This window comes from Methylobacterium sp. NFXW15 (genome assembly GCF_049887755.1).
Classification (GTDB): domain Bacteria; phylum Pseudomonadota; class Alphaproteobacteria; order Rhizobiales; family Beijerinckiaceae; genus Methylobacterium.
Genome location: NZ_JAGEKG010000006.1, coordinates 283,038 through 382,126 on the forward strand (window position 1 = coordinate 283,038; position 99,089 = coordinate 382,126).

Sequence of the window (99,089 nt, forward strand, 5' to 3'; positions counted from 1 at the left end):
CAAGGACGAGAGCCGCGAGGCGGTCTACGGCATGCCCTACGAGACGTGGAAAGAGCGGCACCAGACCGAGGCCAGCCCGGCTCAGTCCGGGGCCTTCGCCAAGCGCGACGGCAGCCACTGAACGGGACTCAGGGACGGTGCCGGGCTATAAGGATCGGGTAAGCTTGACCGCTTAACCAGCGGGTCCATGGCGCCCGTTCCGGCGCAGAAGCGGAGTCCTTCATGAACGCGCATTCGATGCCCCGGCCGGGCATGCCCGCCTCCGGCGATGTCTCCTCCGCCGAAGGCGTGGCCGCCGACGAACTGAAGCAGTTCATCGAGCGCCTCGAGCGCCTCGAAGAGGAGAAGGCCGGCATCATGGGCGACATCAAGGAGGTGTTCGCCGAACTGAAGGGCCGTGGCTTCGATGCAAAGGCCGTTCGCACCATTCTGCGTATCCGCAAACAGGATCACAGCGAGCGCCAGGAACAGGAAGCGATCCTGGAGTTGTACCTCCAGGCACTTGGCATGGCATAGCAAATACCAACCGGATCCTGAGGGGGTGCAAACATCCCTTGGGATCCGATTGCATCCATTACGCAGATCTCTCTCCCGGACCTTGACGTTATAGCGCTGTTGCCTTCAAGAGTGCGTTACCGCACGGAAGTTGCCCCGGCGAAGGGCATGGCGCGCGGTCGCCGATCAGTGACCACCAGGCCCATCAAGAGGCCGGTATCGCGAGCGGCTTGCGACTCCAGAACTCGAAGAGCCGTAACGCCGGGATAGCGCGGGCGCCGTCCGGGCATGGGAGAGGAAACGATGATCGTGACCAAACGCGCCCTCGTCGGCGCGCTGCTTTGTGCGACTGCCCTTGGCGTCGCCCCCTCCTTCGCCGCAGACCCGATCAAGATCGGCCTGACCGGGCCTTACACCGGCGGCTCCTCTTCCATGGGCGTCTCGATGCGTGATGGCGCCAAGCTCGCCGCCGCCGAAATCAACAAGAACGGCGGTGTCCTGGGTCGCCAGATCCAGCTCGTCGAGCGTGACGACGAGGCCAAGAACGAGGTCGGCGCGCAGGTCGCGCAGGAGCTCATCAACAAGGAAAAGGTCGTCGCCACCGTCGGCTTCATCAATACCGGCGTCGCTCTTGCGGCCCAGCGCTTCTACCAGGAAGCCGAAATCCCGGTGTTCAACAACGTCGCCACCGGCACGATCATCACCGAGCAGTTCAAGGCTCCGGATTACGACAACAACTACGTCTTCCGGAACTCGGCCTACGACGTCCTCCAGGCCGGTATGATGGTCGACGAGGCCGTGCGTCAGGGCTTCAAGAAGATCGCCGTGCTCGCGGACTCGACCAATTACGGCCAGCTCGGCCGTGAGGACATCGAGAAGCAGCTTGCTGCCAAGAAGATGAAGGCGGTCGCCGTCGAGAAGTTCAACATCAAGGACGTCGATATGACGGCCCAGCTGTTGAAGGCCAAAGAGGCCGGAGCCGAGGTGATCCTCGCCTACGGGATCGGCCCAGAGCTGGCGCAGATCACCAACGGCATGGCCAAGCTCGGCTGGAAGGTTCCGATGATCGCGTCGTGGCCCGCCTCGATGCAGAGCTTCCTCGATATCGCCGGCACCAACGGCAACGGCGTGATCATGCCGCAGACCTTCATCGAGGATAAGTCGGTTCCGAAGCGCGCTTCGTTCCTCGACGATTACTACAAGACCTACGGCGTGACGAAGATCCCGACCCCGGTGGCCGGCGCGCAGGGCTATGACTCGATCTACCTGATCGCCGCCGCGATCAAGCAGGCGGGCGGCACCGACGGACCGAAGATCCGCGAAGCCCTCGAGAACCTGAACACCAAGGTCGAGGGCGTGGTGACGACCTATGACCACCCGTTCAACGCCAAGGACCACAACGCGATCTCGCGGAACATGGTCGTGTTCGGCAAGGTGCAGGACGGCAAGATTATCTACGCGAACCCGGAGGATGCCAAGAATGCATCCACCGTCCGCGTGAAGGAAAAGTCTTCGAACTGATTGCGCTAGTCGGCGTACCTCGGGCTGTGCACGAGGTACGCTCTTTTTCTCTCGTCATTGCGAGCGAAGCGAAGCAATCCAGGGACGCGCCAAGGTTTCGGATCGTCCCGCTGCCCTGGATTGCTTCGCTTCGCTCGCAATGACGGCGAGGCTTGGCGGATAGGATCCGCCCCAACCACACCCGCGACTTCCGGCCATGATCGAACGGGTACCGCGCCTGCCATGACAATCTTTCTGCAACTTGTGTCTTCGGGCGTCGCAGTCGGCATGATCTATGCCGCCATCGCGTTCGGCTATCAGCTTACCTTCGCCACGTCGAAGACCCTGAATTTCGGACAGGGCGAGGCCTTGGCGGTCGGCGCGCTGTTCGGCCTGACCCTCGTGCCGTTCACCGGCTACTGGTTGATGATCCCGCTTGTCCTCGTCTTCGGCTTCGGCCTCGGGGCCGTGGTGGAGCGGCTGGCGGTGCGCCCGGCGATCCAGATCAAGTCCGAGTACGGGTGGATCATGGCCACCATCGCGCTGGGCATCATCTTCAAGAACGTCGCCGAGAACGTGTGGGGCCGTGACGACCTGCCCTTCCCCTCGCCGCTGCCGGACGTGCCCTATGAGATCGGTGGGGTGCGTATCCTGCCGATGGAGATGCTGATCGTCGTCGGCGCCCTGCTGATGATGCTCGCTGTCGAAATCTTCAATCGCAAGTCGATCTGGGGCAAGGCGGTCGTCGCCACCTCGAACGACATCGACGCCGCCGGGCTGATGGGCATCAACACCAAGCGCGTCATCACGCTTTCCTACTCCATCAGCGCCATGACCGCCGCCTTCGCGGGCGTGCTGGTCGCCCCGGTCACCCTCACGGGGGCGACCATGGGCTCGGTGCTGGCGCTCAAGGCCTTCGCGGTGGCGATCATCGGCGGCCTCGAATCCGGCCTCGGCGTGATTGTCGGCGGCCTCATCCTCGGCGTCGCGGAGACGCTGACGGGCTTCTACATCTCGACCGGCTACAAGGACGTGCCGGGCCTGATCCTCCTCCTCGTCGTGCTGTCGATCCGGCCGGTCGGTCTGTTCGGCAAGGCCGTCATCAAGAAGGTCTGACCGTCATGGCGAACACCGCCCTCGCCCCGGCGGCCGAGCCGGCCGCTACCCCTTCCCTGAACCGAGGCATCGGCTGGGTCGGCGGGCTTCTGCTCGTCGCCTTCCTGGCAGCCTTCCCGCACGTGGTGACGAGCACCTATTACGTGCACCTGCTGATCGTGATCGCGATCTACGCGATACTGATCCTCGGGCTCGACATCGTCGTCGGCTATACCGGTCAGGTCTCCCTCGGCCATGCCGGGCTGTTCGGCATCGGCGCCTATGCGGCGGCGGCGCTGTTCTTCCACTTCAAGATCGGCATCTGGCTCGGCCTCGTCGCCGGAATTGGGCTCACGGCGGCCTTCGGCGCGCTCCTCGCGATCCCGGCCCTCCGGGTGAGCGGCCCCTACCTCGCCATGGTGACGCTGGCCTTCGGCACGATCATCCAGATCTTCATCAACGAGCTGACGCCGATCACCAACGGCCCGCTGGGCATCACCCTGCCCCCGGTCCGCGTGCTCGATTTCTCGCTCATCGGCATGCAGGCCCCCTGGGGTTCGGCGGGCCGCAAGCTCGAGTTCTACTACCTCGTCTGCGCCTGCCTCCTGGCCACGATCGTGATCGTGAACCGCGTCGTGCGCTCGCCCTTCGGCCGCGCCTTCGAGGCTCTGCGCGACTCCCCCATTGCCTGCGATTGCATGGGCGTCTCGGTCTACCGCTACAAGGTCTATGCCTTCGTGGTGTCGGCCGGTCTTGCCGGTCTGGCCGGTGCGCTGTTCGCGTGGTCCGAGCGCTACGTCTCCCCGAACACCTACAGCTTCGAGCTGACGGTGCTGTTCCTGCTCGCCGTCACCATGGGCGGGCGCAAGTCCCGCTCCGGGCCGCTGATCGGCTCGGTGATCATCGTCATGATGCCAAACATCCTGGCCGATATCGGCCTCGTGCGGATCATGGCCGGCATCATCGCGGCCGTCGCCGTGATCGTCGGGGCGCAGGCCTTCCTGCGCAAGCGTGAGAACCGCTTCGCGATCCTCATCCCGGTGGCGCTCTGCATCCTGTTCTTCCCGGCCACGATGGCCATGGAATCGGTGACCGACTTCCGTCTGACGGTGTTCGGCCTGCTCATCCTGTTCGTGGTCTACTACCTGCCGGACGGCATCGTCGGCTTCTTCCGTCAGATGATCCCGGCGCTTCGCCCGGCCCATACGGCGGAGGGGCGAAGCGTCTCGGCCGAGGGTTCGGCCCTCATCGCCCAGCGGGCCGATGCGGGGGCCGAGGCTCTGCTGAAGGTCGATCAGGCGCTGATGCAGTTCGGCGGCCTGAAGGCTCTGGCGGGCGTCGACCTCACGGTGAAGCCGGGCACGATCCACGGGCTCATCGGGCCCAACGGTTCGGGCAAGAGCACGATGATGAACGTGCTCACCGGCATCTATAAGCCGACCGCGGGCTCGGTGACGCTCGCCGTCGCCGGGGGGCAGCGCCTCGATGGGCGGACGCCTTCCGAAATCGCCCTGTCGGGCGTGGCGCGGACCTTCCAGAACGTGCAGCTCTTCCGCGAGATGACCGCGCTGGAGAACGTGCTGGTCGGCCTGCATCACACCTTCAAGGGCACGCTGTTCGATGCGATCCTCGGCACCCCGCGGCGGCGGCGCGAGGAGCGCGAGGCGCGGGCTCGTGCCATGGCCATCCTCGACTTCATGGGTCTCGGTGCCCTGTCGCAGACGGAGGCGCGCAACCTCCCCTACGGCAAGCAGCGCCTCCTCGAGATCGGTCGCGCGCTCGCCCTCGATCCGGTCCTGCTGCTTCTCGACGAGCCGGCGGCGGGCCTCACGGCGCCTGACATCGCCGACCTCGTGGCGATCATTCGCAAGATCCGGGATGCGGGCATCACCGTCATCCTGATCGAGCACCATATGGACGTGGTCATGGGCCTGTGCGACCGGGTCAGCGTCCTCGATTTCGGCCACAAGATCGCCGAGGGCGGCGCCCGCGAGGTGCAGGCGGACCCGAAGGTGATCGAAGCCTATCTCGGAGCGCCCGGCGAAATGGGCGGCACCGCTGCGGAGACCGCCCATGCTTGAGGTTCAGGATCTCCATGCCGGCTACGGCCTGGTCGAGGTGCTTCACGGCCTGACCTTCCAAGTGCCCAAGGGCCAAGTGGTCACGCTGATCGGCTCCAACGGCGCGGGCAAGACCACGACCATGCGCGCCCTGTCGGGCATGATCCGGCCGCGCTCGGGCTCGATCCGCCTGAACGGCAAGGACATTGCCGGGCTGGAAAGCCACGACGTCGCCCGCGAGGGGCTCGCCCATTCGCCCGAGGGGCGCCGGGTATTCCCGACGCTGACGGTCGAGGACAATCTGACGCTCGGCGCGTTCCCGCGCCTCACCGGCTCACGGCCGAAGGGCGACATCTCCGCGGATCGGGACCGAGCCTTCGCCCTGTTCCCGCGCCTCAAGGAGCGCCGCAACCAGCTGGCCGGCACGCTCTCGGGCGGCGAGCAGCAGATGCTGGCCATGGGCCGGGCGCTGATGCTGAAGCCGGAGATCCTCCTCCTCGACGAGCCCTCCATGGGCCTCGCGCCGAAGTTGGTGGAGGAGGTCTTCCGGATCATCCGCCAGTTGAAGGAAGAGAAGGTGACGATGCTCCTCGTGGAGCAGTTCGCCATGGCGGCGCTCGGCGTGGCCGACCACGCTTACGTGCTGGAGAACGGCCGCATCCGGTTCCAGGGCCCGGCGGCTCAGCTGAAGAACGATCCGGCGGTGAAGGCCGCTTATCTCGGCGGGCATTGACGCCCGTCGGTGTGACTGGGGCGAACAACGCTTTCGCCCGACACTATCCCTCATCCTGAGGTGCCCGCCCGAGGCACCTCAGGATGAGTTTTTGTTGGGATAGGGCGCAGCGAGCCCCTTACGCCGCCTGCTTGGCCTTCAGCAGCTTGCGGTTCACCAGCGCCTCGGCGATCTGCACCGCGTTGAGGGCCGCGCCCTTGCGTAGGTTGTCGGAAACACACCAGAAGTTCAGGCCGTTCTCGACCGTCGCGTCCTCGCGGATGCGCGAGATGTAGGTCGCGTCCTCGCCAGCCGCTTCGTGCGGGGTGATGTAGCCGCCGTTCTCGCGCTTATCGACCACGAGGATGCCCGGCGCCGAGCGCAGGATCTCGGTGGCCTCCTCGGCCGTGATCGGACGCTCGAACTCGACGTTCACCGCCTCGGCATGGCCGATGAAGACCGGCACGCGCACGGCGGTGGCCGTGAGCTTGATCTTCGGGTCGAGCATCTTCTTGGTCTCGGCGACCATCTTCCACTCTTCCTTCGTGTACCCGTCCTCCATGAAGACATCGATGTGCGGGATCACGTTGAAGGCGATGCGCTTGGTGAACTTGCCGCCCTGCCCGATCTCGCCCGCCGTGAAGACGGCGCGGGTCTGGTTAAACAGCTCGTCCATCGCTTCCTTGCCCGCGCCGGAGACCGACTGGTAGGTCGAGACGACGACGCGCTTGATCGTGGCGGCCTCGTGCAGGGGCTTGAGGGCTACGACGAGCTGCGCCGTGGAGCAGTTCGGGTTGGCGATGATGTTGCGCTTGGTGAAGCCCGCGATGGCGTCGGCATTCACCTCCGGCACGATCAGCGGCACGTCGGCGTCGTAACGGAAGGCCGACGAGTTATCGATCACGACGCAGCCTTGGCTACCGATGCGCGGCGACCACTCCTTGGAGGCCTCGCCACCCGCCGACATCAGGCAGATGTCCGTGTCGGAGAAATCGTAGGTGTCGAGGGCTTTGACCTTCAGGGTCTTGTCGCCGAAGGAGACTTCCTGACCCTGGCTGCGGCGCGAAGCCAGCGCCACGACCTCGTCGGCGGGGAAAGCCCGCTCGGCCAGGATATCGAGCATCTCGCGGCCCACGTTGCCCGTGGCACCGACGACGGCGACCTTGTAACCCATCTCTCGTCTCCGCGCGTCCAGAACCCCGAACGATCCGGGGGTTGCGCCTCTCCTCGGGTTCATGCCGGCGGCGGGATCGTTCGCGCCGGTCCGTCTCGCCCGCAAACGGGCGCGGCCGTGGACCCGACCAACTGGGGGGTCGGCATCGACGGCCATGGCGGCAGCAAGGCACAGGAAGGCCCGGGCCTGTCAAGGGCGCTTTGCCGCGCCGCAGCACGATCAAGCAACGATTCACCCTGTCCCGTGAAAGGCGGCCGCCGGAAAGACTCTGGTGGCCCCGCCCCGTGCACGCTTCCCCGGCCGGGGGCCACGGGACGGACAGGATTTCATGCGGATCGCAGCCATCGACGATCGCGAGGAGGAGCGGGCCGGACGCGGATTGTTCGGGATCAGCCTGCCCCTGCGCGTCGCGGCGGCCGTGATCGTCGTCGGCGGTCTCGCCTTCGCGGTGCGGCGGCCGCCCTCGATCGCGGCGGTGCCAGTGCTGCACAAGACTGCTGACATTCCGGCCATCGTCGGCACGGCACCGCTGCGGCTCACGGAGCCGGGTATCGATCCCGTGCGGGTGGAGCCAGGCCGCATCGACCCGAAATCGGGCCTGCGCGAGGACGTTCTGGGGCGCGGAAGCTTCGCTGCCATCGAGGCGCCGGTTTTGCGCCTGGCGGTCACGCGCGGCATCGGCGCCGAGCGGGCACCGGGGTTGTTCGTGCTCACCGCGCGGCGAGCGGCTCTGGCGGGACGGGGCGAGGCGCCCCTGTCCGTGTCGCGCGCTATGCCGCGCGGCGTGGTCGCGACCCGGTTCGGCCCGGCGGAGATTGCTGAGGCAACGTTGACCGGGGGAGCCCTCACCCGCGCCTGCACGGCTTTCGTCCTTGCTCAGCCGGGCCTGCGGATCGACGGCTTTCTTTGCGGACCCTTGGGCAGCGCCGCCGAACCGAAGTCGCTGGCCTGCACCCTGGACGCGCTGGACTTCGATGATCAGTCCGACCCGACCGCGAGTGCCCTCTTTCGGCAGGCTCGGGCTCGAAGCGCCTGCGATGGCGGCGGCAGCGCAGCCGCCGATCCAGCCGGAAAAACCGGGTCGATCGAACGGCGGAGGTCGGCAACGAAAAATTGAGGCACGAATGTGGCAAAGCGCACAAGCGCGGCCGTTACGCAGGAACTAAGAATGACCTCGAACGTCTTCTCCACAAGGGCGGCGAACTGTTAAGCTTCGGCCGCCACAATGATGGCACTCTTATGCGAAGGACGGCCATGCGCTCCCTCAAGATCGCCCTTTTGGGCGCCCTCACTGCCGCCGGCCTCTCCGCCGTTTCCTCCGCGCCTGCCCAGGCGCAGGATGGCTACGGTTACGGCAGCGGTCCGGTCTACCGGGTCAGCCGCCCGCTCCCGATCCGCATCCGTCCGCGCTCCTGGCTCGACGCCGGCAACGTGCCGTTGTCGTCGGGTGTTCCGGGCGCTGGTGGCTCGCGCAACCCGGCCACTAACCCCTACCTGATCGCGGCTTCGAACGCGCTGACCCCGCCCTACGGCCCGAGCGACCGTTACGGCGCCGGCATCCTGCCCGACCCGATCACCAACGGCCCGTTCATCGGCGCCCGGTCGAGCGCCGTGCGCAACGTCGATCTCTCCTTCGTGGACCGGCTCGACCCGACTTCGCCGCTCTACGGCCGCCCGTACTAAGAGAGCTCTGCTCCCCAAAACAGGGCGCGGATCCGAAAGGGTTCGCGCCCTTTTTCGTGTCTGATCCTCGTCTTCGCGAGCGTCGCGAAGCGACCGCGGTCGGCGGGTCTGCTCAGACTGTGGCGGCGCCCTGGAGGGCTTCGCTCCGCTCGCCATGCCGGTGGGGAGCGTCCCGCCCATCCGTCACCCCGCCCACGAGGTTCAGCCCCAGCAGGAACTCCGCCGGGAAATCCGTGCGCAGCACCGGCTCACGCGGAACATCGCCCCTGAGGGCATCCGCCTCGGCCCGGCGAGCGGCGACGGCCTCGGCGATCGAGACCCCCTGGAAGGCGATGCGCGTGCCGCCCTGCGCCTGCGCCAGTCGCCCGAGATCGGGGCCGATCACGGTCGCCATCTTCGGATAGCCGCCAGTCGATTGCCGGTCTGCCATCAGGATAATCGGCAGGCCATTGCCCGGCACTTGGATCGCGCCCATCGCGACCCCGTCCGAGACGATGTCATGGCCCTTGGCGTGTTTCAGCGGCGTGCCGTCGAGAAAGCAGGCCATACGGTCGCCACGGGGCGAAACGGTCCATGGCCCTGCGAGAAACGCTGCGATCTGATCCTGCGTGAAGTAATCGTCCTGCGGTCCGAGCACGACGCGGATGCGTGATGGGTCACGGTCGAGCCAGGGCGCGAGCAGGCGCTGCGGCGCGCCCTCCCCCTGCCGGGCATCCACCACCGGGATTCGGTCGCCCGCGCGCAGTCCCCGCCCGTCGAGGCCGCCGAGGGCCGAGCGGGTATGGGTCGCCGTCGAGCCGAGGACAGGAGCGACGTCGAGACGACCCGCCACGGCGAGATAGCCCCAGGATCCCGCGCTGCTCGCTCGCACCGTGAGGGTACGGCCCGGCTCCAGGGTGAAGGCGCAGCAGGGCGGCAGTGCCTCCCCGTCGAGGGCAGCGCGGAAGCCCCCGGAGACCAGGGCGAGGCCGAGGGGGCCATCGGGCGCGCTCACGCTGAGCCCGCCGGTCGAGATCTCGATCGCCGTCGCGTCGAGGGGGTTGCCGAGGGCCCGGTTCGCCGTGGCAAACATCAACGGGTCCATCGGCCCGGCGGCGGTGATGCCGTAGCGGAGATAGCCCCGCCTGCCGCCGTCCTGAAGGGTCACGCCGGGACCGGCGGCCTCGATCGCCAGGATGCTCACCGCGTCCCCTCCTCCTGCCGCGCGACCCGCTCGCCCGCCGCCTCGCGCGCGGCGAGGTCGGAATAGGTGGTGGCGTCGATGGCCTCGAACCGGATCTCGTCGCCGGGGCGCACGAAGAAGCTCTCGTCACGCTCCGGCGCGTAGAGTCGGCACGGTGTCGCGCCGAGCACGTACCAGCCGGTCGGCATCGGCACGGTCGCCACGGCTGCGAGCCCGCCGCCGATCATCACCGCGTTGGCCGGATGTGGCGGTCGTGGACTCGCCCGCCGCGGCACTGCCAGCACCTCGGGCAAGCCGCCGAGATAGGCGAAGCCCGGCGCGAAGCCGTACATGTAGACCCGGTAGCTCGCTTGCCCGTGGAGGGTGGCGATGTCGGCGGGGGATCGGCCTATCTGCTCCGCGACCGCCGCGAGATCTTCCCCGTGGGGAGCGTCGTAGCAGCAGGGCAGAATCCAGCGTGCCGGGGCGCTGGCCCGTTGTGGCGCGCCGCCTGTCAGCGAAAGGACGCGATCGGCGAGGGTATCCCGGTCCAGGATCAGCGGATCGTAGTGGATCATCAGCGAGCGGTAGGTCGGCACCGTCTCCGCGATGCCGTCCGGCCGGTCGGCCGAGAGGGCGTCTTCCAGGGCCAGCACGCGATCACTGATGGCGGGATCGACGCTCGTGCCGAACTCGACCACCAGGGCCGCCTCGCCCGCGTCGAGGATGCGGGGGGAGACACTCACGGCTTGAACGGCGCGAGCGTGACGCCCGCGCCCTCCAGCCTCGCGCGCACGGCGCGGGCGGTCCCGACCGCGTGGGCGGAGTCACCGTGGACGCAGATCGAGCGGATCGGCGTGGGAAGCTTGCGGCCGGATGCGGTCAGGATCGCGCCGTCCCGCACCATCGTCAGGACCCGCTCGGCTGCTTCCTCCTGATCGGTGATGAGGGCGCCGGGCTGGCTGCGGGCGATGAGCTGCCCCTCCTCGGTGTAGCCGCGATCCGCGAAGATCTCCTGATGCACTTCGAGGCCCGCCGCCTCCCCGGCCGGGACCTGCGCGGTCAGCGCGATGGCGAGCAGCGCGAGGTTGCGGTCGACGGCCCTCACGGCGCCCGCGATGGCATCGGCGACAGCCCTGTCCTCGGCGGCGAGGTTGGCGAGCGCCCCATGGGCCTTCACGTAGGTGATGCGGTGACCCGCATAGGCGGCGAGCGCCGCCGCCGCGCCGACCTGATAGGCCACGAGTCGCTCGATCTCGGCCGGGGTGAACGGCATCCGCCGTCGCCCGAAGCCCCAAAGGTCGGGGAAGCCCGGATGGGCGCCCACCGCCACGCTCTTCTCCTTCGCCAGCCGGAAGGTCGCGGCCATGATCTCGGGATCGCCCGCATGAAGGCCGCAGGCGACGTTGGCCGAGGTGACGACGGAGAGCATCGCCCCGTCATCGCCGCAGGAATAGGCGCCGTAGCCTTCCCCGAGATCCGCGTTGAGATCGACGCTCGCCATCGCTGTCACTCTCCTGCTGCTCAGGCCACCACCGCCGGGGCGGGTTCGGCCGAGGCCGCGACATCCGTGTCGAGTTCGCGACCGGCCGTCTCGGGCAACAGAAGCGCCGCCACGATCACGAGGCAATAGGCGCAGGCCGCCACGACGCCGATGGCGACGCCAAGCGTCAGCGATCCGCTGAGATACCCGACGAGCGCCGGGCAGACGGCGCCGGTCGCCCGGCCGAAATTGTAGCAGAACCCCTGGGCCGAGCCGCGAACCCGGCTCGGGAACAACTCGCTGAGGAAGGCGCCCATTCCGGAGAACACGCCGGACAGGAAGAAGCCGAGCGGGAAGCCCAGGAACAGCATCGCCGTGTCGGTGATCGGGATCAGCGTGTAGGCGAGGACCAGCACACCCGCGCAAAAGCCGAACAGCATGAATCCCTTGCGGCGGCCGATGCGATCCGAGAGGTAGGCGCTGGTCAGGTAGCCGAGGAACGAGCCGAAGATCAGCATCAGCAGGTAGCCGCTGGTGTTGAGCACCGAGAGATTGCGCTCGGTCTTCAGGTAGGTCGGCAGCCAGGTGGTCACGGCATAGTAGCCACCCTGCATACCCGTCGCGAGGAGGCTCGCGAGCGCCGTGCGGCCGATCAGATCGCGGGAGAAAATGTCGAGGAAGTTGCCGCTATCGCCTTGCTTGTGCATCTCGGCGCGGGTCTGCCGGTAGACCTCCGGATCCTCGATATTGCGGCGGATCCAGAAGATCAGCAGTGAGGGCGCGGCGCCGAGCCAGAACAGGATCCGCCACGCCTGCGCCGGTTCGGCGAGGGCGAAGACCGCCCAGAAGGCGATGGCCGCGCAGGCCCAGCCGACCGCCCAGCTCGACTGCACGAGCCCGACCGCCTTGCCGCGATAGCGGGCCTGGATCGTCTCCGCGATCAGCACCGAGCCGACCGACCACTCGCCGCCGAAGCCGAAGCCCTGCATGGCGCGGGTGAAGAGCAGTTGCTCGTAGGAATGGGTGAAGCCGGAGAGCACCGTGAACACGGTGAACCACGCCACGGTCGCCTGAAGCACCACCACGCGGCCATAGCGATCGGCGAGGATGCCCGCCGCCCAGCCGCCGATGGCGGAAGTGACGAGGGCGGCAGTGGCGATGTTGCCCGCCTCGACCTTCGTGAGCCCCCACACGATCACCAGCGTCGGGATGAGGAAGGTATAGATCATGTAATCGAAAGCATCGACGCCGTATCCGGCGAAGGCTGCGCCCAAGACCCGGCGCTCTGTTGGGTTGGTATCCTTCAACCACATGGTCCTGCTCCCTCTGAGTTAGGCTTGGGATCGTGAACGATGGTCTTTTCCTCGACCTCATCCTGAGGTGCGGCGATGGGTGGGATGCTCTGGAAATTCGGTTTCACACGAACGGCAGGTCGCGGTTCAGCAGGTCGGTGACCAGCATGAAGCCGGGGGAATGAGTGATGCACAGCGGCAGGCGCGCGGCCATGGCCACCGCCTGGGGCGTCACCCCGCACGCCCAGAAGACCGGGATCTCGTCGGGCTCGATGGCGACCGGATCGCCGAAGTCGGGCTTGGCGATGTCGCGGATGCCGATCAGGCTCGGGTCGCCGAGATGGACCGGGGCCCCGTGCACCGCCGGAACCCGCGCCGTAATCTGCACGGCCTTGATCGCGTCCGCAGCCTTCATCGGTCGCATGGAGACCACGAGCGGACCGTGGAACGGACCGGCCGGAATGGTCTCGATCGAGGTCCTGTACATGGCGACGTTGCGCCCCTGCGCGACATGGCGAAGGGGGATGCCCGCCTCGATCAGGGCCGCCTCGAACGAGAACGAGCAGCCGAGCACGAAGGTCACGAGGTCGTCGCGCCAGTGGTCCCTCAGGTCGGCGACCTCGGCGACCATCTCGCCTCGTTCGTAGATGCGGTAACCGGGCACGTCGGTGGTGATGTCGAGATCCGCGCCGAGGATGGGCAGATCGCGGGCGCCGGGCTGCGACACACCGATGACCGGGCAGGGCTTGGGGTTCTGCTGACAGAAGCGCTGAAAATCCGGGGCAAGTGCCGCGGGCAGGATCATCAGGTTGCCCTGCACATGGGCCGGGGCGAGACCGGACGTGTGTCCCCGCCATTCACCGGAGCGGATGGCCCGCCGGACGGCGCGTGCATCCTCGAAAGCCGTGGCCGGATGGGGGGCGTCGGTTTGTTCGCTCACCGGATGTCTCCCTCGCGGCGGTCGCATTCTCGCCGCGTTTCGCGGTCGATTTGCCGCCTTAAGAGACACGTTCCCATTGCGCCGCTTTATGCGCCAATCGTCTTTGCGAATGGCGGGCGATAACCCGGCCTTATCGGGCGGCGGCCCAGTCCCGCGCGACCTCCTCCGCGATGCGGGCGGCATCGACCACGAAATGCCCTTCCGAGCGCTTGGCGTGGGTTGCGGTGAAGGTGAGGTCGGACAGCGCCTGCTCCACCGGCAGGACGCGCAAGGTACCGGAGGACAACTCGTCCCGCACGACGTCGGGCGGGATCACGCAGATACCGAGCCGCTCGATCCCCATCTTCACGATGGTCGCCAGCGACGCGCTAGTGTGGATCTGGCTCGGCAGCAGGTTCGCGCGCAGCACGAGGTCGCGCAATTCGACATAGGGACTTGTGTTGCGCGGATAGGTGACGAGGGGGTGGCGCATCAGGGTGCCGAGGCTCAGCGGCTCGTCATCTGGCACGAGGCCCGGCGCGGCGATCCACGCGACCGGCGCCTGGAACAGCGTGCGGTTCACAAGGCTCGGCACCGTGATGGGGCCGACGAGGAAGGCGAGATCGAGTTCGTTGGCGACGAGCGCCGCCTGCATGTTCGGGGAGATATCGACGGTGATGTCGACCCCGATCCCGGGATGCTCGGCGCGCATCCGCTCGATGAAGCGCGACAGCCAGAGATGCACGATGGTCTCGGACACGCCGAGGCGGAGGGTGCCGGTGGTCCGCCCGGTCTCGTCGAGGGCGGCGATCATCTCGGCTTGCAGGGCGAGGAAGCGTTCGGCGAAGCCGAGCAGCACCCTCCCCCGCTCGGTCAACGCCACGTCGCGGCTGCGCCGCTCGAACAGCGTGCCGTATTCGTGCTCCAGCGCGGCGATGCGCTGCGACACGGCGGGCTGGGTCGTGTTCACCTGCTCGCTCGCCCGGCGGAAGCTGGACAGCGTGGCGACCCAGTAAAACACTTCCAAGCTGCGGAAATCAGCCATCCCGCGACCGTTCGGCGACGTCACCCGTCAGAGGCATAATACATGCCCGGATGCGCCGTCCGTCATTTGATCTGGATGCTGTCCACCACCTGCCGGAAATTGGCGAGCACGCCCTCGCGCTGATCCTCGCGGACGACGCCGACGGCGCGGAGATACCCATCGGGGTTGAAGCGGATCGTTTGGGCGACCACCACCGGTTTGTTGGTGGGCATGTCGGTCGCCCGCGCCACGATCTCGTGCCAATCGATGCCGTTCGAACGGTAGCTCTGAGCACGCTCGATCACGAAGTCTTTCATGGTCTGGTTCGCGTAGAGGGCAGCGCGGGCGAAGGCGTCGCGCTGCTCGGCCGTGGGCGGCGGCTGCACGGCCTGGGCGATCACCAGGATCGGCTGTTCCAGGTTCTGCATCTGGTCCTTCGGACCCTTGGTCAGCAGCACGGAATTGCCCGCGAGCACCCGGATGGGCCTGAACCCCGCCGCGTCCCCGATGCGGAAGGGCAAGGCATCGACCTGCTCGGTCAGCGACAGGGGACCACGGACGGTGACGTCGGTGACGAGCTTGCGCATCGTCTCCTCGGTCTCGGCATCCGGGGTCGCCTGGGCGATGATGAGACCGGTGACGCTCGGCGTGCCGACCACCACGATCCACTTGTTGATCGTCTGGCCGGAATTGGCCGGATCGTTCGGCTGCTCGCCCGTGTAGAGCATCGCCTCGTTGTCACCGACCTTGATCGGCTCCTTCTTGGAAATGGCGAAGCCCTGGCTACGCAGGTTGGCGTCGGTAAAGCCGCTCACGAGCTCCGGAAAGGCGTTCGGCGGCAATTCCACCACCGACAGGGTGGCGCCGCCGCCCTCGCGCTCGAAGCCGGAGAAGCGCCGAGAGGGTACCATGTCCGAGGGTGGCTCGAAGCCGAAGCGGGAGCCCGCCGGGAACACCCTGTCCGCCGCCGATGCGGGCATCAGCCCCGCGACGACGAGCAGCGCCGCAAGAGGCAACCTGAGATCGCGCAACGGCATGAAACTCAACGCTCTCCATTGCCGCTCCTGACGGAGCAGGCCCGCACGATGGGTCCGACGCCGTGCATCAGGAGTCAAGCGAGGGCTGGGGGATCCGGGTGTTCACGTTACCGCATGGGAGCGTGTCACCCGCCGGAGGGTGAGATTGCAGCGCCCGCCCGGTGGAAGCAGGCCGGGCAATGGGTCCTGCGCCAGCAGATCGGGCTCGCGGTAGATCCGGTCGATGCCGTGGAAGGCGAGGCGCGAGGGGCCGCCGATCACCACGGCGTCGCCCGACATCAGGCGGACGGAGCGTGTCGGGTCCGAGCGGGACAGGCCGCCGTACCGGAACAGCGCCGGGGCGCCGAGCGACAGGGACAGGACGGGAGCGTCGAAATCCTCCTCGTCCCGGTCCTGATGCAACCCCATGCGGGCCTCGGGCCCGTAGAGGTTGATCAGGCAGGCTTCCGGCGGTGGCGCGTCGGGCGCCAGTTCGTCCCACGCGGCGAGCGCCGTGGGCGGGATCGGCGGCCAGAGCTCGCCCGTGACGGGATGGTGCGGTTGGTAACGGTAGCCCGCCTCGTCCGAGACCCAGCAGAGCGGCCCTGCGCCGCCCATCCGCACCGAGAACGGCTTGCCCGTGCGCGGCATCCGGGGTGTGAAGGGCGGTGCGGTGGCGAGAATGGCAGCGACCTCCCCGGCCAGCCGGACCCGGGCCGCCTCGTCGAGGAAGCCCGGATGATGGATCAGGCCGGGGCGGAGTTCGACACTCACGAGACGTCGATATCGCGCTCCAGAACCGACTTCGAGGCGACTGTCGTGTTGTCGTTCAGGCGGTAGACGAGCGGCACGCCCGTGGCGATCTCGAGACCGGCGATCGTTGCGGGCCCGAGATGGTCGAGAACCATCACCAGGGCGCGGAGCGAGTTGCCGTGAGCCGCGACCAGCACCCGCTGACCGGACATGACGCGCGGCAGGATCGTCTCGATGTAGTAGGGCAGCACGCGGGCGGCGGTGTCCTTCAGGCTCTCGCCGCCGGGGGGCGCCACGTCATAGGAGCGGCGCCACGTATGGACCTGATCCGCCCCCCACTTGGCGCGGGCATCGTCCTTGTTGAGGCCGGACAGGTCGCCGTAATCGCGCTCGTTGAGGGCCTCCGAGCGGAGCACCTCGATGTTCGAGAGGCCCATCTCTTCGAGCATGAGCGCGCAGGTGCGCTGGGCCCGGCCGAGATTGGAGGTGAAGGCGACGTCGAAGCCGTAGCCCTCGCTCTTCAGCCAGCGCCCGGCCTTCACCGCCTCCTCGACGCCGCGATCGGTCAGGCCCGGGTCGCGCCAACCCGTGAACAGGTTCTTGAGGTTCCACTCACTCTGACCGTGCCGAGCGAGGACGAGCAGGCGCTCCATAACAGTGTCTCTGGGTTCGTAGCCGCGGCGAGTCTGCCGGTATCGTCCGGGCTCCTAGCAGCCACGGGCGCAAGCCCAAAGGGTGGTGATCCGCTTAAGGTTATAAAAGAGCGTGGCCGTTCACAGGTCCAGAACGTCGGCCATAGAGTAAAGGCCCGGCGGCTTCGGATGCGCCCACAGGGCCGCCTTCACCGCGCCCGAGGCGAACAGCCCCCGGTCGGCGGCATGGTGGCTGATGGTCAGCGTTTCGCCGGGGCCCGCGAAGAGCACGCTGTGATCACCAACGACCGAGCCGCCCCGCAAGGTGGCGAAGCCGATATCGCCGGGCTTGCGCGCGCCGGTATGGCCGTCGCGCGTCGAGACGCGGACAGAGGGGAGATCGACGCCCCGCCCTTCGGCGGCGGCCTCGCCCAGCAGGAGCGCCGTGCCCGAGGGAGCGTCCACCTTCATGCGGTGGTGCATCTCCAGAATCTCGATGTCGAAATCTGCGCCGAGCGTCGCGGCCACCTTGCGCACCAGCGCGGCCATCAGGTTCACGCCCAGCGACATGTTGCCGGAACGCACGATGCGCGCGTGGTAGGAGGCGGCCTTGAGCTTGGCGAGGTCGTCATCCGACAGGCCGGTCGTCCCCACGACGTGGACGATACGGGCCTGCGCGGCGAGTTCGGCGAAATGCACCGTGGCCGCCGGGGCCGTGAAATCCAGCACGCCATCGGCGGCGGCGAAGGCGGTGAGCGGGTCGTCGGTGACGGCGACGCCCAGCGCCGGAAGTCCCGCCAGGGTTCCGGCATCCTGCCCGAGGGCAGCCGAGCCCTCGCGTTCGATGGCCGCCGAGAGGGTGCAGCCCTCGGCCTGCGCCACGGCGCGTACCAGCATTCGACCCATGCGCCCCTCGGCGCCGACCACGACGAGCCGCATCTAACCCTGTCCGTCTTTCGTCGTCTCAAAGAGGGTCCCGCCCTCGGGTGGGACCCCGTCTTTCAGGCTCCAAGCCCTAGAGCTTGAGCCTTACTCCTTCTCGGGGGCGATCTGCTCGAGGCCGCCGATGTGCTTCTGCGCGTAGAGCGGCAGGCCGACCTGCTTGATGAGTTCCAGCTGCGTCTCGAGGAAGTCGATATGACCTTCTTCGTCCTCGGCCAGATCCTCGAAGAGGCGTTTGGACACGCGATCGTTGATCGAATCGCAGTACTTCGCAGCTTCGAGATAAAGCGAGCGAGCCTCGTTCTCGGCAGCGAGATCGGAGTGCAGGATCTCTTCCACGTTCTGGCCGATCCGCAGCGGGTCCAGCTCCTGCAGGTTCGGGAAGCCCTCGAGGAACAGGATCCGGTCGATGAACCGGTCCGCGTGGTTCATCTCTTCGATGGATTCCTTGCGCCAGAACTTGGCCAGTTCCACGTAGCCCCAGTCATTGAGCATGCGGAAATGCAGCCAGTACTGGCTCACCGCGGTCAATTCGCTGCGCAAGCCGCGATTGAGATACTCGATGACCTTGGTGTCGCCCTTCATTCCCGTACTCCCAAAGAATGGCTCCGGAAGATGGTCAGCCCCCCTCAGGCCTCGACCCGCTCTTCCGCTCTTTGGAGCTTCACCAGAGTACAAGCGCTAGCGCAAGCTGTCGTGCAAGCATGGGCAGGCTCGATGGCGGGAATATTTTCTCCCAAAGCCGTACGCATGATCTCGCGGATGGTGCGAGCGCACCGTCCGCACTTCGGACTACAACCAAGGCAAGCGTAGACCTGTGCAGGCGTGCGCGGACAGCCCGGGCCCGGGCTGAGGCAGGAACGGACGGCGCCGTCAGACAGGACGTTGCAGGAGCAGACGATCATGCGATCGTGGTATCCATGTTCCGGTCGCGCCCAGTTTGGAATTCTTAAAAACTACAAAGTTTTCAAGCTCTTAGCGCGAGGGGGAGATGCCAGCATGCGACCGCGCGGTCAAGGGCGGAATGGTCGCGGCCCCCTGAAGGTCGGGTCGCGCGGACTGTGGCCGCCCCGCGTCGAGCCCCCCGATCGCGTTGAGCCGTCAGGGGAGTTTCAGGCGCCACACACACATGTTCTGGCGCACTCTGCGGTGATTGTGCCTCTTCGAGAATCGGCGATATTGCTCATCTCTTCAACCGGAAGTTGAATCGGCGACCAGCGGTGACTCGGAACGACCAGAGGGCCCGGAGCTTCGCGGAGTTGGAGGCCGAGAACGTGCGGCTTCGCGCGGCGCTGCATACGTTCGGCCACGGTGAGCCTGGCCAAGGCCCTGTGGTGCTCGATGCCGAGCCGCGGGTCGAGCGAGCGCTGACCGCAGCCCTCTGGGAGAGCCAAGCAGCCCTCGCCCGTAGCGAGGAGCGCCTCAGCCTCGCCTCGGCGGCGTCCGGCTTCCTGGCTTGGTGGGACTGGGACATTCCCGGCGACCGGTTCTACGCGAGCGATTCCTTCACACGCCTCGCGGGGGTGGATCTTGCCGCAACGCCGGACGGGGCGCCCTCGGCCACCTACCTCGACAACATTCACCCCGAGGATCGCGACTGGGTTCAGGCGCGGATCGCCCAGGGAATGGCCGAGGGCGGAGAGTTCGCCGAGGATTACCGCCTGTGTCCACCGGGCGGGCCGGTCCGCTGGGTTCATGCGCGCGGACGCTTCACCCTGGATGGGGACGGGCGGCCAGAGCGGTTCTCCGGCGTCGCCCTCGACATCACCGACCGCAAGGCCACCGATCTGCGCAAGGATGCGCTGATCGCTCTCGGTGATGCCCTGCGCGACATCGACGACATCGAGGCCATCGCCCGCTCGGCGGCGCGCATCATGGCGGGGGCGCTCGGTGCGGTGCGGGCGGGCTACGGCACGGTCGATCCGTTGCGCGAGACGGTCCGGATGCTACCGGGCTGGCACGCGCCCGGGGCCATGGATCTCATCGGTCTCTACGCGTTCCGCGATTTCGGCAGCTTCATCGATGACCTGAAGCGCGGCGAGGTGGTGATCATCGCCGATTGTCTCACCGACGACAGGGCCTTGGCGGGGGCGCTGCTGTCACTCGGCATCCGGATGCTGGTCAACGTACCGATCCTCGTTCGCGGACGCCTCACCGCTTTGGTCTATGTCCATTACGAGCGTCCGCATCCGATCTCTGACAAGGAGATCCTGTTCATGCGCACGGTCGCGGACCGCACGCAGGCGGCCCTGGCGCGCGTCCAGGCCGAGGACGAACGACGGATCCTCAACAGCGAGTTGTCGCATCGGCTGAAGAACACGCTGACCTTGGTGCAGTCGATGGCCAGCCAGACGATGCGTAATGCGCCGGATCTGGATTCGGCCCGGGACGCCCTGTCATTGCGGCTGATCGCACTCGGCAAGGCGCACGACATCCTGCTGGCGGGGCGTCGCGATGCGGCGGATCTCGCGGAGGTGGTGCGTGGCTCCTTGGGGCTCCATGCGGACGGACCGGAGCGGTTCCATCTGCAAGGGCCCTCCCTCCATATCGGGCCAGGGGCGGCGCTCTCCCTCGCTCTTCTCCTGCACGAACTCGCCACCAACGCCGTGAAGTACGGTGCCCTCAGCCATGAGCAGGGACGGGTCGAGGTCGAATGGACCGACGATGGCACGCTTCTGCGCCTGTCGTGGCGGGAGACCGGTGGCCCGGTGGTGAAGGCCCCGGCCCGCAAGGGCTTCGGGACGCGGTTGATCGAGCGCGGCTTGGCGGGCGGTGAGGTCCGCACCGACTTCAACGAGAGCGGCTTCTGCTGCGTTCTGACGACGGCCCTCTCCGAGATCGGTGCGACGGTCTGAAGGGCCCGTCAGTCACGGCGGTGGACGGTGCGTCAGCGCGCGAGTTCGCGCAGCCCCAGGCGGATCAGAACCTTGGCCTCTGCCCCCTCGCCCGCGCTCTTCAAGGCGGCGGCGACGGCGGCCGAGGCCTGTGCCTGCTGATAGCCCAGATTGACGAGGGCGGAGATGGCGTCTGTGATCGGCTGGGGGGCCTTGCCCTCCGCCACGTCTTCGGACAGGGCGACGAGGGCCGGATCCACGGGAGCGAAGGCGGGGGTCTTGTCCTTCAACTCGGCCACGAGCCGGGCTGCGAGACGGGGGCCGACGCCGGGCGCGCGGGCAACGGCACCCTTATCGCCCATGGCGATGGCGTTCGCGAGCGCGGGCGGCTCCAGCACCGAAAGCACGCCGAGAGCCACCTTCGCGCCGACGCCCTGAACGGTCTGGAGCAGGCGAAACCATTCCCGCTCCGCATCCGACCGGAAGCCGTAGAGGCGGATCATGTCCTCGCGCACGAAGGTCTCGATCGACAGGGAGGTCGCCTCCCCCGCCGCGGGAAGGCGCTGCAACGTGCGCGCCGAGCAGTGCACCACGTAGCCCACGCCCTGTACGTCGAGGATCACGAAATCCTCTCCGAAGGAATCGACGATGCCCTTCAGCTTGCCGATCATGCCCTGTCCGTCCGTCCGATGACGGGGGGATAGAGCACGGCGAGCCAAAGGGGAACGTGCGTCGCCGCTCCTTCGCGGAAGCCGCGACCTTGAGCGACGGGCGGCTTCGTGGAAAGAGCCGCGTCAGGTCACCCCGACAGACGATCCTCCGATGCGCGTCACTGTCCTCGCCCTCGCGGCTCTGCTTCTCCACGGCTCCGCTGCATTCGCGCAGGAGCCGCCAGCCGATCCGACCCAGGATCCGAACCAGGTGCGGGCGGGCTCCTATGTGCTGGATCCGGACCACGGGAAGATCACGTGGTCGGTCAACCACCTCGGCTACTCGACCTATTACGGCCAATTCACCGGGGTGAGCGCGACCCTGGAACTCGATCCGAAGGCGCCGACCAAGAGTCGTCTCAGCGCCACCGTGCCGCTCTCCGGCGTGCTGACGGGCAGCAGCCGTCTCGACCAGCACCTCGCCGGAGCGGACTTCTTCGACACGGCGACCCATCCCACCGCGAGCTTCACCGCGACCGGGGTGGAGCCGACGAGCCCCACCACCGCCCGTATCACCGGGGATCTCACCCTGCGCGGCGTAACCAAGCCGGTTTCGGTGGATGCCACCTTCACGCAGGCGGGCACCAACCCGGTCGACCGGCGCTACACGGTCGGCTTCGAGGGCCGGACCGTGATCAAGCGGTCCGATTTCGGGATGAACGCGTATCTGCCCATGGTCGGGGATGAGGTCACCTTGCGGATCGCGGGTGAATTCAAGGCCGCGCCATGATGCGGCGTGCCGGGATTCTCGCGCTTGCGCTCGTTCTTGGTGCGGCGGGTGCGCAGGCTGCCGAGGGCGACGCCACCGGGTCCCCGCCGCTCAGCCCCCTCGACGCCTATGCCGAGGCGGCGGCGACCACGATTCTCGCGGAGCAGAACTGTCCCGGTACGCACCTGAAGGCCGGGCGGCTGACCACCCTGCGGCTCGCGGCCAAGGTCGCCCCGGCGCAGGAAGCGACCTTGGAAGCCAAGCTCCGCAACCGGGCGACGGAGTTGCGTCGCCGCCTTGCGGCGGATGGCAAGGCGGCGTTCTGCGATGCCGCCTTCGACGCCTTCGGGCCGCAGGGCAGCGTCGCCACGGATGTGCTGGTTCGCTGAGCAAGCCGTTCACCGAGCATTGACAGACGACGGCCCCGCACACTAAGGAGCCCGGATACGCGCGGCCTGCTGGCAGGATCCGTGCGTCTTCGCGTTGCCCGGCACGCCCGGTCAATGACTCAAACAAGAAGCCGGTCCAGGGTCCGCCGCGAGGCATCCGGAGACCGTTCGAGAGCACGAGAGAACGATGTTCGCAGTCATCAAGACGGGCGGCAAGCAATACCGCGTCGCCGCCAACGATACCATCACCGTCGCCACCCTCGCGGGTGAAGCCGGCGAGTCCGTGACCTTCGGTGAGGTTCTCCTCTTCGCCGATGGCGCTGGCGCCACCCAGGTCGGCGCGCCGACCCTGTCGGGCATCAACGTCACGGGCGAGATCGTCAGCCACGGCCGGGGCAAGAAGGTCATCGCCTTCAAGAAGCGCCGCCGCCAGAATTCGCGTCGCAAGCGCGGCCACCGTCAGGACCACACCGTGGTCCGCATCACCGGCATCTCCGCGTGATTGAGCGCGGGCCGAACTAGGCCCGCGATCCGCGCGACCCCTCAGACAGATTCGGAGTTCCAGAGATGGCACACAAGAAGGCAGGCGGCTCGTCCCGCAACGGCCGCGACTCGGAAGGCCGGCGCCTCGGCGTCAAGAAGTTCGGTTCGGAGTCCGTGATTCCGGGCAACATTATCGTGCGTCAGCGCGGCACCAAGTGGCACCCCGGCGCCAATGTCGGCATGGGCAAGGATCATACCCTGTTCGCGCTGAAACCCGGCACCGTGCAGTTCGAGACGCGCCGCGGGCGCGCTTTCGTAGCCGTGGTACCGCTGGCTGAGGCCGCGGAGTAACAGGCGGGCGCCCGAAAGGCGAAGCGAGCGTCCCGCGACGGTGTCCCACACCAGACCGGAATCGTGAGCCGCCCTTCATCGGGACTGGTCTGACGGAATACCGGGGAGGATGGGACGCCATCCTCCCCTTCGTCGTCTCTGGGCGCCGCAATCCCGAGGGGAGCGGTGCCGGTGAGGGCGCCATGTTCCCAGATTTGTTCCGCGACGACGTCTTCCGGATCGAGACTCGCCGCCTGTGGCTGCGCTGGCCGACCGCCCGCGACGCCGAATCCATCCAGCGGCTGGCCGGGGATCCGGCGGTGGCAGAGATGACGGCTCGCATCCCCCTGCCCCTCGACCGGGTGGCGGTGGATGAGTTTTTGGTGTCGAGCCGGGCGGCCAACGCGTCCGGGACGGGTCTGACCCTCGCGCTCTGCGAGCGGGCACGGCCCGGCCGGGCGATCGGCATGATCGAGATCGCCCCCGAGGCCGAGGGCGGCAGGAGCCGTCTCGGTTACTGGCTTGGCCGTCCCTACTGGGGCGGCGGACTGATGTCCGAGGCAACGGAGGCCCTGGTCCATGCGTGGTTCGCCTGGACCCCGGCGGCGCGTCTCGACTCCTCGGCGCGGGTGACCAATCCGGCGTCCCGCCGCGTTCTGGAGAAGACCGGTTTCGTTTGGAGCGGCCGGTCCTTCCAGCATGGCCCAGCCCGCGGGACGGAGAGCGAGACCGATCACTTTCGCCTGGAGCGGGGCCGCTGGCTCGTTCTGCAGGGCGGCGACGTCCCCGCGCTTGCGGCGGCGGAATGAGGTAAAGAGGCGGAGCCGCTTCGTGCGGCCCGCCCGTGGAAACGAGACGTGCTGTGAAGTTCCTCGACGAAGCCAAGGTCTATGTCCGCTCCGGTGACGGTGGCCCGGGCTGCGTGTCGTTCCGGCGCGAGAAGTTCATCGAATTCGGCGGCCCGAACGGTGGCGACGGCGGGCGCGGCGGCGATGTCTGGATCGAGTGCGTCCAGGGCCTCAACACCCTGATCGACTACCGCTACCAGCAGCACTTCAAGGCTAAGAAGGGCGAGCACGGCATGGGCTCCAACTGCCACGGCGCGTCCGGGGCGGATGCCGTGCTGAAGGTGCCCGCCGGGACGCAGGTTCTCGCCGAGGATGGGGAAACCCTCATTGCCGACATGACCGAGATCGGCCAGCGCGTCCGCCTCGCCAAGGGCGGCAACGGGGGCTTCGGCAACGCCTACTTCACCACCTCCACCAACCGTGCGCCGAAGCACGCCAACCCTGGCCTGGAAGGCCAGGAGATGTGGATCTGGCTGCGCCTCAAGCTCATCGCCGATGCCGGGCTGGTGGGTCTGCCGAACGCGGGCAAGTCGACCTTCCTGGCGAGCGTTACGGCGGCCAAGCCGAAGATCGCGGATTATCCCTTCACGACGCTTCACCCCGGACTCGGCGTGGTGCGGTCCGACGGACGCGAATTCGTGCTCGCCGACATTCCCGGCCTGATCGAGGGTGCGCATGAGGGCGTGGGCCTCGGCGACAAGTTCCTGGCCCATGTGGAGCGATGCCGCGTCCTGCTCCATCTGGTGGACGGCACCAGCGAACATGCGGGCAAGGCCTACAAGCTCGTGCGCGGCGAGATCGAGGCCTACGGGCACGGCCTCGCGGACAAGCCGGAGATCGTCGCCCTGTCGAAGGCCGATGCCCTCGACCCGGAGACGCTCAAGAGCCAGACCGCCAAGCTGAAGCGCGCGGCGGGCAAGGCACCGCTGGTGCTCTCCTCGGCCAGCCGGAAGGGCGTGCCGGAGGCGCTGCGGGCGTTGCAGGACGCCATCGAAGCGGGCCGCGCGGAAGAGGCGCCGGTCGCGGAGGCGTGGCAGCCGTAGCGACGGCGACCCCTCCATGCGGCGGCTCGGCTGTTCAAACGGGCCGTCTTCCGCCACATCTCGCGCGATAGCGCCCGACGAGACTCATGATCCCCGCCCTCGACACCTTCCGCCGCGTCGTCATCAAGGTCGGATCGGCCCTTCTGGTCGACAGTGCCCGCGGTCGCCTGCGCCATGCGTGGCTGTCGGCGCTGGCCGAGGATATCGCCGAACTGCATGCGCGGGGCGTCGACGTGCTGGTCGTGTCCTCGGGTAGCATCGCCCTGGGTCGGACGGTTCTGGGCCTGCCGCCGGGGGCGTTGCGGCTTGAGGAAAGCCAGGGCGCCGCGTCAGTGGGGCAAATCGCCCTCGCCCGCCATTGGGCGGAGGCCCTCGGGCATCACGGCATCGTCGCCGGGCAGATCCTCGTGACGCCACAGGACACGGAAGAGCGCCGCCGCTACCTCAACGCCCGTTCGACAATTCAGAAGCTCCTCGAATTGCGCGCGGTCCCGGTCGTCAACGAGAACGATACGGTGGCCACCGCCGAGATCCGCTACGGCGACAACGACCGCCTCGCCGCCCGCGTCGCGACGATGATCGACGCGGACGTGCTGGTGCTGTTTTCCGATATCGACGGGCTCTACACCGCTCCGCCGAACACCGACCCCGACGCGCGCCATCTGCCGGTGGTCGAGCGCATCACCCCGGAGATCGAGGCCATGGCCGGTGGTCCCGCTTCGGAACTCTCGCGGGGCGGCATGCGCACGAAGGTCGAGGCAGCCAAGATCGCGGTGGCGGGCGGCACGCATCTCGTGATCGCGGATGGCCGCAGCAAGAATCCGCTGAAGGCGGTGCAGGAGGGGGCGCGCTGCACATGGTTCCTGTCGGGCTCGACGCCCACGGCCGCGCGCAAGACCTGGATCGCCGGGTCTCTCGAACCGCGCGGCAGCCTCACCATCGATGCCGGTGCCGCGAGGGCGCTTGCGGGCGGGGCGAGCCTGCTGCCTGTGGGCGTTCGCAGCGTCGAAGGTAATTTCTCGCGAGGCGATGCCGTGCTGATCCGGGATGCCGAGGGCCGGGCCATCGGGCGCGGCCTCGTCGGCTATGACAGTGCGGAAGCCGCCCTGATCATCGGCCATCCGAGCGCGCGGATCGCGGAACTGCTCAACTATCCGGGACGCGCCTGGATGGTCCATCGCGACGACCTCGCCCTCTTCTAGCCGCATCCCCCGTGAGGGGCCGCACGTGGCGGCCCTTGTCGGGTCTCGGCGCGATGTGCCAAGAGAGCGGCCCCTTAGCTCCGGAAGCCGGAGGCTCCGCATGCCCGTCCTCAATCTCAAATCCGATTTCGCGGATGCGGACGCGCTGCCGGAGCAGATGGCTGCCATCGGCCGCCGGGCGCGCAAGGCGGCCCGGCTCATGGCCCTGGCCTCGGCGCAGACCAAGGACATCGCCCTCCAACGCATCGCCGAGCGTCTGCGCGCCGACCGGGACGAGATCCTGCGCGAGAACGAGCGCGATATCGCCGCCGCCCGCGAAAACGGTCAGAGCGCCGCGCTGATCGACCGGTTGACCCTGGATGACAAGCGCCTTGGCGGCATTGCCGACGCGGTGGCGATGGTCGGGTCCCTGGCTGATCCGGTCGGGCGCCAGCTCGCCGCCATCGAGCGGCCGAACGGCCTGTTGATCGAGCGCGTCGCGGTGCCCCTCGGCGTCATCGGCGTGATCTTCGAGAGCCGCCCCAACGTCACCGCCGATGCCGGTGCCTTGTGCCTGAAGGCCGGCAATGCCGCGATCCTGCGGGCGGGATCGGACAGCTTCCGCAGCGCGCAGGCCATTGCCCGCGCCATGAGCCGGGGGCTGGAGGAGGCGGGGCTTCCCGCTGACGCGATCCAGATCGTGCCGACTCGCGACCGTGCCGCCGTGGGGCTGATGCTCGCGGGCCTCGATGGCTGTGTCGACGTCATCGTCCCGCGCGGCGGACGCAGCCTCGTCGAACGGGTGCAGGCCGAGGCGAAGGTACCGGTCTTCGCGCATCTCGACGGCATCAACCACGTTTATATCGATCGCGCCGCCGATCTCGATATGGCGCGCACGGTCCTGCTCAACAGCAAGATGCGCCGGGTGAGCGTGTGCGGGGCGGCCGAGACGCTGCTCGTGGACCGCGCCTGCGCGCAGACGCATCTGAAGCCCCTCGTCAGCGCCCTGCTCGATTCAGGCTGCGCCGTGCGTGGCGACGAGGCGACCCGCGCCGTCGATCCGCGCGTCACGCCTGCGAGCGAGGCGGACTGGAGCACCGAGTATCTCGATGCGGTGATCTCCGCGCGGGTGGTGGACGGTCTCGATGCGGCCATCGCGCATATCGAGCGCTACAGCTCGCACCACACCGACGCGATCATCACCGACGATGAGGATGCTGCCCGGCGCTTCCTCGCCGAGGTCGATTCGGCGATCGTGGCACATAATGCCTCGACGCAATTCGCCGATGGCGGCGAATTCGGCTTCGGGGCCGAGATCGGCATCGCAACCGGGCGGATGCATGCCCGCGGGCCCGTCGGCGTCGAGCAGCTGACCACCTTCAAGTACCGGGTTCACGGTCGCGGCCAGACGCGTCCGTGATCGACGCCCTCACCGGCCGCGCTTCGTGCGGCTGATCCTGCCGCCGAGCGTTCCCGGCATGCGGATCGGCCTCTACGGCGGATCGTTCGATCCCGCCCACGAGGGCCACCTTCACGTCTCCACCACGGCCCTACGCCGCCTGCGTCTGGACAGGGTGTGGTGGCTCGTCAGCCCCGGAAACCCGCTGAAGGACCGCAGTCGCCTCGCGCCGCTGGCGGACCGCTGCGCGCAGGCCGCGCGCGTCGCCGCCCATCCGAGGATTACGGTGACGGGATTCGAGGCTGCGCTCGGCGTGCGCTTCACGGTACAGACCCTGCGCTATCTCGTACGGCGTCGGCCGGGGGTGCGCTTCGTCTGGATCATGGGAGCCGATTCGCTCGCGACCTTCCACCGCTGGCGCGGCGCGGGGGACATCGCCCGGCTCATGCCGATCGCGGTGATCGACCGCCCCGGCTCGACGCTTACGCCGGTTTCCGCGAAGGCGGCACGCCGTCTGTCAGAGGCGCGCGTCCCCGAGGCCGCGGCCATCACGCTCGCCGGGCGGCGGCCTCCGGCCTGGGTGTTCCTGCATGGGCCGCGCTCGAAGCTCTCGTCCACCGCGATCCGGGCGAAGAAGGCTCTGCGCAGGCCCTGAGGCGATCGTTCCGGTGCACCACCCACGAGACAGCGGTTGCAATCGGGGGCCGAAGCCGCCACTTTGGAACGATCAGGCCGCCACGCGGCCCCATGAGGAACTAGGACGCTGCCCGAGACCCTTCGCACTGAGACCGTGCGCACCGAAACCCCGACCCGCCCCGCGGATGCCGAGGACAAAGGCATCGCCTACGTGGGAGCCCTGAGGGAACTCGCGCTCGGGTGCCTCGATGAGATGAAGGCCGAGGAGACGGTCGAGATCAATCTCGCCGGCAAGACCTCGCTGGCCGACACGATGATCATCACCTCCGGTCGTTCGCAGCGTCATGTCGGCTCCATCGCCGACAAGATCCTTCAGGAAATGAAGGAGAAGGGCTTCGGCACGGCCCGTGTCGAGGGTCTGCCCGCCTGCGATTGGGTGCTGATCGATGCCGGTGACGTGCTGGTGCACATTTTCCGGCCAGAGGTGCGGGGTTTCTACAACCTTGAGAAGATGTGGGGCGCGGATCGTCCTGCCGGTGTCGCCGCAGGCTGATCGACCTTCGTCTTGCGCCTCGTGATCGCCACGGTCGGGCGGCTCAAGGCCGGGCCGGAACGCGAACTGGCGTCACGTTATCGCGAGCGTGCCGCGCAACTCGGCCGAACTCTCGGCTTTCCCGCCTGTGATCTGATCGAGATCCCGGAATCGCGGGCCCGGCGCGGCGCCGACCGTGCCGCCGAGGAGGCGGCGGCTCTGTTGCCGCTGCTACCACCCGGAAGCGCCCTGCTGACCTATGACGAGCGCGGGCGCGCCGATGTGTCGAGCAAGGCTTTGGCGGGCCGGGTCGCCGCGTGGCGCGATGCCGCGAAGCCGGCCCTGGCGATGGTGATCGGCGGGCCGGACGGTCTCGATGCCTCAATTCGGACGCGCGCGGACCTGATCCTGTCTTTCGGGGCCGCCACATTGCCCCACGGACTCGTGCGCGTGCTCGCCCTCGAACAAATCTACCGCAGCCTCACCATCCTGGCGGGCCATCCCTATCACCGCGGCGAGCCGGGGTAGGCGCGGTGCGTTCGACTGGGTTGATCGGCGCCCTCCCACTCCTGTCCCGCCTGCTTTGCAGGGTGTCCTCCCCCAAAGAGGCGGGAGGGACCTCCGTGCGAGGGGCGCGGCTCGTCCTGGCAAGCCTGATCCTCCTCGCGCCGAGGCCCGCCCTTCCGCAGGATGCCTCGCCGGATCAGGAAAAGATCCAGCAGGCGAGCCAGGAGCGCGATCGCCGCGCCGAGAACCTGAAGCGCGTGCAGGATGCTCTGGCGGCGAGCGAGGGGCAGCGAGCGCAATTCGAGAAGGAGATCGCCGCCATCGGCTCGGATCGCGCCAAGCTCGATTCGGCCCTTCTCGATGCAAGCCGTCAGGCCCAGGCGACCGAGGAGCGGATGACCCGGCTGGAGGATCGCCTGAAGGCGATGACCGACAGCGAGGCGGCGATCCGGCGCTCCCTCCAGGCAAGGCGCGGCACCGTGGCGGAGATCCTGGCCGCTCTCCAGCGGATGGGGCGGCGCCCTCCCCCGGCCGTGCTGACGAGCCCGGAGGACGTGCTGGCTGCGATCCGGACGTCGATGCTGCTCGGCGCCGTGGTGCCGGAACTGCGCGGCGAACTCGATACCCTGGCCGCCGACCTCACCGAAATGGTGCGGCTTCGCGATGCCATCGCCCGTGACAAGGAAGGGCTCGCTGCGGACCTCGCGGGTTGGGCGCGGGAGCAGCAACGTCTTCAAGCTTTGGTGACCGCCCGCCGGGCGCGGCAGGCCGAAATCGAGAGCGGGCTTGCCGCCGAGCGCAAGCGTGCGGCCGAACTCGGCGTTCAGGCCAAGAGCCTGAAGGACCTCCTCGAACGGGTCGAGGGTGAGATGAGCGCGGCCAAACGCACCGCCGAGGAGGCGAAGGCTGCCGCCGAGCGCGAGGTGCGGGTTACGCAGGAACGCTTTGCCGCAGCAGGCTTTCGCGATCCCGTCCGCTTGGCACCGAAGGTCAAATTCGCGGAGGCGCGGGGCGAAGTGCCGCGCCCCGTCGCGGGCCGACTCGTGCGAGCTTTCAACCAGCCGGACGGTAACGGCGGCTCGACGCGGGGCGTCTCCTTCGCTACGCGGCCCAAGGCCACAGTGGCCTCTCCGGCCGATGGCTGGGTGCAGTTCGCGGGGCCGTTTCGCTCGTATGGCCGACTCTTGATCATCAACGCTGGCGACGGCTACTATCTTTTGCTGGCGGGAATGGACCAGATCAGCGTCGAGGTCGGGCAGTTCGTGCTGGCCGGCGAACCGTTGGGATCCATGGGCGAGGGGACGCCAGGGCCAGACGGAGATCCGACCCTGTACGTCGAGTTCAAGAAAGATGGCGGCTCCATCGACCCGGAGCCGTGGTGGGCGAAGAGCCCCAATGACAAGATTCTTGGCGAGAAGGTTCGCGGCTGATGCGCAAGACTTCCCTGATTATGCTCGGCGCCTTCCTAGGCGCGGGCACCTCGATGGTGGCGACCCAGACGGAGTTCCTGTCCGGGCCCCGCGCTGTCGCCGCTTCTGCCGAGACCTACCGCCAGCTCAGCCTGTTCGGTGACGTGTTCGAGAAGGTGCGGACCGACTACGTCGAGAAGCCCGACGAGTCGAAGATGATCGAGGCGGCCGTCAACGGCATGCTGACCTCGCTCGACCCGCATTCGAGCTACATGGACGCCAAGGCGTTCCGCGACATGCAGACCACGACCCGGGGCGAGTTCGGCGGCCTCGGCATCGAAGTCACGATGGAAGACGGCCTGATCAAGGTCGTGACGCCCATCGACGACACCCCCGCTTCCAAGGCCGGTCTGCTCGCCAACGACGTCATCACCCAGATCGATGACGATCAGGTGCAGGGGCTGACCCTGAATCAGGCGGTCGACAAGATGCGCGGCCCGGTGAACTCGCAGGTGAAGCTGAAGATCACCCGCAAGGAGTCGAAGGATCCGATCGAGGTCACGCTCACCCGCGACACGATCAAGATCAAGCCGGTGCGCTCGAAGGTCGAGGGCGCGGATGTCGGCTACATCCGTCTGACGCAGTTCAACGAGCAGTCCTTCGATGGCATGCGCGCGGCCATCGAGAAGCTCACGAGCGAAATCGGCAACGACAAGATCAAGGGCTTCGTCCTCGATCTGCGCAACAACCCGGGCGGCCTCCTCGATCAGGCGGTGATGATCTCCGACGCCTTCCTCGACCGCGGCGAGATCGTCTCCACCCGTGGCCGCAACCCGGACGAGACGCAGCGTTTCTCGGCCAAGTCGGGCGACCTGACCAAGGGTAAGCCGATCGTGGTGCTGGTGAATGGCGGCTCCGCCTCGGCGTCCGAGATCGTGGCCGGCGCCCTTCAGGACCACAAGCGCGCGACCATTATGGGCACGCGCTCCTTCGGTAAGGGCTCGGTGCAGTCGATCATCCCGCTCGGCGGTTCGGGCGCCCTGCGCCTCACCACGGCGCGCTACTACACGCCGTCGGGCCGCTCGATCCAGGCCAAGGGCATCGAGCCGGATGTCGAGGTGCTGCAGGACGTGCCGGACGAGCTGAAGGGCAAGGACGAGACGAAGGGCGAGGCCGGCTTGAAGGGCCACCTCAAGCAGAAGGATACCGACGAGCGCGGTGGGTCCAGCGCCTACGTCCCGCCGGATCCGGCCAAGGACAAGCAGCTGATCTCGGCGGTGGACTACCTGCACGGTGTCCAGAAGGGCGCTTCCAACGGGACCCAGGCGCCTCAGCCGAAGCCCAGCCTACCGAACTAAGGATCACGAGGCCGGTGCCCCCCAAGGCACCGGCCTCTTTCGTTCAGCGATCCGCCTTCGCGCCGCTGACGGTGAGTTCGACGTAGCGCCGCGTGGTCGGCACGATGAGGTCATGGACGCGCTGCGCCATGGCCTTCTCCTCGTCGAGTGACTGCGTGAAGCCTGCTTTGTGCGCGGCGAGCCCGGCCACCTCGCCGATTTCGAGAAGCGACGTGTAGGCCGCGATCTCGAAATTCTCGAAGGCGTGGTTGGCGTAGGTGTTCTTCAGGATCTCGTCCTGCGCAGGCGCGTGACCGAGCGCCATCATGTTGCCGACGAAGCCCAGGAAGCCTTCCTTGATGACGGAATGGGTCTCGTTGAGGCTGTGCAACGCCTCTTCGAGTCTGTGACGCTGACCGTGCGTCTCATCGATATGCCGTCGAAGGGCGTCCGCCATCTCCGGATAGCGTTCCAATCGCTCGACCTGACGCTCCATGATTTGCAGCGCCTGCATTTCCAGCGCGTGGGTGTTCTTTAAGGCAGTGATGTAGATTTCGCGCGCGTCGGTACTCATCATATCGCTCCGCTAGCGGGGCCGTGAATGTCAATCACGGCATCGATTATCGATGCTTTGGTCGCGCGAAAGTTCCCAGCTGCGCTTAATCGGATCAGAACTTGGGTATGTGGCAAAGTCGCATTCTGACAACATAAGTTATTCTGTATTTACTTATGATAATCACTGTCTGAGCTTTGCTGTGTTGGTTGCCGGAGCGTGGCCGGAAAGCGTCACCGTTGCTGATCAGCGCGGCGCATTAGCGGAACGTTAACCATACCAACCGGCAGATATGGACGAGGATCGCCCGCTGCTTTCGGTTGCGGGTTGGCTCCTGCGACGAGTTTCGTGTGACCGAGCCCGCCGACGATATCCTGACCAGGCCCCTCGGGGTCGACGATGCCGGAACCCCGCCGCCGAAGACGCGCGCCGCCGGGCTGATCGCCCGCGCCCGTCAGCCTTGGGCTGTCACCGGCATCGCGGCGGCCCTCCTGGCAAGCGCCTTCGGCCTGCTCTTAGTCCTCGGTGACCCTCAGGGTGGGGAGCCGAGCGCCCGGGCGATGATCGACCTCCGCGATGCGCCACCCGCGCCGAAGGCTCCTGAGAAGCCTGCCGTCGCCGCCATCACGCCGCCCCAGGCCGCCGAGTCGGCGCCGCCGCAGCAGCGGAGTGCCGAAGAATTCGAGAACGCATCCGGCGTGACGGTGTTTCGCCCGCCGGGCACGGCCCCGAGTGAGGCCGTGGTGATCCGGGTGCCCCCCGCCAGCGCGCCCAGGCTGGCCGCCGCGCCCGATCCGCGCCTTGCCGAACAGGGGCGCCACGGCATCATGCCCCGCCTCGGCGAAGGCCGCCTGCGGGCGCTCGACGTCTATGCGCGTCCGGAAGAGCCGGGCAGCGGCGCTCGCATCGCCATCCTCGTCACCGGCCTCGGCATCGGTCAATCGGCCACGGCGGCGGCCACGGCGCGTCTGCCGCAGGCGGTGAGCCTCGCTTTCGCGCCCTACGGCAACGAGGTCGAGCGCGCCGCCGCCCGTGCGCGCGATGCCGGGCACGAGGTGTTCCTGCAGGTGCCGATGGAGCCCTTCGACTATCCTGACAGCGATCCCGGCCCGCAGGCCCTTCTCGCGGCCCTGAAGGGGCCGGAGAATGGCGAGCGCTTGGCTTGGGCGATGTCGCGCTTTCCCGGCTATGTCGGCCTCGTCAACCTGATGGGAGGCAAGCTGATCGCGGATCCCGCCTTCGAACCGATCCTGCGTGAGATCGGCGCGCGGGGTCTCGGCTTCGTCGATGACGGCACCGTGCCCAAGGGCCCTCCCCCGGCCAACAAGACGCGCACGCCCTATGCGCGCGCCGAGATCGTCCTCGATGCCGTGCCCCGGCCGGAGGCCATCGACGCGGAGCTGGCCCGTGCCGAGGCGCAGGCCCGCGCCAACGGCTTCGTCCTGGTGTCATCGGGCGGCTCGCTCATGTCCGTCGATCGCATCGCCCGCTGGGCGCGCAACCTCGATGCAAAGGGAATTCGCCTCGTGCCCGTCAGCGTTGCGCTCCGGGGGGCACCCAAGCGGCTTTCCAAGGCCGATTGATCGCATCTCAGGCAAATGCGCGTTGCCGGGCCTCGTGACGGCGGCCTATGGTCCGCCCCGATGGCACAGACAAGCGAATCGAGCGACCTGCCCTACCGGCCCTGCGTCGGGATCACCCTGATCGGGCCGGATGGCGGCGTGTTCGTCGGCCGCAGACGGCAGGATGCCGGGCCGGAACATGTCGATGGCCCCTATCAATGGCAGATGCCCCAAGGCGGCATCGACCCTGGCGAAGATGCCGAGGCGGCAGCGCGGCGCGAACTCTTCGAGGAAACCAACGTCCCTCCCGAGGCCCTGCGCCTGATCGGCGAGGTGCCGGATTGGCTGTCTTACGACCTGCCTCCAGCGGTGTTGAAGCAGGCCTGGAAAGGCCGCTACCGGGGCCAGACCCAGAAATGGTTCGCCTATGGATTCACGGGGTCCGAGGCCCTGATCGACGTCCTTCGCCCCGGCGGCGGCGCGCACAAGCCCGAATTCGATGCGTGGCGCTGGGCGCGGTTCGATGAGTTGCCCGGCCTGATCGTGCCGTTCAAGCGCCCGGTCTACGAGCGGGTCGTGGCGGGCTTCTCGCACCTCTCGGCCTGGGCGGAGCGGGTATGACGCGGCCCGGTCCGGTTTAGACCCATGAGGCGCTGGCTCGCGATCCCCCTCGCGATCGCGATCGCGTGGATCCTGTTCACGCTGAGCCCGCTATGGTCGCTCTACAACCTAGCCGATGCTGTGCGGCGGCACGATGCCGCCTACGTGGAGGGGCACGTCAACTTCCGCACCCTCCGCCTCTCGCTGGTCCGGCAGATCGTCGCCGCCGTGCGGGTCGCCACCGATGCCGACGAGGACCTGGACCCCCGCGACCGGCAGCGCCTTAACGAGGCAGCCTACGGCCTCGCCCTGGCGCTGGCCGAAAGCCTCGTGACCCCGGATACGGTGATCGACCTTTTGGATGATGGCTGGCCGGAGAAACTCGATCTGAAGAAGCCCGAGGATGCGCGCACGAGGGGCTTGTCCATTCGTGGCTTCGGCCGCCTGGCGAGTTATTACGCGGCGGCCGAGATGCGCGGCTTCCGCGCCGTGGTCATCCCCATTCCGCCGGAAGGCCCCCGGGCCGAGCGCACCCGCATCCGCCTAAGGCTGCGCGGGTTCTCGTGGCGGCTCGCGGATATCGAGATGGCCGATGCCCTGCGCGGGGAGATCGCGGCCAAGCTGTCCCGCGCCCTTGCGAAGGCGCGGTTGAGCGGCGGCGGCGCGAAGTAGACGGATCAGTCCGCCTTCTTCTCGGGAGCCGCCTTTTCCGGTGCGGCTTTGGGCTTGCGCGCTTCGACCAAGCCTTCGGCCTTGTCCTCGTCGGTATCGCCGCCCTGCTCGATCGTCTTGCCGGGATCGGACAGGAGGGAGCGGGCGATGCCGAGCAGCACCTCGCACTCGCCAGGATACTTGTAGGTGTCCAGCACGATGGCCGCATCGCGCAGCGTACGAAGGTCTCGCACCGTCTGAGCGTTGGCGTCCTTCTGCAGGTCCGGTTTGGCGGCGATCTGCTCCTCGATCTTCGCGCCTTTCACGTCGCAGGCGGCCCAGGCCGTCCCTTGCGACGTCAGCGTGCCAAGAGCGAGGCACATCAGGGCGGAGAGGACGGGCCGCATCGGACGTTCAACCTTTCAGGCGTGGTGGGACTCGGCCGGGCGCAGGATCTCGTTCGTCAGCGCGACGAGCTGGCTCGGGCGATAGGGCTTCGGGACGAAGATGGATTCCGGCACGGCTTCCCCACTCGCGAGGCAAGCGCGGCCGCCGGAGGTGTAGACGACGGGCAGATGCGGGCATTGTTCCCGCGCGTGGCGGGCGAGCACGATCCCGTTCGTGTTGCGGGCCAGATCGATATCGGTGAAGAGCAGATCCACGCTCTCGCGGGACAGGATGGCCTCGGCCTCCCAGGCATCCGCTGCGGTGAGCACCCGGTACCCCTCGTCCGCCAACGCTTCGGCCGCGAGCTCGCACACGGTGGGCTCATCCTCCACGACCAGCACGGTGGTGGCGGCCGGGGCGAGGTGCGGGACGGCCGGGACGGCGAATGCGAACGGGATCATGACGCAACTCCAACTCGCCTGGTCGAGGCCGATGGCCCCGGAGCCAGTTCGCAGGGGAAACAGGTCCCCCCGGTGCGGCGTTCGCCGGACATGCATCGAATTGCTCAGGTCTGGTGAGCGATGTGTTAACCGCGTCGCTGGACCGGTGAACGGAGCCCCCTTCATGGTTAACGAATGGTTCACGCGGACGGGGTGCGGAGCGCGTTCGTGAACCGGCAATGGCAGTTGGCCACGGGCCTGACGCTCACGGCGCTGGCCGGATACGTCGATGCGCTCGGCTTCGTGCGGCTCGGAGGCCTCTACACGTCGTTCATGAGCGGCAACATCACGCAACTCGCGGTGCTGACCGGTGAACGCGAGACGATGCATCTATGGCTGCCGCTCGCGCTGATCGGGTCCTTCCTCTTCGGGGCGATCCTGGGGAGCCTCGTCGCGATCCTCATCGGTGACCGATGGGCGACGCCCGCCGTGCTGACCGTCGAAGCCGGCCTCGTCGCGGGGGCGCTCGTCATCGGCCTCGTGGCGCCCGAGCCCGGCTGGGCGAGCTTCGCCCTGGCCACGGCGATGGGGGCGCAGAATGCCGTGTTGTCGCGCGTGAAGGGCTTTCGGGCCGGGACCACCTTCGTCACCGGAGCCCTGTTCGGCTTCGGCCAGAAGATCGCCGAGGCGATCACACGCAAAGGTCCCCCCTTCGCTTGGGCGGGGGATGGGCTCGTCTGGCTGTCGCTTTTCGTGGGCGCCCTGTGCGGTGCTCTGGCCTATCAGGCCCTCAACCTCTACGCCCTCATCGCCCCGGCACTCGTCGCGGCCGTGCTGGCCTTGATCACTAGCCTGCTGGTCGCCCGTGAACGGCCGGCTGCAAAGGTTGCCTCATGAGCTCACCGATCTCCACCGCCTCGCTCACCAGCCACGTCGTCGCCTACGAACCCGGTGCCCATGCGGTCGCGGCCCATTGGCTCGGAGAGGTCGCCGCCCTCGCCCTGGCCGATGGACAGATCGCGCTGCTCCGTGACGGCGAGGCGACCCTCGTCGCCGCCCATCCCGAAGGCGGCGTACTGGTCGCGACTGGCGGAAAGGGTCGGCTGGTGACGGGCGGTGACGATGGCCGCATCGTCGAGACGGTCGCAGACGGCACGAGCCGTGAGATCGCGAAGGCCGCCAATGGTGCCTGGATCGACGCCGTGGCCCTTCATCCGGACGGCGCCTTCGCCTTCTCGGCCGGACGCAACGTCGTGGCCATCGATGCCAAGGGGCGGGAGAAGACCTTTCAGGCCCCCTCATCGGCTCGGGGTCTCGCCTTCGCGCCCAAGGGCTACCGGCTCGCCGTGTCGCACTACAACGGCGCCAGCCTCTGGTACCCGAACCTCGAGACCGCGCCGGAAGATCTGACGTGGAAGGGCTCGCACATCGACGTGTCGTGGTCCGTCGATGGGCGCTTCGTCGTGACGACCATGCAGGAGAACTCCCTGCACGGCTGGCGGCTGCAACCCGACAAGGGCCACATGCGGATGTCGGGCTATCCCGGAAAGGTCCGCTCCCTCTCGTGGTCGGGGGACGGCAACTGGCTGGCCACGAGCGGCGCCGAGGCGGCGATCGTCTGGCCGTTCGATTCCAAGGACGGGCCGACCGGCAAGCCCCCACGCGAATGCGGCGTGCGCCCGGCCCGCGTGACCCAAGTGGCCTTCCACCCGAAGGCGCTGGTGCTGGCCATGGGCTACGAGGATGGCTGCATCCTGCTCGTCCGCTTCACCGATGCGGCTGAACTGCTCGTCCGGCCGGCGGTTCAGGGCAGCGCCGTCACGGCGATCGCCTGGGACGGGCGCGGCGGCCGATTGGCGTTCGGCTGCAAGGATGGCAAGGCGGGGGTTCTCACCCTCCCCGCCTGAGTCAGGCCATCAGGCGCCGAAACGCGCCCGGTAATCCTGCGGCGTCGCGGCGACGTGGCGCAGGAAGGCGCGCCGCATCGTCTCCTCCGTGCCGAAGCCGCATTCGCGGGCGATCCGCTTCACCGGCGCCCGCGTCTCCGCGAGCGCTCGCCGGGCCGCCTCCAGCCGCAGGCGCTCGATCCCCTTGGCCGGGGTCGTTCCCGTTGCCTCCCGATAGCGCCGGTTGAGCGTGCGCTCGCTCATGCCCGCCTGCGCGGCGAGGACCGGCAGCGACAGGTCGCAGGAGAGGTTCCGGCCGATCCAGGCATGAAGGTCGGCGAAGCGATCCTCACCGCCCTGGAGCGCGAGGGTGGCACTGAACTGCGCCTGACCGCCCGGCCGCTTGAGGAACATGACGAGGTGGCGGGCGATGGCGAGTGCTGCCTCCCGCCCGAGATCTTCCTCCACCAGGGCAAGGGCGAGGTCAATTCCGGCCGTCACCCCCGCCGAGGTCCAGATCGTGCCGTCCCGCACGAAAATCGGATCGGCCTCGACCTGGATGCGCGGGTGCAGCGCCTTCAACCGGTCGCAATGCGCCCAATGCGTCGCGGCACGCCTGCCATCGAGACGTCCCGTCTCGGCGAGCAGGAACGCTCCGGTGCAGACCGAGGCGACGCGCCTCGCCCGCGCCGCCCGCCCCTCCACGAAGTCGACGAGGGCCGGATCGGCGCAGGCGGACGTGACGCCGGGTCCCCCCGCCACGATCAGCGTATCGACGGGCGCGTCCACCCGAGGCAGCGGAAGGGCCATGAGCCCGAGCCCCGACGAGGCCGGGAGCGAGCCCGAGCCCGGCGCCACGACGCGCGGCGTATAGGGCTCGGTGGGGAGGCCCAGGCGCTCGTTGGCCGTCGCGAAGACCTGCAACGGTCCCGCCACGTCGAGGAGCTGAACCTGTGGGAAGGCCAGGATCTCGATGATGCGGGGCGGCTCGGGGAGAGGTGGCGGAAAGTGAGGGATCTTTGGCATTTCGGCCAGAGAATGACGCGCTAAGGTCTCTCCGTCCAGACAGGAGACGCGCCATGATCCCGCACGACACGCCGCTCACCATCGGCTCCCTGCTCTTCGAAGGCATCGACCAGATCGACCTCACCGGCCCGTTCGAGGTGCTGTCGCGGCTGCCGAACGCGACGTTGAGGCTGTACTCGCCGGATGGCGCCCCGGTCCGCGACGTGCGCGGCCTGCGCCTTGTGCCCGATGCCGCCATTGCGGAGGCCCCGCAACTCGACGTGCTCCACATCCCCGGTGGCGCCGGACAGGAGGCGCTGATGCGCGATGAGGCCGTGCTCCGCTGGGTGCGGAATCAGGCGGCGGGGGCGAAGGTCGTTTTCTCCGTTTGCACGGGTGCGCTGATCCTTGGCGCGGCGGGGCTGCTCAAGGGGCGTCGCGCCACGACCTACTGGAGCGCGGTCGATCTGCTGCCGTACTTCGGAGCGATTCCGGTCGACTCACGTGTGGTGATCGACGGGGATTGGATTTTCGCGGCGGGCGTCACCGCCGGGATCGACGGCGCCCTGACGCTCGCGGCGCGTCTGCGCGGCGAGGAGACGGCGAAGGCGATCCAACTGATGATGCAATATGCGCCGGAGCCGCCCTTCGACAGCGGCACCCCGCGCACGGCCTCGCCGCAGACGGTCTCGGCAGTTCGCGGGGCGGCCTCCGATCTCATTGCTCGCCGGGAGGCGACCGCCCGTGCCATCGCGCGGGACCTCGGCATCGTGACAGGCGAATGAAGCTGCCACCGTCCACGGTGACAGAACCGCCCCGCGCGATTATCTCACGCGCAGGACGGAACGACTGATGACGGACGTGACACTCAAGACCGCGAAGTTTGGCATCGGCGCCATCGTGCGGCACAAGATCTATCCCTTCCGCGGCATCGTGTTCGACGTCGATCCGGTGTTCGACAATACCGAGGAATGGTGGCTCGCGATTCCTGAGGAAGTGCGACCGCGCAAGGACCAGCCGTTCTACCATCTTCTCGCCGAGAACGCCGAAACGGAATACGTCGCCTACGTGTCCGAGCAGAACCTGCTGCCCGACACGTCGGGCGAGGCTTTGCGCCACGCAGGCATCAAGGAGATGTTCGAGCGTGATGCCTCCGGCACCTACCGGATGCGTGACCGGCCGACGAACTGATCCGGCTTCGTACCGTCTTCCCGACGCAAGAAGGGCCGGGCAATCGCTGTCCGGCCCTTCTTGCGTTGAAGGGGGCGCCAAGCGGCGCCCCGCGTCACACGACGCTTACTTGGCGGCCGGAGCCGGAGCCGGAGCAGCGGGAGCCGCGCCCTGCTGCGTCTCGAGCTTCTTGCGCATCTCTTCGCTGCGCTTCTCCAGCTCGGACTGAAGCTTCTTCTGCTGCTCCTCGAGCACCTTCGGGTCCATGGCCGGGCCGTCGAAGGCCTTGCCGAAGCCGGCGAGCGGCACGGCGAAGGTCACCTCGCGCTGGGTCTGGTTCTGGACGGAGACGTTGAGCGTGGTGCCCTTCTTGAGGGCGGCAATCACGCCCGCATCCACGCCGCCGACCTCGGCGAAGCAGCCGTTCGGGAAGCACACGGCGAAGCGGCCCGCGGTGGCGCCCTGGCCGTCGATGCTGAAACGGATGCCCGGCTGCAGCAGCAGGCCGAGCGGCAGGAGGAAGCGCACCACGCGCACTTCCTGCTTCTGGGCCGTGTTCTTCATATCGTAGACGGCGGCGGCGAGGACCGGCTGGCCCTGGTCCGACACGAAGTCACGGGTGGTGTAGCAGATGTCCGTGCCCGAACCCTGATCCTTGCCGCACACCTTGGTCCAGTCGGCCTGGCTCGGCTCGGACTTCAGCGTGACGATCTGCGGACCGGTCTGACCGGCGGTCTGCGCGGCTGGTGTCTGGGACGGTGCGGGAGCGGCCGGAGCGGGAGCCGCCGGGGCAGGCTTCTTCGGCTGAGCCGCGGCCGGAACCGTCGCCAGCGCGAGGCCCGCGAGGCCGAGGAAGGCGGCGCGCGCGAACGGCGCGGAGCGGGTGAAGGACATCGGCTCTTATTCCTTAGGGCGTTCGTTACCTGGACGTGGAACCTGTGCGGCGGCTTGCCGAAGCTCCCGGGGAGCGTGCCGCGATCTCACTCGCCGCTCGAAACCCGGTCGGTACGGTCTGGCCGTCGGCCGTTGCGGATCAGAAGCATCCGGCATTTCGGCCGGGCGGCTGCTTCCCTTCCGATTGAGGCGAAGGCATGACGCCACCTGCCCTTGGATCCGCAAGCAGACGGGGGCCTCCCTAGGCTTCCCGCCGTCCCGCCGCAAGAGGCGCATCGAGAGGCGCAGCCTTCGACGGCGTCAACGGCCGGTTAACCATGGCCGGGGAAGGTGAGCGCGAACGCTGTCCGACAGGGGTTCGAGTGAGCGCGCACGCGGCGGAATTTTCGGCACCGCCCGCCGATGAGCCGTTGCGGCATGGGCTGGCCTCCGCGCTGATCGCGGCGGCGCAGGTCCATCCGCAGCGGACACTTCTGCGCGATTCAGGCGACAGGACCGCTTGGTGCGGGCGTCCCTCGATCAATTGGACCTACGCGGCCGCCGCCGAGATCGTCGGGCGGTTGGCGCGCGGCATCGCCGCGTGGCGTTTGGCTCCGGGCAGCCGGATCGGCCTTTGCTTCGCGGGCGGCGCCGAAGCCACTCTCGCCCATCTCGCCGTCGAGGCGGCGGGCCACCTGCCCTGCCTGCTCTCTCCGGTCTGGGATGAGGATGCCCTTTCCTGCGCAGTCGAATCGGCGGGGCTCGTCGCCGTGCTCACCGAGGGGCGGCGCGGACAGCGGCGCCCGGCCGAGGAACTCACCCATACGGCCCTGCGCCATTTCAGCCTGCGCTTCATCGCCGCCTTCGGGCCAGGATTGCCGGACGGCGTTATCAGCCTCGACGCCATGGCGCTCGAGCGTGGGGTCATCGATCCGCAGAGGGGGCTCGGACTCCTCACCTTCGCCGTGGCCGACCCGCGCCGCCCGGTGAAGCGTGACGCGGCCGGGTTCGACGCCGCCGTTGCCGCGCACCGGGAACGGCTCGCCTCGCCGGAGCGCGTCCTCACCCTCCTGCCGCCCCACGACTTGCGCGGTCTCGTGACCGGACTCGGGCTGGCGCTCGCCTCGGGCGCCTCCCTGGAAACCTTGATCCCGTTCGACTCGGCGAGCTTCCGAATCGCCCTGCTCCGGCCGGTGCCGACGCGCCTCGTCGTGCCGGCCGCCTTCGAATCGGCATTGGCCGATATCACCCTGCCCTGGACGGTGCGCGCCATCGACATCGTTCACCGGGCACCCGCACGTCTCCCGGAACCAAGCGCCCGGGATATGGCGGGTCCCCCCTGCCTCGACGTGCTGGTGCTGGACGAGGATGCGATCCTCACCCGCCCCCGGGGCCGATGGGAACTACCGAGGCCCGACGCCGCGACGGCCGGATCCACAGCTCCCGTCGTCGTCAGGCGGCCGGAAGACGGGAGAATTCTATACCGCACCGCCCCTTCGCAGCGCGAAACGGAAACCCCTTCCACGACCGTCACTTGGAAGGAATCCGCTTATTGTGCGGCTCAGTCGAAAGGCGTCTTTGATCCGCCCCCAATGAAGTGGTCCGCCCTTTGGTATGGCTTTGAGCCTGGAGGACGGATCGATGTCGAGGAAGCGACCCAAGCCTGAGGAGATCGTCGCCAAGCTGCGGCAGGCGGACGTGCTGGTCGGGCAAGGCCAGAGCGTGGCGGAGGCGATCCGCGCGATCGGCGTGAGTGAGGTGACCTACTACCGCTGGCGGCGTGAGTACGGCGGCCTGAAGTCGGATCAGGTCCGGCGGATGAAGGATCTGGAGACGGAGAACCAGCGGCTCAGAAAAGCCATCGCCGATCTCACCCTGGACAAGCTGATCCTGCAGGAAGCCGCCCGGGGAAACTGACCAGCCCCGCGCGCCGACGCGCCTGCATCGAGCATGTCCGGACCGTGCTGAAGGTCTCCGAGCGTCGGGCCTGCAAGGCACTCGGGCAGCATCGCTCGACACAGCGCAAGGCGCCGCGGGGCAAAGATGACGAGGCGGCGCTCGTCGCCGAGCTGATCGAATTTGCCCGTAGCTACGGGCGCTACGGCTATCGGAAGGTCGCCGCCCTACTGCGGGCGGACGGCTGGCTGGTCAACGACAAGCGGGTCGAGCGCCTATGGCGGCAGGAGGGGCTGAAGGTCCCGGCCCGCCAGCCCAAGCGCGCACGGCTGTGGGACGGGGATGGTTCCTGTATCCGGCTGCGCCCGGAGCACCGCAATCACGTCTGGTCCTACGACTTCGTCGAGACGCGCACCCACGACGGGCGCAAGTTCCGGATGCTCAACGTCCTCGACGAGTTCAGCCGCGAGTGCCTGGCCATCCGAGTGGATCGCAAGCTCAAGGCGGCCGACGTGATCGATGTGCTGTCCGACCTGTTCATCCTGCGCGGCGTGCCGGCGCACATTCGGTCAGACAATGGTCCGGAGTTCATCGCCAAGTCGGTGCAGTCCTGGATTGCGGCCGTTGGCACAAGGACGGCCTACATCACCCCTGGTTCGCCGTGGGAGAACGGATATGTCGAGAGCTTCAACGCACAGATACGCAACGAGCTGCTGAATGGCGAGATTTTTTACACGCTCAAGGAGGCGCAGATCATGATCGAGGGCTGGCGACGGCACTACAATACGGTTCGGCCGCATGGCGCATTGGGCTACCGGCCGCCAGCGCCAGAGGTGTTCGTGCCAGCTATAGCCGCTAGGCCGGCTGCACCGGCCAAGCTCGCCGTGGTCCAGCGACCAACCCTGCACTAACTTTGACCTTGGACCACCTCGTGGGGGCCGATCAATCTGGGCTCGCGGTGACCTCGGTCCCGTCGCGGAAGATGACGCCAGCCACGACCTTGGGCAACTGGTTTTCGCCCTTCAGCCGACGCCAGGTTTTCGAGGCCGCCATCACGAGCTTGAACACCATCAGCTTGGCGGTCGTGGACGAGAGTGCGCCCTTGGTCCGGACCGTGCGGTGCCGGACGGTGGCAAACACACTCTCGATCGGGTTCGAGCTGCGCAGGTGGTCCCAGTGCTCGGCCGGGAAGTCGTAGAACCCCAGCAGCGCCTCCCGGTCCTTGGTCAGGCAGTCGGCAGCGCGCGCGTATTTGGCCCCGTATTTCTCGACGAAGACGGTCAGTGCCACTTCGGCGGCCGCCCGGGTCGGCGCGCCGTGGATCTCCCGCAGATCCGCCTTCATCGCCGGCTGGACGGATTTCGGAACCTTGTCGAGGATGTTGGCGGTCTTGTGCACCCAGCAGCGTTGGTGAGCTGTGCCGGGGAAGACCTCATCCAACGCCCGCCAGAAGCCGAGAGCGCCGTCGCCGACCGCGATCTCGGGCGCGATCGCCAGCCCGCGCCGCTTCACGTCGACGAGCAACTCGCGCCAGCTCTGGGCGCTCTCTCGCACGCCCACTTGGAAGCCGACGAGTTCCTTCCGGCCCTCGGGCGTCGCGCCGATCAGCACGAGCATGCACTCGGCCTGGTCCTCCATCCGGGCCTGCAGGTAGACCCCGTCGGCCCAGACGTAGACGTAGCGGCGGGCCGAGAGGTCGCGGCCCTGCCAGCGGGCATACTCGTCCGCCCAGCTCGCCGTCAGCCGGGCGATGACGGCCGGCGACAGGTTCGGGGCGTCACGCCCCAGAAGGGCTGCCAGCGCCTCCTGGAAGTCGCCGGTGGACACGCCGCGCAGGTACAGCACCGGCAGCAGCGCATCCAGGCTGCGGGTGCGCCGCGCCCACTTCGGCAGGAGCGTCGAGGTGAACCGGATCCGGTCCTCGGACCCGCTCGCGCCGCGGTCCCGGACGCGGACCCGCGCGACCGGCACCGGGCCGATGCCGGTCTGGATCGCCCGCTCTGGCCCGTGGCCGTGCCGCACGAGCCGGGCGCGTCCGTCCGGCATCCGCAGATCCTGCATCGCGCTCAGGAAGGCATCGGCTTCCAACTCCACGGCCTGGGCGAGCAGGCGGCGGGCACCGGCGCGCAGCACGTCCGTCAGGGGATCGTCGATGGCCTCGGGCTGACGAAGCCGGACGATGTTGGTAGGTGTCTGCATAGGCGTATCGCTCTCAATGAGAGGTTCTGGCAGGCTCGACACCCGCCTCGATACGCCGCCTTCAATCCACCGTCGTCACCCAATCTCCCGCATAGCTCGACCAGGAGACGACGCGCCACATCGTCGATCGCGTCATCACAGACATGCCGCTTGCCTCGGACGAAGACCGACTGGCTCGGGCCCGCAACTGGATGCTGATCGCGTCCGCGTAGCAGCATGACAGAAGGGCACAACCCCATCCTGGATGCCGTGAACGGGCTTCGAGCTCGCGGCCATACGGTCGAGCCTGATGAAGCCTTCGAGCGTTGGCGGGTCGATGATGGCCCCTGGATCTCCGATGATGAGCTGTTGGCCCTGGCTGTGCGAGCTGGCCTGCGGGATGGGCCAGGCCGGGCGCAATAGGCTGAGACCATTATTGCAGAGCGGATCATCAAGGCCGTGGAAGCCCTTCGATCCTCCGGCCACCGCGTCGAAGAAGTAGCCGGTGCGACCAATGTCTATCGAGTCGATGGCGGCGATGCCATCACCGGGCCCGTCGTGCTCGCATTAGCAATCCGACTAGGGTTGATGGACGGCCCGAAAAGGACGCTGTAGCCTTCGGCATGCCAGACAAGAAGCCTGCCAAGAAAAAAGCCGCAGCCAAGCCAAAGGCCGAACAGAAGACGGCCCCGAAAATCGGGCTGGCGACGCAGCTGGCTGCGATCCAGACGCGATATCGGAACACGCTGCTTGATGCAGGTGACTTGCCGTTCGTTGAGCAAGGCAACCGCGTTCGTGAGGCGCTGGCGACGCTCCTTGCCGAGAAGGCCGCGCTGGGCGTCAAGGATGGCGAAGAGGCAGTCGCGTCTGAGTAGGTCGGCCAGTCTGCAGGTCGGAAGGCTGGCCACACATCCGCAGACATTCGGATGAAGCGCAGGTTTTTGCCTTAGCCTACGGCCGCCTAAGCGTCCTTCTCACCCCGAAGGCGGATGGATCACCACCACCGCAGGCGGGCTGACGACCCACTTGGGCGCTGTCGTCTGATGCGATGGATCCGGATGGGGGAGCGTGTCGCCCGCCGCGTAGACGAGGTCGGGTCCGAAGCGAACGAGCATGATCAGGACGACGAGGGCTGTGCGCATCCAGGGCAACGGCCGGACCCGCAGAGCGCTCCCCTCGTCACGCATTAGGTCGCGAACCCATAACGGCTGGCACGGTTGAACCGCGGCGTCGTTAGCCCTCTGAGCAGGAGGGCCTTGATGGCGCGGTTTGATCTGACGGATGCGGAGTGGGCGGTGATCGAACCGCTGTTGCCGACGGACGTGCGCGGCAAGGAGCGCGTGGATGATCGGCGGGTGCTGAATGGGATCTTCTGGCGGCTGCGCACGGGCGCGCCCTGGGCCGACATCCCGGCGCGCTACGGCCCACATACGACCTGCGGCAACCGTTTTCGGCGCTGGCGCAAGCGTGGCATCTGGGATCGGCTTTTGGATGCGGTGTCAAAGGCTTACGACGGCGACCTGCAGATGATCGACGCGACCAGCGTGCGGGTTCACCAGCATGCCGCCTGCGCCCAAAAAAAGATGGCCGATCCGGTGGCATGGGTCGCTCGCGCGGCGGCCTGACGAGCAAGATCCACGCTTTGGTGGATGCTGACGGCCGTCCGGTGGCGCTCAAAATCACTGCGGGTCAAGCGCACGATGGGCGCGCGGCGGCCGACATGCTGGGCGGTCTGGGCACGGGCCAGATCCTGCTGGGGGATCGAGCCTATGACAGCGACGCGCTTCGCACTCGGATGGCGGAGCAGGGCGCGTGGGCGAATGTGAAGCCGATGCCCAACCGCAAGCGAGTGCCGGCGTTCAGCCCGTTCCTGTACAAGTACCGCAACTTGGTCGAGCGCTTCTTCAGCAAGATCAAGCACTTCCGGGCCGTCGCCACCCGTTACGACAAGGATCCCGACAACTTCCTAGCCAGCGTCAAGCTCGCAGCCCTGCGGGTCTGGCTGCGAGCTTAATGAGTCCGCGACCTAGTGGCCCTTCCTGGCGAACTCCCAGACCGGGATGCCCCATTGCTGGCCGACCTTGTTCCGGTAGCCGGTCAGCCGCTCGAACAGGATCCGCTGCGCCTCGACACCTCGGACAGGCTCGCTCACCACCATCAGGACCCCGCAGTAGTCCACGCGCAGGGTGCCGTGCTCCGGATGCACCGCGAACAGCTCAGGCGCCGTCCAGCCATGCCGGTGGGCCTCGGCGCCGAACTGGTCGCAGAAGGCTATGGCGTTCGTCCGGAGAGCCGCCCACCGAGCCGGGAGGAGATACCGGCAGGGAGAGGCGTGCTCGGACAGATCCTCAAGCGCGCTGCGCCATAGGGCGGCGGCGTTGGGGAGCATGGTGGGTGCGAAACTGGGAGCCATATGGCCGAGCTACGGCAGGCGCGGCGCGGCGGCCATGCGGCCAGAAGCGGGGTTGCCCAACGTGGATTGGGACGGATCAGGCGCGCTCCTTGCCCTCGGATCGCTCCGCTTCCTGGCGCGCTACGCTGAGGACCCGGCGACGCCCCTGTGTGTCCGGTATCGCGGACCAAAGGCGCGCGAGGGTCAGTAGGTCTCCTGCCTCGCCCTCTGCGGGCGCTTGGAGGAATGCCTCAACCGGTACATTGAGTTCGCGGGCGAGCTGTTTCAGCGTCGCGATGGTGCGGGCGGATCGATCGTCAATGGCCATGCTTGGCAACGCGCCGAGCGGTGAAGCGGCCCACAACTGCATTCAAAATTCAGTTGGGTGCCGCCCTTCAGAGCAGCGCGCCTGTCCGGAATGCCAATCGGTCTAGCCTATGATCGGGCGCACCGTCGCTCACTCTCGCTCAGCATGTGTTTCGGCGTGCAACTTTGACCCCCTGATGCGGGGGATCGGCGTCCAATTCTGACCCCCTGAAACTTGCTCTCGCAGACTGCCCTCCGGGACGACCGGACGGGTGGTGGGGGATGAAGGGCGTGGACACGATTGCGCGCATCCGGCGCGAGTTCTTCATTCGCGGCCGGTCGATCAAGGATATCGTCCGCGACCTGCACGTCTCCCGCAACACCGTGCGCAAGGTCATCCGCTCGGGAGCCACCAGCTTCGCCTACGAGCGCGAGGTGCAGCCGCTGCCCAAGCTGGGACCATGGCGGGACGACCTCGACCGGATGCTGGCCACGAACGCCAGCCGGCCGCCGCGCGAGCGGCTGACCCTGATCCGGGTGTTCGAGGCGCTGCGCGGTCTCGGCTACGAGGGCGGCTACGACGCGGTGCGCCGCTACGCCAAGGGCTGGAAGCGGGAGCGCACTGCCATCACGGCGCCCGCCTTCGTGCCGCTCTCCTTCGCCCCGGGCGAGGCCTACCAGTTCGACTGGAGCCACGAGATCGTGCTGATCGGCGGCGTGACCACGACGGTCAAGGTCGCCCACGTCCGGCTCTGCCACTCGCGCATGTTGTTCGTGCGGGCCTACCCGCGTGAGAGCCAGGAGATGGTCTTCGACGCCCATGACCGGGCGTTCGCCTTCTTCCGCGGTGCCTGCCAGCGCGGGATCTACGACAACATGAAGACCGCGGTGGAGACGATCTTCGTCGGGCGCGAGCGCGCCTACAATCGCCGCTTCCTGCAGATGTGCTCGCACTATCTCGTCGAGCCGGTGGCCTGCACGCCGGCCTCGGGCTGGGAGAAGGGGCAGGTCGAGAACCAGGTCGGGCTGGTGCGCGAGCGCCTGTTCACCCCGCGCATCCGGGTGAAGAGCTACGACGAACTGAACGCCATGCTGCTCGACGGGGTGATCGCCTACGCCAAGGCCCATCCTCATCCCGAGGAGCGCGAGCGCAGCGTCTGGGAGCGGTTCGAGGCCGAGCGGGCGGCGCTGGTGCCCTATGCCGGCTGCTTCGACGGCTTCCACGCCGTGCCGGCCGCCGTCTCCTCGACCTGCCTCGTGCGCTTCGACAACAACAAGTACTCGGTGGCCGCCTCGGCCATTGGCCGTCCGGTCGAGGTGCGCGCCTACGCCGAGCGTGTCGAGATCCGCCAGGACGGCCGCATCGTTGCCGAGCATGCCCGCGCCTTCGGCCGTGGCCAGACGGTGTTCGATCCCTGGCACTACGTTCCCGTGCTCGCCCGCAAACCCGGCGCGCTGCGCAACGGGGCGCCGTTCAAGGACTGGGTTCTGCCCGCCGCCCTCGACCGGATCCGGCGCAAGCTTGCCGGCAGCGCCGACGGCGACCGCCAGATGGTCGAGATCCTCACCGCCGTGCTCGGCGATGGCCTGCCCGCGGTCGAAGCCGCCTGTGCCGAGGCGCTGCGCGAAGGCGTCCACTCGGCCGACGTCGTCCTCAACATCCTGGCTCGCCAGCGCGAGCCTGCTGCCGCCGTCACCCTCCCGACGCCCGAGGGTCTGCGGCTGCGCCACGAACCCGTTGCCGACTGCGCCCGCTACGACAGCCTGAGGAGAGCCCGATGATGGAACGCCAGCAGATCCTCGCCACGATGGGCGAGCTGAAGTTGTTCGGGATGAAGGCGGCCTACGACGAGATCATCAAGGTCGCAGTCAAGCGCACCCACGAGCCGCAGCAGATCGTCGGCGACCTGCTCCAGGCCGAGATCAGCGAGAAGCAGGCCCGCTCGATCCGCTACCAGATGACGATCGCCAAGCTGCCCCTGGCCAAGGACCTCGCCGAGTTCGCCTTCGCCGGCACGCCGATCAACGAGATGCTGGTGCGCGATCTCGCCGGCGGCGAGTTCCTGGCCCACCAGCGCAACGTCGTGCTGGTCGGCGGCACCGGCACCGGCAAGACGCATCTGGCCATCGCGATGGCCCGGGCCTGCATCCGGGACGGGGCCCGGGCTCGGTTCTACAACGTGGTCGACCTCGTCAACCGGCTCGAAGCGGAGGCGCGGGCCGGCCGGCAGGGCCGCATCGCCGACCACCTCGCCCGCCTCGACCTCGTGGTGCTGGACGAACTCGGCTACCTGCCGTTCGCGCAGTCGGGCGGGCAGTTGCTGTTCCACCTGATCAGCAAGCTCTACGAGACCACCTCGATCGTGGTCACCACCAACCTCGCCTTCGGGGAATGGCCGGCGGTGTTTGCCGGCGACGCCAAGATGACGACCGCGCTGCTCGACCGGCTCACACACCACTGCGAGATCGTCGAGACCGGCAACGAGAGCTGGCGCTTCAAGAACCGCGCCTGAGGTCGGCTACCCGTCGCGCCTTCTGGATCCCTGATCAGCCCGGCTGCGCCACCTCGATCCGCTCCGCCGGGCTGACCAGGGGCGTCACGACACATCCATCCAGGGGGTCAATTTTGGACGCCGATCCGGGGTCAACATTCCACGCTGTTTGACAAACTCTCTGACGGGGAGGCTGGAAAGGCTTCGCTAACGCTACGCCACCACGCTGCCGACCATGTCGAAGCGTCCCCTCCGCACCTTTCGGGCCCTCCTATGGATCGCCGCCCTGATGTTGTGCTGTTTCTCCGCAGCCATGCTGGCGGAGGCGAGTAGGCCGAAGACGGAAGGGGATCATCGCCTCGTCGGCGACCCTGTCGTCACTGGCTCGGTGGCGCGTATGCGCTGGTGTGGCGCTGCCCCCTGGTGCCGTTAGAAATCCGTCTCCGACATACCTCGCTCAGCAGCGCATCAGCATGCCCTTCATACAAGACCTGCTCGCCCGCTTCCGCCAGACGGTGACCGCCTATGCCGGCGACGATGCGCTGATGCAGGCCGGTGTCTCCGCAGCCGCCAATGTGATCGTCGCCGATGGCGAGGTCGCGGGCGATGAAATGGAAACAGCCCTCGGCGGCGTCCTCGCCAGTCCGATCCTGGAGAAGGGCTACGACGTCCTGATGCTGGATGAGGCGCTACACGAGGCGATCGGTCGGGCTGGCACCCGGGCTGGCCGCGCGGAGAATTTGCGACGGGTCGCGGCGATTGCCGGTCGGCCCGTGGAGCAGCGCGAGGGCGTGTTTCGAGTGGCGGTCGAGGTAGCAGATCACGACGGCATCGCCGTCATCGAGCGCGCTGCCCTGTCCGAGATCGCCGCTGCGCTTCACGTCGATGCGGATGCACTCGTCAAAGCGGTGGCGTAGCCTAAGCCATCGCAGACGGCGCTGTAGTGCCATCGTCGACGAGTTCACCGATCAACGCCCATAACGCCTGATGCTCGGGGCCACCGCGATCGGCGGCTAGAAAAGCCGCCAATGCGATGTCGGTGACGTGCCCGCCGGAAGCTGGGTTGGCCTCGTGGCGGACAAAGCTGCGCCCGCCGGACGGATCGCGTAGCAGGAGCCAGCGATCGCCGTTCGAACTGACGTAGAGATCGCGGCTCAAGGCTGCCCCGTCACCGGGCAGGATGACCGAGGTAAGCCGCTACGCTGGTGACACGGGAGCCCACCATCCGCACGGCCTTGCGCAAGCGTTCCTCGGTCACCCCGAAGCGCAGTGCCCAATGCTCGCGAGCGGCGCGGTCGAAGACGTCGATGTGGGCCTTGTCGTGCAGCTCGGTTGGCATGATCGGATCCAAGGGCATTCTGGCTTCGCCAGGAGTCCGGCTTCCAACCCGAAAATGCCTCTCTGGTTGCAGCTGCAGGTCGGTAATTCACCGCACTCTGGCGCTGACGGTTTTCGCGTCGGATCAAGCCGCTGAAGCGCCTGTAAAGTTACGGTTAGCTATCACGAGGGGAGGCAAGGAACGGCGAGCTTGACCGTTCGTTCTTCGTGTATGGAACACTATCGATCAACCCTCACAACCACTGCGATTGCTGTACTTGGGCTGGTTGGTGCCGCCCACGTTCTTCATCCGGGTAACTATGAGCGAACGCATCGGCAGGCGCGGGTCGTCGCTATCACCCGTGAGGTGCTGTCTACGCCGACCATATGGACTGACCCGCCCCGAAGGCTGCATGCCAGCGAGCCCGCCGCCTTGATGGCCGACAGCAGCACGCTGCTGGCACACCGCCCAACGATTGCTCTGCCGGCAGGAACCCGGACATTTCCAAGGCTGCCAGGCGCACTGGTGCCACCAGTTGCCGAGAGGCAGCCTGTCGATGGCGATCCAATTGGCGACCTGATCCACAATCTGGAACTCGATCAGCAGAGCTGACGGCGGAGCGATCTGCGCCAGCCTTCAGGCGTAGGGGCCGCCGAACAGGTCCCCGAGCGCCTTCCTGCGGAACAGCGTCCGCCAACGCCGCCTCTGATGTTCGGGCCGGTCGTGGATCATGTGGCACCGCTGACAGAAGGCCGCGAGGTTGGCATCGGCGTTGTTCGAGGTGTCGTGGTCCCGGTGGGCCGCGGCTAGGACCACGCGGGTCTGGCGAGCCCGCCTGAGGATGTCAGCTTCTACCGCAACCCGGATCCGCCTGCCCCACCCGTCACGCCACCGGCCGGCTTCCGCGTCCCACCAACGCCCGTCTCCGAGGTGGTAGACGATCCGCCCGTGCGGCCGCCCGCAGCCCTCGCAGCAGCCCTTCGCCCGGCCGAACCGGATCACGGCCGAGAGCTGCGCCCAGTCGATCGGGTAGAAGAAGCGGTGCTCGGGCCGGATCGGCATGATGGGGCTGAAAACCCAGTGGGGGTCCTACTCTGCAGCGAACCGCCTACCCCATCCTGTAGCCGTTCGGCCACAGCTGCCAGGCGACATGGTGGCAGACTGCAACCAAAACGCTTCTGAGATGTTGTGGCGGCCGGCTGAGTGTCAGGCGATGTATTTTGCCGATCGCGGGCGCGTTCATATTCGGTTTACTAAGCCGCTCTACCCCGTCGCCGAATGGTGTGTCCGTAAAACTACAGCCTTTTCTATCACGGACCGGTAGCCATACCTCCAGATCGAAATTTGGACCTTCCGTTATGACCAAGCTCCTGGCCTCGCTGGCCGCCTTCACGGCCCTGACCGCCGCCGCCTCGGCCGCCGACCTGCCGCGCCGCGCCGCCCCGCCGCCGATCTTCACTCCCGTCCCGGTGTTCACCTGGACCGGCGCCTACTTCGGTATCAACGCCGGCTACGCCTTCGACGCCAGCAGCCGCACCAACAACACCTTCTCGGTGCCCTTCCCCTACGCTGCTCCGGGCACTGTCGCCTCCTTCCGCGACCGCAGCCAGGACGGCTTCTCCGGCGGTGCGCAGATCGGCTACAACTGGCAGATCACCCCGGGTTCGGGTGTCGTGATCGGCTTCGAGGCTGACGCCCAGTACCTCGACTTCGGTCGTAACCGGAACAACGCCTTCATCTCCGGCGCCGTCGCCCCCGGCTACTACGTCACCGACCCGCGCGGCCTCTCCAGCCTCGACTTCTTCGGCACCGTGCGCGGCCGCCTCGGCTACGCCTTCGACCGCACCCTCGTGTACGCCACCGGCGGCTTCGCCTACGGCTCGGGCAGCGCCGACCGCTCCTTCGGCGGCTACGCCGGCAACGACAGCTTCCGCACCGGCTACGCTGTCGGCGGCGGTGTCGAGTACGCCCTGCCCACCGACTCGTTCCTGAACTTCTTCCGCTCCTCGGCCGTGACGCTGAAGGTGGAAGGTCTGTACGTGAACCTGGAGCGTGGCACCCGCAACCAGGGCGCCCTGGTGGTCAACGCCGCCAACCTCGTCCCAGTCGCCTATAGCGCCATCGGCCGCCGCGACGACGAGTTCGCCGTCGTCCGCGCCGGCCTGAACTACAAGTTCGGCTCGTACTGAGATCCGGTCGCGCTGCTCCCGGCGGCTGTGCCGGGAGTTGCGGCAGCAGGTGAGGGGTAGTTGGTCCTCCTCATCACCTTCCGCCGCCGAAGAGCAGCCGATCGGCTGACCTTCGCATCCCCAGCCCGATCAAACTGGCCGCGAGGTCGGCAGCACCCTGGGAGCGCAAGCTCCTGGGGTGTTTCTTCGTTCTGGGATGGAATGCCGAGACGGTCAGGCGATCGTCCAGAGCAGCGGCAGCGCGCCCGCCAAGAACAGGGCCGAGGAGAGGAGCACGGCGAGGCGCTCGCGATGATGCAGGATGAAAGCGTGAGGGCTGGCGAACATGGCGAGGCCGGATCGGGAGAGAGGACAGCACGCTCGCTCCTGAACCTTGACGGATCGGGGGCGCTTCGCGGTGTCCACAGGTGATGGCTGATCCCTGTCGCTACTGAGCCACATCCTTTTGGATGTGCTCGGGCGCACCTCGCGGAGGTGACGTCGGGCGTAGCCCTTCTTCAGGCCGCCATCGCCCCTCTGCGGCCCGATCCAGCGGCGCAGTGACCTCATGGGTTGCTGCGCCGTTGTCGTTCTATCTAACTGAACGCAGGTCACGCCGCCCGTACGGTGGCGAGGAACCGTCCAACCTCCGTCGCCAGGGTCTCAGATTGGAGCGACAGCTCCGTAGCTGCGCCCAGGACCTGGTTTGCTGCGGTACCCGCTTCCCCCGCCGCTGTGGCTACGCCAGCGATGTTGCTCGACACATCGTCCGTGCCCATGGCCGCCTGAGAGACATTCCGGACGATCTCCTGGGTGGCTGCACCCTGCTCCTCGACCGCAGCGGCGATGGAGGTAGCAACGCCGCTGATCTCGCGGATCCGTGTCGTGATCGCTCCGATGGCGCCCACTGCCTGATCCGTCACGCCCTGGATACGTGCGATCTGCCCCGAGATGTCGCCCGTGGCCTTCGCCGTCTGCTCAGCGAGTGCCTTCACTTCAGAGGCGACCACCGCAAAGCCGCGCCCCGCGGCACCGGCACGAGCCGCCTCGATGGTGGCGTTGAGGGCCAACAGGTTTGTTTGGCCGGCGATCGAGGAAATAAGTCCGACCACGTCACCGATGCGAGTGACTGCATCACTCAGCTCTCGCACCAATGCTCCGGTCTGATCGGCTTCTACGACCGCCGTCCTCGCCAAATCGGCAGAGCCGGCCACTTGGCGGCCGATCTCCTGCACCGACAGGCCAAGCTCCTCGGCGGCTGCAGCGACCGTGGTGACGTTCACGCCAGCCTCATGTGCGGCCGCGGCGACCGAGTTCGAACGAGCTGCCGTGTTCCCTGCCGTGCTCTCCATGATCCGTGCGGTGTTCTGCATGTCATTGGCCGCAGCCGATACGTGACCGACGATGGCGTTCATCGTGCTCTCGAAGGCGCGCGTTGTCGCATCGATCCGCTCGGCCTGTTGGATCTTCTGCCCTTGCTCGGCTTGGCGCTCTTCGGCCAGGGCCCGCGCTGCCAAGGCATTGTCCTTGAAGGCCTGGACAGCCTGTGTGATGTCGCGGACCTCATCGCGCTGCTTCGTCGACGGAACGACGACGTCGAGATCCCCGTGAGCCAGCTTGAGCATGACAGCGGTCAACGGTCTCAGCGGTCGGATGGCGCGGTAGGCCCACAGGCCGAACCCAACGCCGACGGCAGCGGCCAGTCCAAGCAGGCCCAGCATGAGGAGGGTGAAGGCGTGCGAGACTGCCCGCACGTCGGCGCCGATGCTCTGGTTGCGAGCTTCCTGGAGATCGATGAACTGGTTGATACGCCCGAGCCACTCAATGAAGGCGGGACGAGCCTCCTGCATCAGAACCGAGCGTGCCTTGTCGGACTGACCGGCCTGCTGAAGCTCGACGACTTCCTTCATCAGAGGCAGCGTTCTAGCCTCAGTCTGCTTGATGTTGCCGAGGATCGTGCGCTCCTCAGCCGAGGTGTCGGGGTGCTCAGCAAACATGCGATCCATGCTGGCAGCAGAGCGAGCGTATGCGTCCGACAATCGGGCGATGTCGGTGAGGACCGTCTCACGCGAACGTTGATCAGAAACCAGAGTAAAATCGCGGAGACTGATTGCGCGATCATGAACGCTGCCGCGGAAGTTGATGGCGTAGCGTTGTTTGACGGAATTTAGATCATTGATTGTTGCTAGGCTATTATCAATTGAGCGAACTTCGACGACGCCGTAGATAGTTAGTGCTGCCATTGTCGAAAGTATAGCAGCGTAACCAGTGACGACTTTCGTGCTCAAGCGCATATTGGCAAGCATGGCGCTTCCTGACCCATAGAACGATTGGATTGAGATCGCTATGGGCAGCTTTGTATAAAGAATTCCTTGTATAATAGGCAAATTGCTGCCCGATTAAACTTGTCGAACGGTTATCCGCGATCGCTCTTCCGTCGATCCGCTTCCTCAGCCGCGACCGCCTCAACGGCCGCGATGACGTTCTCCAGTTCGGCGACTTGGCGCAGCGCGCTTCCGGCTGGCAACCCGTCATGTTCGGCCATTGCCAGGATGAGCGTGCGCTGATGCGCCTTGAGGCGTTCGAGAAGAGCGTCGAGTTTGTCGGACATCGGCAGGCTGTAGCCGTCAGAATGGCCTTCGGACAACCGGAGAGCCGCCCGTATACTCGTCACAGGCGACACCTGTGTCGATCTTGCCGCCCTTATCCGAGCCGATTTTGGACCTCTCCGCCCAAGCCCGCCCCTTGCCGTGACGGTGCGCTCAGCGCTCCGGAGGATAGCTCAACGTTGACTTAACCGTGCGCTCCAGCCGACATGCGATGTCCGGCTACGCATCGCCTCGCGCGAGTCGCCGGACGCATCAGGAGACACCGCCGCCGCAAGTCGACCCCTGAAAAGCCAACGGCCCCCCAGTCGCCAAACTGGAGGGCCGTCGAAACCGAAAAGGCCTGTGAGGCCCGTATCCACCCCTCACAAGCCATGAGATGCCCCTGGGCGTCAAGCGAAAGCGCCAACTTTCGCGACGGTGAGGCTTTGCCTGTGGACCGGACGCCCTAACCGGCGGTCCGGAACGACCTGTCGTGGCCCGACGAGGGCCGAGAAGGGATGTTTGCAGACGAAATCCGCCGCGCCATCGAGGCCGCGAGCCGAATCACACTGCCTCAGGTCACCGCCTTGCTGTGGCGCGCCTACGGGGAGGGAAAGCTCACCGAGGCCGAGGCTGAGGGCCTGTCCAGGCTAATCGAGGCCCGCACGCTCGCCGCCTCAAACCCCCGCCTCAACAAGGTACCGATACCGGCGGCGTCACAGGTCGGTGGGGCAGGGGATACCCTCCAGGACCGCGTAGCAGCACCCAGGAGGGCGGTCGGCTCGCGGCCGCGCACGGACGCGTCGCTGGAGCGACGCCGCCGCTGGGCGGCCTCCGGGCGGCTGCCGCCGGCGCTCGCAGCCCGGTTCACCCTCGCCGAGCAGGCGGTGCTGGCGCTCGTAGCGGCCGAGACCACTAGGCGGGGCGATTGCCGGCTCGCCGTCGGCCACCTCGCGGCGATCGTCGGTGTGGCTGAGACCACCGTGCGCAATGCCGTCCGTGGGGCGAAGAGGCTCGGGCTGCTCAGCGTCGAGGAACGGCGCATCACTGGCTTTCGCAACGACACCAACATCCTCCGCATCATCGCGTCGGAGTGGACTGCCTGGCTCAGGCTCGCCCGCAAGACCGCACTGCCGATGGCACTCGGACAGCCAGAGCGCTCAGGGCGCGGGACAGTGGCCAAGGGGGGAGGGTGCAAATCTGCAAACCCCACGCCTACTCAAGTTCCAATCCTGTTAGATTCGAGGACAAAACAACCGTCGAAGGGCTGCCGGAAGGCAGCGGGCGACCTCGACCGTGCGGTTTCTCCGAGAATCCGACAGGATGGTGGCACGGCCAGAGCCATGCGCTGAGGTTCTGAACCCGGACGGTCTGACGAACACGCTGCGAAGCTGAGCTTTTTCTGCTCCTTTAGGGGAGGCGAGAAGGCGTGATGACGAATCGCTCAAACCGCGCCGACACCCCGGCGCGGCTCGGATAGACGCGCCCTTCCCGATTCTGGAGGCGCGCCGTACCCGATGCCGTGCGCGACGACCTGGTGGCGCTGCTCCTCGCCCTGGCCACAGAGAACGACGAGCTACGTCAGCAGCTCGCGACCGCCGAGAACCTGCTCTGGGAGACCGCCATCGAAGCCGGTCAGCTCCATGCCCGGATCGCGGCTATCCAGGACGAGCATGACGCCTGGAAACAGGAGGTGGAGCGATTGGACAGTGCGGCACGCTCAATCCGTTTGAACGCGCATGAGCGTCGCGTTCGGGTGCGGTCTCGTCATGACCGTTGTCGGCTCCGTCCGCGTCCTGCTCGGGCTATAAAGGCGCTGCCGCGCGCCCTGGTACTCGCCTCAGGCGAGCGATCGACTTACGTCCGTTTCCGGGCGTGCGTCGTCGACGGGTGAGACTGCGAGAGTAGCCTGTGCCGCTTGTGCGGCGCGCCGCGTCATTCGGATCCGCTCTCGGTGTGCCCGCACGGTCTTGAACCGCGTCCACGCCGTCCGGCGGTGCTCCTCGCTTACTGGCTCCACCGGATTACCGGCCAGATCGTACCGCCACGCTCCAGATCGACCCTGGGCGAGCAGATAGCCAAGACCGAGGCAGTAGCCGCGCACCGCCTGCTTTAGCTGCGCGTCGTCGATTTCCGGCCGGGTGAGAGCTTGGAGCGCGTCGTGGATACCCAACGCCAGTGGCCGGATTGGAGCTCCGATCTCGGCGGGGAAGACGGGTGGCCATTCCCGCAGTAGAGCACACAGCTCTGCGGCCCGAGCAACTTCGTAGCGGGTGGCCACAATGGTACTTGCGGCCGGCCCTGCCGAGGCAGTGGGTTCCGTGTCTGAGGCAGCAGCTGTGATCGGCGCATCGATCATCGTGCCAGGGTAGCGGCTCCGGCTGGAACCGCAAAGTCGATATGGCCCCCGCCGCTCTATCCACCCGGGTTACGCCACACAATGCCGCCTCGTGCGCGTGACGGCAACCGCATACCTAAAAGCGCTCCGATCAAATGCCGCTTATCACGATAGGCGTGGAGCCAGCCTTGCACCGAGATTTAGCAAAATCTGATCAATCAAATTTCGGAGCTCATGACTTGGTAGTCTCGAGGAAGCGCGGAGGGCTCGTTCCCAGCCTGATTGCGGATATGGGGCGACCACCACCACATCCTGCCTTTCCGAAACTTGAAGTGCCCCCGCACAAAGTGCTCCGCCCGCGGGCGTCCATCAGCTTGCAGGGCGCCATTTTCGACATCGATCTGCCGCAGACGGGCGACGTCGAGGCGGATCGGCCGCAGGTTCGATAGCGGCGGCCGACCTTTGGCGATCCGGCGCGCGTCGACCCGCTGCGTGTCTGGCGCCGCATCGATCGTGACGACCCCCGAGGGCGAGTTGATGATCAGGAACATGCTGATCAGGTCTGCGGCTGCCTGCTCATGCGGATTCGGGCCCGGCCCATTGCCACTGGTCGCGGCCTCGGTCACGTTTTCGCAGCGAAACCCGCTCGGATCTACGTGGATACGGCCGAGGGTACACACCACGGTCGAGCCCGTCGCGCGTTCGATACCTCGTGCATGCAAGAACTGACGGAAGGCAAAGCCGGACGTACCCTCAGCCTGTTCGACGAGATAGCCAAGATGGCCTCCTTCCGGACTGCCCCATTCAATCCACGTGAGGGGAAAGGGTGGCCGTGCATGATCGAGGGTGCGCAGCAGATCAGCGAAGGGTGTCTTCTCCATGCGCAGGACCGCATCCATCACGCTCTGGTCGACGATGAACCGGCCAGCTTTGGGAATGAGGCCATTGGCTTGCGTAATACCCGCGACGAAAGGGCCATCGCGTTGCTCGCTACATCTATAGATTAATTTTGCCAGTGTCATTTGCTTGTCTGTCGGGGCGGGTTCTGGCTCCATTTAGCTGCAAACGAGGAGGCGGGTGATATCACTTTCATTCAAAGGTGCTTGATTTTAGAAAACAAAATGACCAAGCTATTATTTTCCTGCTTAAAGCTTGCGCGCTGCCCAAGACATTATTTCAGGGAAAGGCGTATATGCCGACGACGTCACCCTGAGGGACATGCGCAGTGCCAAATTTTTACAATCTGCAGCAGGTAGTTTTTAACTCTGAAAAGTCGGAGTTTCCATACAAGATCTACAGGGAAATTGCGGCGAACTGCTTCATGCTGATGACTTTTCTTGAACATCATTGCGATGAGATCCATTACGGCGACGTGGCGCGCGAGTTCGCGTCTGCGAGTGATGTGTTTTCTCTGGAAGACGACAAGCTTATCGCCGAGGCGCGTTTGTGCAGGGTCATAGACAACGAACTGCGGACGTCAGCGACCCGTAATCAGTTCAGTGCCGGGCTGAGGTGCCTGTCTTATCTTTCGCAAGTCAGGCCTCTCCCCGGGGATAAGGTTGAGCCCCTCGCGCGCCTGGAGCGGGACATCCTGTCGCTGCTTTAAGGCTTCCCCGATATCCATCGACGGCTGTCTTTCCCAATCGGCATGGCTTGGCTGGAAGCCATGCCGTCGCTCAGTTCCTAGCGTGGAAGACCAGCCGTGCTTGCAGTGACGCCGCCGGCCTTTGTGATCGACCCCTCATGCGCATGCGTCTGGTCTTCTTAGCTTTTCTCGCAACTGTGCTTCTTGCCCACCCAGTCGCGGGCTTGATCCAGAACGGGCTCGACCCGGCGTATTGGCCCACAGGGGTGACGCGCCCAGGTGTCTGGTTTGAGACCCTGTTCTCCCGCCAAATGGGCGATGCGCTCGCGGTACCGTATCTGATGCTGATCGGCCGCGCCCCCGAGTTCGCGAACGACGGCTGGTCACTCGGGCCGCTCCTCGCCGTCGCCCCCCTCCTGATCCTGTTCAGTGCCGAGCTGCTGCGACGCGCCAAGCCCGAACAGAAGCGGGACACCTCCGACCTGTTCGGCTCCGCCCGCTTTGCCAACGCGGCCGAGCGCGGGTGGCTGCGCGATGGCCTCGAACTCGGCCGGGATCCGGGGACGGGTCGCCCAGTGCGCATCACCGTACAGGGTACGCTCGTCACCATCGCGCCGCCGCGCAAGGGTAAGACCTCGGGTCTCCTGATCCCGAACCTCGCCTTCCCCGAACCTCAGGGCTGGGGCGGCCCGGCGGTGGTGCTCGATCCCAAGGGCGAAGTCTACCGCTCCGTGGCCGCTCGGCGCCGGGCACTCGGCCGGCGCGTCGTCTGCCTGGATCCCATGAAGCTGGCTGGCGGCACTGACCGCTGGAACCCGCTCCAGAGCCGCGACCCGGACGATGTCCTTTACCTCCAGAGCACCGCGCTGGCGCTGCTGCCCGAGGCCACCGGGAACGGTGAGGCCTCTGCCTACTTCCGCAACCGGGCCGTCGATTTGATTACCGGCGCGTTTCTGGTCACCCTGCGCCGCCCGGAGGTGTGCTCGGTGATGGAGGTCCAGGACCTTCTCAGCGACGAGGGGCGCTTCCGCGGCCTCCTGCAGCAGTACGTCACACACTGGCCCGAGCCCGCGGCCCACGCAGCCCTGGAGATCCTGGAGGCCGATCCGAAGACCAAGGACCCAATCAAGTCCACCGCCCTGCAGGCGTTCCAGTGGCTCGCCGACCGGCGCCTGCGCGACCTCGTCGGCGCCTCGACCTTCCAGCTGGAGGAGCTGTCCTCCGGTACCGTCGATCTGTTCGTGGCGGTGCCGACCGAGTACAAGGCCGTGCTCGCCCCGTTCCTGCGTTGGCTGTTGTCCGACCTGTTCGCCTCGGTGCGTCGTAGTCGCCCGACCGAGCGGTTGATGATCTTCGTCGACGAGGCCGCGGTGCTCGGCCGGTTCGACGCCTTGCTCACTGCGTCGGGCGAACTGCCGGGCTACGGCGCCAGTCTGTGGACGATGTGGCAGGATCGCGCCCAGCTCGTCGGCCTCTACGGTGAGGCCGGAGCGGACGTGCTGCTCAACACCGCCGAGGTCGTCACGATCTTCGACGTCCCGGCCGTCGACCCGGACGAGGCCGAACGCTGGTCGCGGGCGATCGGCGACTACACCGCCTTCGTTGAGACGCAGAACGCTCCGACCGGCGACGCCAAGGGCACGCCGTCCACGACCCGTGCCTCGCAAGGTGCTCGGCTGATGACCAAGGAGGCGCTGATCGCGATGCCGGGCGACGAGCTCCTGGTGTTTCCCAACAGCGGCGGCCACTCCCGTCATCCGCTGCGCCTGAAGAAGACGGTCGCGCATACCGATCCGCGCTTCCGCAGGCTGATCACCTCCGTGGCGCCGGTCGGTCGGACGCGCTGAGCCGAGGCCCTCGCCGTGCTCGTGTCCCCGATGCGCCGGCGTGCATGCGGCAGAGGTCGAGAGGACGCGCGACCGGACCTGACAGGGCTGATCGGTTCAGCTGCTTTCGGCAGCTCGATTGCCACGTGATCGGCGCCGGAGCGTCCTCAATCGAGGACGCTCCGGCGCTCAGTGCGAGGCTGGTCTGGGACGGGTCTGCAGCCAATCCGCCGGCACATACGTCACGGCGTACCCGACCCCGGGGCGCCAATCGCGCAGCTCGGCCTTGCCGTCCGTGACGCGCATCAGCGCGTAGGCACGTCCGGCCACGAGGCGGTCGCCGGCGGGCTGCCCATCCGGCATGACCCAGTCCGCAGGCACGTCGCCACTGCTCCGAACCTGGACCCAGGAGATCGGTGTGCGGCGGTAGGCCAGGAGCAGCGCGGACAGCAGGCAGAGCGCGAGCAGCGCATTTCGGACGACGAGGCGCCCCCGGAACGGCAGGCGCCCGCGCCAGACCTCGATGCGGCTGGCGTGGACCGGCATCGGCCGAGCGCTCGGCTCCGCCTCTCCGGACTGGTCGCGCAGGGAGAGCAGGAGCTCGCGCCGATGTTCCGGTAGGAGTTGCGGGGCGCCGTCCTCCAGGGCGGCGAAGCGCTCGCGCTGCGGGCGCGCCTTCAACCGGGTGAGTGCGGCGCGGCTGTCCTGCTCGAATGCGGCCGCGGCCTCGCGGGCGGCGCGCTCGGCCTGCGCGAGACGGGCGCGCACGTCCTCAGGCGTTGCGGGCACGCCTGGCTCCCCCCGCCTGCGTCCCGCCGCGTGCCGGTGGGACCGATGTCTTCTCGACGAGCCAAAGGGCGGCCGGCTTGACCGCTTCCATCACGGCCAGGCGGAAGGCGGTGAGATCGCGCAGGATCCGTCCGGCCTTCGCCGGTGAGGTCTGCTCGACCAGGCTCGCCCGGTCGAGCCGGCCGACACCGCGCAATTGACCGGCCGCCAGGACCGCGCGCGTCTCGTCCTCCAGCTCGAAGGCGCGCAGGTGCGTCACCGTCGCGTCGCCCACGACTCGCTTCAGGATCGCCGGGTCGATCGCACCGCGCACAGCATTGGCCACGACGAAGCGTGCCCCGGCCCAGTCCCGCGTGCCCTGCAGCAGCTTGCCCGCGTCGGCGAGGGAGCCGGCTTCAGCCGCCGCCACCACCACCAGCCCGAGCTCGATCCCCACGCTCCTCAGGACCGGTGCCTCGTCCTTGAGGATGCCGAGCAGGCTCGCCGAGGTGTTCGCACCGATGTCGACGAGGGTGGCGGTCTTCACCGTATGCAGCGTGTTGATCACATCGTCGAGCTCGGCCCGCGCAGCCTTGCCGCCGCTGGCCTCGATCGCCTCGCGCGTGGCGCGCATGCGGAAGTGCTGCACGCTGCCGGGCTCGTTGGCGGCGGTGGCGGTCTTGAACTCGGTCAGGCGCGGCACCGACTCGATCTCCAGGATCGCGGCGTCCGGGACCGCCTCGGCCAAGCCGCGGGTCACGGTCGACTTGCCGATGCCGCCGGTTTCCTGGGCGACGAGGAGGACGCGGGGCATGGGTGTCAGTCCTTCTTGAACAGGTGGCTGTGCTTCTCGATCTGCAGCTGCCGGATCTCCGCTTCGGTGAGCGGCGCGTCCGTGTCCGCGGCGGCCGGCACGTCGCGTTCCGCACGAAGCTCGGGCGCGAGCCGTGACGATCGGGAAGCGGAGGCAGTCTGGGCAGCGTGTCGTGGTGCAGGATTGGGCCGATCGGGATGGGCTGCTCGTGCCATCGCCTTGGCCGCACGGGCGGCGGACTGCCGGCGGACGCTGGAGATGATGCCGGTGAGATTGCGCCCGGTGACCGGCCGGCCGTTCGCGGTGGTGTAGCCCTGCGCCGTGAGCCCGGCCGCGACCGCATCCCAGGTCAGGCCGGCGGCCTGGAGCGCGATGAGGGCATCAAGATGGTCGCGTACGGCATCCATCAAACCCGTGGCGGGCCGACCGCCCGGCGCCTCAGCCCTGCGGCGGCTGCCGGGTGTAGCGGCAGCGTCGCGGGCGAGGCGGCGTAGGTCGAGGCGGGGGCGCTGGGCCATGGCGAGGCCCTAGCAGTCCAGGGCTTGCCGAGGCGTGCAGCCAATCGCTCGAATACCGGGGACGACGGCAAGCTCACGTTAGCGTCCGGTCGCGTCCGGCAGGCTACGGCCGAGTACGGCAGCGGTACGGTAACACGTACGGTATGAGAGGACGCATCACACCACACGCACTGAAGTGAGGGGGCGTTAACCGCGTGGCCGAGCGAGCCTCGCCGAAGCGTCCGGATCGTGCGACGGCGTGGGGCGTAGTTCCTCATGCAGCGGGTACGCCGATGGCCCAGGAGGTCAAGCTCACCGTGACCCTGGAGGCGGCGCTCGCCGACCGACTGAAGGCCGCCGCGACCGAGCGCGGCTGGTCCCCCGAGAGCCTCGCTGCTGACTGCGTCGCTCAAGCCCTGGAGGTGGCGATCCGCCATCGGGTCCTGATCGAGCGGATGGAGCAGATCGACGGCGCCATCCTCGACATGGCCCAGGCCGTCGGTGACCTCGGTGCGCCATCGGGCGGTATCGACCTGTCCAAGGTCTGCCGCCTCCGAGCGGGCGCCGCCGCCGATCCGGCGCTGTGACCGCCTCGCTGCACCGCCTCGGCGCTGGCTCACCGGCGGCGGTGTACTACACCAACGACAGCCAGCGCGAAGCACGGCCGGATCGGCGCGACGAGTACTACCTGTCGGATGGCGGCGGGGTGTGGTGGAGCAGTGGCGAGACCGTCGTGCGCCACGGCGCGGTGATCGATGCGGCCTCGTTCCGGGATCTCTGTGCAGGGCTCGATCCGGCCACCGGCAGGCCGCTGGTCCGCGGCGCGGGCCCGGGCCACTGGGCCGGCGTTGATTGCACTATGACGCCCGGGAAGTCCGTATCCGTCCTTTGGATGGCCGGCACGTCCGAGCAGCGCGCGGCGATCGAGGCCGCCCATCGCACCGCAGTCGAGCGCGCGCTGAGTTTTGTCACCGCGGAGGGGCTCATCACCGTCCGGACCGGCGCGGGCGGCAAGGAGCAGCATCGACCGCACGACCTGATCGTCGGACGGTTCGACCACTATACAACTCGTGAAGGTGATCCGAATATTCACACACATTGCGTGTTCATCAATGTCGCTGGTGCGCCTGCAAATGCCGGCGCCGGTCGCTACAAATCCCGGACACATCTAACCATTGAGCCCGAGCGATTATACGCTGCCCAGCTCGGGGTAGGAGCGGCGTACAGGGCAGCCCTGGCCGAGGGACTACGCGAGCGGTTCGGCCTGCGGTATCGCGAGGCCGGACGCGGGCAGTGGGAGGTCGCAGGCCTGCCGGAAACGCTGCTCCAGGCTTTCTCCAAGCGCTCTGAGCAGATCCTGGCCTATGCGGGCACGGGCGCCAGCAGCGCCCAGCGCGAGATCGCCGCCCTGGCGACCCGCCGGGGCAAGGAGGAGCTGCCGACCGGGCCGGAGCTGGAGGCACGCTGGCGCGCGGAACTCGGCGCCTGCGCGATTGATCCGTGGCTGGCCGCGCGTCACCCTGAGCACGACCCCGCCCTCGTGATGACTGTCGAGCGCGATCGGGAGACCCCGTTCGACCCGGCCGAGATCCCCGGCGACGGTGCGGTGGCGCGCGCCGCCTCGGCTTTGTTCCGGCACGAGAGTGTCCTGGCGCGCAAGGATCTGCTCCAGCGCGCCCTGGAGGTTGCGGGACTCGCCGGCATCGGGGTCGATGCCGTGGAGGCGGAGCTCGCCCAGCTCGAGCGGGACGGTACACTGCTGCCGCTGGCCGACGCGGTGATGGTGCTGGGTGCCAGCGCGTGCTGGACCAGTCCGGGCATCGCCGCCTGCGAAGCCGCCATGCTGCGCGCGGCCGATCGTCCCCTGGAGCGGGTCTGGATCACGCCCGCGGCGGTCGAAAACGCGCTGGAGCACGCGCCTCACCTCAGTCCCGAGCAGGGCGAAGCCGTGCGCCACGCCGCGGGTCGGGACGGGGTGTCACTGCTGCAGGCCGGTGCGGGGACCGGCAAGACCACGACGGCGGCCGCCCTGGTGGCCGCCGCCCGCGGCTCCGGTCTCCGGGTGATCGGCCTCGCCCCGTCGTGGGTGGCGGCCGACGAGCTCGGGCGATCGACCGGGATCCCGGCGCAGGCGATCGCGCGCTGGCGCCAGGACCGGACGCTGACAGCAGGTCCGGACACCGCCCACCGCCCGGACTGCCCGGCCTTGCTCGATGCCGAGACCCTGGTGCTGGTCGACGAGGCTGGGATGGTCGCGACCCGCGACCTGGAAGCCGTGCTGAGCGCGGCCCGCTCGGCCGGGGCGAAGGTGGTTCTGATTGGCGACCGGCGCCAACTCGCCTCGGTCGGGGGCGCGAGTGCTCTGCGGGCGGTCGCCGATGTGGTCGGGCGCTCCGCGGTGCTCGAACAGGTCCGCCGGCAGACGGTGGAGTGGCAGCGTGCGGCCTCGGTGCTGATGGCGCGCGGCGAGGTCGAGGCGGCCTTGCGCGCCTACGCAGTCCGCGAGCGGGTCGAGCTGGTCGCCGGCACCGAGGCCGCGCAAGCGCGCGTGCTCGCGGTCTGGAGCGAGCAGCGCGCGGCGCACGGCGAGGACGTGCTGATCGTGACCAGGCGCAACGCCGATGCTGCAGCCTTGAATATCCGGGCACGAGCCGTGCTGCGGACAGAGGGATACCTCGGTCCCGATGTGGTCATCCTGCCGGCGCGCGACCGTGACGACAGGCCGGTGCCGCTCGCGCTGGCTGTCGGCGACGCCCTTCGCTTCGGCGAGAGCCTGCCGCATCTCGGGGTGCGCAACGGCAATCGCGCCCGGGTCGAGGCGATCATGGCCGAGCCGGAGGGCGGCGCACGCCTGCGCTTGGCGCTGAAGGATGGTCGCGCGTTGGAGGCGGCGTGGTCGGATCTGGCGCAACAGCCGCGGTTCGGCCGGAAGAGGCCGCCGCCCAGGATCGTGCATGCGTATGCCGGTACCGGCTACGCGGCGCAGGGCCGGACCTCCTCCGCGGCGGTGATGTATGTCGGGGCGGCCACGGACGCGCGGGAGATCTATGTAGGCCTGACCCGGCACCGGCACGAGGCCAGGGTAGTGGTCGAGCGCGACCGGCTCGACGCCCTGTGCCGGCAGCGGCAAGAAGATGCGCAGGTGCCGGCGACCGACGCGATGGTGCTGGAACGCCTGTTCCGAGAGGCGCGGACCTACAGCGAGAAGGTCAACGTGGTCGATCACGCCGCCGACCGGGTCGCGTTCGTGCGGGATGGATCGCTCGGAACGCGTGAGCCCATCGGCCAAGGGATCGACGTGCGGCGCGTGATACGCGCAGCGAGGCTTCTGCGTGAGACCGTAGCGTGGCTCGGCGTCGAGCCGCTCATCATGCCGACGTGGCGGCTGGTAGACGCCTACGGGCGTCGTCTGACGCAAGCACCGGCCCGGGCGGCGCGCGCTTTGGTTGATGAGCTTGCCCGCCGCCTCAGTCGCACCGATCCGCTACTCGAGCGTGAGCGAGGGCACCACATCGAGCGATGATGAGGCTCCACGCAGAGTGCCAAAAACGATTTCGTTGCCAGCAGTGCTAGCAACGACTACAATCACAGGATGGCCGCTTCCCATGCACCCAGCGCGACGATCACGATCCGTAATCTCGACGGTCGGGTGAAGGAGCGCCTTCGCGTGCGCGCTGCCAGGAACGGGCGATCAATGGAAGCCGAGGTGCGTTCAATCCTCTCGGACACGCTCGGCACCGAGGCGACCGAGTCGGTGAATTTGGCGGAAGCGATCCGCAGGCGGGTCGCGCCGCTTGGTGGCATCGAGCTTGAAGATCATCCGGCCATCTCGATCGGTGAGCCGCCCAGCTTCGGGCAATGATCGTCCTCGACACCAACGTGATTTCGGAGCTGATGCGGCCGGCGCCCGACCCGGCCGTGATTGCATGGGTTGCCGCGCAGCCCCGCCCATCGCTCTACACAACGAGCATCAACCGGGCGGAAATCCTCTACGGCGTAGCGGCTCTTCCGGCCGGGCGACGCCGTGACGGGTTTGAGGCGGTGGTTCAGGCCATCTTCTCCGAGGAATTTGCCGGTCGCATCCTGCCGTTCGACGGCAGTGCAGCCGAGCATTATGCGCGGATCGCAATGGCGCGGCGCACGGCAGGCATTCGGATTGAAGGTTTTGATGCGCTGATCGCCGCCGTTACGGCGGCGGCTGGCTTCCGCATCGCCACACGCGACGTGGGTGGCTTCGAGGGCTGTGGCCTTGAGGTCATCAACCCTTGGGACGTCGCCAAGTCCTAACGCGACCGATTAGCTGGGCCATCGGATATCTGCCGTTGCCAGGCCGATCTCCTTTCAGGCTTCGCGACCGAGGCAACGCGATCACGGTCCCTCCGTCCATAAATCTTGACTTATGGACACCCTCCCCTGCCTTTGATCGAAAAGCGCTTTTCCCGTCCATAAATCCCAGCCAAGATGTGGGCATGATTTTCGGCTATGCCCGCGTGTCGACCAACGCCCAGGACCTCGCCACCCAGATCGGCCAGCTCGAAGCCGCCGGGTGCGAGCGTATCCTTCACGACAAGCTGTCCGGGCTGAATACCGACCGCCCCCAACTGCGGAAGCTTCTCGCGGCTGTCAGCCATGGTGACACCGTCATCATCCCAGCGACCGACCGTCTTTCCCGCGACACGGCAGACCTGTTGACGATCGCGCGCGATCTGCGCGCTGCCGGCATCGGGTTACGTTCGCTAGCCGAGCCGATCCTCGACACGACAAACGAGCTGGCCGACGTCGTTCTGGCTGTTCTCGGCCTCGCCGCGAAGCTGGAGCATAAGCGGCTGCGTGAACGCACGACCGCCGGCCGTGCCAAGGCGAAGGCGGATGGAGTGAGGTTCGGACCGAAGCCCAAACTGACCCCCCACCAGCAGCGCGAGGCGGTCAGGCGTAGAGATATAGATGGAGAGTCACCGGCCAGCATCGGCCGGAGCTTCAACGTCAGCCGACAGACGATCGCCCGATTGAAGCTCGGCGGCAGCTCCATCTAGGCGTTGACATGATAACTTTTATCCCCTCAGATGAGGGGGCGAAAATTAACATGGTAGCCCGATGCCCGTCTTAGCCGAAGAGAACGAAGTCGCCCCGCGCTTGGAGCAGCTTGGCCTTAGCAAGGCCATCTTGCTCGAGGTCATCCGCGCAGCTGTCGGCGCACGTCGCAACGCGACGCCCTTTCACCCGATAACCACGGCCGGCTTCAATGCTTGGAGCGAGGGAACGGCTCACCTTCGCCGAATCCTCGTCTCGCAGGGCTGGCGGATGGGCGACAAGGACAATATCGCCTCGGTCTACAACGCAGAGACGGACACAAAAATCATTTTCCAGAATGCCGAGAGGGCCGGCGATCTCCTGAATGATCCTATCGCTAATTCAAGGAAGGGCGCCGGAGCTGCAAGGGCAGTCGAGCGAGCGCAGTATGATCTTTTCCCCGAAACCCAGATAAAGGAAATCGAGGAAGCGCGCACTAAATTATGGTGCTTGTTCGTGATGGCGGAAGGCGACGACGTTCGGGCTGAGTTATCTCGACCCATCGCAATCAATGAAGAGCAGTATGACGAATTCCACGAGCGTATCGTGCTCGTGCAGCATGGCGAATGGCAGGGCCTCGATCTCTCCGACGATAATGAGCCGCCACTCGATTTCGATGTGACAGTGTCTCGGAAAAACTGACCTCAACGAATGTTCAATCACCGTAGATTAGTGCTCGGTCGCAAGCGGCGGAAGATGACTGCGCGCGCGCTTGCGGCTGCCATAGGCGTAACTCCTATCACCGTTTCCAGATGGGAGAACGGTAACAACGAGCCCGAAGACACAACGATCGACGCGATCGCGAAAGAGCTGCGCTTTCCGCGAGGATTCTTCTACGCGGGTGATTTCGATGACCTGCCGGAGAAGGCGGCTAGTTTTCGCAGCATGTCTGCAATGACCGCGAGGGAGCGAGACGCAGCTCTAGCGGCCGGGTCAATCGCCTATCTGTTCAACGACTGGATCTCCGAGCGATTTAACTTACCTGCTGCCGACGTGCCAAATTTTGGTGCGGAGTCTAGCCCAGGAAGCGCGGCGCAAGCTGTTCGCGAGTATTGGGGTCTTGGACAGAAGCCCATACCAAATATGATTAAGCTGCTGGAAGCCAAAGGCGTCCGGGTCTTTTCATTATGCGAAGATACGAGGAATGTGGACGCATTTTCGTGCTGGCGGAACAATCAGCCTTTCATCTTCCTCAACACTTATAAATCAACCGAGCGAAGCCGCTTCGACGCGGCGCACGAACTAGGCCATCTGGTCCTGCACAGGCACGGCCCAGCACAAGACAGCCGCCAGGCAGAAGCTGAAGCAAACGAGTTTGCCTCTAACTTTTTGATGCCTTTTGACGATCTAGTCGGGCGTATTCACTTCATCACGAGCGTTAAAGAGCTCGTACAGGCTAAAAAGCGCTGGGGCGTTTCTGTGGCCGCGCTGGCATACCGCCTAAACAAATTGGACATTGTTAGTGAATGGCAGCATCGGAGCCTTCAGATTGAGATTAACCGGCAAAATTACAGGACGAAAGAACCAGACAGTCTGCCGGCTGAAGAGTCGATTATATGGCCGCAGGTTTTGAGTGCTCTGTGGTCGGAGCGTATAACACGCGAGCACATCGCAGCAGAGCTGCTTATCCCCTTGCAGGAGCTTGAAGGCATTCTTTTCAAACTTATCGGGCGAAATTTACCTCCTGCAAAAACAGGCAAATCGCAGCTTCGGCTTGTCTCATAAAGTGCCGGTTTAAGATGTATAACCTCTTGATTACCGCTGGTGAAGATTACTGGGAGGAAAGCCCTGCTAGTACCGATCTAGGCCGATTTCTGGAGTACACTTCAGACGGATTGAGGGAAAAATATAAAACACTTACAGATGAGACTATTGAGGAAATCAAAACCTATCCGGCGCTATTTGCATACGAAGATCATTTAGACAAACCGGCGAAAATCGGTTGGATCAAAAGCATTGAGCGACGATATGGATCGATACGGATAGCGTTTGAATTTGATGAGCGATTTGAGCCGATCGATCCCAAAAATTTAGACTCTGCAAAACGAGCGCTCGATATCGTCAACCAGTTCGAGATGAATCGAACTCATTGGGCGATAAAGGAGGTAGATTTAATCGAAGCGTTGTCGAGAAAAGATGTTTTAAAGATGTCTGTAGCACCAGTTCCTAGCTTTAAATTTTCCCGTCAAACAGTCTTGTTTGCTGCAGATATATTGCAGCTTATGGGGCACGGTGATTTTGATCGGTTTGTCCTAGGTCTAGGAATTGATGAAATAGATGCTGGCCGCAATCGCGGTAGTCTGCGCGCGCGTTCCGTTGCCTTAGGTGAATATGCTGTTCGACAAATGGAGCAGCCGACAGCGGATGGGGAGCCCCTATCGTTGGCGGTAGTTCGTCACGCCGCAAGTCTTGATCCTGATTATCCAGAAGGCGAGCTATACCAAATAGATAAGAGAAGCCGTGACGGCTTTTGGCGCGGCTTACAGAAGGATGGTTATCGCTATCACGATGGCGAGGTGTTGCCGTCAGGGATGCCGCATCACATTCCAGCGCCTCCTCATGTCCCCGCTCCGCCACCAGCGGTTCCCTGGAAAATGCCAGCCGGAGCTGCGGTGCCGAAAGTTCCTATTATGCCAGGCTCGAAGCCGCGAGTGTTCATCGTTCATGGGCGCGATGAAGCAACTAAGAACGACGTTGCGCGGTTTGTCGAGAAAATCGGTCTTGAAGCTGTAATCTTTCACGAACAGCCGAATGGCGGAAGAACGATCATTCAGAAATTTCAGGAGGAGTCAGCGGGCGCTGTCTTCGCTATTGTTCTCATGACTCCCGACGATGTTGGTGGGCTGGACGCCAATCACCTTCAGCCACGAGCACGGCAGAACGTCATTTTTGAACTAGGCTTCTTCCTCGGTCGATTAGGACCGAAAAAGGTATGTGCGCTTTTCAGTGGCAATCTCGAAAAGCCTTCAGATTTTGAAGCAGTAGTGTACATACCATACAGCTCCAACTCGGATTGGAAGAGCGCTCTAGCGAGAGAGCTAAACCATGCCGAAGTCGCTTTCGATCACAGCAAAGTCTTTCTATAGACTACTCCGAAACGACCGTTTCGGATTGATACGAGGGCCGGCTCCGCGGCGATTGCCGCGCCTAGGAAGCACATGTGCATACCCTCGGCTGAAAGCTACACATCCCAGCCATGGCTGTACCGCTCACATGAACAGGTCGAGCTGCCCCACGGCGGTCCGGACCCGTCGCCTGGGACCACGGTACGCGAGCGGCATGGCCGGTGCATCCGGTAGAGCATGCCCGGGCTTGCCATAGAGAACGGCGCCTACGATCTGGCAGTGGGCGCCCTGGTGGAACACGTTCGCCGTGTGAGGCCCAGCGCGTAGGATCTCCTGCACCAATGCCTCGCTCACACTCATGTCCGACAAGGCCGCGAGCAGGCAGGTGAGCCCCGCCACTTGAACGTCGAACGACTGGAACTCCGCGGCGCGCTGCCGCCAGATCTGTCGCACGGCGCCGACGCTGGTGTTCGGGAATGGGTTGGGCGCGGGCTTAGTCGCCGCATCGGCGATAAATGCCGCGATCAGGTTCCGCTCGGCGATATGCGAGGCCGTGAACAGGGCGTCAGCGAGCTGAGGGCGGCTGATCGTCATGAGGCTTCGATGTTGTGGGGCTGGACGGTGAGCGGCAGTCCCGCGAGGCCAGCGAAGGTACGTATCGGGATAAGCGGTCTGTCGTTACATCCATTGGGCCGGGACCGGCAGAACGCCGCAGTCACACGTGTCATGCGCGGGTTCACGGCTTGACCGCGATGCTGTTGGCTCGAGCGCGGGGGAAGTAGCTGTAGAAGGTGTCGCGGTTGACGCCCATACGTTTGGCGATCTCGGCCACGCTGATCGTGCCAGCCACGAGCATGGCCCGGGCCGCCTCCAGGTCGGCCTCGCTGAGCTTCTTTGGCCGGCCGCCCTTGCGACCCCGAGCGAGCGCGGCCTTCAGGCCTTCCATGGTGCGTTCGCGATTTAGGTCGAGGAAGTACTCGGCCATGGCACCATGCATCTGCAGGGCGAAGCGGCCGTGTGCGGTGGCGCTGTCGAACTGCTCGGTGAGCGAGCGGAAGTGGACCTCCTTCACCCGCAGGCCGTCAATGGTGCGCATCATCTCGACGAGGGAGCGGCCGAGGCGATCGAGCTTCCAGACCACAAGCACGTCCTCGGGGCGCAGGAAGGCGAGGGCCTCATCGAAGGCAGGCCGCTTGGTGCCGGCCTTTCCGGATTTCTTCTCCTCGAACAGGCGCTCGCAGCCGGCACGGGTCAGGGCGTCGCGCTGGAGGTTGAGGTTCTGGTCCTGTGTGGAGACGCGGGCATATCCGACGAGCATGTCGGGACAGTGCCAAAAGTACGTTTCCCCGGCAATAGAAAAGCCGACACGTTTCTCCGACAAAAACGAGGCTGTTTAGGGCGGCTCGGCTGGGACGCTTTATCGGTGTCGGAAATACGATCGATTTCCGGACATATGGCATGATAGGACGCGTGTCCGAGAAGGGCCCGTCCTCCGCAGACTTCCGCATCGGGTCGGATGCGGCTGTAGGTGCAGGTTGCAGGTCAGCGGTATAGCCCCTCGGCCTGGAGACGGCTGAACAACACGCAGGCTTGGTCCTGAGCCGCAACGTCGTCTTCTCGCTTCTGAAAGCCATACTCACACATCGGCAGCAGCTTCTGCATCGCCCGGTCCATCGCCGAGCCCGCCCACAGGATCAGAATTTCGCGGTCGGTGAGGTCCTTGAGGAAGCACCAGAGCATCAGCATGAGGCCGAGCGCCGGGCGTTCGTGCCAGTCGGTGGTCGTTTGCCGTTTGATCCGCTCAAGGCGACGTATGAGCGCTTGGCTCTTGGCCGGCGTCAGGTCCGCGAACGGCTCCAAGCAGGCGGTCCGTAGATTGCTACGCAGCTCGGTGATATCCGCCTCGGCTTTCGCGGTCAGATCCGGGTCGGCCGGAACGAACACGTCCGGTGCGCCCGTGAGCGCGTAGAGGAGGTAGGCGGGAACTGCGAGTTCGATCCGCTGACGGTCGGTTAGGACAGGCATCAGGGGATTTACCGACCCTGTCAGCGCCAGGAAAGTCCAGACGGGCTGGTGCAACCCAAGCACGGCTCTGATCGGCGGCAAGGATCTCTGCGGAACACCTTAGGCAACCGACATCACCCATGCGGACATGTCGGCAAAGCGGTCGACTTCCGGACATACCGTACGACAAGATAAATGACCGCTGAGGGTGGCTTTCCGCCGGTCCGCTTTCGGGTGGAAGTCGGGAGAAGCAGACGTTTCACCGCGTCCGGCCGTGATCCAACGCCGCCTTTTAGAGGGCCGTTTGCTGGCAATTCAGTTGACCTCAAACGCGGGAATGAAGACAGCGATAAGCATGAACCCGTCAGTTGTCGCCGATCCGGCGCGCCTCGGCGCGCTTGGCGCGCTTGCGGTCCTCGATACGCCCGCCGAAGCCGGTTTCGACGATGTCGTCCGCCTAGCCGCGCGTCTGTGCGCCGCGCCGGTCGCGCTCGTCAGCTTCGTGGCCGGCGAGCGGCAATGGTTCAAGGCCCGGGTCGGGTTTCCCCACTGCGAGACTGACTTGAACTCGTCTGTCTGCAAGTTCGTACTGAACGAGCCCGATCTCCTCGTGATCCCTGACCTCGCCGTCGATCCGCGCACCGCGGGCAACCCGCTCGTCACAGGTGAGCCCGGCATCCGCTTCTACGCGGGCGCACCGCTGCGCACCGCCGAGGGGCACGCCCTGGGCTCGCTATGCGTCATTGACACCGTCCCGCGTCCGGATGGGCTTTCCTCGGAGCAGGCCGACGACCTGCGAGCGCTCGCCCGCCAAGTGTCCGGCCAATTGGCGTTGCGAAGAGTCGTCGAGAACCGCGACGAGACCATGGAGGTGCGGGAGGCGCTCCGCGAGAGTGAGGAGCGCTTCAGGACGATCTTGGAGACGGTCGAGGACGCGTTCGCCATCGTCCAGGTAAAGTTCGACGCAGCCGACCGCCCGGTGGACTACCGCTTCGTCGAGGCCAACCCCGCATTCGAGCGCCAGGCCGGGGTCAATCTGCGTGGTAAGTGGGTCACCGAGTTCGCGCCCGACCTGGAGCAGTTCTGGTTCGACACCTACGGGCATGTCGCCAAGACCGGCGAGCCGGCAACCTTCGAGAACTACGCGGAGGCGTTCAAACGCTGGTTCGACGTGCGTGCGGTTCGGGTTGGCAATCCCGACGAGCGGCGGATCGCGATCCTGTTCAGCGACGTCACCGCGCGCAAAAAAGCGGAGGCGGGCCTGCGCGCCAGCGAAGCGGTGGCCCGGCGCAACGTCGAACGCGTTCAGCTCGCCCTCGCCGCCGGCGCGATCATTGGCACGTGGTTCTGGGACTTGCCGACTGATCGATTCACCGTTGACGAAGGGTTCGCCCGCAGCTTCGGGCTCGATCCGGCGTTGGGACGCGAGGGCATACCCCTCGCTCAGATCGTCGCGACTGTGCACCCGGACGACCAAGCCGGGCTGGGCGCAGCCATCACCAACGCCATCCTCCGGGGCGGGGCCTACGCCCACCAGTACCGGGTTAAGCGGGCAGACGGCTGCTACTACTGGATCGAGGCGAACGGGCGGGTAGACCATGGACCGGACGGCACGCCCCTGAGCTTTCCCGGCGTCCTACTCGACATTGAGGAACGTCGCGCGGCGCAGGAGGCGTTGCGTGAGAGCGAGGCGCATTGGCGCGGCCTGTTCGAGCGGCTGAACGAGGGCTTCCTCGTCGGCGAGGTCGTCCGTGACGAGGCAGGCAGGATCACCGACTGGCGCTACATCGATGTCAACGCCTCCTGGGGTGCCCTCGTCGGGCTCGACCCCGGGAGCGTCGTCGGTCGAACCCTGCGCGAAGTCCTGCCCGACGTCGAGGACGAATGGGTGGACGAGTTCGCCGGCGTAGTCGAGACCCAGGAGCCCGTGACCTTCACGCGCCGGGTCGGCAGCCTTCGACGCTGGTATGAGGGGCGCGCCTTCCCGCTCGGCTCCGAGCGGTTCGGCATGATTTTTCTAGATGTCACCGCCCGCATTGAGGCGGACGTGCGACGCGACGCGCTGCTCGAACTCGGTGAACGGCTGCGCGACCTCGACGACGTGCCGGCGCTGGTCGAAGCCGCCGCTGGCATCCTGGCCCGCGCCACCGACGCCACCCGAGCCGGCTACGGCTTGGTCGACCCCATGCGCGATACGGTGAAGGTCATGACTGACTGGCACGCGCCCAGCACCGTGTCTGTCGCGGGTCTGCACGGATTTCGTGCCTATGGTTCTTACATCGAGGACCTCAAGCGCGGCGAGGTCGTCGCCATCGACGATGTGGCACTTGATCCCCGCACTCGGGACACTGCGGCGGCGCTGCTGGCCATCGACACACGCGTCCTGCTCAACGTGCCGATCCTAGAACGCGGCAGGCTCGTGGGCATCGCCTTCGTCAACTGGGCCGATCAACATCCCTTCACTAGGGATGACCTCGCCTTCGTTCGCACCGTCGCCGATCGCGTGCAGGTTGCAGTGGCGCGCGTTCAGGCCGAGGCGGAGCAGCGCGTGCTCAACGAGGAGATCTCGCACCGTCTCAAGAACACGTTCGCGATGGTAATCTCGATTGCTACGCAGACGCTCCGCACCGTGCCCGAGCGCGCGCCGGTCGAGGCGTTCGTGCGCCGCATCCACGCGCTCTCCTCCGCCCACGACGTGCTGTTGCGCCAGAGCTGGTCGGCGGCACCGGCGCAGGAGGTGATGCGGGCGGTACTGGTCAACGCTGGGCACGGCGAACGCATCGAGCTCACAGGCCCTGAACTCGATCTTGGGCCACGCGCGACCCTGTCACTCTCGCTCCTGCTGCACGAGCTCGCAACGAACGCTGCCAAGTACGGGGCGCTCTCCGTGCCGGACGGTCGGGTGGCTGTGAGATGGCAATTGGCGGGTGAAGGTGAGGAGCGCGAGGTGACGCTCGACTGGACGGAACGCGGCGGTCCCCCACCGACACCGCCAGCTAGCAGTGGGCGCAAGGGCTTCGGCTCGCGGCTGATCCACCTCGGGCTGGTCGGAACGGGAGGGGTAGAACTTCGTTACCCGCCGTCCGGCTTCCAGGCGACGATGCGCGCGCCGCTCGTCCAATTGCAGCATTCCTGAGGAGATCCGGTTGGGTCAGTCAATGCCGCTACCGCGGCCCGTCATACTCGTCGTCGAAGACGAGCCGCTTCAGCGCCTGATGGCCGTGGACCTTGTCGAGGACGCGGGCTTCGATGTCGTGGACGTCGCCAGCGCGGCTGAGGCGGTGCGCGTGCTGGAGAGCCGACCCGACATCCGCGTGGTATTCACCGACATCGATATGCCCGGGGGGCTGAACGGTATGCAGTTCGCCGCGGCCGTCCGTGACCGCTGGCCGCCCATCGAGCTTATCATCGTCTCGGGCAAGCGAAGGCTCGGAGCCGAGGAGATGCCGGCGCGCGGCGTCTTCTTTGCCAAACCATACAAAAACGACGAAATTACAACCGTCATGCGACAGATGGTGGGATGATCACGCCGGCTACGAGGAACTCGCAAGCGCCCTCGTACTGTCGTTCGTGAGCAAGAAGGCTGATACTTACTGTTCAGCATGTGGCTGAAGGCTGCTTCCTACTCATCGCTGAACTTGCTGAACGACGAACGAATGGTCACTTCCGAAAATCGCGAACGGCGTTCTAGACAGAAGGGTTGGGTTGGAACTGAGAGGGCTGCTCAAGGTAGTTTCGCCACGATCCGCTTTCTGGCAGCAACGTGTGGAAGCGGATTGTTGCCTTCGATCCCGCGGCTATAGTCAGCCAAACACATTGGATAGGAAGATTTGGCGTAATGCGGCGGCCATCCCAGCGGATCGCCCACGTCAACGATCCATGCATGGCCAGAAATATGCTACGCTTCAGCGCGATAACTTTCGCACGCATGCGGCCGTGATTGGATCGAGAGGGCGCTTTCTTGGTCGACCTACGTATCCACCATCGCACGACATATCGCTATCGCAAGCCAGTCAGTCTCGGACCGCACCGGCTGATGATGCGGCCCCGGGAGGGTCGCGACCTTCGATTGCTGGCGAGCAGCATAGCTCTGTCGCCGGACGCCACCGTCAGTTGGGCTCACGACGTGGCCGGCAATGCCGTGGCGACGGCTACGTTCCGGTCCCCGACCGAGCGCCTCGTCGTTGAGAGCATATCTCGGGTCGAACTATCGGCCACAGCGTATCCAGTTTTCGCCATCGCCGCTTCCGCCATCGCATTCCCGTTCCGGTACTCCGAAGACGAATGGACCGACCTCGGCAGCTTGACGGTTTTGCAGTATCCCGAGGGAACGCCGAGCCTACGCGCCTGGGCGCAAGGGTTCGTGGCGTCCTGCCCGACCGACACCCTATCGCTTCTCAAAGACCTGAACGCCGGTGTCGGCAGCACCATCACCTATCAAGTTCGGGAAGATGAGGGCACACAAACCCCGAGCGAGACCTTGGCGCTTGGGTTGGGCACGTGCCGGGACCTGGCGACGCTCCTCGTCGCGGCGGTACGGTCTCTCGGCTTCGGAGCCCGGGTCGTATCCGGCTACCTCCACGACCCGACACGAACGTTGCTCGGTTCTGCCGATGCCGGGGCGACACATGCATGGGCGGAAGTCTTCCTGCCGGGCGCGGGGTGGATCACCTTCGATCCGACGAACCGCAGCGTCGGCGGCGCGAACCTGATCCCGGTCGCAGTTGCACGCGACATCAGGCAGGCCATGCCGCTGGTCGGCAGCTTCGCCGGACCCGCGGACGCTTTCCTGGACATGTCCGTGGAGGTTAGCGTCAACGGCTAAGGTTTGTCCCCGTCTCCGACCGATACGGCCGGGACAGGCTCGACCAAGGTGCCGATCAGCGTGAGAAACGCATTACGCTCGGGCGATCCGTTCCTCGATGCGAAGAATGCTGCGGCCAACGCGGCCTGTCAGGGTCCTATGCAACCTAAGTCCGGCGCGTCCGTTGCATCAGTATCCATCCAATCGGTTGCAATGAGGCGCGATCTTCGTGAGAAGTCGCGAGAGATCGTTTATGTCTTTCAGTCCTACGCCAGTCCTAAGCCGAACCGTCACGCATATCGACATCCATGATCGCGCCGCCCGGGCTGCCTGGGCTGAACGCTACGGCGTGACTGACGCGCAGTTGCGCAAGGCCGTGCGGATGGTGGGTTCGCGGATCACCACGCTTTCGAACCATCTTCGCATGGCGTCAACATCGTGATCGCGGCGCTTGCCCCGGATCAGCGGGCGTCATTGGCTGCGCATGAACTCGGCGTCCTGATCGTGGACGACGATCCCCTACTCCTGATGGACATGGCGCAGTCTCTCGCCGATGCCGGCATCGTCGTGTTTGAAGCACGAAACGCCGACGAGGCGCTACAGGTGCTCTCCACCCGAACCGACGTGCGCATGACGATCACCGATGTGGATATGGGCGGTGGCGGGCTGAACGGGTTCCAGCTGGCGAAAGTAGTTGCGACGCGCTGGCCGGAAGTAGGCTTACTCATCGTCTCCGGTCAGAGCCGCCCCAAAGCCACCGACCTGCCTGAGGGCGCACGGTTCCTGGCAAAGCCCTGTGCGCCCAGTTCGCTGGTGGGAAACGTGTTTGCGTTCGTGACGCAGCAGGGCGGTTCAATTTAACCCGTCAAGCTGCCGCTTCACGGGCCGTTCGTGCTCCCGTTCCTGCGTTTGCGCATGGCGCGGCTCAGCACCCGCGACAGCGCCTCCACGGAGTACGGCTTCTGCAGGAGCTCGAACCCATGGTCCGCATCCTGTGCGAGCACGTGGCTGTATCCGCTCGTCAGGACGACCGGGATGCGCGGGTACAGCCGAGCGATCTCCTGACCCAGTTCTACTCCGTTCATGCCCGGCATGATCACGTCCGAGAACACCACGTCGTGGGCATCAGGGTCTCGCGCCAATGCATCGAGGCCGGCTCTCGCGCTGAGAACCCAGTCGGTTCGGTACCCCAACTCGCCGAGCGTCTGGGTCACGAACGTACCGACGTCGCGGTTGTCCTCGACCACCAGCACGCAGGCGCCGTCGCCGTCCGTGACCGGCGTGTCCTCCTCCGGGCGGGCGCGGGCCTGTCTCTCGGCCGCGCGCGGCAGATAGAGGGTGAACGTCGTCCCCGCACCGACCTCGCTTTCAACCATGATCTCGCCGCCGGACTGCTTCGCGAAGCCGTAGACCTGGCTGAGCCCCAACCCCGTACCCTGGCCCACCTCCTTGGTGGTGAAGAACGGTTCGAAGATCCGCCCGATCTTCTCCGGAGCGATGCCGCTGCCGGTGTCCTGGATCGACACCTGCACGAATGCCCCCGATACGGCGGCGTGGGCGCGGACCGCCGGCATCCCCGCGACAGGATGGACGCCGATGGTCAACTCGCCCTCGCCCTCCATGGCGTCGCGGGCGTTGACTGCCATGTTGACCAGCGCCGTGTCGAACTGGCTCGGGTCGGCGTTGATGAAGCACGGCTCGGTGGAAAGATGCTGGCGGACGCTGATCCGCGCGCCCGTCAGAGTGCAGACCATGTCAGCGATGGTCCTCACGCTGACCGCCGCGTCGAACACCTCGGGGCGCAGCGCCTGACGGCGGGCGAATGCGAGGAGCTGACCGGTGAGCTTGGCGGCGCGGTCGACTGTATCGGAGATCGCCGCGATGTAGCGGACACGCCGCTCCTCTGCGAGGCCGGGCCGCTTGAGCAGGTCGGTCGAGGATTTGATGACGGTGAGCAGGTTATTGAAGTCGTGTGCCACGCCACCGGTGAGCTGCCCGACCGCCTCCATCTTCTGCGACTGCCGCAGCGCCTCCTCGGCCTGCAGCAGCAGCCCCGCTTGCCGGCCTCTCTCGGTGACATCGCGGGCGGAGCAGTACAGCAGGCCGTCTGAGGGCACGGCCGTCCACGACAAGTTCACGTACTCCCCGTCCTTTGCACGGAAGCGGTTCTCGAACGCCAGCGTGGCCCGGCCCCCGGCGAGATCGGCGACCTGCTCGCGCGTCCTCACTTGGTCGTCCGGGTGTTCCAGCCACTCCGTCGTCCGGCCGACGAACTCGCGCTCGTCCCAGCCCAGAACCGTGGTCCAGGCTGGGTTGACGCTCAGGATCACGCCGTCACCGTCGGTCACCATGAACAGGTCGCGGCTGACCTCCCACAGGCCGTTGCGCTCCTGCGTGCGCTCTTGGACCTGCTCGGCCAGGGTCGCATTCAGGGCCTGCAGAGCCGCCTCGGCACGCCGCCGATCCGTGACGTCGGAGGCGGCCCCGAGCCAGCCGGTTACCTCACCCTTCGGATTAAGGAGCGGTACCGCGCGCGAGAAGGCCCACCCGACCGTGCCGTCGACGCGCTTGACCCGATGTTCAAGACTGTAGTCGGACTTCGTGCGGATCGCGCGCTCGATCTCCGCGCGCACCGCCGCGTGGTCCTCGACCGGGATGTACTCGTCGAGCCAGTTCCGGTTGGCCATGGCGTTGTCGGGGATGAAGCCGCCGCCGGCGAGCTGGTGTAATTCGCCCCAATCCGCGCTGATCGAGTAGCGTACCTCGGAGGACGAGCGGATCAGGGCATCGAGGCGCTGCTCGCTCTCGCGCAGCCGGATCTCGCTGGCTTGGACGGCCGCGACCTGCCGTTCGAGGCTTTCGTTGAGCCGGGTTAGGTCGCGCTCGGCAGTAACCTGTCGTGTCGTCTCCGTGACGACGAGGAAGATACCAGCGATCTGACCATCGTCGTCCCAGAGCGGGCTATGGCAATGGGTGAAAAAGGCATCCTGCGGTGTGCCGTCCCGGTCGGGGGTGTAGCGCGCATCCTTGACGAGGTAGGGCTGTCCCGCGAGCACCTGGTCGAAGATGGGCGTGAGCTGGTCCCACATCTCCGACCACCATTCCCGTGCCGGCTGACCGAGGTGGCCGGGGTGCTTGCGACCGAGGCTCGGCGCGTAGGCATCGTTGTAGATCGTGACGAGATCCGGCCCCCAGTGGAGCATCATCGGGAAGGCCGAGCTCAGCACGATGCGCACGGCCGACTGCAGCGATAGCGGCCAGCCCTCCTCGGGACCGAGCGGGTTGCCGGACCAGTCGAGGGCGCGCAGCCGCTCGCCAGCCTCGCCGCCGCCAGCCAGACAGGATCGTTCGGATAACATCCCGACGCTCATGTGGTCACGGTTTGGCGCAGGGATTGCGGCGCGCTGAGCGTATCGCAATGCAGCTGGAAGCCCCGCTCACGCTCATCGAGCAGGCGAAGTGCCGCGCGGAACACCTCGCTCAAATTGCCGTAACGCCCGGAGGCGAGCATGCGCTCGGCGACGGCATGCAGCTCAGGGCTGAGGGAGACGGAAACGGTCAGACGCGTGGCCATCGCTCATGTATCGCGCGCAGGAACTGTTAGGACAAGGCGTCCACAGGTGGCCAACGTGAGAGAGACCTTCGGTTTAGTTCAAGGCAGAAAACTCGGGTCGTCTCCCTGGCACGAGTTCACCCCAACAGCGTGCTGGCGAAGGGCTGCTTTTGGGAAACGGCGATGACCATCTCAACGGCTGCCTTGGGTCGGTAGGAGCTCGTCCGCTATTCCGGAGGCCCGGCTCCGAACCAGCCATTCCGCTTACGGCCAGCATCTGCTGTCGCCCAGTGCCCGGACGCACGTCTCAGATGGGTGGTCTTCTGCCGGTCTGCTTTGAGGTTGCAAATGTATCGAAGCTGACGCCGCTGCTTCTCGAATACCAGTTTCGGGCCATTCCTCGCGGCGTTTCGTTCGATATTCCGATGAGGCGCGGAAGCCTGGACTAGGCCGCGTTCTCTTTCTCGTCGTAGGTTGCCTGAGCTGCATCGATCCGGTCCATGTGTTCGAACGCCCAGGCTCCAAGGGCCTGGATCGGCACGGCCAAGGAGTGCCCGAGCTCCGTCAGCTCATAATCGACGCGCGGCGGGATGGACGGCGTCACCGTTCGCGTCACGAGCCCGTCCCGCTCTAGGTTGCGCAGCGTAAGGGTCAGCATCCGCTGCGAGATACCGTCAACGCCACGCTTGAGATCGCTGAAACGACGCGACTTACCACGCAAGAGCATGATGACGAGCACTGTCCACTTGTCGCCGATGCGAGAGAGTAGCTTCGACACGCGCATGCATCCTGCCGAATGAACCGGCTGATGGTCGGTCACATCCATGTAACCTTGGTACCCTTCCTGTGCCGTCTTGCGGTCCGCAGCAGCTTCCTTATCATAACCCGGTCACTAAACGAAACCGAGGCACGCTTTGGAACTCGATTGAGTTTCAGCGACCCCGTCACATCTGGGCGACCCACCCGGCCCAGTTCTCACACTTGAACGGTTGGGTGCCCCGTCGCCTGCGCGTCCCCGAGAGACCGGCATGTCACAAAGCTTCGCACTCCCGGCCTCACCCTCGCGCGGCCGCAACGTCACGGCCTGGATACTCTCGGTCGTCCTAGCGCTTGCATACTTGGCAGCCGGCGGGGCCAAGCTGGCCGGCGTGCCGATGATGGTCCAGACCTTCGACCAGATCGGCCTTGGTCAGTGGTTCCGCATCGTGACGGGCCTCGTCGAGGTCGCCGGAGCCGTCGCGCTCGTCGTGCCTGGCTACGCGTTCTTCGGCGCCCTCTGGCTGGCTGCGACCATGGCCGGCGCAGTCCTCGCTCACCTGCTGGTCCTGCCGACCCCGGCGGCTCCCGCCGTCCTGCTGCTCGTCCTCGACGTCGCCCTCGCATGGCTGCGCCGCGACCAGTCCGCCCGCCTCGTCGCACGCCTGCGCTAGGCATTAGGGCCACGCCATCGCGCTGGCCACCTATACCCATCGTTCCATGACAGAGGACATCAACCCGATGACCGAGGCCCCGTTCACGCCCACCGTCTACCTCAAGGCGGGCTGCCCCTTCTGCCTGAAGGTGCGCCTGTTCCTCCTGGAGGCCGGACAACTCGGCAGCGTCGTCCTGCGGGAGTTCGTCCCCGGAACCGAGGAGGAAACCGAAATTCGCGGCCTGCTCGACCCAGTCGTTGAGAAGGTGACCTTCCCAACGGCCGAACTCACGCCCAGTAACTTCACGACCGAGTCTGACGCCATCGTCGCGCACTTCGCGGAACGCGCCGGTGTCGAACCGGAAGCCTTGCCGACCTACCAGTCCTACCTAACCGGCGTGTTCAAGAACCTCGGGACGCTCTACCGGGAAAACATGGACCTCAAGAAGCGCCTCTCACCGGCTTGAGGCGGGACGGCGAACCCGATGGCTTCCGACATCCTCGACACCGCCGAAGCTGCCGCTTCGCCCCTCGGCGCCGGGCTTGGCCGCGCCCTTGAAGGCATCCCCTTCCTCGACGATGCCACGCGTCCGAAGGCGCCAACCATCCCCGGCGTGACCCCGGCCCAGCGGGCGCAGGGGCGGCGCCTGGCCCTGTATCACCGCCACCACCTCGCAGAGCTCGCCGCCGTCCGCGTCGCGCTCGACCGCTTCCTGGCGGGAGCCGGCGCCGTCGAGGCAATAACGGACGGCGTGATATCCCTGTCACTGGCCGAGAACTACCGTGCCTTCGGCAACCTGTGCGGTCGCCAATGCCATCTCCTCCAGATGCACCACGACATCGAGGAGGGCGACATGTACCCAAGGCTCCGCCAAGCCGCGGGCTTGCACCAGGTCCTCGACCGGCTCAGCGCGGAGCACTGCACCGTGCACGGCCTGCTCGAACGCATCCGCGACATCGTGCAATCCGTCACCCTGGAGCCGACGGCAGAGCGCGTCCTCGCCTTGAGGGAAGTCTACGAGGTCTTCGAGCGTGTGGTGGTCTCGCACTTTGGGTACGAGGAGCGAGAGCTAGAGGAGGCAATCGGGTACTACGACGCCCTATAGAAGTGCCAATTGACGTTCCATCCACCGAAGGGCTGGCTGACAAGCAAAGGCTTCGGTCCGCGACGCGCTCCCGCCAACTTACGTCTGCTTACGGGGGAAGCCAGATGGCCTTCAGTACGTCCGGGGTGGGTCGCAAGCAGCCCCCCACTTCCTTGGCGCCCCGTCCCATAAGCCGATGTTATGCGAATGGCCGGTCGGGATGGCAATCGGACCTCGGCCCCTCATCCGGAAGCGGACTTTCCGCATGCGACCCGTAGCGGTCACTCGGGCGTCCCCGGGCGCATCTCGGAAGCAGTCATTCATCGACTGCCCGAAGAGGTCAACGTGGGAGTGACGGCTACGTCACCCGTTCACGTTCACTCTCTCGCAAGAGGTCGACGTGCGCTTCCCGTCAGCAGGGCTGCTGTGGCATCAGCGGGTATGAGCAAAAGCGCTGATACCCCTGCTCCCCTGTTCGAGATCCAACACGGTGATGCTGTCATTCGGATCGCCGACGATTGGAGTGGTCACGTCCTGATCGAGCAAATTTACGATGGGCTGCGACAAGCCCGGCAATCGCGAGATGAGGGACGAACTCCTCTGATGCCGCCTGCTCTCGGAACTGAAGCCGCCAACGACATCATTGAGGCCGCAGAATTTTACGGCTTCCGACAGATCGAAGGCGGCGGAGGGTACAGGGCTAGCGCCGAGCAGATCATAGCCTTGGTGACGAAGATGCAGGACAAGGGCACGAAAGCGACGACATCGGATCGCGAGCCTTGAATAACAACGCGGTTAGCGGCCCCATTCGGATGTTCAACGCCTCCGGTGAGAAGCCCGAGAGCACACATCCTGCCGCCGAAAGTCGTAGAGTTCATCCCCAAACCTTCCGATACAGGATTGATTATCAGGGACGCCCGACTAGGGCGTCACCTCGTTGTTTTGTCGCGGCAGGCTTCATCCGAACGTCCTTGATGCTTGCGTGACCGCATCGGGCATCGGGCACCACTCCCGATTGGTGTTGGTCTGCGACGGCAGCGACACCATCCGCCGCATGTGAGCGCAACCAGTCTGCGCGCCGCAACAATCGGCCCGCGAAAAAAAAGCTTGAAACATACCTTTTGGTCGGTATGTTGTGTGGGCAGATCCGAGCGTGAGAGCATGCCCAGTCACACCGCCGCCTACGTCGCCCTCGTCCTCGCCATCGCCTGCGAGGTCGCCGGCACGACCCTGCTGCAGTTGTCCGAGCAGTTCACGAGGTTCGTGCCCACCCTCGCCATGGCGGCGTTCTACGCCGCCGCCTTCTACTTCCTCACGCACGCGCTGAAGACCATGCCCCTCGGCGTCGTCTACGCCCTCTGGAGCGGCGTCGGCGTCGTGCTCACCGCGGTCGTCGGCAGCACGCTGTTCAAGCAGGTCCTCGACCTGCCGGCGCTGGTCGGCATCGGCATGATCGTCGGCGGCATCGTGGTGATGCAGGCGTTCTCCACCGTGACGGGGCACCGGCCATGAAGACCGCCTCCCAACGCAAGAAGGATCCCGAACTGGTCCGTCGCACGCTCCTCGATTGCGCCATGCGTCTGGCCTTGGAGCATGGACCGGCCGGCCTCACGGTCCAGGCCGTCGCCGAGGCGTCCGGCGTCACCAAGGGCGGTCTCTTCCATCATTTCCCGAGCAAGCAGGCCCTGGTCGAGAGCCTCTTCGCCGACTTGGTGGAGAAGCTCGATGCCGACATCGACGCGGCCATGGCCGAGGATCCACGCGCACGGGGCAGTTTCACTCGAGCCTACGTGAGAGCGACCTTCGACGACCTGCCCCAAGGCCAGGGGAACCCGGCGGCGGCCCTCTACGTGTCCGCCCTGGCGGAGCCGACCGTGCTCCGCATGTGGGCGGATTGGTTCACGACCCGGTTGGCGCGTCACCGGGCGACCGACGACGCGCCGATCCTTGAGATCGTGCGCATGGCCGCAGACGGGGCTTGGCTCGCCCACCTCATGCGGGAAGACGGCGCCGCCGTTCCGGATGCGGCGGGGCTGCGAGAGCGGCTCATCGCGATGACGCTCTCGGACTGAAGCAGGCCCGGCGCCCCCTTTTCCCATCAAGAAGCAAGGACTCGCTGATCCATGCGACAGCGCGAACGAGGACGCATGTCCGTCATCCCGATCTACACACCCATCCTCCTCGGGCTGCTGCTGCTCGCAGGCGCCTGGGCACGGCATGCCTCGCAGGACGTCGCCGGGTCGCCCGCGGCGACCGGGTCGATCCCTCTGCACACGTCGGAGCCGAGTAAGGAGCCCAGCCGATGACCCCGCCATTCGATACCTGCCGGGCCGTTGCGGCGCTCACGCTCGCGCTTACGCCGGTCCGGGCAGGCTCGGAGCCGGTTTCCGGCGAGGTAGGCAAGTCCCCGCCCGTCGTCAGCGTGGTCGGTGCCGTCAAGCGCGAGATCACCGAGACCGCCATCGTGACCGGGACGCTCGTGCCCCGCGACGAGGTCCTGGTCGCTCCCGAGGTCGATGGTTACCGCATCACGGAAGTGCTCGCCGAGGAGGGCGCCAGGGTCGAGCGCGGCCAAGTGTTGGCCCGGCTCTCGCGCGACCTGATCGAGCGACAGATCGCGCAGCAGCAGGCGGTGGTCGCGAAGGCGGCGACCGCCGTGCCGCAGGCGAGGAGCAACATCGAGCAGGCCGAGGCAGTGGAGGTCGAGGCGCGGCTCGCTTTCGAGCGTGCTCGCCAGCTCATGCAGACCGGGAACACCACCGCCGTGGTGATGGAAGGGCGGACGGCCACCCTGCGCCAGGCCGAAAGTCGTCTTGCCTCCGCCCGGAACGGGGTCGCCGCCGCCGAGGCGGACCTAGACCAGGCCCGGGCGATGCTGTCCGAGCTGGAACTGCGTCGCGCCCGCACCGAGATCCGCGCGCCCGAGGCCGGCATCGTGAGCCGGCGCACCGCGCGCGTGGGCATGACGGCCTCCGCCTCCGCGGAGCCGCTGTTCCGGCTGATCGCCCGCGGCGAGATCGAGTTGGAGGGCGAGGTCACTGAGACCATGCTGCCGCGGCTGCGCGAAGGGGCTCCCGCGTTCGTCGAGCTCGGAGGCGAACGCGTCGTGGGCAGCGTCCGCGCCGTCTATCCCGAGGTCGACCGGGCAACCCGCCTCGGCAAGGTGCGTGTGCGGCTCAAGCCCGATCCCCGTCTCCGCATCGGGACCTTCGTCCGCGGTGGAGTCGAGATCATGCGCGCCGCCGGCGTGGTGATCCCGCTGGCGTCCATCCGCTATGGCGGGTCGGCCCGCGGCACGGTCCTCGTCGTATCGGGCGACACCGTCGAGGCACGCGAAGTCCGCACCGGCCTTGCGGAGGACGAGACCGTCGAGATCCGCTCCGGTCTCGGCGAGGGGGAGCAGGTCATCGCGAAGGCCCAGAGCTTCCTGCGCAACGGCGACCGCGTCCGCGTCTTCGCGGCCTCCACACCGGCTCCGTCCGGCGAAGCCAAGCTTCCGAAGGCCGGCCTTGAGGCCGCCGCTGGAGCGCCCTGACCGCCAGCTCCTCCCGACCGGACACCCGTCATCCCATGCACCTGAACGTTTCCGCCTGGGCGATCCGCAGGCCCATCCCGCCGCTCGTCCTCTTCATGGTGCTGGTGGTGCTCGGCCTCGTCAGCTTCCTCAGGTTGCCTGTGACGCTGATGCCGAACGTCGACGTGCCGGTCGTCTCGGTCACGATCACGCAGTCGGGCGCCGCGCCGGCCGAGCTGCAGACCCAGGTCACCAAGTGGGTCGAGGACTCCATCGCCGGCGTGCGCGGCGTCAAGCACATCACCTCAGCCATCACCGAGGGCATGTCGGTCACGACGGTCGAGTTCCGGCTGGAGGTGAACACCGACCGCGCCGTCAACGACGTCAAGGACGCGGTCTCGAAGGTCCGCATCAACCTGCCGCGCACCATCGACGAGCCGGTGATCCAGCGCGTCGACATCGCCGGGTTGCCCATCCTGATCTACGGGGTGACAGCCCCCACGATGGCGCCGACCGACCTCTCCTGGTTCGTCGAGGACACGGTGGCACGCGCCCTCCAGGGCCTGAAGGGTGTCGGCGGCGTGACCCGCGTCGGCGGCGTCGCCCGCGAGGTTCGGGTGACGCTGGACCCGGATCGGCTGCTGGCGCTCGGGATTACAGCCGCCGACGTGAACCGGCAGCTGCGCCTGACCTCCGCCGACATGGCCGGCGGGCGGGGCGAGGTCGGCGGGCGCGAGCAGTCGATCCGCGCGCTCGCCGCCTCGCGCACGGTGCATGACCTTAAGGAGACCAGCATCGTCCTGCCCGGGGACCGCAAGGTCCGACTGGAAGAGTTGGCGACCATAGAGGACTCCATCGAGGAACCGCGCTCCTTCGCCAGCGTGAACGGCGAGGCCGTCGTCGCCTTCGCCGTCTCGCGGGCGAACGGGGCGAGCGACACCGAGGTCGCGGCGGTGGTCGATGCCAAGGTCGCCGAGTTCCAGGCGAATTACCCGGACGTCCGGTTCGAGAAGATCGACTCTTCCGTGGCGATGACGCTCGGCAGCTATGACTCGGCCATGCACACCCTGCTTGAGGGAGCGGCCCTCGCGGTCGCGGTGGTGTTCATCTTCCTGCGTGACTGGCGGGCGACGGTCATCACCGCGACCGCCCTTCCGCTCTCGGTCCTGCCGACCTTCTGGGCGTTGGACGCGATGGGCTTCTCGCTCAACATGATCAGCCTGCTGGCCATCACCCTGGTGACGGGCATCCTGGTGGACGACGCCATCGTCGAGATCGAGAACGTCGTCCGGCACATGAGGATGGGCAAGTCGCCGTACCGCGCCGCCCTGGAAGGCGCGGACGAGATCGGGCTCGCCGTCATCGCCATCACCGCGACCCTGATCGCGGTGTTCGCCCCCGTCTCCTTCATGAGCGGGATCGCCGGCCGCTACTTCATCCAGTTCGGCCTGACCATCGCAGTCTCGGTGTTCATGTCGCTGCTGGTGGCCCGTCTGATCACGCCGTTGTTCGCGGCCTACTTCCTGCGCGAACATGGCCACCACGAGGAGCGCGAGGGGCCGGTGATGCGCGCCTATGCGCGCCTCGTCGGCTGGTCGGTGCGCCACCGCGTGGCGACGTTGCTGGTCGGTCTCGCGCTGTTTGCCGCGTCGCTTGCCTCGGCGGGGCTTCTGCCCTCGGGCTTCATCCCGAAGCAGGACAACGCCCGCACGATGTTCAAGGTCGAGCTCGCCCCCGGCGCGCGGCTCGCCGACACCATCTCCGTCACCGACCGGCTGACAGCCCGCATCCGGACCCTCCCGGAGGTCGCTTCGGTCTTCGTAGACGGCGGCAGGCAGGCAAGCGGCGGCCAGGAGACCCGGTTCGCCACGTTCACGGTGAACCTCACGCCGAAGGGGGAGCGCTCCCGCAACCAGGAGGCCATGGAGATCGCCATCTCCCGAATGCTGTCCGAGGAACCCGACATCCGTTCCTGGACGCTGCGCGATAGCGGCCAGCGCGACCTCGCCCTGGTGGTGAGCGGGCCGGACGTGGACGTCGTCACGGAGATCGCCGAGCGGCTCCAGCGCGACATGGCGGCGATCCCGCACCTCGTCTCGGTGATGTCCACCGCGCCGCTCGACCGGACCGAGGTGCGCATCCGCCCGAAATCGGGCGTCGCCGCAGACCTCGGGGTTTCGACCGACACCATCGCCGAGACGGTGCGGGTTGCCACGATCGGCGACGCAGGGATGAACCTTCCCAAGTTCAACGCGAAGGACCGCCAGGTCCCGATCCGGGTGATGCTGCCGGAGAGCGCCCGAGGCGCGGTCTCGCGCCTGGAGACCCTGAAGGTCCCGGCCAAGAACGGGGCGGCGGTGCCGCTGACGGCGGTGGCCGAGATCGAGCTCGGCCAGGGCCCCGGGGCAATCGAGCGCTACGACCGCGCCGTACGCGTGGCGGTGGAGGCCAACATGGAGGGTTCGGACGCGCTTGGCTCCCTGATCGAGCAGGCGCTCCAGACGCCGACCGCCAGGAGTCTGCCGCCGGGCGTCACCATCAAGCAGACGGGCGACGCCGAGATCATGGGCGAGGTCTTCTCGGGCTTCCTCATGGCGATGGCCGCCGGCATCATGATGGTCTACGCGGTCCTCGTGCTGCTGTTCGGCAACTTCCTGCAGCCGCTCACCATCCTGTTCTCGCTGCCGCTCTCCGTCGGGGGCGCGATCCTCGGCCTGCTGCTCGCCGACATGTCGATCTCCCTCCCCGTCATCATCGGCATCCTGATGCTGATGGGACTGGTGACGAAGAACGCGATCATGCTGGTCGACTTCGCCGTCGAGGAGATGCGGGGCGGGGTCGATCCCGTCACGGCAATCGTGGATGCCGGGCGCAAGCGGGCGCGCCCCATCGTGATGACGACGATTGCCATGGCGGCCGGGATGGTGCCTTCGGCGCTCGCTTTCGGAGAGGGCGGCGAGTTCCGCGCGCCGATGGCGGTGGCGGTGATCGCCGGCCTGATCGTGTCGACGCTGCTCTCCCTCGTCTTCGTGCCGGCGGTGTTCCTGCTGATGGAAAGCCTCGGGCGCGTGCTCGGCGGCCTTATGGGCCGCTTCGTAGGCCCTCGGGACGACCCTGACGGCAGCGCCGGGGATGTACGGAAGGTGTCAGAAGCTCGGGGTGCTTGAGAGCATGCCGAGAGCCCGATTGGGGGCGTGAGCGGTCCGTGCACCCATGTCCGCTTCGATGCATCGGCCATCCCAGAGCAGACCAGCAGAAATCCACCCGATCCGGTCGTATGCCGCTGCCTTTTGTTGGCCCGAAGCGGACCTTCCGAAGGCGTACGATGGATCGCATAAGGCCGCGGACTATCACGGCGCTCCTCGTTCCGTAGCGTACCCTTATGCGAATGGCTGTCATGGCCTGAAAGCAGCTGTCGGTCAGGTTGTCGATCAGCGATAGGATCCCTCGCCCTGTAGGCAGCTGAGCAACACGCAGGCTTGCTCCTGAGCCGCGATGCCGTCCTCGCGTTTTCCGAAGCTGTACTCGCAGTGTGGCTTCGTTGGCGCAGTCGCATCAAGCCCGCACCTGTAACATGTAACAGCAGACCGGGCTTTGCTCGTTCCGAGCTCTTCCATCTCTGCACTGCCGCACCAAGCTTACTAGCGTCCTCCCAAGGGACACCCACCGGCTTGGTCCAAGGTGACCCCCCCTCCCCGCTGACTATGTCGGTGGGACTCAGGCATCACCAACACAGAGGGGCGGAACCATGCCGCTCAGGAACACTTATCGCAGTGCAGCAAAGTGACAGCGCCAGCGTAGCTCCGCTGTAGCCCTTCCGAGGGCGTTTCCTCCCTAGACTTCGGGCCGCTCCCTCAGGGGTGGCCTCTTTTTTTCGAGCCTTCTCCGCGGTCGCCATGCTGAGGTCAGCCTGAAGGCTGCGCTACATCGCGTTCTTCGCTCCGGCCTACAGACCGAACGGCACAGGGCGGAACCACGTCGTCACGGGATCCGGCCCGTATTCTCCCGCCCACAGAACTTTCTTTCGTCTCTCATCTGGGGCCGGCTGCAGCTGTGAGAGATAACGTCAACTCGCGTCCGCATCCGTTGTGCGGTCTTCTTCGTTTCGGGGCTCAAGACCTCGATTGTAGCGGTCCCAAAACCCTGTGCGGCAACGTTTCTTCTCACGAAAGCGTTACAAGCGGTGTTCATCCCAGAGGTTCAGATGCGCCATCGCACTCTCATCACGGCTATTCCGTTCATGCTGCTCTTCTCCGGCGCAGCCTACGCACAGGCTCCGGCAGCAACGCCACCTACGACTGCGCCGGGTGCACCGAGCGTAGTAGCACCGCAGCCAGGCTCGACCGGTGCTCCGGCGACTGTCACCGGAACTCCGACGGGCCGCCCTGCTGACACCATCACCAACAACTCAGCGGCTGGTGGCAATGCCGGTCAACCCTCCCGCTCTGTGCCTCAAGGTGGCGGCGGAGGCGGCAGCAGCAAGTGACGTCTCGAGCAAACGTGTGGGGCAGGCTTTGCCCTAAGAAGCACTCAGTTCGTTCCTGAGAGCACGGACCGCCCCAGCTCGCCCGGCCAATCGCCGTGGCGGGCTTCTTTATGAGTGCCGAGATCAGACGGGCCTGACTTTTGGCGAGCGCCCCTGGCGGCTTCGATCGTTCGAGCGGGCTGAAACGCGACCGAACCAATCGCCCTGAGCCCGGTTGCCTAGATATCGGACCAGATGCTCCACCGGAGTATCAGCCAAGCTCGCCATCAGGGTGCAGCACCGATCAAGGAGCGACCTTATGTTCTACTTCGACAAGCGCCTTCAGTACCCAGTCAGGGTCGAGAACCCGGACCCGGTCTATGCCCGCATGCTCCAGCAGGCGATCGGCGGCATCGAAGGCGAGATCCGCGTGTGCATGCAGTACTTCTTCCAGGCCTGGGGTGCCCGCGGTCCGACGACAAAATACCGCGACATGCTGCTCCACACTGCCACCGAGGAGATGGGTCACGTCGAGATGTTGGCCACGGCAGTGGCTCTGAACCTCGAAAACGCGCCGACCAAGGTGCAGGAGGCAGGAGCTGCTGACACAATCGTCGGCGCCGTGATGGGCGGCGAGAACCCGCGCCACATGGTCGAAGGCATGCTGCACCGGCACTTGCTGTCGACCGGTATGGCCGCCTTTCCGGCAAACTGCGAGGGTGTGCCCTTCGACATGAGCCACATCTACGCCAGCGGCAATCTCGCAGCCGACATGTACTGCAACGTCGCCGCTGAGAGCACCGGTCGCGTTCTGGCAGTGCGCCTTTACAACGCCACCAACGACCCCGGCATGAAGGACATGCTGCACTTCATGATCGCACGTGACACGATGCACCAGCAGCAATGGCTAGCAGTTATCGAAGAGATGGGCGGGCACGCGGGAACGCTGCCGATCCCGAATTCCTTCCCGCAAGAGAAGGAAGATCAGAAAAACAACTACAATTTTTACGCTACGGCACAGGATGGCTCGGCGCCTCCTGAAGGGCGTTGGACCAGCGGGCCGTCGATCGACGGCAAGGGTACGTTCAGCGTGTTCCAGAACAAGCCGATGGGCGAGGAGCCGGTGCTCGGTCCGGCGCGACCCGATAGCGGTGCCGAGACCCAGCAGATCGGCTAAGGTATGAACGTTCCGCCCCGTCTGCTGTATGCAACCTATGCTAGGTTTGAAGCGGAAGATGGGGCGGCATTGCGGTGAGTGAAATTGAGGGTGTGCTCGTCGGTGACAAGATCCAGCTCAAGCGCAGTGACGAGGCGAAACGCCCGCTCGTGCAGCGTTTGAACCGGATCGAAGGCCAAGTCCGGGGCCTGCGCGGGATGATTGAGGAGGATCGCTACTGCTTGGACGAGATCCAGCAGATCACCGCGCTGACTTCAGCGCTGCGTGAAGTGGCGGTGATGATCATCGGCGAGCACGTGACAGCTGGCGTGCGCGTTGCGTCTGAACCTAGCGCAGACAGGGAGGCTGCTCTCGCGGATATGGTCCGCGTGCTGCGCGTGGGCATGCAGTACAAAGAGTAAGAAATCGTTGGGCACTGAGTCTTCTACGAGGGCGTACAGACCCTCGTGACCCCTAGGAGAGCTGCGTGTCTAGCGATTTGGTACCTGCCACCCGTAACTGGTCTGCTTCCGAAATTGCGGGGTCAAGTGAAGACCTAAACGCTTATTTTCTAAAAATCTCAGGCGAAGTTGAGCTCGGCAATGTGAATGAAAGGCCGCATCTGACGATGTCCGAGCCTACGTCTAACAATCTTGCCGTGCTTAGTCTTGATATTGTTATAAGTGCGGACGGGAGTAGCGTTCCTCAAAAGCACTGGGCTCAGTGCGGGCTGCGGCATCGAACTTTTCCAGGTGCTTACAACGCCATAAGAGTGATGTGGCAAGGCATCGAGGTCGTAAGCCTCAAGCTTTGATCGCCACAGGTTGTGCGGTTCCGCTTCGGCGTTGAGGGCCCCTACAATCATGTATGTGGTCGTCAACCATTCGCGAGAGCACAAAGCGATGCGCGGCCGGTGCCTTCAAAGAAACCCGCTCCCGGAGTGATCCTTAAAAGCGTTTGCCCGCCGGATGTAGCCGACGACCGTCCGAGGATCTCGGTGGCGGCTCTGCTCCATGATGCGGGCGAGATCGGCTCCTCGCTCCGCCGCCGTGGTGATGTAGCCAGCTCGCAGAGAATGCGCTCCGAAGGTCGAGGCATCGAGCCCTGCTGCGGCCGTGTACTTCTTGATGATATCGGCGACGGATTGGGTAGTCAGCCGCACGCCCTCGCCCTGTCGGACACGCCCTGACCGCGAAACCGCCCGGAAGACTGGCCCTTCGATGATGCCGGCCGCATCCAACCATTCCCGCACCAGGGCGACGGGCCTGATGAACCGACCATGCGGGATGGCGATCTCCGCTCCCCTACCCTCCTGGTCGGTCTTTGCCCGCCAGATCCGGACACGCAGGCCTTCAGAGGTCTCGACCAGGTCGGCGACATCGAGGGCGACGAGCTCAGAGCGGCGGAACGCGCCGGCGAACCCTAGGCCGAGCAAGGCGCGATCCCGCTTACCGGTTAGGTTGTCAGGCGTGCGCATCAGTAGGGCCGCTAGCACGTCGGCCGTCGCGGCCGCCTTCTGTCTCGGAGCGACCTTCAGCTTGCGCCGCGCACCCTTGATGGCGGCGTGCACGCCTTCGTCGTCCGTGGGGTCCGGCACCTGGGCGAGTTTGTGGCCGTACCGGATCGCGGCAAGGCGCCGACCGAGTGTGGATGCTGCCCTGCCCTCCTCTGCCTCATGGACGATGAAGGCTGCCACCGTCTCAGAGCTCGCCGGCATCGACTGGAACCTGAACCGCTGACACCACGCCTCAAATAGCCGCACGTCCGACCGGTAGGCCCGGACCGTGGCGTCGGCCTTCGAGGCGCGCTGGTAAGCCTGGACGAGAGCTTGTGTCTCAGCCGGCAGATTTCCCCCCGATCTGAGGAGGACCCATGTGGTGGGCGGATTATCAGACTCAGGCCTTGGCATCGCCGCCCCGGTCAGGATTAAGGTTGTCCGCGATCATGTTGGCGAGTGCGCCATTCGACGAACCGAGGGCGATGACGGCAGAGCTGTGGTGCGGCCTGTCGTTCACAGCTAGCTCTCCAGTCCGTCGTATGCGGCGGCCTTCGCGCGGCCCATCTGCACGGCCAGCTTGTCCCGCCAGCCGAACGGCAGAGTGAGGCTCCGCATCTTGGCCCACGCCTCGACCGCCACCAGCATCCGCTGCCAGGACCCGGGCGAGAGCTGCCACGGCGCGTAGGTCAGGCCGAGATAGCGGACGGCGCTCGACGCCGCATCGCAAATCAGCGCGAACGCATCAGCAGGCGAAGATAGCTGAGGCTTCATTTCATCACGCCCCTCTCATATCACTTTGACGTAACTTTCGAGAATGACCGTTATCGCAAGTTATAGGAATGCTGCGGTTGAGGCAATGAGTGGGCGCGTCAGTCCGCAGTTACGTGCTTACGTCAACACGTAGGCACGCAGGCACCCACGTACATCCTCGTCACCCGAATTATGGGCGGCCGAATATCGCGTCGGCTCATACGGACCTTTGCCATGGGGCGCGGCATTGAGGGAGATGACCCAGACCTCCTCGACGGCCTCGCCCTGCGCTCTCGTCGTCGATGACGACGGCATGGTCCGCATGGCTGCGGTCGACATCCTGGAGGAGGCGGGGTTCACGACCTTCGAGGCCGAGTCCGGGGACAGGGCCTTGCTCGTGCTCGAAGAACACCATGCGTGCGTGACGCTGCTGTTCACCGACGTGCAGATGCCGGGCTTACACGATGGCTTTGCGCTCGCTCGCAAGGTCTCGAACGCCTATCCGCACATCTCGATCGTCGTTGCGTCGGGGCAGACCAGGCCCGGACCGAACGATCTACCGGACGGAGCACACTTCATCGCAAAGCCATTTAGCGTGGACATCGTGCATCACCACCTGCACCAGGTTCTGCCGGACGATCAGAAGCCGGACCCCCTGCGCAAAATGAGACCCGCCTGAGAGACACGGGTCTGTCCACCATCAGCGCCTGTGGCTATCCAAGTGGACGTCTGGAAAGTGTGCTCCCGCCCCAAAGTGGGCCCGGAGGCGACGACCGCTCGATGCATTCGTCCCTAATTGCGGACCGGCGGAAAGCCGCTCCAAGCGGACTGTTCTCCAAGGCCTCAGCCGCTCTCCCCTCCGCCTCTCAAGCTCCTTCCTTATCCAGGTGCTCCATCAGAGCCGCCTCGATCACGTCCTGATGGCTGGCTCCGCGGTCGAATGCGAACCGACGCAGACGCTGGTACTGGCTTTCCGACAGGCGGAGTGTCAGCGACTTGGTCCGAGGCTCGGCCGCGTTAGCCGTGCGCTTCGCCGTCGAAGGCTGCGCGGATGCCTGGTTCTCTGCCGATGCTGATGCCGCGGCTGGCGCCGGGGCTGACTGGTCAACGGCAGGTGTTGGAGTTGGCGTATCAGCCAGAGCTGGCGTCGACACCCCGCCTCCCCGCTGCGGGATATCCGACGGCCGAGGCGCTCCCTTAGTTTGGATCAGATCGCCGAGGTCTGGTGTCTGCTTCGCGCTCATGCCTGCCGCTCTGCCTTGCTGGCTTCCTTACGTAGCTGCGTAAGCACGTAGTCAAGCACTTCCTTAATTTCTCGTGCGGCAGCCGTTTCAGGCTCGATCTCCGTGACGGCCTTGCCGGAGATGGCAGCGGTCGGGAAATCCTGGCGGTCGTGGACCACGGTCGGGGCGAGCTTCCCATGCTTGGCCAGCGCCATCACTGCCTGCATCTGCAGGCGCGTCCGGGGCTTGGCCTGGGTTAGCACGAACACGAACGGGCAGCTGGCTTCCTCGATCAGGGCGAGGGTATCGCCGACCGCATCGAGGTCGTCGGGGGAGGGGCGCACCGGCACGATAGCGAGACTGGCGTGGGCTAGCAGCGTCCGCAACTCGGGTCGAACGGACGGCGGCGTGTCGACAAATAGGTACTCGATGCCGGCGGCCTTCAGGCGCTCGACGCCAGCGGCGAAGTCGGAGAGTTCAAGCTTCACCAGCGGTGGTTGGGCATCCTCGCGCCGGTTCCACCAACTCGTGAGAGAGCCTTGCGGATCGGTGTCGAGGATGACCGTCGAACCGTGCACTTGGTGGGTAGCTACTGCGAGGTTGCGCAGCAGCGACGTCTTGCCGGCCCCGCCCTTTTGGCTTGCAACCACGATGACGTGCATCATTGCCTCATTACGTGCTTACGTAAGGACGTAGGTCCGTCCGCAGCTCCTTAGCCAAGCGACCTGTGGCTGGTTAAGCTCGGGTGAGCGGATCATCAACCCCATACCGCGGACGCGGTCTGATCCGCCCCCAATGAAGTGGTCCGCCCTTTGGTATGGCTTTGAGCCTGGAGGACGGATCGATGTCGAGGAAGCGACCCAAGCCTGAGGAGATCGTCGCCAAGCTGCGGCAGGCGGACGTGCTGGT

The 99,089-nt window shown here is 66.3% G+C and carries 110 protein-coding genes (1 of these 110 only partly in view); 68 read left to right on the forward strand and 42 right to left on the reverse strand.

The genetic code is table 11. From position 1 onward, the window contains the following. The 6 genes from J4O73_RS15810 to J4O73_RS15835 all read left to right on the forward strand — a co-directional run. A protein-coding gene (locus J4O73_RS15810; RefSeq protein WP_426218801.1) for a DUF1244 domain-containing protein crosses the window boundary here: on the forward strand, positions 1-121 show its end. Its footprint begins 185 nt before the window's first position; the window shows 121 of its 306 coding nt (coding positions 186-306); its start codon lies off the left edge, out of view; it ends in the stop codon at positions 119-121. Between the two features lie 131 nt (positions 122-252). After that, positions 253-516, forward strand: coding sequence for a DUF2312 domain-containing protein (locus tag J4O73_RS15815; RefSeq protein WP_378975512.1), 264 nt, complete (start codon positions 253-255; stop codon positions 514-516). Positions 517-798: 282 nt separating this feature from the next. After that, on the forward strand, positions 799-2,016 hold the full coding sequence (locus J4O73_RS15820; protein ID WP_426218803.1) for an ABC transporter substrate-binding protein: 1,218 nt from the start codon (positions 799-801) through the stop codon (positions 2,014-2,016). Between the two features lie 222 nt (positions 2,017-2,238). Further along, entirely contained in the window at positions 2,239-3,111 is an 873-nt protein-coding gene (locus tag J4O73_RS15825; RefSeq protein ID WP_426218805.1) for a branched-chain amino acid ABC transporter permease, read from the forward strand. Positions 3,112-3,116: 5 nt separating this feature from the next. Further along, positions 3,117-5,171, forward strand: a complete 2,055-nt coding sequence (locus J4O73_RS15830; RefSeq protein ID WP_426218806.1) for an ABC transporter permease subunit — start codon at positions 3,117-3,119, stop codon at positions 5,169-5,171. After that, a complete protein-coding gene (locus J4O73_RS15835) occupies positions 5,164-5,883 on the forward strand; it encodes an ABC transporter ATP-binding protein (protein ID WP_426218807.1) in 720 nt (239 codons plus the stop codon). The genes J4O73_RS15830 and J4O73_RS15835 overlap by 8 nt, the downstream gene beginning before the upstream one ends. A 118-nt stretch (positions 5,884-6,001) precedes the next feature. Here J4O73_RS15835 and J4O73_RS15840 read toward each other — a convergent pair whose 3' ends face one another. Beyond that, positions 6,002-7,036 carry an aspartate-semialdehyde dehydrogenase gene (locus J4O73_RS15840; protein ID WP_426218809.1) on the reverse strand — a complete coding sequence of 345 codons (1,035 nt, stop codon included), beginning with the start codon at positions 7,034-7,036 and terminating at the stop codon, positions 6,002-6,004. Positions 7,037-7,307: 271 nt separating this feature from the next. Here J4O73_RS15840 and J4O73_RS15845 point away from each other — a divergent pair, with 271 nt between their 5' ends. After that, on the forward strand, positions 7,308-8,153 hold the full coding sequence (locus J4O73_RS15845; RefSeq protein WP_426218811.1) for a hypothetical protein: 846 nt from the start codon (positions 7,308-7,310) through the stop codon (positions 8,151-8,153). A 137-nt stretch (positions 8,154-8,290) separates the two neighbouring features. Continuing rightward, the gene (locus J4O73_RS15850; RefSeq protein ID WP_378971480.1) at positions 8,291-8,719 is read left to right on the forward strand and encodes a hypothetical protein; all 429 of its coding nucleotides are present in this window, start codon (positions 8,291-8,293) and stop codon (positions 8,717-8,719) included. A 112-nt stretch (positions 8,720-8,831) separates the two neighbouring features. Here the strand turns inward: J4O73_RS15850 and J4O73_RS15855 are convergent, their stop codons facing one another. The 12 genes from J4O73_RS15855 to J4O73_RS15910 all read right to left on the reverse strand — a co-directional run bounded on the left by J4O73_RS15855 (position 8,832) and on the right by J4O73_RS15910 (position 18,847). Beyond that, positions 8,832-9,902: a biotin-dependent carboxyltransferase family protein gene (locus J4O73_RS15855; RefSeq protein ID WP_426218813.1), complete on the reverse strand. Its 1,071-nt coding sequence runs from the start codon at positions 9,900-9,902 to the stop codon at positions 8,832-8,834. Next, positions 9,899-10,627: a 5-oxoprolinase subunit B family protein gene (locus J4O73_RS15860; protein ID WP_426218815.1), complete on the reverse strand. Its 729-nt coding sequence runs from the start codon at positions 10,625-10,627 to the stop codon at positions 9,899-9,901. Before J4O73_RS15860 ends, J4O73_RS15855 begins: the two co-directional genes overlap by 4 nt. Next, a complete protein-coding gene (locus J4O73_RS15865) occupies positions 10,624-11,385 on the reverse strand; it encodes a LamB/YcsF family protein (protein WP_426218817.1) in 762 nt (253 codons plus the stop codon). Before J4O73_RS15865 ends, J4O73_RS15860 begins: the two co-directional genes overlap by 4 nt. 20 nt (positions 11,386-11,405) lie before the next feature. Then, positions 11,406-12,677 carry an MFS transporter gene (locus J4O73_RS15870; protein WP_426218818.1) on the reverse strand — a complete coding sequence of 424 codons (1,272 nt, stop codon included), beginning with the start codon at positions 12,675-12,677 and terminating at the stop codon, positions 11,406-11,408. A 103-nt stretch (positions 12,678-12,780) separates the two neighbouring features. Further along, entirely contained in the window at positions 12,781-13,596 is an 816-nt protein-coding gene (locus J4O73_RS15875; protein WP_426218820.1) for a putative hydro-lyase, read from the reverse strand. Positions 13,597-13,726: 130 nt separating this feature from the next. Continuing rightward, positions 13,727-14,620, reverse strand: coding sequence for a LysR family transcriptional regulator (locus J4O73_RS15880; RefSeq protein ID WP_426218822.1), 894 nt, complete (start codon positions 14,618-14,620; stop codon positions 13,727-13,729). A gap of 62 nt (positions 14,621-14,682) precedes the next feature. Further along, complete coding sequence (locus J4O73_RS15885) at positions 14,683-15,636, reverse strand: hypothetical protein (RefSeq protein WP_426218824.1); 954 nt, start codon at positions 15,634-15,636, stop codon at positions 14,683-14,685. Between the two features lie 102 nt (positions 15,637-15,738). After that, a complete protein-coding gene (locus J4O73_RS15890) occupies positions 15,739-16,389 on the reverse strand; it encodes an alpha-ketoglutarate-dependent dioxygenase AlkB (RefSeq protein WP_426218826.1) in 651 nt (216 codons plus the stop codon). Next, entirely contained in the window at positions 16,386-17,021 is a 636-nt protein-coding gene (locus J4O73_RS15895) for a 2,3-bisphosphoglycerate-dependent phosphoglycerate mutase (RefSeq protein WP_378971466.1), read from the reverse strand. The genes J4O73_RS15890 and J4O73_RS15895 overlap by 4 nt, the downstream gene beginning before the upstream one ends. Positions 17,022-17,141: 120 nt before the next feature. Continuing rightward, a complete protein-coding gene (dapB, locus tag J4O73_RS15900) occupies positions 17,142-17,939 on the reverse strand; it encodes a 4-hydroxy-tetrahydrodipicolinate reductase (protein ID WP_426218828.1) in 798 nt (265 codons plus the stop codon). 90 nt (positions 17,940-18,029) lie between these two features. Further along, on the reverse strand, positions 18,030-18,527 hold the full coding sequence (gene bfr / locus J4O73_RS15905) for a bacterioferritin (protein ID WP_378971461.1): 498 nt from the start codon (positions 18,525-18,527) through the stop codon (positions 18,030-18,032). Positions 18,528-18,571: 44 nt separating this feature from the next. After that, complete coding sequence (locus tag J4O73_RS15910; protein WP_426218830.1) at positions 18,572-18,847, reverse strand: (2Fe-2S)-binding protein; 276 nt, start codon at positions 18,845-18,847, stop codon at positions 18,572-18,574. Between the two features lie 315 nt (positions 18,848-19,162). Here J4O73_RS15910 and J4O73_RS15915 point away from each other — a divergent pair, with 315 nt between their 5' ends. Next, entirely contained in the window at positions 19,163-20,797 is a 1,635-nt protein-coding gene (locus tag J4O73_RS15915) for a sensor histidine kinase (protein ID WP_426218832.1), read from the forward strand. Positions 20,798-20,829: 32 nt separating this feature from the next. Here the strand turns inward: J4O73_RS15915 and ruvA are convergent, their stop codons facing one another. Next, positions 20,830-21,447, reverse strand: coding sequence for a Holliday junction branch migration protein RuvA (ruvA, locus tag J4O73_RS15920; protein WP_426218833.1), 618 nt, complete (start codon positions 21,445-21,447; stop codon positions 20,830-20,832). A 151-nt stretch (positions 21,448-21,598) separates the two neighbouring features. On the opposite strand from ruvA, the gene J4O73_RS15925 reads away from it, so the two are divergent. The 13 genes from J4O73_RS15925 to J4O73_RS15985 all read left to right on the forward strand — a co-directional run bounded on the left by J4O73_RS15925 (position 21,599) and on the right by J4O73_RS15985 (position 32,310). Continuing rightward, positions 21,599-22,216, forward strand: a complete 618-nt coding sequence (locus J4O73_RS15925) for a YceI family protein (RefSeq protein ID WP_426218835.1) — start codon at positions 21,599-21,601, stop codon at positions 22,214-22,216. Further along, positions 22,213-22,584 (forward strand): hypothetical protein, encoded by a 372-nt coding sequence (locus J4O73_RS15930; protein WP_426218837.1) that lies wholly within the window; start codon positions 22,213-22,215, stop codon positions 22,582-22,584. Before J4O73_RS15925 ends, J4O73_RS15930 begins: the two co-directional genes overlap by 4 nt. Before the next feature lie 187 nt (positions 22,585-22,771). Then, positions 22,772-23,086, forward strand: coding sequence for a 50S ribosomal protein L21 (gene rplU / locus J4O73_RS15935; protein WP_426218839.1), 315 nt, complete (start codon positions 22,772-22,774; stop codon positions 23,084-23,086). A 65-nt stretch (positions 23,087-23,151) separates the two neighbouring features. Next, positions 23,152-23,418: a 50S ribosomal protein L27 gene (gene rpmA / locus J4O73_RS15940; protein ID WP_426218840.1), complete on the forward strand. Its 267-nt coding sequence runs from the start codon at positions 23,152-23,154 to the stop codon at positions 23,416-23,418. 182 nt (positions 23,419-23,600) lie between these two features. After that, a complete protein-coding gene (locus J4O73_RS15945; protein ID WP_426218842.1) occupies positions 23,601-24,206 on the forward strand; it encodes a GNAT family N-acetyltransferase in 606 nt (201 codons plus the stop codon). Positions 24,207-24,259: 53 nt separating this feature from the next. Then, on the forward strand, positions 24,260-25,288 hold the full coding sequence (gene obgE / locus J4O73_RS15950) for a GTPase ObgE (protein ID WP_426218844.1): 1,029 nt from the start codon (positions 24,260-24,262) through the stop codon (positions 25,286-25,288). Positions 25,289-25,374: 86 nt separating this feature from the next. Then, positions 25,375-26,490 carry a glutamate 5-kinase gene (gene proB, locus J4O73_RS15955; protein ID WP_426218846.1) on the forward strand — a complete coding sequence of 372 codons (1,116 nt, stop codon included), beginning with the start codon at positions 25,375-25,377 and terminating at the stop codon, positions 26,488-26,490. Positions 26,491-26,590: 100 nt separating this feature from the next. Then, positions 26,591-27,889: a glutamate-5-semialdehyde dehydrogenase gene (locus tag J4O73_RS15960; RefSeq protein WP_426218848.1), complete on the forward strand. Its 1,299-nt coding sequence runs from the start codon at positions 26,591-26,593 to the stop codon at positions 27,887-27,889. A 58-nt stretch (positions 27,890-27,947) separates the two neighbouring features. Next, positions 27,948-28,523, forward strand: a complete 576-nt coding sequence (locus J4O73_RS15965) for a nicotinate-nucleotide adenylyltransferase (RefSeq protein ID WP_426218980.1) — start codon at positions 27,948-27,950, stop codon at positions 28,521-28,523. A gap of 135 nt (positions 28,524-28,658) precedes the next feature. Next, positions 28,659-29,057: a ribosome silencing factor gene (gene rsfS / locus J4O73_RS15970; RefSeq protein ID WP_426218850.1), complete on the forward strand. Its 399-nt coding sequence runs from the start codon at positions 28,659-28,661 to the stop codon at positions 29,055-29,057. A 12-nt stretch (positions 29,058-29,069) separates the two neighbouring features. Continuing rightward, complete coding sequence (gene rlmH / locus J4O73_RS15975) at positions 29,070-29,564, forward strand: 23S rRNA (pseudouridine(1915)-N(3))-methyltransferase RlmH (protein ID WP_426218851.1); 495 nt, start codon at positions 29,070-29,072, stop codon at positions 29,562-29,564. 95 nt (positions 29,565-29,659) lie between these two features. Continuing rightward, complete coding sequence (locus J4O73_RS15980) at positions 29,660-30,973, forward strand: murein hydrolase activator EnvC family protein (RefSeq protein ID WP_426218853.1); 1,314 nt, start codon at positions 29,660-29,662, stop codon at positions 30,971-30,973. Continuing rightward, positions 30,973-32,310, forward strand: a complete 1,338-nt coding sequence (locus J4O73_RS15985; protein ID WP_426218855.1) for a S41 family peptidase — start codon at positions 30,973-30,975, stop codon at positions 32,308-32,310. Before J4O73_RS15980 ends, J4O73_RS15985 begins: the two co-directional genes overlap by 1 nt. A gap of 43 nt (positions 32,311-32,353) precedes the next feature. Here J4O73_RS15985 and J4O73_RS15990 read toward each other — a convergent pair whose 3' ends face one another. Further along, positions 32,354-32,863 (reverse strand): ferritin-like domain-containing protein, encoded by a 510-nt coding sequence (locus J4O73_RS15990; protein ID WP_426218857.1) that lies wholly within the window; start codon positions 32,861-32,863, stop codon positions 32,354-32,356. A 329-nt stretch (positions 32,864-33,192) separates the two neighbouring features. Here J4O73_RS15990 and J4O73_RS15995 point away from each other — a divergent pair, with 329 nt between their 5' ends. From J4O73_RS15995 to J4O73_RS16005, 3 genes are read left to right on the forward strand one after another with little or no spacing between them, the layout of a single operon-like run. Next, on the forward strand, positions 33,193-34,425 hold the full coding sequence (locus J4O73_RS15995; protein WP_426218858.1) for a divergent polysaccharide deacetylase family protein: 1,233 nt from the start codon (positions 33,193-33,195) through the stop codon (positions 34,423-34,425). 60 nt (positions 34,426-34,485) lie between these two features. Continuing rightward, positions 34,486-35,025, forward strand: a complete 540-nt coding sequence (locus tag J4O73_RS16000; RefSeq protein ID WP_426218860.1) for an RNA pyrophosphohydrolase — start codon at positions 34,486-34,488, stop codon at positions 35,023-35,025. A gap of 24 nt (positions 35,026-35,049) precedes the next feature. Continuing rightward, positions 35,050-35,676, forward strand: coding sequence for a DUF2939 domain-containing protein (locus tag J4O73_RS16005; RefSeq protein ID WP_426218862.1), 627 nt, complete (start codon positions 35,050-35,052; stop codon positions 35,674-35,676). 5 nt (positions 35,677-35,681) lie between these two features. On the opposite strand, the gene J4O73_RS16010 is transcribed toward J4O73_RS16005, so the two are convergent. Next, positions 35,682-36,062 carry a photosystem reaction center subunit H gene (locus J4O73_RS16010; protein WP_426218864.1) on the reverse strand — a complete coding sequence of 127 codons (381 nt, stop codon included), beginning with the start codon at positions 36,060-36,062 and terminating at the stop codon, positions 35,682-35,684. Between the two features lie 15 nt (positions 36,063-36,077). Further along, positions 36,078-36,503 (reverse strand): response regulator, encoded by a 426-nt coding sequence (locus J4O73_RS16015; protein WP_378971417.1) that lies wholly within the window; start codon positions 36,501-36,503, stop codon positions 36,078-36,080. A 207-nt stretch (positions 36,504-36,710) separates the two neighbouring features. Between J4O73_RS16015 and J4O73_RS16020 the strand changes: the two genes are divergently transcribed. Next, the gene (locus J4O73_RS16020; RefSeq protein ID WP_426218866.1) at positions 36,711-37,379 is read left to right on the forward strand and encodes a YoaK family protein; all 669 of its coding nucleotides are present in this window, start codon (positions 36,711-36,713) and stop codon (positions 37,377-37,379) included. Then, positions 37,376-38,389, forward strand: a complete 1,014-nt coding sequence (locus J4O73_RS16025) for a WD40 repeat domain-containing protein (RefSeq protein WP_426218867.1) — start codon at positions 37,376-37,378, stop codon at positions 38,387-38,389. The genes J4O73_RS16020 and J4O73_RS16025 overlap by 4 nt, the downstream gene beginning before the upstream one ends. A gap of 9 nt (positions 38,390-38,398) precedes the next feature. Here J4O73_RS16025 and J4O73_RS16030 read toward each other — a convergent pair whose 3' ends face one another. Continuing rightward, positions 38,399-39,394, reverse strand: coding sequence for a GlxA family transcriptional regulator (locus tag J4O73_RS16030; RefSeq protein WP_426218868.1), 996 nt, complete (start codon positions 39,392-39,394; stop codon positions 38,399-38,401). Between the two features lie 53 nt (positions 39,395-39,447). Here J4O73_RS16030 and J4O73_RS16035 point away from each other — a divergent pair, with 53 nt between their 5' ends. Together J4O73_RS16035 and hspQ are read left to right on the forward strand one after the other, a co-directional pair. Beyond that, positions 39,448-40,158 carry a DJ-1/PfpI family protein gene (locus tag J4O73_RS16035; protein WP_426218869.1) on the forward strand — a complete coding sequence of 237 codons (711 nt, stop codon included), beginning with the start codon at positions 39,448-39,450 and terminating at the stop codon, positions 40,156-40,158. A gap of 67 nt (positions 40,159-40,225) precedes the next feature. After that, entirely contained in the window at positions 40,226-40,564 is a 339-nt protein-coding gene (hspQ, locus tag J4O73_RS16040) for a heat shock protein HspQ (protein WP_378971404.1), read from the forward strand. A 105-nt stretch (positions 40,565-40,669) separates the two neighbouring features. On the opposite strand, the gene J4O73_RS16045 is transcribed toward hspQ, so the two are convergent. Next, on the reverse strand, positions 40,670-41,437 hold the full coding sequence (locus J4O73_RS16045) for an invasion associated locus B family protein (protein ID WP_426218870.1): 768 nt from the start codon (positions 41,435-41,437) through the stop codon (positions 40,670-40,672). Between the two features lie 362 nt (positions 41,438-41,799). On the opposite strand from J4O73_RS16045, the gene J4O73_RS16050 reads away from it, so the two are divergent. Both J4O73_RS16050 and J4O73_RS16055 read left to right on the forward strand, forming a co-directional pair. Next, positions 41,800-43,083, forward strand: a complete 1,284-nt coding sequence (locus J4O73_RS16050; protein ID WP_426218871.1) for an AMP-binding protein — start codon at positions 41,800-41,802, stop codon at positions 43,081-43,083. Next, positions 43,058-44,223 (forward strand): IS3 family transposase gene (locus J4O73_RS16055; RefSeq protein WP_426218982.1). Its coding sequence is split into 2 segments (ribosomal slippage): positions 43,058-43,322 and positions 43,322-44,223, totalling 1,167 coding nucleotides; the frame shifts between segments, so codons are not numbered across the junction. The genes J4O73_RS16050 and J4O73_RS16055 overlap by 26 nt, the downstream gene beginning before the upstream one ends. A 31-nt stretch (positions 44,224-44,254) precedes the next feature. Here J4O73_RS16055 and J4O73_RS16060 read toward each other — a convergent pair. Then, entirely contained in the window at positions 44,255-45,511 is a 1,257-nt protein-coding gene (locus J4O73_RS16060; RefSeq protein ID WP_426218872.1) for an IS256 family transposase, read from the reverse strand. A 602-nt stretch (positions 45,512-46,113) separates the two neighbouring features. Between J4O73_RS16060 and J4O73_RS16065 the strand changes: the two genes are divergently transcribed. After that, positions 46,114-46,365, forward strand: a complete 252-nt coding sequence (locus J4O73_RS16065; protein WP_426218873.1) for a hypothetical protein — start codon at positions 46,114-46,116, stop codon at positions 46,363-46,365. Positions 46,366-46,464: 99 nt separating this feature from the next. Here the strand turns inward: J4O73_RS16065 and J4O73_RS16070 are convergent, their stop codons facing one another. Further along, the gene (locus J4O73_RS16070; RefSeq protein ID WP_426218874.1) at positions 46,465-46,632 is read right to left on the reverse strand and encodes a hypothetical protein; all 168 of its coding nucleotides are present in this window, start codon (positions 46,630-46,632) and stop codon (positions 46,465-46,467) included. A gap of 117 nt (positions 46,633-46,749) precedes the next feature. Here J4O73_RS16070 and J4O73_RS16075 point away from each other — a divergent pair. Beyond that, positions 46,750-47,504 (forward strand): IS5 family transposase gene (locus J4O73_RS16075; RefSeq protein ID WP_354455430.1). Its coding sequence is split into 2 segments (ribosomal slippage): positions 46,750-47,074 and positions 47,074-47,504, totalling 756 coding nucleotides; the frame shifts between segments, so codons are not numbered across the junction. A 12-nt stretch (positions 47,505-47,516) separates the two neighbouring features. On the opposite strand, the gene J4O73_RS16080 is transcribed toward J4O73_RS16075, so the two are convergent. After that, on the reverse strand, positions 47,517-47,879 hold the full coding sequence (locus J4O73_RS16080) for a hypothetical protein (RefSeq protein WP_426218875.1): 363 nt from the start codon (positions 47,877-47,879) through the stop codon (positions 47,517-47,519). Positions 47,880-47,979: 100 nt separating this feature from the next. Further along, positions 47,980-48,210: a hypothetical protein gene (locus tag J4O73_RS16085; protein ID WP_426218876.1), complete on the reverse strand. Its 231-nt coding sequence runs from the start codon at positions 48,208-48,210 to the stop codon at positions 47,980-47,982. Positions 48,211-48,470: 260 nt separating this feature from the next. On the opposite strand from J4O73_RS16085, the gene istA reads away from it, so the two are divergent. The 3 genes from istA to J4O73_RS16100 all read left to right on the forward strand — a co-directional run bounded on the left by istA (position 48,471) and on the right by J4O73_RS16100 (position 51,597). Next, positions 48,471-49,970 (forward strand): IS21-like element ISMdi27 family transposase, encoded by a 1,500-nt coding sequence (istA, locus tag J4O73_RS16090; RefSeq protein ID WP_278305570.1) that lies wholly within the window; start codon positions 48,471-48,473, stop codon positions 49,968-49,970. Then, positions 49,967-50,701 (forward strand): IS21-like element ISMdi27 family helper ATPase IstB, encoded by a 735-nt coding sequence (gene istB / locus J4O73_RS16095; protein WP_278305569.1) that lies wholly within the window; start codon positions 49,967-49,969, stop codon positions 50,699-50,701. Before istA ends, istB begins: the two co-directional genes overlap by 4 nt. A 452-nt stretch (positions 50,702-51,153) precedes the next feature. Then, on the forward strand, positions 51,154-51,597 hold the full coding sequence (locus tag J4O73_RS16100) for a tellurite resistance TerB family protein (protein ID WP_426218877.1): 444 nt from the start codon (positions 51,154-51,156) through the stop codon (positions 51,595-51,597). A 1-nt stretch (position 51,598) separates the two neighbouring features. Here J4O73_RS16100 and J4O73_RS16105 read toward each other — a convergent pair whose 3' ends face one another. Further along, positions 51,599-51,838 (reverse strand): hypothetical protein, encoded by a 240-nt coding sequence (locus J4O73_RS16105; protein WP_426218878.1) that lies wholly within the window; start codon positions 51,836-51,838, stop codon positions 51,599-51,601. 10 nt (positions 51,839-51,848) lie between these two features. Beyond that, on the reverse strand, positions 51,849-52,019 hold the full coding sequence (locus J4O73_RS16110; RefSeq protein WP_203140380.1) for a DUF3606 domain-containing protein: 171 nt from the start codon (positions 52,017-52,019) through the stop codon (positions 51,849-51,851). 189 nt (positions 52,020-52,208) lie between these two features. On the opposite strand from J4O73_RS16110, the gene J4O73_RS16115 reads away from it, so the two are divergent. Then, positions 52,209-52,610, forward strand: a complete 402-nt coding sequence (locus J4O73_RS16115) for a hypothetical protein (RefSeq protein ID WP_426218879.1) — start codon at positions 52,209-52,211, stop codon at positions 52,608-52,610. A 24-nt stretch (positions 52,611-52,634) separates the two neighbouring features. On the opposite strand, the gene J4O73_RS16120 is transcribed toward J4O73_RS16115, so the two are convergent. After that, a complete protein-coding gene (locus J4O73_RS16120; RefSeq protein WP_426218880.1) occupies positions 52,635-53,060 on the reverse strand; it encodes a hypothetical protein in 426 nt (141 codons plus the stop codon). 296 nt (positions 53,061-53,356) lie between these two features. Between J4O73_RS16120 and J4O73_RS16125 the strand changes: the two genes are divergently transcribed. Continuing rightward, positions 53,357-54,187, forward strand: a complete 831-nt coding sequence (locus J4O73_RS16125) for an outer membrane protein (protein ID WP_426218881.1) — start codon at positions 53,357-53,359, stop codon at positions 54,185-54,187. 590 nt (positions 54,188-54,777) lie between these two features. On the opposite strand, the gene J4O73_RS16130 is transcribed toward J4O73_RS16125, so the two are convergent. Together J4O73_RS16130 and J4O73_RS16135 are read right to left on the reverse strand one after the other, a co-directional pair. Further along, a complete protein-coding gene (locus J4O73_RS16130) occupies positions 54,778-56,472 on the reverse strand; it encodes a methyl-accepting chemotaxis protein (RefSeq protein WP_426218882.1) in 1,695 nt (564 codons plus the stop codon). Between the two features lie 110 nt (positions 56,473-56,582). Then, positions 56,583-56,777: a hypothetical protein gene (locus tag J4O73_RS16135; protein ID WP_426218883.1), complete on the reverse strand. Its 195-nt coding sequence runs from the start codon at positions 56,775-56,777 to the stop codon at positions 56,583-56,585. Between the two features lie 495 nt (positions 56,778-57,272). Here J4O73_RS16135 and J4O73_RS16140 point away from each other — a divergent pair, with 495 nt between their 5' ends. Both J4O73_RS16140 and J4O73_RS16145 read left to right on the forward strand, forming a co-directional pair. Then, positions 57,273-58,106 (forward strand): helix-turn-helix domain-containing protein, encoded by an 834-nt coding sequence (locus J4O73_RS16140; RefSeq protein WP_426218884.1) that lies wholly within the window; start codon positions 57,273-57,275, stop codon positions 58,104-58,106. 170 nt (positions 58,107-58,276) lie between these two features. Further along, the gene (locus tag J4O73_RS16145) at positions 58,277-58,648 is read left to right on the forward strand and encodes a hypothetical protein (RefSeq protein ID WP_426218986.1); all 372 of its coding nucleotides are present in this window, start codon (positions 58,277-58,279) and stop codon (positions 58,646-58,648) included. Here J4O73_RS16145 and J4O73_RS16150 read toward each other — a convergent pair. Together J4O73_RS16150 and J4O73_RS16155 are read right to left on the reverse strand one after the other, a co-directional pair. Then, positions 58,595-59,113, reverse strand: coding sequence for a ProQ/FinO family protein (locus tag J4O73_RS16150; RefSeq protein WP_426218885.1), 519 nt, complete (start codon positions 59,111-59,113; stop codon positions 58,595-58,597). The two genes, J4O73_RS16145 and J4O73_RS16150, sit on opposite strands and share 54 nt — an antisense overlap. 197 nt (positions 59,114-59,310) lie before the next feature. Beyond that, on the reverse strand, positions 59,311-60,114 hold the full coding sequence (locus J4O73_RS16155) for a hypothetical protein (protein ID WP_426218886.1): 804 nt from the start codon (positions 60,112-60,114) through the stop codon (positions 59,311-59,313). A 203-nt stretch (positions 60,115-60,317) separates the two neighbouring features. On the opposite strand from J4O73_RS16155, the gene J4O73_RS16160 reads away from it, so the two are divergent. Both J4O73_RS16160 and J4O73_RS16165 read left to right on the forward strand, forming a co-directional pair. Beyond that, positions 60,318-60,698 carry a hypothetical protein gene (locus J4O73_RS16160; protein WP_426218887.1) on the forward strand — a complete coding sequence of 127 codons (381 nt, stop codon included), beginning with the start codon at positions 60,318-60,320 and terminating at the stop codon, positions 60,696-60,698. A gap of 245 nt (positions 60,699-60,943) precedes the next feature. After that, positions 60,944-62,524, forward strand: coding sequence for a type IV secretory system conjugative DNA transfer family protein (locus J4O73_RS16165; protein WP_426218888.1), 1,581 nt, complete (start codon positions 60,944-60,946; stop codon positions 62,522-62,524). Between the two features lie 168 nt (positions 62,525-62,692). On the opposite strand, the gene J4O73_RS16170 is transcribed toward J4O73_RS16165, so the two are convergent. The 3 genes from J4O73_RS16170 to J4O73_RS16180 are packed head-to-tail and all read right to left on the reverse strand — an operon-like array spanning position 62,693 to position 64,603. Further along, positions 62,693-63,292: a hypothetical protein gene (locus tag J4O73_RS16170; RefSeq protein ID WP_426218889.1), complete on the reverse strand. Its 600-nt coding sequence runs from the start codon at positions 63,290-63,292 to the stop codon at positions 62,693-62,695. Continuing rightward, the gene (locus J4O73_RS16175) at positions 63,276-64,085 is read right to left on the reverse strand and encodes a chromosome partitioning protein (RefSeq protein WP_426218890.1); all 810 of its coding nucleotides are present in this window, start codon (positions 64,083-64,085) and stop codon (positions 63,276-63,278) included. Before J4O73_RS16175 ends, J4O73_RS16170 begins: the two co-directional genes overlap by 17 nt. Positions 64,086-64,090: 5 nt before the next feature. Further along, a complete protein-coding gene (locus J4O73_RS16180; protein ID WP_426218891.1) occupies positions 64,091-64,603 on the reverse strand; it encodes a hypothetical protein in 513 nt (170 codons plus the stop codon). Positions 64,604-64,875: 272 nt separating this feature from the next. On the opposite strand from J4O73_RS16180, the gene J4O73_RS16185 reads away from it, so the two are divergent. The 8 genes from J4O73_RS16185 (at position 64,876) to J4O73_RS16220 (ending at position 72,738) form a co-directional block, all read left to right on the forward strand. Further along, positions 64,876-65,169: a hypothetical protein gene (locus J4O73_RS16185; protein ID WP_203111983.1), complete on the forward strand. Its 294-nt coding sequence runs from the start codon at positions 64,876-64,878 to the stop codon at positions 65,167-65,169. Further along, on the forward strand, positions 65,166-68,105 hold the full coding sequence (gene mobF / locus J4O73_RS16190; protein WP_426218892.1) for a MobF family relaxase: 2,940 nt from the start codon (positions 65,166-65,168) through the stop codon (positions 68,103-68,105). The genes J4O73_RS16185 and mobF overlap by 4 nt, the downstream gene beginning before the upstream one ends. 69 nt (positions 68,106-68,174) lie before the next feature. Beyond that, positions 68,175-68,444, forward strand: a complete 270-nt coding sequence (locus J4O73_RS16195; RefSeq protein ID WP_426218893.1) for a FitA-like ribbon-helix-helix domain-containing protein — start codon at positions 68,175-68,177, stop codon at positions 68,442-68,444. Next, a complete protein-coding gene (locus J4O73_RS16200) occupies positions 68,441-68,869 on the forward strand; it encodes a type II toxin-antitoxin system VapC family toxin (RefSeq protein WP_426218895.1) in 429 nt (142 codons plus the stop codon). Before J4O73_RS16195 ends, J4O73_RS16200 begins: the two co-directional genes overlap by 4 nt. A 182-nt stretch (positions 68,870-69,051) precedes the next feature. Continuing rightward, positions 69,052-69,615: a recombinase family protein gene (locus J4O73_RS16205; RefSeq protein ID WP_426218897.1), complete on the forward strand. Its 564-nt coding sequence runs from the start codon at positions 69,052-69,054 to the stop codon at positions 69,613-69,615. A 61-nt stretch (positions 69,616-69,676) separates the two neighbouring features. Continuing rightward, positions 69,677-70,294 carry a hypothetical protein gene (locus J4O73_RS16210; RefSeq protein ID WP_426218899.1) on the forward strand — a complete coding sequence of 206 codons (618 nt, stop codon included), beginning with the start codon at positions 69,677-69,679 and terminating at the stop codon, positions 70,292-70,294. A 9-nt stretch (positions 70,295-70,303) separates the two neighbouring features. Further along, a complete protein-coding gene (locus J4O73_RS16215) occupies positions 70,304-71,377 on the forward strand; it encodes a helix-turn-helix domain-containing protein (protein WP_426218901.1) in 1,074 nt (357 codons plus the stop codon). Positions 71,378-71,391: 14 nt separating this feature from the next. Continuing rightward, on the forward strand, positions 71,392-72,738 hold the full coding sequence (locus J4O73_RS16220; RefSeq protein ID WP_426218903.1) for a TIR domain-containing protein: 1,347 nt from the start codon (positions 71,392-71,394) through the stop codon (positions 72,736-72,738). A 123-nt stretch (positions 72,739-72,861) separates the two neighbouring features. On the opposite strand, the gene J4O73_RS16225 is transcribed toward J4O73_RS16220, so the two are convergent. The 3 genes from J4O73_RS16225 to J4O73_RS16235 all read right to left on the reverse strand — a co-directional run bounded on the left by J4O73_RS16225 (position 72,862) and on the right by J4O73_RS16235 (position 74,742). Further along, the gene (locus tag J4O73_RS16225) at positions 72,862-73,311 is read right to left on the reverse strand and encodes a hypothetical protein (RefSeq protein WP_426218904.1); all 450 of its coding nucleotides are present in this window, start codon (positions 73,309-73,311) and stop codon (positions 72,862-72,864) included. A gap of 142 nt (positions 73,312-73,453) precedes the next feature. Further along, positions 73,454-74,035 carry a recombinase family protein gene (locus tag J4O73_RS16230; RefSeq protein ID WP_426218906.1) on the reverse strand — a complete coding sequence of 194 codons (582 nt, stop codon included), beginning with the start codon at positions 74,033-74,035 and terminating at the stop codon, positions 73,454-73,456. Between the two features lie 224 nt (positions 74,036-74,259). Then, positions 74,260-74,742, reverse strand: a complete 483-nt coding sequence (locus J4O73_RS16235) for a hypothetical protein (RefSeq protein ID WP_426218908.1) — start codon at positions 74,740-74,742, stop codon at positions 74,260-74,262. A gap of 334 nt (positions 74,743-75,076) precedes the next feature. Here J4O73_RS16235 and J4O73_RS16240 point away from each other — a divergent pair, with 334 nt between their 5' ends. The 5 genes from J4O73_RS16240 (at position 75,077) to J4O73_RS16260 (ending at position 80,386) form a co-directional block, all read left to right on the forward strand. Then, the gene (locus J4O73_RS16240) at positions 75,077-77,857 is read left to right on the forward strand and encodes a GAF domain-containing protein (RefSeq protein WP_426218909.1); all 2,781 of its coding nucleotides are present in this window, start codon (positions 75,077-75,079) and stop codon (positions 77,855-77,857) included. 22 nt (positions 77,858-77,879) lie between these two features. Continuing rightward, positions 77,880-78,245, forward strand: a complete 366-nt coding sequence (locus tag J4O73_RS16245; RefSeq protein ID WP_426218984.1) for a response regulator — start codon at positions 77,880-77,882, stop codon at positions 78,243-78,245. A gap of 437 nt (positions 78,246-78,682) precedes the next feature. Next, entirely contained in the window at positions 78,683-79,546 is an 864-nt protein-coding gene (locus J4O73_RS16250) for a transglutaminase family protein (protein ID WP_426218910.1), read from the forward strand. A gap of 232 nt (positions 79,547-79,778) precedes the next feature. Further along, positions 79,779-79,967 (forward strand): DUF3606 domain-containing protein, encoded by a 189-nt coding sequence (locus J4O73_RS16255; protein WP_426218912.1) that lies wholly within the window; start codon positions 79,779-79,781, stop codon positions 79,965-79,967. After that, positions 79,964-80,386, forward strand: a complete 423-nt coding sequence (locus J4O73_RS16260; RefSeq protein WP_426218914.1) for a response regulator — start codon at positions 79,964-79,966, stop codon at positions 80,384-80,386. Before J4O73_RS16255 ends, J4O73_RS16260 begins: the two co-directional genes overlap by 4 nt. 17 nt (positions 80,387-80,403) lie before the next feature. On the opposite strand, the gene J4O73_RS16265 is transcribed toward J4O73_RS16260, so the two are convergent. The 3 genes from J4O73_RS16265 to J4O73_RS16275 form a co-directional block, all read right to left on the reverse strand. Next, a complete protein-coding gene (locus J4O73_RS16265; protein ID WP_426218916.1) occupies positions 80,404-82,884 on the reverse strand; it encodes a PAS domain-containing protein in 2,481 nt (826 codons plus the stop codon). Positions 82,885-82,892: 8 nt separating this feature from the next. Next, positions 82,893-83,099 (reverse strand): type II toxin-antitoxin system ParD family antitoxin, encoded by a 207-nt coding sequence (locus J4O73_RS16270; protein ID WP_426218918.1) that lies wholly within the window; start codon positions 83,097-83,099, stop codon positions 82,893-82,895. Between the two features lie 424 nt (positions 83,100-83,523). Continuing rightward, on the reverse strand, positions 83,524-83,904 hold the full coding sequence (locus tag J4O73_RS16275) for a winged helix-turn-helix transcriptional regulator (RefSeq protein ID WP_426218920.1): 381 nt from the start codon (positions 83,902-83,904) through the stop codon (positions 83,524-83,526). Positions 83,905-84,106: 202 nt separating this feature from the next. Here J4O73_RS16275 and J4O73_RS16280 point away from each other — a divergent pair, with 202 nt between their 5' ends. The 12 genes from J4O73_RS16280 (at position 84,107) to J4O73_RS16335 (ending at position 95,523) form a co-directional block, all read left to right on the forward strand. Continuing rightward, positions 84,107-84,508, forward strand: a complete 402-nt coding sequence (locus J4O73_RS16280; RefSeq protein ID WP_426218922.1) for a DoxX family protein — start codon at positions 84,107-84,109, stop codon at positions 84,506-84,508. A gap of 67 nt (positions 84,509-84,575) precedes the next feature. Then, a complete protein-coding gene (locus J4O73_RS16285; protein WP_426218924.1) occupies positions 84,576-84,956 on the forward strand; it encodes a glutathione S-transferase N-terminal domain-containing protein in 381 nt (126 codons plus the stop codon). 18 nt (positions 84,957-84,974) lie between these two features. Beyond that, the gene (locus J4O73_RS16290; RefSeq protein WP_426218925.1) at positions 84,975-85,595 is read left to right on the forward strand and encodes a hemerythrin domain-containing protein; all 621 of its coding nucleotides are present in this window, start codon (positions 84,975-84,977) and stop codon (positions 85,593-85,595) included. A gap of 420 nt (positions 85,596-86,015) precedes the next feature. Further along, entirely contained in the window at positions 86,016-86,357 is a 342-nt protein-coding gene (locus J4O73_RS16295) for a hypothetical protein (RefSeq protein ID WP_426218927.1), read from the forward strand. Positions 86,358-86,735: 378 nt separating this feature from the next. After that, complete coding sequence (locus J4O73_RS16300; RefSeq protein ID WP_426218929.1) at positions 86,736-87,086, forward strand: DMT family transporter; 351 nt, start codon at positions 86,736-86,738, stop codon at positions 87,084-87,086. Next, positions 87,083-87,646, forward strand: coding sequence for a TetR/AcrR family transcriptional regulator (locus tag J4O73_RS16305; RefSeq protein WP_426218931.1), 564 nt, complete (start codon positions 87,083-87,085; stop codon positions 87,644-87,646). The genes J4O73_RS16300 and J4O73_RS16305 overlap by 4 nt, the downstream gene beginning before the upstream one ends. 230 nt (positions 87,647-87,876) lie before the next feature. Then, on the forward strand, positions 87,877-89,109 hold the full coding sequence (locus tag J4O73_RS16310; protein ID WP_426218933.1) for an efflux RND transporter periplasmic adaptor subunit: 1,233 nt from the start codon (positions 87,877-87,879) through the stop codon (positions 89,107-89,109). Between the two features lie 35 nt (positions 89,110-89,144). Further along, positions 89,145-92,255, forward strand: a complete 3,111-nt coding sequence (locus J4O73_RS16315) for an efflux RND transporter permease subunit (protein WP_426218934.1) — start codon at positions 89,145-89,147, stop codon at positions 92,253-92,255. 1,037 nt (positions 92,256-93,292) lie between these two features. Continuing rightward, the gene (locus tag J4O73_RS16320; protein ID WP_426218936.1) at positions 93,293-93,574 is read left to right on the forward strand and encodes a hypothetical protein; all 282 of its coding nucleotides are present in this window, start codon (positions 93,293-93,295) and stop codon (positions 93,572-93,574) included. A 298-nt stretch (positions 93,575-93,872) separates the two neighbouring features. Continuing rightward, the gene (locus tag J4O73_RS16325) at positions 93,873-94,730 is read left to right on the forward strand and encodes a manganese catalase family protein (protein WP_426218938.1); all 858 of its coding nucleotides are present in this window, start codon (positions 93,873-93,875) and stop codon (positions 94,728-94,730) included. 74 nt (positions 94,731-94,804) lie between these two features. Next, positions 94,805-95,131: a metal-sensitive transcriptional regulator gene (locus tag J4O73_RS16330; protein WP_426218940.1), complete on the forward strand. Its 327-nt coding sequence runs from the start codon at positions 94,805-94,807 to the stop codon at positions 95,129-95,131. 65 nt (positions 95,132-95,196) lie between these two features. Then, the gene (locus tag J4O73_RS16335; protein ID WP_426218942.1) at positions 95,197-95,523 is read left to right on the forward strand and encodes a hypothetical protein; all 327 of its coding nucleotides are present in this window, start codon (positions 95,197-95,199) and stop codon (positions 95,521-95,523) included. Between the two features lie 105 nt (positions 95,524-95,628). Here J4O73_RS16335 and J4O73_RS16340 read toward each other — a convergent pair whose 3' ends face one another. Both J4O73_RS16340 and J4O73_RS16345 read right to left on the reverse strand, forming a co-directional pair. Next, complete coding sequence (locus tag J4O73_RS16340; protein WP_426218944.1) at positions 95,629-96,618, reverse strand: site-specific integrase; 990 nt, start codon at positions 96,616-96,618, stop codon at positions 95,629-95,631. A gap of 108 nt (positions 96,619-96,726) precedes the next feature. After that, positions 96,727-96,978: a hypothetical protein gene (locus J4O73_RS16345; protein ID WP_426218946.1), complete on the reverse strand. Its 252-nt coding sequence runs from the start codon at positions 96,976-96,978 to the stop codon at positions 96,727-96,729. 235 nt (positions 96,979-97,213) lie between these two features. On the opposite strand from J4O73_RS16345, the gene J4O73_RS16350 reads away from it, so the two are divergent. Then, the gene (locus tag J4O73_RS16350; RefSeq protein WP_426218948.1) at positions 97,214-97,636 is read left to right on the forward strand and encodes a response regulator; all 423 of its coding nucleotides are present in this window, start codon (positions 97,214-97,216) and stop codon (positions 97,634-97,636) included. 561 nt (positions 97,637-98,197) lie between these two features. Here the strand turns inward: J4O73_RS16350 and J4O73_RS16355 are convergent. Then, complete coding sequence (locus tag J4O73_RS16355) at positions 98,198-98,845, reverse strand: AAA family ATPase (protein WP_426218950.1); 648 nt, start codon at positions 98,843-98,845, stop codon at positions 98,198-98,200. Positions 98,846-99,089: the final 244 nt, after the last annotated feature.

Coding starts and splice junctions, on each gene's coding strand:
- J4O73_RS15815 (WP_378975512.1), top strand. CDS start 253: ATGCCCGCCTCCGGCGATGTCTCCTCCGCCGAAGGCGTGGCCGCCGAC.
- J4O73_RS15820 (WP_426218803.1), top strand. CDS start 799: ATGATCGTGACCAAACGCGCCCTCGTCGGCGCGCTGCTTTGTGCGACT.
- J4O73_RS15825 (WP_426218805.1), top strand. CDS start 2,239: ATGACAATCTTTCTGCAACTTGTGTCTTCGGGCGTCGCAGTCGGCATG.
- J4O73_RS15830 (WP_426218806.1), top strand. CDS start 3,117: ATGGCGAACACCGCCCTCGCCCCGGCGGCCGAGCCGGCCGCTACCCCT.
- J4O73_RS15835 (WP_426218807.1), top strand. CDS start 5,164: ATGCTTGAGGTTCAGGATCTCCATGCCGGCTACGGCCTGGTCGAGGTG.
- J4O73_RS15840 (WP_426218809.1), bottom strand. CDS start 7,036: ATGGGTTACAAGGTCGCCGTCGTCGGTGCCACGGGCAACGTGGGCCGC.
- J4O73_RS15850 (WP_378971480.1), top strand. CDS start 8,291: ATGCGCTCCCTCAAGATCGCCCTTTTGGGCGCCCTCACTGCCGCCGGC.
- J4O73_RS15865 (WP_426218817.1), bottom strand. CDS start 11,385: ATGGCGAGCGTCGATCTCAACGCGGATCTCGGGGAAGGCTACGGCGCC.
- J4O73_RS15870 (WP_426218818.1), bottom strand. CDS start 12,677: ATGTGGTTGAAGGATACCAACCCAACAGAGCGCCGGGTCTTGGGCGCA.
- J4O73_RS15880 (WP_426218822.1), bottom strand. CDS start 14,620: ATGGCTGATTTCCGCAGCTTGGAAGTGTTTTACTGGGTCGCCACGCTG.
- J4O73_RS15885 (WP_426218824.1), bottom strand. CDS start 15,636: ATGCCGTTGCGCGATCTCAGGTTGCCTCTTGCGGCGCTGCTCGTCGTC.
- J4O73_RS15895 (WP_378971466.1), bottom strand. CDS start 17,021: ATGGAGCGCCTGCTCGTCCTCGCTCGGCACGGTCAGAGTGAGTGGAAC.
- dapB (WP_426218828.1), bottom strand. CDS start 17,939: ATGCGGCTCGTCGTGGTCGGCGCCGAGGGGCGCATGGGTCGAATGCTG.
- bfr (WP_378971461.1), bottom strand. CDS start 18,527: ATGAAGGGCGACACCAAGGTCATCGAGTATCTCAATCGCGGCTTGCGC.
- J4O73_RS15910 (WP_426218830.1), bottom strand. CDS start 18,847: ATGATCGTCTGCTCCTGCAACGTCCTGTCTGACGGCGCCGTCCGTTCC.
- ruvA (WP_426218833.1), bottom strand. CDS start 21,447: ATGATCGGCAAGCTGAAGGGCATCGTCGATTCCTTCGGAGAGGATTTC.
- J4O73_RS15925 (WP_426218835.1), top strand. CDS start 21,599: ATGCGCGTCACTGTCCTCGCCCTCGCGGCTCTGCTTCTCCACGGCTCC.
- J4O73_RS15930 (WP_426218837.1), top strand. CDS start 22,213: ATGATGCGGCGTGCCGGGATTCTCGCGCTTGCGCTCGTTCTTGGTGCG.
- rplU (WP_426218839.1), top strand. CDS start 22,772: ATGTTCGCAGTCATCAAGACGGGCGGCAAGCAATACCGCGTCGCCGCC.
- rpmA (WP_426218840.1), top strand. CDS start 23,152: ATGGCACACAAGAAGGCAGGCGGCTCGTCCCGCAACGGCCGCGACTCG.
- J4O73_RS15945 (WP_426218842.1), top strand. CDS start 23,601: ATGTTCCCAGATTTGTTCCGCGACGACGTCTTCCGGATCGAGACTCGC.
- proB (WP_426218846.1), top strand. CDS start 25,375: ATGATCCCCGCCCTCGACACCTTCCGCCGCGTCGTCATCAAGGTCGGA.
- J4O73_RS15960 (WP_426218848.1), top strand. CDS start 26,591: ATGCCCGTCCTCAATCTCAAATCCGATTTCGCGGATGCGGACGCGCTG.
- J4O73_RS15965 (WP_426218980.1), top strand. CDS start 27,948: ATGCGGATCGGCCTCTACGGCGGATCGTTCGATCCCGCCCACGAGGGC.
- J4O73_RS15985 (WP_426218855.1), top strand. CDS start 30,973: ATGCGCAAGACTTCCCTGATTATGCTCGGCGCCTTCCTAGGCGCGGGC.
- J4O73_RS15990 (WP_426218857.1), bottom strand. CDS start 32,863: ATGAGTACCGACGCGCGCGAAATCTACATCACTGCCTTAAAGAACACC.
- J4O73_RS16000 (WP_426218860.1), top strand. CDS start 34,486: ATGGCACAGACAAGCGAATCGAGCGACCTGCCCTACCGGCCCTGCGTC.
- J4O73_RS16005 (WP_426218862.1), top strand. CDS start 35,050: ATGAGGCGCTGGCTCGCGATCCCCCTCGCGATCGCGATCGCGTGGATC.
- J4O73_RS16010 (WP_426218864.1), bottom strand. CDS start 36,062: ATGCGGCCCGTCCTCTCCGCCCTGATGTGCCTCGCTCTTGGCACGCTG.
- J4O73_RS16015 (WP_378971417.1), bottom strand. CDS start 36,503: ATGATCCCGTTCGCATTCGCCGTCCCGGCCGTCCCGCACCTCGCCCCG.
- J4O73_RS16025 (WP_426218867.1), top strand. CDS start 37,376: ATGAGCTCACCGATCTCCACCGCCTCGCTCACCAGCCACGTCGTCGCC.
- J4O73_RS16030 (WP_426218868.1), bottom strand. CDS start 39,394: ATGCCAAAGATCCCTCACTTTCCGCCACCTCTCCCCGAGCCGCCCCGC.
- J4O73_RS16035 (WP_426218869.1), top strand. CDS start 39,448: ATGATCCCGCACGACACGCCGCTCACCATCGGCTCCCTGCTCTTCGAA.
- hspQ (WP_378971404.1), top strand. CDS start 40,226: ATGACGGACGTGACACTCAAGACCGCGAAGTTTGGCATCGGCGCCATC.
- J4O73_RS16045 (WP_426218870.1), bottom strand. CDS start 41,437: ATGTCCTTCACCCGCTCCGCGCCGTTCGCGCGCGCCGCCTTCCTCGGC.
- J4O73_RS16060 (WP_426218872.1), bottom strand. CDS start 45,511: ATGCAGACACCTACCAACATCGTCCGGCTTCGTCAGCCCGAGGCCATC.
- J4O73_RS16065 (WP_426218873.1), top strand. CDS start 46,114: ATGCCAGACAAGAAGCCTGCCAAGAAAAAAGCCGCAGCCAAGCCAAAG.
- J4O73_RS16070 (WP_426218874.1), bottom strand. CDS start 46,632: ATGCGCACAGCCCTCGTCGTCCTGATCATGCTCGTTCGCTTCGGACCC.
- J4O73_RS16080 (WP_426218875.1), bottom strand. CDS start 47,879: ATGCTCCCCAACGCCGCCGCCCTATGGCGCAGCGCGCTTGAGGATCTG.
- J4O73_RS16085 (WP_426218876.1), bottom strand. CDS start 48,210: ATGGCCATTGACGATCGATCCGCCCGCACCATCGCGACGCTGAAACAG.
- istA (WP_278305570.1), top strand. CDS start 48,471: ATGAAGGGCGTGGACACGATTGCGCGCATCCGGCGCGAGTTCTTCATT.
- istB (WP_278305569.1), top strand. CDS start 49,967: ATGATGGAACGCCAGCAGATCCTCGCCACGATGGGCGAGCTGAAGTTG.
- J4O73_RS16100 (WP_426218877.1), top strand. CDS start 51,154: ATGCCCTTCATACAAGACCTGCTCGCCCGCTTCCGCCAGACGGTGACC.
- J4O73_RS16110 (WP_203140380.1), bottom strand. CDS start 52,019: ATGCCAACCGAGCTGCACGACAAGGCCCACATCGACGTCTTCGACCGC.
- J4O73_RS16120 (WP_426218880.1), bottom strand. CDS start 53,060: ATGCCGATCCGGCCCGAGCACCGCTTCTTCTACCCGATCGACTGGGCG.
- J4O73_RS16125 (WP_426218881.1), top strand. CDS start 53,357: ATGACCAAGCTCCTGGCCTCGCTGGCCGCCTTCACGGCCCTGACCGCC.
- J4O73_RS16130 (WP_426218882.1), bottom strand. CDS start 56,472: ATGCTTGCCAATATGCGCTTGAGCACGAAAGTCGTCACTGGTTACGCT.
- J4O73_RS16135 (WP_426218883.1), bottom strand. CDS start 56,777: ATGTCCGACAAACTCGACGCTCTTCTCGAACGCCTCAAGGCGCATCAG.
- J4O73_RS16140 (WP_426218884.1), top strand. CDS start 57,273: ATGTTTGCAGACGAAATCCGCCGCGCCATCGAGGCCGCGAGCCGAATC.
- J4O73_RS16150 (WP_426218885.1), bottom strand. CDS start 59,113: ATGATCGATGCGCCGATCACAGCTGCTGCCTCAGACACGGAACCCACT.
- J4O73_RS16155 (WP_426218886.1), bottom strand. CDS start 60,114: ATGACACTGGCAAAATTAATCTATAGATGTAGCGAGCAACGCGATGGC.
- J4O73_RS16175 (WP_426218890.1), bottom strand. CDS start 64,085: ATGCCCCGCGTCCTCCTCGTCGCCCAGGAAACCGGCGGCATCGGCAAG.
- J4O73_RS16180 (WP_426218891.1), bottom strand. CDS start 64,603: ATGGCCCAGCGCCCCCGCCTCGACCTACGCCGCCTCGCCCGCGACGCT.
- J4O73_RS16185 (WP_203111983.1), top strand. CDS start 64,876: ATGGCCCAGGAGGTCAAGCTCACCGTGACCCTGGAGGCGGCGCTCGCC.
- J4O73_RS16195 (WP_426218893.1), top strand. CDS start 68,175: ATGGCCGCTTCCCATGCACCCAGCGCGACGATCACGATCCGTAATCTC.
- J4O73_RS16200 (WP_426218895.1), top strand. CDS start 68,441: ATGATCGTCCTCGACACCAACGTGATTTCGGAGCTGATGCGGCCGGCG.
- J4O73_RS16205 (WP_426218897.1), top strand. CDS start 69,052: ATGATTTTCGGCTATGCCCGCGTGTCGACCAACGCCCAGGACCTCGCC.
- J4O73_RS16210 (WP_426218899.1), top strand. CDS start 69,677: ATGCCCGTCTTAGCCGAAGAGAACGAAGTCGCCCCGCGCTTGGAGCAG.
- J4O73_RS16215 (WP_426218901.1), top strand. CDS start 70,304: ATGTTCAATCACCGTAGATTAGTGCTCGGTCGCAAGCGGCGGAAGATG.
- J4O73_RS16220 (WP_426218903.1), top strand. CDS start 71,392: ATGTATAACCTCTTGATTACCGCTGGTGAAGATTACTGGGAGGAAAGC.
- J4O73_RS16225 (WP_426218904.1), bottom strand. CDS start 73,311: ATGACGATCAGCCGCCCTCAGCTCGCTGACGCCCTGTTCACGGCCTCG.
- J4O73_RS16230 (WP_426218906.1), bottom strand. CDS start 74,035: ATGCTCGTCGGATATGCCCGCGTCTCCACACAGGACCAGAACCTCAAC.
- J4O73_RS16235 (WP_426218908.1), bottom strand. CDS start 74,742: ATGCCTGTCCTAACCGACCGTCAGCGGATCGAACTCGCAGTTCCCGCC.
- J4O73_RS16240 (WP_426218909.1), top strand. CDS start 75,077: ATGAACCCGTCAGTTGTCGCCGATCCGGCGCGCCTCGGCGCGCTTGGC.
- J4O73_RS16245 (WP_426218984.1), top strand. CDS start 77,880: ATGCCGCTACCGCGGCCCGTCATACTCGTCGTCGAAGACGAGCCGCTT.
- J4O73_RS16255 (WP_426218912.1), top strand. CDS start 79,779: ATGTCTTTCAGTCCTACGCCAGTCCTAAGCCGAACCGTCACGCATATC.
- J4O73_RS16265 (WP_426218916.1), bottom strand. CDS start 82,884: ATGTTATCCGAACGATCCTGTCTGGCTGGCGGCGGCGAGGCTGGCGAG.
- J4O73_RS16270 (WP_426218918.1), bottom strand. CDS start 83,099: ATGGCCACGCGTCTGACCGTTTCCGTCTCCCTCAGCCCTGAGCTGCAT.
- J4O73_RS16275 (WP_426218920.1), bottom strand. CDS start 83,904: ATGGATGTGACCGACCATCAGCCGGTTCATTCGGCAGGATGCATGCGC.
- J4O73_RS16280 (WP_426218922.1), top strand. CDS start 84,107: ATGTCACAAAGCTTCGCACTCCCGGCCTCACCCTCGCGCGGCCGCAAC.
- J4O73_RS16285 (WP_426218924.1), top strand. CDS start 84,576: ATGACCGAGGCCCCGTTCACGCCCACCGTCTACCTCAAGGCGGGCTGC.
- J4O73_RS16290 (WP_426218925.1), top strand. CDS start 84,975: ATGGCTTCCGACATCCTCGACACCGCCGAAGCTGCCGCTTCGCCCCTC.
- J4O73_RS16295 (WP_426218927.1), top strand. CDS start 86,016: ATGAGCAAAAGCGCTGATACCCCTGCTCCCCTGTTCGAGATCCAACAC.
- J4O73_RS16300 (WP_426218929.1), top strand. CDS start 86,736: ATGCCCAGTCACACCGCCGCCTACGTCGCCCTCGTCCTCGCCATCGCC.
- J4O73_RS16305 (WP_426218931.1), top strand. CDS start 87,083: ATGAAGACCGCCTCCCAACGCAAGAAGGATCCCGAACTGGTCCGTCGC.
- J4O73_RS16310 (WP_426218933.1), top strand. CDS start 87,877: ATGACCCCGCCATTCGATACCTGCCGGGCCGTTGCGGCGCTCACGCTC.
- J4O73_RS16315 (WP_426218934.1), top strand. CDS start 89,145: ATGCACCTGAACGTTTCCGCCTGGGCGATCCGCAGGCCCATCCCGCCG.
- J4O73_RS16320 (WP_426218936.1), top strand. CDS start 93,293: ATGCGCCATCGCACTCTCATCACGGCTATTCCGTTCATGCTGCTCTTC.
- J4O73_RS16325 (WP_426218938.1), top strand. CDS start 93,873: ATGTTCTACTTCGACAAGCGCCTTCAGTACCCAGTCAGGGTCGAGAAC.
- J4O73_RS16340 (WP_426218944.1), bottom strand. CDS start 96,618: ATGCCAAGGCCTGAGTCTGATAATCCGCCCACCACATGGGTCCTCCTC.
- J4O73_RS16345 (WP_426218946.1), bottom strand. CDS start 96,978: ATGAAGCCTCAGCTATCTTCGCCTGCTGATGCGTTCGCGCTGATTTGC.
- J4O73_RS16350 (WP_426218948.1), top strand. CDS start 97,214: ATGACCCAGACCTCCTCGACGGCCTCGCCCTGCGCTCTCGTCGTCGAT.
- J4O73_RS16355 (WP_426218950.1), bottom strand. CDS start 98,845: ATGATGCACGTCATCGTGGTTGCAAGCCAAAAGGGCGGGGCCGGCAAG.